Consider the following 113057-nt stretch of genomic DNA (forward strand, 5'->3'; position numbering starts at 1 on the left):
GCTGCGGCCGCTGCGCGACTCGATGGTCGAGTTGGGTCGCTCCTGCGTGCATGCGGACCACCGCAACGGCGGCGCCATCCTGGCACTGTGGGGCGCGCTGGGCGAGTTCATGACGCGCAACGGCTTGAGCGCGATGGTCGGCTGCGCCAGCATCGGCATGCGCGATGGTGGCCACCTCGCGGCCAACCTGTGGGAACAACTGCGCCACAGCCACCTGGCGGCGATCGAATGGCAGGTGCGGCCGCGCCTGCCGCTGCCGGTCGATGAACTGCGCACCGCCCAGCCGGTCGAGGCGCCGGCGCTGATCAGGGGCTACCTGCGCTGCGGCGCCAAGGTGCTCGGGCCGCCAGCCTGGGACCCCGACTTCAACACCGCCGATCTGCCGCTGCTGATGCGCATCGAGGACCTGCCGCCCAAGTACCGGCGCCACTTCCTGCACGAGGGCGGCAACTGAGGTCTATTCGCCCTCGCCGAACTTGTCGTTGATCAGCGCAAGCAGTACGTCCATCGCCTCCTGCTCGCGCTCGCCGTCGGTCTCCAGTTCGACCTCGGTGCCGATGCCGGCTGCCAGCATCATCACGCCCATGATGCTCTTGGCGTTGACGCGGCGGCTGCCGCGGCTGATGAACACTTCACAGGGATAGCTGCCGGCCAGCTTTGTGAGCTTGGCCGAGGCGCGGGCGTGCAGGCCAAGCTTATTGTTGATGGTGATGCGAGTCGAGATCATCGGCAGGTCGCGGGCCCGGTGACTGGGCCTGGTTCTGGGGTCGGGCGCTGGCAATCTGCATCACGCCCTGGGTGGCCCCGGCCACCGCGCGGGCGACCAGGGTGTCAAGCGGCTCGTGCGCGTAGTTCAGCGCTCGCCACAGCATCGGCACGTTGACGCCGGTCACCAGCTTGACCCGCACTCCGTCGGCCAGGCGCTGCGCGATGTTGCTCGGCGTGGCGCCGAACACGTCGGTCAGGATCAGCACCTCGCTGCGCCCGGGCAACGCGAGCGCGCGCTCGAGCGCGGCGCGGCAGCGCGCCTCGATCGCCTCGGGCGCGAGCGCAGCGTCGACGTCGACCACTTCCAGCAGCGCCGCGGCCTCGGCAAAGGCGTGGCTGCCGGCCGCCTTGAGCGCCGAAGCAAGCGGTGCGTGAGCAATGATCAGCAGTCCGGCCATTGGCGTCGAATATATCCATGCGGCGACTCGAGGGCCAATCGGCCCGGGCCGCGGCCTCAGCCTGGCAGCTTCAGGCCGTCGATGAAGTTCTGCACCGCAGCCGCCGGCGCCGCGCCGAGCACGGCGGCGTGAAAGACCCGCGTGCCCTGCGCGAACACGACCGAAGTCTCGCCGACCGCGGTGCCGTCGGGGCGACGGCCCGTGACCTCGAAGCGCAGCGCGCCCGGGTGTGGCGTGGCACCGCGCAGCACGAATGGCGCACTGGCGGTCTCGCGACCGTCGAGATTGAGCACGCGCACCCGACGCAGTTCGTCGAGCGCAGCGGCGACCCGGCCCGGATCGCCCAGGTCGGCACTCGACAGCGCCCAGGTGCTGCCGTCGGCGCTGCAGGCCAGCAGTTCGAACTGCACCTCGGCCCCCGCCAGCGGCAACGCACGCGTGACGCGCTCGGGCTTGCACGGAAACAGCGCGACCAGCTTGCTGCCGGTCGGGCGCACCTCGCGCCAGTCGAGCGTCGGCGTGCAGGCGGCAAGCAATGCCAGCATCAGTGCCAGCGGCGCACTGGCGGCGGGAACGGGAATCGACATCGGCCGATTATCGGCAGCGCGGCAGAATGGGCCGGATGCAGCCCTCCGCTCCTTCTTCACCAGGCCCGGGCGCGCTCGACGGCATCCGCGTGCTCGACCTCTCGCGCGTGCTGGCCGGACCCTGGTGCACGCAGACCCTTGGTGACCTCGGCGCCGACGTGCTCAAGATCGAGCGCCCGGCCGGCGCCGACCACCCTGGCGGCGACGACACCCGTGGCTGGGGCCCGCCCTTCCTGCGCGACGCCGAGGGCCAGGACACCGCCGAGTCGGCCTACTACCTCGGCGCCAACCGCAACAAGCGCTCGCTGGCGGTCGACCTCGGCGCGCCGGCCGGGCAGGCGCTGATCCGCGAACTGGCGTTGCGGGCCGACGTGCTGGTCGAGAACTTCAAGGTCGGCGACATGGCCCGCCACGGTCTCGACTACGCCTCGCTGGCCGCGCTCAACCCCAGGCTCGTGTACTGCTCGATCACCGGCTACGGTCAGACCGGCCCCTACCGCGAGCGCGCCGGCTACGACTACGCGGTCCAGGGCCTCGGCGGCCTGATGAGCGTCACCGGCGAGCGCGACGACCGCCCCGGTGGCGGCCCGCAGAAGGTCGGCGTCGCGGTCGCCGACCTGTTCACCGGCCTCTACGCCACCGTCGCCATCCTCGCCGCGCTGCGCCACGCCGAAGCCACCGGACGCGGCCAGCAGGTCGACATGGCGCTGCTCGACACCCAGGTCGCGATGCTGGCCAACCTGGGCGCCAACTACCTGGTCAGCGGCCAGGTGCCGGGCCGCGCCGGCAACGCGCACCAGAACATCGTGCCGTACCAGAGCTTCGAGGCCGCCGACGGCCACATCATCCTGGCGGTCGGCAACGACGGCCAGTTCGCGCGCTTCTGCGAAGTGGCCGGGCACCCGGAACTGGCTCGCGACGCCCGCTTCGCCACCAACCCGCAACGGGTCCGCCACCGCGAACAGCTGGTGCCGATCCTCGCCGGCTGGTTGCGCGAACGTCCGCTTGCCGACTGGCTCGCCGCGCTCGAGGCCGCCAAGGTGCCCTGCGGACCGATCAACCGCCTCGACCAGGTCTTCGCCGACCCGCAGGTGCAGGCGCGCGCCATGGTCGAGACGGTCGCCCACCCGCACCAGGCGGCGCTGCGCCTGGTGGCGAGCCCGATGAAGCTGTCCGCGACGCCCCCGCAGACCCGGCTGGTGCCGCCCCGCTTGGCCGAGCACGAAGATGTGGCGCTGGCCGACTGGCTGGGCTGGGACTCGAGCCGCATCGCGCAGGCCCGGGCCGAAGGCGCCTTCGGCCGAACGACGGCCGGCTAGGTTCTGAACCGAGCCCGCCACCTCGGGACAGCCGCGCCCCGCAGTCGGGGGTGGGCCGCTGGCGGCCGATGGCGGTCATCCCTAGAGTGCAGGGTTGTGCTCCGGCGATGTCGGTGCGTCCAGATTCGACATGGTGCCGCCGCCGATGAATGCCATCCTCAAGCCCACGCTCGCCACCGACTCCGAGGCTGCCTCCGGCGGCTCGCTGGCTGCCGATGCCTGGCCCGAACTGGCGGCACAGATCGGGCGCGAGGTCGGCGGGCCGCTCAGCGCCGCGCTGGAGCGCGTGATCCAGCTCACCACCACCGGCCGCATCGATCGTGGCGGCCTGCGCGCGCTGCGCGCCGAGATCGAACGCGCGCGCCGCGCCGGCATGGTGGCGCAGCAACTGGCGCGCTATGCCTCCAAGCGGCTGCGGCAGTCGCACGAGCGGCTCAACCTGGCCGGCACCCTGCAGTCGGTGCTGGCCCAGCGCAGCCGCGAGGTCGGATCGCGCGGCATCCAGGTGCGCCAGAGCACGCGACCGATCGAGGTGCTGGTCGACCCGGCGCTGCTGTTCGGCCTGCTCAACGCGCTGCTCGACTGGGCCATCGAATGCGCCCATGCCAGCATCGATTTCGGCGTCGATACCCGCAGCTGGCCGGCGCATGGCTGCGTGCTGTGCCGCTTCACCCATGAGCCGCGGCAGGAAGACGCACTGGCCGACATCGATGCCCCGACGCTCGATTCGCTGAACTGGCACCTGCTCAGGCAGGGCGCAGCGGCGATGGGCCTGCTGCTCGACCGCGAAGTCGATGGCAACCGCGTCAGCCTGGCTCTCGAGTTCCCGCGCACGGTCAACGAATCGATCGAGGGCGTGACCGCGATCGACCTCGAGGACGGCTTCGGCACCAGTCTCAACTCCAAGCCGCTGGCCGGCAGCCATGTGCTGGTGGTGGCGGCACGCCGCGAGATGCGGATGGCGGTGCGCAGCGCGATCGCCGACATGGGGCTGCTGCTCGACTTCGTCGGCTCGGTCGACGAGGCGATCGGCTTCTGCCGGGAGGCGCTGCCGCACGCCATCGTGTTCGAGGCGGCACTGCGCAGCGAGCGACTGGACACGCTGGCCGACGAGATCCGTGACGAGGTGCCGGGCTTTGCCTTCGTCGAGGTGGCCGAGGAAGGCGAGGCCTTCGAGGTCTCGGGCTTCAACGGCCAGAACTACGCCCGGGTGGGGCGCGACGGCCTGGCCAAGTCGCTGCCGTCGGCGATCGTGTTCGAGCTCAGCAAGAGCTTCTAGCCACCAAAGACCTTCTTGAGGATCGCGCTGCCGGTGCCGACCGGATCCTGGCGGATCTTGCGTTCCTCCTCGGCGATCATCAGGAACAGCCCGTCGAGCGCCTTGCGCGTGACGTACTGCTGCACGTTGGCATCCTCCTTCTTCACCAGGCCGTAGCTGGCGGCCTGCCCCGCCACCGCGTTGTACTGCTGGGCCAGCGCCAGCCGCTCGGTCTGCTCGGTCACGATCGGCAGGAAGCGCTCGGTCAGCGGCGCACGAGTCTTGGCGGCGAAAAAATCGGTCACCGAGGTGTCGCCGCCGCTGATGATCTGCTTCGCGTCGGCCACCGTCATCTGCCGGATCGCCTGCTTCAGCAGCGGCCTGGCAGCCGGCACCGCCGCCTCGGCGGCCCGGTTCATCGCGGTCACCAGTTCGTCGACTCGCTGGCTCTGGCCGGTCATCTTGAGCAATTTGGTGGCGCTCTCCAGGCCGGCCGGCAAGGGGATGCGAACCTTCGGGTTGCCGAGGAATCCATCGGGACGACCCAGCAAACTGCCCGCGGCGTCCGCACCTCGGTCGAGCGCCGCCTTGACGCCGGCCGAAGCGTCGGCCTGGCTCAACTCGAGGGCCTGCCCCAGCGACGGCCACGCGGCCGACAACCCTGCGCCCCAGCCGGCCAGCAGGCGGCCGATAGACTTGCGGCGATCCGGATCCATCAACGAACTCTCCCCGAAACGGTCTGTTCATGACCAGCAGCAAGCGCAATGTAGCGGCCATCGTCGCCGTCCTCTTCGTCATCGGCGCCGTGGCAGCGCTATGGGCGCTGTCGCCCAAGGCGACCGTGCCGGACGTGCCCTACACCCTGCTCGACGGCAGCACCCAGCGCACCACGGATCTGCGCGGCAAGGTGGTGCTGGTCAACTTCTGGGCAACCAGCTGCGTGACCTGCGTCAAGGAGATGCCGGAGCTGATCGCGACCCACCGCAAGTTCAACGCGCGCGGCTTCGAGACGCTGGCGGTGGCGATGAGCTACGACCCGCCGGCCTATGTCGTGAACTTCGCGCAGTCGCGCGGCCTGCCGTTCAAGGTGGCGATCGACAACACCGGCGAGATCGCGCGCCGGTTCGGCGACGTGCAGCTGACGCCGACCACGCTGCTGGTCAACCGGCGCGGCGAGGTGGTCAAGCGCTTCGTCGGCGAACCCGACTTCGCCGAACTCCACGCGACGATCGACCGGCTGCTCGACGAGTCCTGAGCAGGCTCTTCAGGCCGTGTGGCCGTCGGGCGAGGCGTCGTGCTCAGGCGCCAGCCGCGAATCCGCCGGAGCGTCGTCGGCGCGCAGAGCCAGCATCGCCGCGCCGCTGATCAGCACCGCCGCCAGCAGCAGGCCACCCGAGAAGCTGCGGCCGGTGGCGAGCACCAGCAACAGCGTCGAGGCCAGCGGCGTCAGGTAGCTCAGGACGCCGATCGTGCGCGGGTCGCCAAGCTTGAACGCCCGGTCCCAGAGGTAGAAGGCGAGGCCGAGCGGGCCGAGGCCGGTGAAGCCGATCAGCAGGATGTCGCGCATGCCGAGCACCACCGAGGGCTCGAACCAGACGTGACAGAGCAGCGCCAGCAGGCCCGAGATCGCACCGAACAGGCCGATCGCCGAGGTCGGCACGCGGGCACCGTCGTCGGCCAGGCGCCGGGTTCCGAGCGAGTAGGTCGCCCAGATGAAGGCCGAGCCCAGCGCCGCCATGTAGCCCCAGAACACGGCACCGACGTCGGCGTTGCCACGGGCGCCCGCGCCCGGAGCGGCGTCCGGATCGCCGCCGGCGATCGCCAGCGCGGCGCCGGCAAATCCGGTGACGGCGGCCAGCACATGCTGCGGCCGCAGCTTCACCGCCGGCAGGAAGACCGGCGCCAGCACGACGATCAGCAGGGGCCACAGGTAGTTGAGCAGGTTGGCGTTCACCGGCGGCGCCTGGCGCAGCGCGATGAACAGCAGCAGGTGAAAGCCGAACAGCCCGTAGACGCCGAGCGCCACCGCCTCGACCGGCACCTTCCAGCGTGCCGGCTTCATGGCCACCGCCGGCCACACCAGGCTGCTGCCGACCAGCAACGCGAGGCCGGTCAGCAGGAACGGCGGCACATGCGCCAGCTTCACGCCCAGGACGGCGAGTGTCGACCACAACGCGATCGCGCCGAGTGCGCAGAAGTTGGCCACAGCATTCGGGTTCATGTCCCCAACACTACGAGCCTGCGGCTGGCCGTACATCCCCCAGGGACATGCTGTTGGCGGGCCACGACGTGCCGCCCGTGACCAAAGCCACTTGCCCGATGCCGCCACCGCGGCCCGACCCCGCTCAGATGCGGGGCGGCAGGCTCAGACGGCGGTCGGCAGGCCGGCGGCGTGGGCCTGCTCGTCGGCGTGATAGCTCGAGCGCACCATCGCACCGACGGCAGCATGGGAAAAGCCCATGGCGTAGGCCTCGCGCTCGAACATCGCGAAGGTGTCCGGATGCACGTAGCGCCGCACCGGCAGGTGGTGACCGCTGGGCGCCAGGTACTGACCGAGGGTCAGCATGTCGATGCCATGGGCGCGCATGTCGCGCATCACCGCCAGGATCTCCTCGTCGGTCTCGCCGAGGCCGACCATCAGCCCGCTCTTGGTCGGCACCCCTGGCGCGAACTCCTTGAAGCGCTTGAGAAGGTCGAGGCTGAACTGGTAGTCGGAGCCCGGCCGCGCTTCCTTGTAGAGGCGCGGCACGGTCTCGAGGTTGTGGTTCATCACATCCGGCGGTGCGGCCTTGAGGATCTCGAGCGCACGGTCGGCACGGCCGCGGAAGTCGGGCGTGAGGATCTCGATCTGGGTGCCGGGCGAAAGCTCGCGCGTCTTGCGGATGCATTCGACGAAATGCGCCGCGCCGCCGTCGCGCAGGTCGTCGCGGTCGACGCTGGTGATCACCACGTACTTGAGCCGCAGCGCCGCGATGGTCTTGGCCATGTTGAGCGGTTCGTCGGCGTCGAGCGGGTCCGGGCGGCCGTGGCCGACGTCGCAGAAGGGGCAGCGCCGGGTGCACTTGTCACCCATGATCATGAAGGTCGCCGTGCCCTTGCCGAAGCACTCGCCGATGTTCGGGCACGAGGCTTCCTCGCACACCGTGTGCAGCTTGTGCTCGCGCAGGATGTTCTTGATCTCGTAGAAGCGGGTGCTGGGCGATCCGGCCTTGACGCGGATCCAGCTCGGCTTCTTCAGCACCTCGGCCGGCACCACCTTGATCGGGATGCGCGCCGTCTTGGCCTGCGATTTCTGCTTGACGGTGGGGTCGTAGGTCGCCGCGGCGGCGTCGGCGGCGATCGGTGGGGTGCTCATGCCGCGATTTTAGGCGGGCACCCCTGCCTGGCTGCGACCGCCGGGAAATAGCCGTCCCGGCAGGGACGGCTCGCAGGCACCCGGCCGGGCCGGGCGCGATGGCTCAGAACGAGTAGGTCGGGCCCAGCGAGGAATGCTGATGTTGCCCTTCTCGTCTTCGAACTTGGCGTTCGTGAAGTCGAGCGCCGCATCCAGGCTCAGGGCCGGCGTGCGCACGATTGCCGATCGCAGGCCCTAGCAGGCTGTTGAAATGCCTGCAGGGGTCGCGGGTACTTCAACAGCCTGCTAGCGCTGCAGGTAGACCTGCAGGTGGCGCGCGAGCGCCGCTGCCACGTCGGCCACCCCGACCTCGACCCCGATCGAGCGCAGGTCCACCGTGCGCAGGCCAGCGTAGCCGCAGGGGTTGATGCGATCGAAGGGGCTCAGGTCCATCGCCACGTTGAGCGCCAGCCCGTGATAGCTGTGGTGGCGGCTCACCTTGATACCCAGGGCGGCCACCTTGCCGATGCCGCGCCAGGGCTCGCGCGGATCGGGCGGGCTCGGCAGCCGTGTATGGCCGAAGGGGTCGTCGAGCTTGAGGTAGATGCCCGGCGCGCCCGCCACCCGGTGGCCGGTGACTCCGCAGTCCTCGAGCGTCTTGATCAGCGCCTGCTCGAGCCGGAACACGTACTCCTTGACGTAGATGCCGAGGCGCCGGAGGTCGACCAGCGGGTAGGCCACCACCTGCCCCGGCCCGTGGTACGTGACCTGGCCGCCACGGTTGGTGGCGATGACCGGAATGCCGCCGGCGTCCAGCACATGCTCGGCCTTCCCGGCCAGGCCCTGGGTGAACACCGGCGGGTGCTCGCACAGCCAGAGCTCGTCGGGCGTGTGCTCGTCGCGCGCCTCGGTGAAGGCGCGCATCGCCTCGTAGGTCGGCAGGTAGTCGCAGCGGGCGAGCGGGCGGATCAGCATCGTCGTTCTAGGGGGTGCGCATAGCAGTCTACGCATCCATCCGGCGCGGGCCCGCGTAAGGCCTCCCAGTCGTGACCAGTTGGTCATGGCAGGAGTCCTTCCGCAGCAAGGAGAACCGCATGAATCCCCGCCCGCTCCCTTCGATCCTGCGCACCACCGCCGTCGCGGCCGCCGCGGTCTGCGGCCTCGCCGCCGCTGGCGACAGCCTCGCCTCCAGTCACCGAGAGGCGCCCTTCATCACCACCGCGCCCAAGGTCGACGCCACCGATTTCTACATGTTCATGAGCTACGAGCCGGGGCGCGCCGGCTACGTGACGCTGATCGCCAACTACCAGCCGCTGCAGGACGCCTACGGCGGGCCCAACTACTTCGCGCTGGACCCGAACGCGCTCTACGAGATCCATCTCGACAACAACGGCGACGCGAAGGAGGACCTGACGTTCCAGTTCCGTTTCAGGAACCAGCTGGCCGGCGACAGCGGCGTCGCGCTGCCGGTGGGCGGCAAGAACATCGCGATCCCGCTGGTGCAGGCCGGCCAGGTCAGCCAGGTCTCCGACCCCAGGCTCAACCTAGGCGAGAGCTTCAGCGTGACGCTGGTACGCGGCGACCGCCGCAAGGGCGCCGCCGTGGCGTTGACCGAAGCCATCGGCGGCACCCGCTTCGCCAAGCCGGTCGACAACATCGGCAGCAAGACCATCCCCGACTACCCCGCCTATGCCGCCAGGCATGTCTACACGGTCGGCATCCCGGGTTGCACGATGCCGGGCCGGGTCTTCGTCGGCCAGCGCCAGGACCCCTTCGCGGTCAACCTCGGCACGATCTTCGATCTGGTCAACGCACCGGTGGCCGTGATCACCGACCCGACGCTGATCGGCGCCGTCCCCAACACCATCGGCGACAAGAACGTCAGCACGCTCGCTCTCGAGGTCCACAAGAGCTGCCTGGTCGCCGGCGACAACGTCATCGGCGGCTGGACCAGCGCCAGCCTGCGCCAGGCCCGCCTGCTCGACCCGACGCCGAAGCCCGGCCACCAGACCACCGAGAAGGTCGGCGGCGCCTGGACCCAGGTCTCGCGACTCGGCATGCCGCTGGTCAACGAGGTTGTCATCGGCCTCAAGGACAAGGACCGCTTCAACGGTTCCAGGCCCAGGGACGACGGCCAGTTCGCCGACTACGTGACAAACCCCTCGCTGCCGGCGCTGCTCGAGATCGCGCTGGCGCTTCCCGGCATCGCGCCGACCAACTTCCCGCGCACCGATCTCGTCACCACCTTCCTGACCGGCATCAAGGGCGTCAACCAGCCCACCGGCGTGGTGCCCTCTGAGATGCTGCGCCTGAACACCGCGATCGCCGCGGTCCCCTTCGCGCAGCAGAACCGGCTCGGCATCGTCGGCAACGTGCTGGCCGGCGGATCGGACAACGCCGGCTTCCCCAACGGCCGCCGGCCCAAGGACGACGTGGTCGACGTCGCGCTGGTGGCGGTGATGGGCGGGCTGTGCGTGGCCAACGGCGACACCGACGCCTTCGGACTCGGCGGCGCCTGCAAGCCCTCGGCGGTGCCGCTCGGCACCACGGCATTCAAGCTGCACGACGCGGTCGACCAGGCGGTGGTGCCGCTGCTGTCGGGCTTTCCGTACCTCAACACGCCGATCGCCGGCGCCGGCATCGGCGCCGAGCCGCAGCGCTCGGCGGCCAATCGCCGCTGAGCGATCGCTCAAGGAGATCCTCATGCAAAGCACATCACTGACCCGTGCGGCGGCGCTGATCGCGCTCGCCTGCCTTGCACTCGCCGGCTGCAGCGGCGGCGGCGACTACGAGCAGCCACCGCCAGCGCCGGTGGCCGAGGCCACCGAGGTGCCGATCTCGGCCGTGGCCTCGAGCCGGGCCTTCACCGACTACGCCGCCGCGCTGGCACCCAGCGACAGCGCCGAGGCCCTGGGCCTGGGCGCGCTGGGCGACGCGTCGCCGGTCGACGACAGCGGCGAGCCGCTGCCCATCGGCTGAGCGGAAGGGAGCGCCAGCATGCGAGCCTTGTCGCGCCTGCTGGCGCTGGTTCTTGCCGGGCTGGCCGGCAGCGTCGGCGCCGCACTCCATGTACCGGCCAGCGATGCCACCGTGGTCGCCACGGTGCGCCCACGCGGCCTCGAGTCCGCCTCCGAGGCCGACCAGCGCCAGCTGCGTCGCCAGTTGCAGCAGCAACCCGCCTCGCTGCCGCTGGCGCTCGGCGTGGCGCAGTCCGCCATCGAGCGCGCTCGCCGCGACGGCGATCCGCGCGAACTCGGCGCCGCGCAAGCCGCGCTCGCGCCTTGGTGGGGGCTGGCCGATCCGCCCGCCGGCGTACGGCTGCTGCGTGCGATCGTGCGCCAGAGCCAGCATCAGTTCGAGGCAGCGCTGGCCGACTTCGCCAAGGTCCACGACGATCCGCGCGCTGCTCCCGCGCTGCGCGCGCAGGCCGAACTCAGCGCCGCCGGCGTGCTGCAGGTGCTGGGCCGCTTCGATGCGGCACGAGCTCACTGCGAGCGCCTGCTCGACAGCGGCCCTGCTGCGCTGCCGGCGCGGGTCTGCATGGCCGAGTTGGACAGCCTTGCCGGCCGGACGGCGCCGGCCGCTGAGTTGCTCGCCACGCTGGCGGCCCGCGCCGCGCCCTCCGAGGCCGCGTGGATCGCGCTGGTACGCGCCGAGCTGGCTGAGCGCCGCGGCGATGCGCGGGCCGGCCTGCTCTACCAAGCCGCCCTGCACGCACCCGACACCTACCGCCTGGCCGCCTACGCCGACTGGTTGCTGGCCAACGGCCGAACCGCCGAGGTACCGACGCTGCTGGCTGGCGCCAAGGCTGCCGACGCGTTGCTGCTGCGCCTGGCGATCGCCCAGCGCCGGCTCGGGCAGCCCGAAGCCGCCGCCAACCGCGCCGCGCTGCAGGCCCGCTTCGAGGCGGCGCGCCTGCGCGGCGATCGCCTCCATGCGCGCGAGGAGGCGCGCGCCGCGCTCGACCTGGACGAGGACGCGGCGCGCGCGCTGGGCCTCGCGCAGGCCCAGTGGGCGCAGCAGAAGGAGCCAGCCGACGCCCTGCTGCTGGTGCGCACCGCGCGCGCCGCCGGCCGCCCCGAGGCCGCCGAGCCGGTGTGGCAGTTCATGCGCGAGACCGGCTATCGCGATGCGCGGCTGCAGGCGCCGCAGCTGGCGCCGGCACGCTCGCAGCTGCTCGCCGGAGTCCGGCCGTGAGCGCACTGCGCGCCTGCCTGGTGGCCGGCTTGCTGGCACTGGCCGCGCTGCCGGTGCCGGCCCACAAGCCGAGCGACGCCTACCTGCGACTGCAACTGCTGCCTGGCGAACCAGGACGCGTCGAGCAGCGCCTCGACATCGCAGTGCGCGACCTCGACCGCGAGCTCGATCTCGATGCCGACGGCGACGGTCGCATCACCTGGGGCGAGCTGCGCGGGCGCTGGACCGAGATCGAGGCCTTGGCCGCCGCCGGCGTGCGGCTCGCCGGCGCCGACGGCCGCTGCGCGGTCGTAAGCCGGGGCGTGCCGCAGCTCGACGAGCATTCCGATGGCCCCTACGCGGTGTTGGTGCAGACGCTCGCCTGCGCGCCGACGCCGCGCCGGCTCGAACTGCGCTACACGCTGTTCGCCGCCAGCGACCCGACCCATCGCGGCATCGTGCTCGTGAGCGGCACGCCCGGCGGCGATCGGCCTCATGTGCTCGGGCCTGACGCGCCCGCGCTCGACATCGAGCTTCCGGCAACCGCCGATGCGCCGGCGGCGCCGACCGGCTGGATCGGCTTCGTGCGCGAGGGCGTGCACCACATCCTGATCGGCACCGACCATGTGCTGTTCCTGCTCGCGCTGCTGCTACCAGCGGTGCTGCTGCGCGCGGCGCGACCCACGACCGAGGCCACGGCACCGACGCAGGCCTTGATGAATCTGCGCACGTGCCGGCTCGCGCTCGCGACACCGGGCGATGCCTTGCTGCCGGCGCCGCCCGCGGCCCAGGCGCCGTCGACCGCGGCGCTCGCCTGGCAACCGGCGCCCGCGCTGCGCCCAGTGCTGCGCAAGGTGCTCGCCATCGTCACCGCCTTCACCCTCGCCCACTCGATCACGCTGGCGCTGGCCGCGCTCGGCCTGCTCGATCCGCCTTCGCGCTGGGTCGAATCGCTGATCGCCGCCAGCGTCGCCTTCGCCGCGATCGACAACCTCTGGCCGATGCTGCTGCGCCGACGCACCGCGTTCGCCTTCGGTTTCGGGCTGGTGCACGGCTTCGGCTTCGCCTCGGTGCTGCGCGACATCGGCCTGGAGCGCGGCAACCTGGTCGTGCCGCTGCTGTCCTTCAACCTCGGCGTCGAGATCGGGCAGCTGTTGATCGTCGCCCTGTTCCTGCCGCTGGCGTGGACGCTGCGTGGCACCGCGCTCTACCGGCGCGTGCTGCTGCCGTGCGGCTCGCTGGCGATCCTGGCGCTCGCATTGCTGTGGCTCGTAGAGCGCGTCTTTGACCTGCAAGCCCTGCCGTGACGACTCCACATCGCCACAGCAAGCCCGTGCTGGCCGTCGACGCGAAGCCTCAGCCTCACGCTCGGCGTCATCAACCTGTTCGACCGCAGGGGCAGACGATCGCCACCTCCACCCGGTCGAGCCGCGCATGGCGCGACTGAGGGCAACGCTCAGCTTCTAGAGAACCACCTTGACCATCGCATGCCCGGTCAGCGCCAGGTACAGCGCATCGAGTTGCTCGCGGCTGGTGGCGGTGATCGTGATCGTGAGGCCGAGGTAGTTGCCGCCCTTGCTCGGGCGCACCTCCATCGTCGCCACGTCGAAGGCAGGATCGTGTTCGCGTGCGAGCGCGGCAATCGCCTCGGCGAAACCATCGACATTGGCGCCCATCACCTTGATCGGGAAGGCACTCGGGTACTCGATCAGCGAGCGGTCGGCGGGGATGTCCATCGTCTTCATCGCAAGCAAATGGGGGCAGCGGCCGCGATCTCAACGCGCCGCGAAGCCAGCTAGATCGACTGCTCGGCCTTGGCCCGTTGGTACGCCGCGTACAGCCTGGCGCCGACCGGCCCCGGCTTGCCGCGCCGCGCGCCATGACCGACGAGTTCGCCGTCGATCCGCGTGACCGGCAGCACCTCCTTGGTGGCCGAGCTGAGCAGCACCTCGTCGGCACTGCGCAGGTCGCTCTCGGGCACCGGCCGCAGCGAGTAGGCGACGCCCTCGTCCTCGCACAGCTCGCGCAGCAGCTCGACGCGGATGCCCTCGAGCATGTGCTCGCTCCTGGGCGGGCCGATCAGCGCGCCGTCCTTGACGATCCAGACGTTGGAGGCCGAGGCCTCGGTCAGGAATGCGGAACCGTTGGGGCCGTCGCGCAGCAGCACCGTTTCGACTGCGTCCTGATCGGCCGAGATCTGGCGCGCCAGCACGTTGCCGAGCAGCGAGGTGACCTTGAGATCGCCGCGCTCCCAGCGGAAGTCGCGCGCGCTGATGCAGGCCACGCCCTCGTGGCGCTGTTGCGCCGAGGGCGGCCGCAGCGGGCCGGTCATCATGAACACGGTCGGCTCGATCCCTTCGGGCATGACGTGGTCGCGCGGCGCCATCGACGCCAGCGGCACGCCGCGCGTGACCTGCAGATAGACCAGCTGGTCCTCGGCGCCGTCGCCGTTGACCAGCTGCCGCACCAGTTCGCGGACCAGCGCGATCCACTCGCTACGCGAATGCGGGTTGTCGATCCGCAGCCGGCCGAGATTGCGCTCGAGGCGCGCCAGGTGGTCGTCGACCCGGAACAGGCGCCTGCCGTAGACCGGCAGCGCCTCGTAGACGCCGTCGCCGAACATGAAGCCGCGATCGAGCGGCGACACGCGCGCCTGCCCCAGCGGCATGAAGCTGCCGTTGAGATAGCTGGGACGCGTGCTCCAGTCGCTCATCGGGAGGCTCGTGACAGGGTGATCGAGGGCGCAGGGTAGCGCGCGTACCGGCCGCTGTCACGCCAGCCGCGCGACGGCGGCCGTCGAGGGCGCGCCACGCCCCCTCGGGGGCGGCGAACGCAGTGAGCGGGGGAAGTCATCAAGATGATCAAGGAGCCGAAGACTCACTTGATCCACAGACGCAGCGAATCCCAGGCGCGGCCGAAGATACCGGCGCTCTCGACGCCCTCGAGCGCCACCAGCGGCACCTCGGCCACCGTCGCATCACCGGCCCGGACCACGATCTTGCCGACCGGCGCGCCCTTGGCGAGCGGGGCCACCAGCGGATCGGTGCGCTGGATGTCGGTCTTGAGGGCGTTGCCGGCGCCGCGCGGTACGTTGACGTAGATCGGCTGCAGGCTGCCGAGCTTGGCGGTGTTGCTGCTGCCCTTCCAGATCGGCGCCACCGCGACCGACTGGCCGGCGTCGAAGAGCTTGACCGCGTCCCAGGCGCCGTAGCCCCAGTTCAGCAGCTTCTGGCTTTCGACCGCGCGCCCCTCCATCGAGGCCGCACCGAGCACCACGCTGAGCAGTCGGCGCTGGCCGTTGGGGAAGTCGCGCCGCGCGGTGGCGATCAGGCAGTAGCCGGCGTTGTCGGTGTAGCCGGTCTTGAGGCCGTCGACGCTCGGGTCGCGGTAGAGCAGCAGGTTGCGGTTGGGCTGCTTGATCTTGTTGAAGGTGAATTCCTTGATCGAGTAGTACGGCAGGTACTCGGGGAAGTCCTTGATCAGGCGCGTGGCGATCACGCCGAGCTCGCGCGCGGTGCTCATGTGGCCCGGCGCAGTCAGGCCTTCGGGGTTCTTGAAGCTCGTCGCCTTGAGGCCGAAAGCCTGGCCCTGGCGATTCATCATCGCCACGAAGTTCTCGACCGAGCCGCCGACGCCCTCGGCCAGCACCACCGTGGCGTCATTGCCGCTCTGCACGATCATGCCCTTGAGCAGGTCGTCGACCTTGACCTGGCTGTTCAGCGGCAGGTAGCTGCGCGAGGCGCCGGTCATGCCGGTGCGCCAGGCGCGCTCGCTCACCGGCAGCGTCTGCTCGAGCGAGAGCTTGCCGTCGCGCAGCGCCTGGAACACGACGTAGGCGCTCATCAGCTTGGTCAGCGAGGCCGGCTCGACCGACTGGTCCGGCTCGCGCGAGCCGAGCGCCTGGCCCGTGTTGAGGTCGAGCAGCAGCCACGAACGGGCCGCGATCTCGGGCGCCTGCGGCACCTGGGCCTGGGCGGCGGGCAGCAAGCCGACGGCGGTGGCGGCCAGCGCGAGGCCGGCGACGAGGGAGCGCAGAAGAGGGTTCATGGCGAAGGGGATTCCGGAAGAAGGTTCAAGTCGGCGCTGCCCAGGCGCGCAGCAGCGCGGCCTTGAGGATGTGCAGCGCACCGTGGAAGAAATGGCCGACGCCGGGCACCACCAGCACCGGCAACTGCTGCGGGCGGGCCCAGTCCAGCGAGGCCGACAGCGGCACCACGTCGTCGGTCTCGCCATGCACCAGCAGGGTGTGGGAAGGTACCGGCGGCACCTCGTGCTTGAGCGTCGACGGCGCCACCAGCGCTAGGCGCTGCGGCTGCAGCGCGGCCGGCAGGCGCGCCGCGGCGGTGGCGGCGACATAGCCGCCGAAGGAAAAACCGGCCAGCGCGAAGGCCGGCAGCGCGGCAAAGCGTTCGCGCATGGCCTCGATCACGGCCAGCGCGTCGTCGACCTCGCCTTGGCCCTCGTCCCAGGTGCCGGCCGAGGCGCCGACACCGCGGAAGTTGAAGCGCACCGCCGCCATCCCGAGCGCGACGCCGGCGCGGGCGACGGTCTGCACCACCTTGTTGTCCATCGTGCCGCCGAACTGCGGGTGCGGATGGCAGACCACCAGCCAGCCCTGCGGCACGCCCGCGGGCAGGTCGAGCGCGCACTCGATCGCACCGGCCGGGCCGTGGATGCTGAAGTTCTGGGTCTGCGCGTTCATGGAGGGGTACAGCAGTGGGCGCCAGCGAGAAACGGCCGGCAGCGGCAGCAAGCGTCGATCGGCGGCGTTCAGCGCCCCACTTCGGGCGCCAGCAGCAGGCGCTCGACCACCTCGCCGCCCTGCAGGTGGCGCTCGACGATCTCGTCGATGTCGTGGCGGTCGACGTAGGTGTACCAGGTGCCCTCGGGATAGACCACCGCCACCGGCCCGCCGGCGCAGCGATCGAGGCAGCCGGCCTTGTTGACGCGCACCTGGCCCGGCCCGTTGAGGCCGAGCGCCTTGACGCGTCCCTTGCAGTGGGCGTACGCGAGTTCGACGTCGTGAAGCGCGCAGCTGGCCTCGGTGCCGTCGCGCTTGTTCAGGCAGAAGAAGATGTGCCGCTCGTAATAGCTCATGCCGGGATTGTAGGTTTGCGCTCGCCGTCGCCCGGAGCCGCCAGCCGACTCAGCAGATAGGCCGCGGCGGCGAAAGGCCAGCCCCAGCCGATCCATTGCGCCAGGCCGTGGAAGCGGATGAAGCGCCCCTGTTCCCAGCCCTGCAGGCTGGCTGCGTAGAAGGGGTCCTCCGGCGCCAGGTTGACCAGCGCCACCGAGATCGCGATCACCGGCAGCGCCACCGCCGCCGCCGCCCGTGCCGACACCCAGGCCAGCGGCACCGCGGCGGCCACGGCCAGCGCCGCACCGGCACCGACCGGCTCGGTCCACCAGGCCAGCGCATGCTCGGGGCCGAAGTTCAGCGTGGTCGACAGCGTGACCGTGCCCAGTGCCAGCAGCAAGGCGCCGAGCAGCAGCGCAAGGCGGCGCGCGCCGGGCGGCGTCAGCGCATAGGCCAGCAGGATCGGCGCCAGCAGGCCGCAGGCCACGCCGACCGCGATCAGCCCCGGCGCCAGCGGCGTGATGGCGGCGGTCGTCGTCGGCGCCAGCCAGCCGTCCCAGGCCGTGCCCTGCAGCCAGGCGGCCACCTCCAGGCGCGCGCGCGTCAGGACCTGGCCCAAGCCGAAGGGCAGCGCCGGCGGAAAGAGCTGGCCCACCGGCCACAGCAGCAGCAACGCCAGGCCGCCGCCCTGGCCGCGCAGGAACCAGCGCGCGCGCCACTGCTCCCAGCGCCGCCAGCCGCCGGCGCGCTGCACCGCGGCGGCCAGCAGCGCACCGAGCAGTGCACCGGCGCTGTTGAGCAGCCAGTCCAGCCGGGATGGCACCCGCGTCGGCAACGCATGCTGGGCCACCTCCATCGCAAAGCTCAGCGCGCTGGCCACCAGCGTGGCCAGCAGCACCGCGCGCCAGACCGGTGCGCCCTCGCGCAACTGCGCCGTGGCCAGCAGCAGACCGAGCGGCAAGTAGGCCAGCAGGTTCGAGAGGATGTCGAAGCGGCTCGCGTAGCGGGTCGACAGCGGCAGGCTGCGCATCGCCTGCCACAGCGAGAGCTCGGGCGGCCAGCGCCAGCCGCCGAAGGGGTGCAGGCTGGCGTAGGCGATCAGCGCGGCACAGACCGCTGCCAGCGGCCAGGCCGAGCTGCGGTGCGGGCTGGGCATCGTCGCCCTAGAACGGCTTGACCACCACCAGCACGACGATCGCGGCGAACAGCAGCACCGAGGCCTCGTTGAACCAGCGGAACCAGCGATGGCTGCGGCGGTTGGCCGCGTGCTCGAAGTCGCGCAGCAGGCGCCGGCAGACATGCTGGTAGCCGATCGCCGCCGCCACCAGCAACAGCTTCAGGTGCAGCCAGCCGCCACCGATGCCGTAGCCGAGCCAGAGCCACAAGCCGAGCGCCAGCGCCGGCAGCATCAGCAGCGTGGTGAAGCGGTGCAGCTTGTGCGCCATCAGCAGCAGGCGCTCGCGCTCGGCGTGGCTGTCGGCCGGCACCATCGCCAGGTTCACGAGGATGCGCGGCAGGTAGAACAGGCCGGCGAACCAGCTTGCGACGAAGACGATGTGGAACGCCTTGACCCAGAGATAGCCTTGACTCATCGGCAGCATTATCCCGATGCGCAGGCTCGGGTCGCCGGGAATCGCGCCGCGGGCACGGCCCAAAAAGAAACCCCGGCACCTTGCGGCGGCCGGGGTGCAAAGCTCGTCGGCAGTGAAGCCGACGTGCTCCTGCTCAGGGAGGAAAAGCAGGGAATGACACGGTCGAGCCGTATCATTCATCGATCACTTTAACCCCGAATGGCTTGCGGCAGGTTGAATTCCCGACTGCCCGATCGCCCCTCGCCGGAGTTGCATTTGAGTTCCTATCACCAGCGATTCCCGGCCAGCCGCCCGCGTCGGTTGCGCCGCGACGAGTTCACCCGCAGCCTGGTGCGCGAGCATCGGCTCGGCGCCTGCGACCTGATCCTGCCGGTCTTCGTGCTCGAGGACCGCCGCGCCGCGCAGGACGTGGCCTCGATGCCCGGCGTACAGCGCCTCGGGCTCGAGCGCCTGCTGCCGCTGGCCGAGGAATGCGTGAACCTGGGCATCCCGGCGCTGGCGCTGTTCCCGGTGATCGATCCGGCGCGCAAGACCGCAGATGGCCGCGAGGCACTCAATCCCGAAGGTTTGGTGCCCGGCGTGGTGCGCGAGCTCAAGGCGCGCTTCCCGCAACTGGGCCTGATGACCGATGTCGCGCTCGACCCCTTCACCAGCCACGGCCAGGACGGGCTGCTCGACGAGACCGGCTACATCCTCAACGACGAGACGGTCGAGGTGCTGGTCGGCCAGGCGCTGGTGCAGGCCGAGGCCGGCGTCGACATCGTCGCGCCGAGCGACATGATGGACGGCCGCATCGGCGCGATCCGCGAGGCGCTCGAGGCGCATGGTCAGATCCACACCCGGATCATGGCCTACAGCGCCAAGTACGCGAGCGCCTTCTACGGGCCGTTCCGCGACGCGGTGGGCTCGGCCGGCAACCTTGGCAAGAGCAACAAGAAGGCCTACCAGATGGACCCCGGCAACAGCGACGAGGCGCTGCGCGAGGTCGCGCTCGACATCGCCGAGGGCGCCGACATGGTGATGGTCAAGCCCGGCATGCCGTACCTCGACATCGTGCGCCGCGTGAAGGACGAGTTCCGCGTGCCGACCTTCGCCTACCAGGTCAGCGGCGAGTACGCGATGCTCAAGGCCGCGGCCGCCAACGGCTGGCTCGAGCACGACGCGGTGATGATGGAGTCGCTGCTTGCCTTCAGGCGCGCCGGCGCCGACGGCGTGCTGAGCTACTTCGCGCTGGAGGCGGCGCGACTGCTGCGCCGCCAGCCCTGATCCTCGACGGGCGCTCGATGCGGATCTTCCACGTCCACGAGGCCTTCACCGAACTGCCGGCGCTGCCGGCGCAGTTGCCGGCCGGCGGCTTTGTCTGGATTGCCAGCGGCCGCCGCGAGTTCGAGGTCGGCACTGCCGAGATCCAGGCCGCGCTCGGTGCCTGGGGCGCCGGCCAGCTGGTCGACCTGCACCTCTCCGACCTGCTCAACAACCAGCTGCCCTCGCAGCACGACTACACCTCCTGGTACGACGTGCTCGTCTTCCGGCGGCTGGCCGCGGCGCCGGGCGCCAGCGAGCTCTTCGTCGACGACCAGCATGGCACCGCGCAGAGCGCACGTCGGGCGCTGGCCTCGATCGACACCAGCCCGGTCGGCTTCGCGCTGTTCGACCGCGTGCTGCTGACGGTGCATCCGACCGAATGCTCGGTGCGCGAGTTCTTCATCAGCCGCCTGGCGCAGCTCGCAACACCCGGCATCGGCCCCGACGCCGCCATCGCCCCGGCACCCGGCGACGCCAAGCCCGCCGGCCCGCGGCTGCCGCCGAATCCGGCCGACCTGATGCTGCGCATCGTCAACCACATGGTCGACGGCTACCTCGACCTGCGCCGGCTGCTGACGCGCCAGCTCGGCTACCTGCAGCAGGAACTGCTCGGCTCGCGCAGCGGCCGCTTCGACAACTGGCAGGCGCTGCTCGAGAGCCGCAACGCGCTGCACGCGCTCGAAGACATCTGCGAGGACCAGCGCAGCGCGATCCAGGAGTGGATCGACGCCCTCGCCGAATGGCCGCTGCCGGCCGACAAGAAGGAGGCGCGCGAGCGCGAGCTGCTGCGGGTGCGCTCGAAGGACGTGCTCGAGCACATCGAGCGCGTGCTCGGCCATGTGCGCCGGCTCGAGAGCTCGGCCGAGAGCTCGGTCCAGATGTACTTCTCGGCGCAGAGCAACCGCATGAACGACATCATGCGCACGCTCACGGTGATCACCGCGATCTTCATGCCGCTGAATCTGATCACCGGCATCTTCGGCATGAACTTCGATGCGCTGCCGCTGATCCACAGCGTCTCCGGCACCTGGCTGGTGCTGCTGTCGCTGGCGGTGGTGCCGGCGCTGCTGATCTTCTGGTTCCGGCGCAAGAACTACATCGACGAACAGCACCGCTGAGCGCCGGCCCGCCGGCCACGCTTCAGTGCGCGCCGCCGAGCGTCTGCAGCGCCAGGCACAGATCGTCCCAGGCCCGCGCCTTCTCGAGCGGGCTGCGCAGCAGGTAGGCCGGGTGGTAGCTGACGATGGTCGGCACGCCGGCCACTCGGTGCACGCGCCCGCGCAGCTTGCCGATCGCGTCGCTGGTGTGCAGCAGCGACTCCACTGCGAAGCGTCCCATCGCGAGGATGATCCTCGGCTGCACCAGCTCGATCTGGCGCTGCAGGAAGGGCGCGCAGCGCGCCACCTCCTCGGGCTGCGGGTTGCGGTTGGCCGGCGGCCGGCACTTGAGCACGTTGGCGATGTAGACCCGGCGCGCCGGGTCGTCGCCCTCGGCGGCCTGGCGTGAAACGCCGATCGCGGCCAGCATGTTGTCGAGCAGTTGCCCGGCCTTGCCGACGAAGGGCTCGCCGCGCAGGTCTTCCTGCTCGCCGGGGGCCTCTCCGACGATCATCCAGTGAGCCCGTTGATGGCCGACGCCGAACACGGTCTGCGTCCTCGACTCGCACAGCGAACAGGCGGTGCAGGCGGCCACGGCCGCGCGCAGCGCCGGCCAGTCCATGGTCGCGACCGGTCCGGTGACGAGTTGGCGAGGCGTGGCCGGCGCGATGGCCGGCGCACGGGGCGACGCCGCGGGCTGCGCAGGCAACACGGGGGCGGCCGCGGCAACGTCGGCCTCGGGCTCCGGCTCGGCCTGCGGCCACAACCGCACGCCCATCGCTTCGAGCATGCGCCGCTGGCGCTCATCCCAGGCCATGCAACACCTCGGGCAGCGACAGGCTCATGACGACCGCATCCTCGCGTCCCGTGCCGCGCGCCGGATAGTAGTGGCGGCGCAGCCCGCAGTTGCGAAAGCCGAAGCGCTCGTAGATCTCGCGCGCGCGCTGGTTGGAGGCCCGCACCTCGAGCCAGAGCTCGCGCGCGCGCAGCGATACCGCCTGGGCGCGCAGCGCGTCGAGCATCAGGTGCGCGTAGCCCTGGCGCTGCGCGGCCGGCGCGACCGTGAGGTTGAGCAGGTGCAGCTCTTCGACACCGGGCATCGCGATGTAGTAGCCGACGATGTTGTCCGGCGTCGCCCGCAGCACGCGCAGCGTGTAGCCGGCGCTCATCGAGTCCAGGAAATTGCCGCGCGTCCACGGAAAGTCGTAGGCGGCACGCTCGATCTCGGTCACGACGTCGAGCATCGAGGTGTCCATCGGCACCAGCGCCGGCGCGGGGCGGCTTTCGCGGGCGAGCGCACTCATGCTGCCCCCAAGGCGCTGCGCGCCGCCCCCCCAAGGGGGAGCGAGCGCCTTCGGAGCGGCCGAGCGGCGCTCATGGAGTTGCCGCCGCCGCGGCCTGCTTGGCAACTTGCACCGCCTCGCGCTCGGCGGTGGTCAGCGCGACGCGGTCGCGCACGTAGAGCGGCAGCGCCTGCGCCGCGTCGAGCCGATCGCCGCGAGACCACTGCCAGCGCGCCAGCTTCAGCAACGCCTCGGCACGCGGCGCCGCGGCGGGCGCACGATGGCCGCCGAAGCCGGCCCAGGCCTCGGCATGGGCCAGCAAGGAGTTGCCGGCCACCGCGAAGCCCGGCGCCAGGTCGCGCGCGAGATCGGCCGGATCGTGCAGCGCCGGCTCGCCGAGCAGTTGCCAGCCAGCGTCGGCACCGGCATCGCGCCGATAGGCGGCGGCATAGGCCTCGCCCATGCGCGCGTCGACCGCGACCTGGATCGCGTCGCCGGCGCCTTGGGCACTCGCGTCCTCGGCCACCGCCATCAGCGTGTCGAGCTGTAGCACCGGCTTGCCGAGCCCGAAGGCCAGGCCCTGGGTGACCGCGCAGGCGGCGCGCACCCCGGTGAAGGCACCGGGCCCGCGGCCGTAGCCGATCGCATCGAGTTCGTGCCAGCCGATGCCGGCCTCGTCGAGCAGGCCGCGCAGCGCCGGCAGCAGTGCGGCCGAGGCCTGCGCGCCACCGGCGAGGGCGCGCGTGTACGAGCGGCCGCGCAGCGTCAGCCCGAGATGCAGGAACTCGGTGGCGGTGTCGAGCACCAGCAGCGTCGGCGCCACCGCAGGCTTCGGAGTTGCAACTTCTGGCACGGTCATCGCGGTCGAGTTTAGCGGCGCCCTTCCCTATGATCGGCCGATGCACCTTGCCTCCTGCCTCCGCCAAGCGGCGACGCTGTCGTCCCTGGGCCTGCTACTGGCCGCGCTGCCCGCCGTCGCCGCCGAGCGCGAACTGCCGGCGCCGGTGCGCGCCGCGCTGCGCCAGGCCCAGATCCCCGAGTCGGCGCTGGTGGTCCGCGTCGAGCCGCTGGCGCCGGCGCGCGCCAGCCCGCCACGGCTGAGCTGGCGTGCCGAGGAGGTGGTCAACCCGGCCTCGCTGATGAAGCTCTACACCACCGGCGCCGCGCTCACTTCGCTTGGCCCGGCTTGGACCTGGAGCACGCCGATCTACACCACCGGCCCGCTCGAAGGCGGCGTGCTGCAGGGCGACCTGGTGATCGTCGGCCGCGGCGACCCGAGCCTGACGCTGGAGCGCATCTGGCTGCTGCTGCGCCAGGTGCGCGCCCGCGGCGTGCGCGAGATCCGCGGCGACATCGTGCTCGACGGCAGCGCCTTCGCACCCGGCGAGGGCGATCCGGGCGACTTCGACGGCGAGCGGCTGCGCCCCTACAACGTGCGCCCGGACGCCCTGCTGCTGAACTTCAAGGCCGTCAACCTGAGCTTCCAGCCCGAGCCTGCGCGGGGCGTGGCGCGGGTCAGTGCCGATCCACCGCTGCCTGGCCTGCCCCACGAGATCACCGTACCGCTGGCCGCCGGCGACTGTGGCGACTGGCGCGGCGCGCTGCGCCTGGACACCAGCGATCCGACCCGCTGGCGCCTGGCCGGGGCCTACCCCGCGGCCTGCGGCGAGAAGAGCTGGCCGCTGGCCTACGCCGACGCGCGCGCCTACAACGCGCGCCTGCTCGAGCCGATGTGGCGCGAGGTCGGCGGCGCGCTCACCGGCCGCGTGCGCGAAGGCACCACGCCACCGGGCGCGATCCTGTTGACCGAGTTCGCCTCGCCGCCGCTGGCCGCGGTCGTGCGCGACATCAACAAGTACAGCAACAACGTGATGGCGCAGCAACTGTTCCTGAGCCTGCCACTGGCCGCGCCGGGTGCGGAACCGCCCGCCACGCCGGCGGCCGCACGCGCGCTGGTCCAGGCCGAGGTGCAGCAGCGCAGCGGCTGCGAGCCGCCGTCGGTGATCGTCGACAACGGTTCCGGGCTGTCGCGCCAGTCGCGCAGCAGCGCCGCCTGCCTTGCGGCCTGGCTGCAGGCGCTGGCGGCCGAGCCGATCTGGTCGGAGCTGGAAAGCTCGCTGCCGCTGACCGGCGTCGACGGCACCACGCGCCGCCCCGGCCGCCAGTGGGGCACGGCGCTCGGCCGCGCGCACCTCAAGACTGGCTCGCTGCGCGACGCGATCGGGCTCGCCGGCTCGGTGCTCGGCACCTCGGGCCGGCGCTACGTGCTGGTGGCTGTGATCAACCATCCCAACGCGCAGGCCGGACGGCCGGCGCTGGACGCGCTGGTGCAGTGGACGGCCGACGACGCCGCCCCCGCCCGCGAAATGAGCCGCGGCCGCGAACCCGAAGGCGCGCGGCCGCAGTAGTGTGCCGATCCGGCGCCGCCGGGGCGCCGGACGGATCGCTGTCTCAAAAGGTGTAGCCGACCGAGAGGGTGTAGACGACCGGGCGGAAGTCGATCGTCGTGGTGCGCACGATGTTGCCGGCGTTGGTCGTCGTGGTCGCGGTCATGTCGCTGCTGACGTCGGCATAGGCGATCGTGCCGACGATCGACCAGTTGCGATCGATCTGGTAGGTCAGGCCGACATGCGCCGCGACGCCCCAGGAGTCCGTCATGTCGATGCTGGTCGGCCCGCCGCTGGCGGCGTTACCCGAGGCGGTGCTCTTGGCGTCGGTGAACTTCGTGTAGTTGAAGCCCACGCCGACAAAGGGCGACAACCCGGCCATCACGGCGTTGAAGTGATAGTTCAGGAAGAAGGTCGGAGCGACCTGCTTGACCGTCGAGATCTGCCCGAAGGGCTCGATGAACTGGGTGCCGTAACCACTGTGCTCGGGCGGCACGCCGAGCGCCGCCTCGACACTCCAGGCCGGCGCGAAACGGTAGACCACGCCGAAGCCGACGGTGCCGGCGTCGCCGACACGCACGCCGGCCTCGACGCCGGGCGGCAGCGTCGGCGGCGCGCTGGTCAGCGGGTCGGCCTTGGAGTGGACGTCGATGTAAGCACCGCCGACGTAGACGGTGAGGCCCTGCAGCATCTCCATGCTCTGGGCCGAGGCAGTGCCGGCAGCGACGGTCAGCGCCAGGAAGGCGGCCAGGCGAAGGCTCTTGATCTTGTGCATCGCGCTCTCCCTTACAGCAGCGTGCTGAAGAAGCCGCGCACGAAGGCGCTGCAGAACGGCGCGGCATTGCCGTGGTCGCCGGAGGTGTTGGGCAGCGGGTAGGTTTGCTGGAAGCCACCGGCCAGCTGCGCGGCCGCCGGGCCGAGCGTGCCGTTGATCGCGGCCAGGTCGCCGCGCAGGTCCAGCGCCGGCACCAGCAGCCCCTTTGATCCGAAGAAGATCTGGGCATCGGTGGTGTTGAAGCCATACACCGTCGGGTCGGCGTTCGAGTAGCACAGCGCAACCTTGCCCTTGGGCGTGAAGTTCAGCAGCGAGTTCAGGTCGGCCGCCTTGCGGAAGCCGTTGTTGGTGTTGCTGAAGAAGTCGGCGCGGAAGGCCTCCTTGATCAGACCACCGGTGCCGAACAGTCGGGTGAAGGTCGGATCGGCCGGCAGCTTGCCGGCGGCTATCAGATCGGGCACCGGCGTGTCGGTCGGGAACAGCGTCTCGGCGGTGGCGGCATACGGATCCTGGTAGGCATCGGTGGCCGTCGCGTACACGTTGCCGTAGGAGCGCTGCCAGCTGGTCAGCAGCATCGGCGTGAAGATCGTCGCGCCACCATTGACCGTGCAGTTGATGCCGCGCGGATTGCCGTCGCAGACGCCCGGGTTCGGACCGCTGTTGACCAGGGTCACGAACTTGCCGAGGTTGTACGGGCCGGACATCGGACCCGAGGCCGTGACCGTGAACTCGCCCGCGTAGTCGCGCTCGAGTGCGCGATGCACCGCCATCGCCACGTGACCACCCTGCGAGTAGCCGGTCAGGAAGAGCTTGGCCCCCGGCTTGTTGGTGCTGGCCGCGTTGAGATGACTGAAGGCCGCGCGCATGCCGTCGACCACGTCGACCGCCTGGTTCTCGGCGTTCAGGTAGGGGTGGTACTGCAGGCTCGACTTGTCGTAGCCGAGATAGTTCGGCGCCACGACGATGAAGCCCTGGGCGGTGAACATCGCCGCCACCAGCGAGGCTTCGCCGTTGTTCTGGACGTCGGCCATGTTGAACGAGCGCAAGGTCGTCGTGCCATGCGCGTAGACCACCACAGGCAGCTTGCCGGTGCCACCGCCGGTGCAGCGCGGGTCGGTCCCGTTGGGCACGAGCGCGGCGGTCGACGCGGTCTGCGGCAGCCCGGCCGGATCGCGCGTCATGTAGAGCACGTAGCGCACGTCGACGCCGCAGACCGGCGCACCGGCGATCTGCAGCAGGCCCTGGCCAGACGCGCTGCCCTGCAGGGCGGCGGTGAACTGGGCCGCCGTCAGCGATCCGGCAAGCTGCGCGGTGATGATCGTGGCGCGCGCCGGCGGCGCGTCTTCACCATCGCCGCCACAGGCGGCCAGCAGCAGCGACGCGGACAGGGCCGCGGCCATGCCCAGGGGACGCAATCGGATCATCAGCGAGCTCCTCAGCTGTCGACCGCCCGAGGATGCGAACGGTCGTTCTATTTGGGAGGGCTGACTTTAGAGGGCCACCTCGACGCAACCGAGGCGGAAAAACCCGATGGCGCAACGCGCGTGGGCTCGACCCAGATCGCGCGAAGCGGCCGACCCCTGCTACGACGGCCTTGTAGAGGCCAGCCCGCTGGCGTCGCGAGCCGCGGCGGCCGCACGCCCCCCTAGAAGGGGTTATTGACCGCGCGCTGGACGGCAAGGTTGCCGGTCTGCAGCTGCGCGCCGGGGCCGACCCGACGATCGTCGGCAAAGAGATAGTTGCCCGAAGTGGCACCGGTGACGAGCGTCTCGCTGGTGCAGTTGGGCAAGGCCACCGTGCAGGCCGGCTGCGTCCAGTTGGCGTAGCCGTAGCCGGGCGGGTAGCTCATGACGACTCCCACGTACTCGTCAAGCTGGATCAGGCCGATGCGCCGGCCGTCGTTGTAGATCGTAGAGCGAAGCTTGGCGTTGAAGCGCTCGGTGATCTGGCGCAGCGCGTCGACGCGGTCGAAGTCGGGACGGGCCGCCTGCTCGGCCAGCGCAAAGGGCGTGATGCCGACGTTCGGCACGGTCACGATCAGCACCCGGGCGCCGGCATCGGCCAGCCGGTTGACCTGCTGGGCCAAGGCCGTGCCGGCGGCCTCGCCGGCGGCACGCGCGTTGCCGATGTCGGCCCCGCTGCTCATCGCCTGGTAGGCGGCAATGATGTCCTTCTGGCCGGTGTAGACCGTGGTCAGGTCGCTGTTGGTGAAGCCGGCAGCGCCGGCCGCCGCGGTGATCTGTGCGGCAAGCTCGGCCACGCCTGTGTCGGCGGCGGCAAAGATGCGCCCGCGCGGCGTGGCCGTGTCGAGGTTGTTCGGGCACTCGGCGAAGCCCATGTTGTAGTGGCCGGTCAGCACCTGGACCCAGATCGGGTTGAGCCCGCAGTTGAAGGTCGGCAGCACCGGCGGCACGGCGGTGCTGTCGCCGGCCGTCAGCCCGTTGATGCCGTAGCGCGCGCCGGTGGGCGTGAGCACGCTGCCCTCGTCGCCGAACACGAGGACGCGACCGGGCTGGAATGTGGTCACCAGATCGCCGCCGCCACAGGCGTTCAGCATCAGGGCGCCGGCCAGACCGGCGCAGGCGAGGCCAAATCGGCCGAGGCGGGGGAGTGACAGCTTCTTCATGGGAAGGCGGGCGTTGGACGCGGTCTGGGGCAGGCTGAAAAGAGGGATGTCCGGGATATCAGGCGGCGGCGCGGCGCAGGCGGTCACGCACGCCGGCCCAGGCCGGCTCGTCGGGGGGTTCCTCGACCCACAGGACCGAGACACCCGCCGCGTCGAACTCGCGCAACGCGGCAAACAACTCATGGGCCGCGGCGGCCGCATCGGCGGGCATGCGCCGGAAACGCAGCCCGCGCGGCACGTCGCGCAGGTTCAGTGAATATACCGCCAGCCGCTGCGCGCCCTCGACCGGCAGCACTTCGCCCGGAAGCACGTCGAGCGCGGCGCGCAGCTGGCGCAGCGGCATCAGGCGCACGGTGGCGGTCGGTGCGTAGTGCTGCTCGAGCGTGCCAGAAGCGCGCGGCGCACCGGCATCGGCGGCGCGCAACGGCACGCCGGCGGCGGCCTCGATGCGGCTCGCCTCGAGCACGCCGGGCCGCAGCAACACCGCGCCACCGCGCGAGCAGTCGACGATCGCCGACTCGATGCCGAGCGCGCAGTCGCCACCGTCGAGGATTCTGAGTCCGGCGTCGAACTCACTCGCCACATGCTGCGCGGAGGTCGGGCTGACCCGGCCGAAGCGATTGGCGCTCGGCGCCGCCAGACCGGGTACACCGAGCCTTGCGGCGGCCTCGAGCAACGCCCGCGCCACCGGATGCGCCGGGCTGCGCAGGCCGATCGTGGCCTGGCCACCGGCGGCCGCGGCACCTAGCTCGGGCCGGCGCGGCACGATCACGGTCAGCGGACCGGGCCAGAAGGCCTCGATCAGGCGCCGCGCGACCGGCGGCAGTTCGGCGGCAAAGGCCTCGGCGCCGGCGACGTCCGGCACATGGACGATCAGCGGGTGGTCGGCTGGCCGGCCCTTGGCGGCGAAGATCTTGCGCACCGCGCCATCGTCGTCGGCGCGCGCGCCGAGGCCATAGACGGTCTCGGTCGGGAACGCGACCAGCTCTCCATCCGCCAGCGCCTGCGCGGCGCGGGCAATCGAGGCTTCCAGGTTGCCCGGCAGGATCGGCATCGCGTTCGGTCAGAGGCCCGGCAGGCCGAGGATCGCCGCAGCCCGATCGACCTGCAGTCGCGCGCCCTCGGGCGAGGACGCGGTCAGCGTCAGGTGGCCCATCTTGCGGCCGCGCCTGGCTTCGGTCTTGCCGTAGAGATGCAGGTGGGCGCCGGGCAGCGCCAGCACCGCGGCCCAGTCGGGCTCGCGCTCGCGCCCTGCGGGGTCGAACCACAGGTCGCCGAGCAGGTTCAGCATCAGCGCCGCCGAGTGCAGCCGTGGCGCCACCAGCGGCAGCCCGGCCATGCAGCGCACCTGCAGATCGAACTGCGAGACGTCGCAACTGTCGATGCTGTGGTGGCCGGAGTTGTGCGGCCGCGGCGCCATCTCGTTGGCGACCAGCGAGCCGTCCTTCAGCACGAAGAGCTCGACGCACAGCACGCCGACGTAGCCCAGGCCGTCGGCGATGCGGCGTGCCGCATCGTGCGCGCGCTCGGCCAGCGCGGCGTCGACGCCCGGCGCCGGCACCTCGGTGACGGCGAGGATGCCGTCGCGGTGCAGGTTGCGCTGGATCGGCAGCGCGACGCTGGCGCCCTGCGCGTCGCGCGCGATCACGAGGCTGATCTCGAAGTCCAGTGCCAGCATCTGCTCGAGCACGCAGGGCACACGGCCGAGCTCGGTCCAGGCGGCCACCAGCGCGGCGCGGTCGCGCACCCGCACCTGGCCCTTGCCGTCGTAGCCCATGCGCGCGGTCTTCAGGATGCCGGGCAGCAGCGAGTCCGCCACCGCGGCGAGTTGTGCCTCGGTCTCGATCAGCGCATGCGGCGCGCAGGGCACGCCACAGCGCTCGATCAGCGCCTTCTCGGCGGCGCGATCCTGGCAGACCGCGACGGCGTCGCCGGCCGGTGCGGTCGGCACCCGCGCGGCCAGCGTGCGCAGCGCGTCGGCCGGCACGTTCTCGAACTCGGTGGTGATCGCGGCGCAGGCATCCGCCATCCGGGCGAGACCGCCGGCGTCCAGGTAGCCGGTCTGTACATGCAGGTGCGACACCAGCCCGGCTGGGCTGCTGGCATCGGCATCGAGCACCGCCGTGCGGTAGCCGAGCTGCTGGGCGGCGTGCGCGAACATGCGGCCGAGCTGGCCCCCGCCGAGCACGCCGAGCGTGGCGCCTGGGAGGATCGGGGCCGTCATCAGCGCAGCTCGGCGCTCATCGCGCGCGCGGCCTCGGTCTGGCGCGCGCGGAAGGCATCGAGCTTGGCCGCCAGCGCGGCATCATCGCGCGCCAGCATGGCGACCACGAACAACGCCGCGTTGGCGGCGCCGGCAGCTCCGATCGCAAAGGTCGCGACCGGCACGCCCTTGGGCATCTGCACGATCGAGTGCAGCGAATCGACGCCCTGCAGGTGCTTGCTCGGCACCGGCACGCCGAGCACCGGCACCGTGGTCTTGGCGGCCAGCATGCCCGGCAGGTGGGCCGCGCCGCCGGCGCCGGCGATGATCGCCGCCAGGCCGCGCGCCCGCGCGCCTTCGGCATAACGGAACATCTCGTCCGGCATGCGATGCGCGGAGACGACCTGCGCCTCGAAGGTGACGCCGAACTCGGCGAGAATCTCGGCCGCGTGACGCATGATGTCCCAGTCGCTGCTGGAACCCATCACCACGCCGACCAGGGGGGTTGCTGCGCTTGTCACAGCCCGCTCCTCGTCGAAGGCGCCCCGTGCTTACCAAGGAGTCGGGCCGCCTGATTGATCAATCCGCGATTGTAGGTGGGCGTTGCGACCCGCTCTTTCGCCCCCATCTGTGCCGCCATGATTGACATCACGCTCGACAACCTCGAGACCGAACTGATCCAGGCCTCGCTCGCGCAGCCGGTGCTGCTCGACATCTGGGCGCCCTGGTGCGGCCCGTGCAAGGCGCTCGGGCCGTTGCTGGAGAAACTGGAGACCAGCTATGCCGGCCGCTTCAAGCTGGCCAAGCTCAACAGCGACGAGCAGCCCGAGATCGCCGGCCAGCTGAGCCAGGCCTTCGGCGTGCGCTCGATCCCCTTCTGTGTGATGTTCGTCGGCGGCCAGCCGGTCGACGGTTTCGTCGGCGCGCTGCCGCAGGCGCAGATCGAGGCCTTCCTCGACAAGCACGTGCCGGGCGCCGATCAGCTCGCCGCCGCCGAGGAGGCCGAGGCCGCCGAGGAACTGGCCGCGGAGGGCGACGCCGAGGCCGCGCTGGCCAAACTCGGCGAGGCGCTCGCGATCGATCCGGGCAACGACGCGCTGCGCGCCGACTATGCGCTGCGCCTGCTCGACGCCGGCCGCCTGGCCGACGCCCGGCGCGTCTACGAGCCGCTGGCGCCGAAGGTCATCCTCGACGCGCGCGCGGCCGCGATCGGCCATTACCTGGAGGCCATCGAGGCCGTGCCGAAAGCGCGCAGCACCCAGGAGCTGGCATCGGTCATCGCCGCCAACAAGCGCGACTTCGAGGCCCGCTTCGAGCTCGCCCAGAGCCACTTTGCGGCGCGCCGCTTCACCGAGGCGATGGACGAACTGCTCGAGATCGTGATGCGCGACAAGGCCTGGAACGGCGAACTCGCGCGCAAGACCTACGTCGCGATCCTCGAACTGATGGGCAAGCCGAAGCCGGCCAAGGCCGCCGCCGAGGCGGCCAAGGGCACGCTCGAACTCACCGGTCGCGCCACGGTGGCGCCGGCCGATCCGCTGATCGACCAGTACCGTCGCAAGCTGAGCATGGCCTTGTTCTGAGCCGAGGCCGGCGCGGTCAGCGCACCGGCATCTCGACCCTGGCCAGCGCGAGATCGAACTGCTCGCGCACCGACTGCCGCAGTTGCTGGTAGCGCTGCAGCCGCTCCCGGCCACGCACCAGCAAGCCCTCGGCCTCGGCCTCGCGCCCCTGGTGTCGGCGCAGCAGCGCGACCCAGGCCAGCGTCGCTGCCACTTCCTCGTTGTCGTCGAGCCGCGCTTCGTCGCTCAATGCAGCTAGCGCGAGTGTTGCATCGGCTTCAGCTTCGTCGAGCCGACCGAGCTGGAGTTGGCACCATGCCCGTTCGGCCAGCAGGGCACCGGCATAGTGCTGCATGCCGTCGCGCAGGCCGGCATCGAAGTGCTGCCGGTACAGCGCCAGCGCCACCTCAGGCTGGTCGCTGATGACCATCAGCAGGGCCTTGAGCATCGGCACCATCGGATCCTCGTTGCCGATCCGCAGGTGGTCGTTGAGATGCTGCGCGGACTCCAAAGCCGCCAGCGTCTCGCGCAGTGGCATCAGCATGGCTGGCCGCGCCTCGGCGCCATAGAGCCGTTGCAGACGCGCGTTGTTGGAATCGATGCCGGCGCGGTTGTGCAGCAACGCCGCCAGGGTCGCGCCATCGCCTTCGGCAGTGGCGTGCTCGTGCGCCCGCCGGTACCAGCACTGCGCAGTCGGCAGATCGCCGGCGTAGTGGTAGCTCTGCGCCACGACCAGGCAGGCCCGCGAGCGGGCGCTGTGATGGCCCGGCTCGGCCTCCTGCAGCGCCTGCGCGGCGTAGCGCGCCATCAGCACCGAGTCGTTGCCGAGGTAATGCATGTGCGACAACCAGGCCGCAGCAAGTGCCTGCACGGGCCGCACCCGCGCCGCCGCCGCCATCGCCAGTGCGCGCGCCAGCGGCTGGTAGGCCGGCTCGTTGCGATCGCCGCAGTAGCCCACCAGCGCCCGCGCCAGGGCCAGCCACGCCGACAGCGTCGGCCGCGGATCGCGGGCCTGCAGCGCGGCGATCTGCTCGACCAGGGCCTGAGCTTCGTCGGCATAGCCGAGGCGGGCCCGCAGCACCGCCAGTTCGGCTTGAAGGCACGCGGCGGCGACGGGGTCGGCCGCCTCCGCGATCGATCGCTCAAGATGCTGCTGCAGACGCACGGCCATGATCAGCAGCGGCGGCGGCTCAGCCGGTCAGTCTTTCGAGCGCTTCGCGGTACTTCGCTGCGGTGCGTTCGATCACCTCGGCCGGCAGAGCCGGCGCCGGTGCACTCTTGTTCCAGGGGACGCCACTCACCTGCGCCTGCTCGAGCCAGTCACGCACGAACTGCTTATCGTAGCTCGGCGGATTGATGTCTTCGCCGTAGCTCTCGACCGGCCAGTAGCGCGAGGAGTCGGGCGTGAGCACCTCGTCCATCAGCGTCAACGTGCCCTGCTCGTCGAGGCCGAACTCGAACTTGGTGTCGGCAATGATGATGCCGCGCGTCAGCGCGTAGGCCGCGGCGCGCTGGTAGAGCTCGATCGAGACCGTCCGCACCCGCTCGGCGAGTTCGGCGCCGATGATCTGCTGCATGCGCTCGAAGCTGATGTTCTCGTCGTGCTCGCCCATCTCAGCCTTGGTCGCCGGCGTGAAGATCGGCGTCGGCAGCCGGCTCGCGTTCTTCAGGCCCGGCGGCAGCGCGACGCCGCAGACGTGGCCGTCCTGCTGGTATTCCTTCCAGCCCGAGCCGGCCAGGTAGCCGCGCACCACGGCCTCGACGGGCAGCGGCTTCAGGCGCTTGACGAGCATCGCGCGACCGCGCACCTGAGCCACCTCGTCGGGGGCGACCACGCTGACCGGGTCGTCACCGGTCAGGTGGTTCGGCACCACGCCGGCCAGCTTGTCGAACCAGAACAGCGCCATGCGCGTCAGCAGCTCGCCCTTGCCCGGGATCGGCTCGCCCATCACGACGTCGAAGGCCGAGAGCCGGTCGCTGGCGATCATCAGGATGCGGTTAGCGCCGACCGCGTAGTTGTCGCGCACCTTGCCGCGCGCCAGCAGCGGCAGCGAGTGCAGGGAGGACTGGAGCAGGGAAGCAGTCACGATCGGTCCCATCTGGGCTAGGGATTGTAGGAAGCGGCGTCGACGATCCGGCTCCTACCAAAGGAGGACGGGCGCCGAAGCGCCCGTATCCGCGGGGGAGGGTTGGACCCGGTTCAGGCCACTTGCTGGGCGAGTTCGCCGCGGGCGTACTTCTGGGCCACCACCGTCAGCGGATCGGCCTTGATCTTGGCGCCTTGGCCCTCGCAACCGAACTCGATGTAGCGCTGCTTGACGATCGCCTTGGCTGCGGCCGTGGCCGGCTTGAGGTATTCGCGCGGGTCGAACTTGCTCGGGTTCTCGTGCAGGAACTTGCGCACCGCGGCCGTCATCGCCAGGCGGATGTCGGTGTCGATATTGATCTTGCGCACGCCATGCTTGATGGCTTCCTGGATCTCGGAGATCGGCACGCCGTAGGTCTCCTTCATGTCGCCGCCGTACTTGCGGATCTCGGCCAGCAGGTCCTGCGGCACGCTCGAGGAGCCGTGCATCACCAGGTGGGTGTTCGGGATCCGGCGGTGGATCTCCTTGATGCGGCCGATCGCCAGGATGTCGCCGGTGGGCTTGCGGGTGAACTTGTAGGCGCCATGGCTGGTGCCGATCGCGATCGCCAGCGCATCGAGCTGGGTCTGCTTGACGAAGTCTGCCGCCTGCTCGGGGTCGGTAAGCAGTTGCTCCATCGTCATCGTGGCCTCGGTGCCATGGCCGTCTTCCTTGTCGCCCTTCATCGTCTCGAGCGAGCCGAGGCAGCCGAGCTCGCCCTCGACGGTGACGCCGAGCTTGTGCGCCATATCGACCACGGTGCGGGTGACGTCGACGTTGTAGTCGTAGCTGGCGATGCTCTTGCCGTCGGCCATCAGCGAGCCGTCCATCATCACCGAGCTGAAACCGAGGCCGATCGCGCCCTTGCAGACGTCGGGACTCTGGCCGTGGTCCTGATGCATCACCAGCGGAACCTTCGGCCAGGTCTCGATCGCGGCCAGGATCAGGTGCTTGATGAAGGCCTCGCCGGCGTACTTGCGGGCGCCGGCGCTGGCCTGCAGGATCACCGGTGCGCCGGTCTCGTCGGCGGCCGTCATCACCGCCTGCACCTGCTCGAGGTTGTTGACGTTGAAGGCCGGGATGCCGTAGCCGTTCTCGGCGGCATGGTCGAGCAGCTGGCGCATGGAAACGAGAGGCATGGCGGAACTCCGGAGGGTTGAATCAGCAACTGCTTCGATTCTAGGTCGGCGCTCTTTCGAGATGGGGGCTTACCCCACCCGGCACACCTTGAGCATGTTGGTGCCACCCGGGTGGCCCATCGGCTCGCCGCAGGTGATGGCGTAGGTGTCGCCGCGCTTGAGCACGCCGTGCTGCACCAGCAGCGACTCGGCCTCGCGCAGCGCCTCGTCGCGGTCGGTGTGCTGGTGCATCAGGATCGGCCGCACGTTGCGATAGAGCGCCATGCGGCGCTGGCTGCTGAGCTGCGCGGTCAGCGCGTAGATCGGCACGTGGATCTTGTTGCGGCTCATCCAGAGCGCGGTCGAGCCGCTCTCGGTGAGCGCGATGATCGCGCGGCAACCGAGGTGATGTGCGGTGAACAGCGCGCCCATCGCGATGCTCTGGTCGATGCGCTCGAACTGGCGGTTCATGAAGTCGGCGTCGAGCATCACGTCCTCGGCGCGCTCGGCCTCGAGCGCGATCGCACTCATCTGCTCGATGGTCTCGACGGGGTACTTGCCGGCCGCGGTCTCGGCGCTCAGCATCACCGCGTCGGTGCCGTCGAGCACCGCGTTGGCGACGTCGCTGACCTCGGCCCGGGTCGGCACCGGGTTGACGATCATCGACTCCATCATCTGGGTCGCGGTGATCACCACCTTGTCCATGTCGCGCGCCATGCGGATCATGCGTTTCTGCAGCGCCGGCACCGCGGCATTGCCGACCTCGACCGCGAGATCGCCGCGCGCGACCATGATGCCGTCACTGGCGGCCAGGATCTGCGCCAGCACCGGGATCGCCTCGCTGCGCTCGATCTTGGCGATCAGCGCCGGCCGGTGGTTGAAGGCTTCTCCGGCGACGTTGGCGAGCTGGCGCGCCATCTCCATGTCGGTCGCGTTCTTCGGGAAGCTGACCGCCAGGTAATCACTCTGGAAGCTCATCGCGGTGCGGATGTCCTCCATGTCCTTGGCGGTCAGGGCCGGCGCCGTGAGGCCGCCGCCGGCCTTGTTGATGCCCTTGTTGTTGGACAGCTCGCCGCCGACGACCACCGTGGTGTGGACCTCCTCGCCGCGCACCGCATCGACCGTCAGCCGCAGCAGGCCGTCGTTGAGCAGCAGCGTGTCGCCCGGCTTCACGTCGCGCGGCAGCGCCTTGTAGTCGAGGCCGACCCGCTCGTTGCAGCCAAGCGCGGTGGTGGCGCCATCGAGGATGAACTTCTGGCCCGGCTCCAGCATCGTCTTGCCGCCGTCGAACTTGCCGACCCGGATCTTCGGGCCCTGCAGGTCGGCCATGATCGCGACCTCGCGGCCTGTGGCCTTGGCCACCTCGCGCACCAGTGCCGCACGGGCGCGGTGATCGTCGGCCGTGCCGTGCGAGAAGTTGAGCCGCACCACGTCGACGCCGGCGCGGATCATCCGCTCCAGCACCTCGGGCGACGAGGAGGCGGGGCCGAGGGTGGCAACGATCTTGGTCGAACGGGGCATGCGGTCTCCGGTGTTGTTCACGGATTATCGGCATGCCCGGCCACCCTGCGGCCGGGGTGGCGGAGTATCGTTTATGCCGCCCGTCGGCCGAGGATCTCGAAGGCCGGCAGCGTCTTGCCCTCGAGCACCTCGAGGAAGGCGCCGCCACCAGTGGAGATGTAGCCCACGTCCTTCTCGATGCCGTACTTGGCGATCGCCGCCAGCGTGTCGCCACCGCCGGCGATGCTGAAGGCGCTCGAGGCCGCGATCGCGCGCGCCACCACCTCGGTACCGTGGCTGAAAGCCTCGAACTCGAACACGCCCATCGGGCCGTTCCAGACGATCGTGCCGGCGGCCTTGAGCTGGGCCGCCAGCTGCGCCGCGGTCTGCGGGCCGATGTCGAGGATCAGGTCGTCGGCGGCCACCTCGGCGGCCGGCTTGACGGTGGCCTCGGCATCGGCGGCAAAGCGCTTGCCGGTGACGACGTCGACCGGAATCGGCACCGCGGCGCCGCGCGCCTGCATCGCCGCGATCACCGCCTTGGCCGCCGGCACCAGGTCGGGCTCGGCCAGCGACTTGCCGATCGGCAGGCCGGCCGCAAGCATGAAGGTGTTGGCGATGCCGCCGCCGACGATCAGCTGGTCGACGTTCTTCGCCAGCGCCTCGAGGATGCTGAGCTTGGTGCTGACCTTGGAGCCGGCGACGATCGCGACCAGCGGCCGCTTCGGCTTGGCGAGCGCGGTGTTGATCGCATCGATCTCGGCCGCCAGCAACGGGCCGGCGCAGGCCACCGGCGCGAAAGCGGCGATGCCGTAGGTGCTGGCCTCGGCACGATGAGCGGTGCCGAAGGCGTCGTGCACGAAGACGTCGCAGAGCGCGGCGAGCTTGCGCGCCAGCGCCTCGTCGTTCTTCTTCTCGCCCTTGTTGAGCCGGCAGTTCTCGAGCAGCACGACCTGGCCCGGCGCGACCTGCACGCCGCCGACCCAGTTCGAACGCAATTCCACCGGACGGCCAAGCAGTTCGGCCAGCCGCTTTGCCACCGGCGCCAGCGAATCGGCCGGCTTGAACTCGCCCTCGGTCGGTCGGCCCAGGTGCGAGGTGACCATCACCGCCGCACCGGCGTCCAGCGCCAGCCGGATGCAGGGCACCGAGGCGCGAATGCGGGTGTCCTCGGTGATGTGGCCGGCGTCGTCCTGCGGCACGTTGAGGTCGGCGCGGATGAAGACGCGCTTGCCGGCAATGCGGCCCTCGCGCACCAGATCCTCGAAACGCAGCACCTTCATCGATCGGTCTCCTGGATGTTGTTCGTGGTCGGGGCGCCGCTCACCAGCCGAGGCCGATGCGCAGCGGCAGCAGCACCAGCATGCCGGTGACGATGGTGCCGAGGATGTCGCGCCGCCAGCAGAAGAAGTAGAGCGTGGCCACGACCGCACTGTAGACGCGGGCGTCGCGCCAGGGCGCTGTGATCAGCTCGCCCTGCACCATCACGATCTCGGGCACCACCACCGCCGCCAGCGCGGCCAGCGGAGCGTAGCGCAGGCCGCGCTTGAGCCAGCCCGGCATCGCGATCTCGCGCTCAGAGATGAAGAAGAAGCAGCGCGTGAACACCGTGATGACGGTCAGCCCGACCACGGCCAGAAGCACTTCAGTGGTCGACATCGCGGCGATCATGCGAGTTTCCCCATCGCGCGAACCGAGCCGTCGCGCGGCTTGCGACGATCGGGCGTGAGCATGACCCGCAGGCGCCGGCCGGCGTCGCCGCTGCCGTCGATGAACAGGCCGACGCAGACCGCCGCCGCGATCGCGACCACGATGTTGAGCTTGAAGGGTAGCGCGAAGGCCGCCACCGCGGCGCCGCCAGCCACGATCGCCGAGACCATCGTCGCGCGGTCGGACAGCAGCGAGTAGGCCAGGCCCAGCAGCGCCAGCGTGCCGGCAAAACCGAGGCCCCATTGCGTGGGGATCGCTTCGGCCAGCAGGATGCCGATCACCGAGGGAATCTGCCAGGCGCTGTAGTTGGTCAGCACCGAGCCCCAGAAGTACGAGAGCTGCTCCTGATGCGCCGCGGGCGACTCGCTCTGCTCCAGTTCGGCGCCGCCGGCGGTGCCGGCCGGCGCGAAGCGCTTCATGAACAACACGTAGTTGATGTCGCCGGCGAAGTAGCCGAGCAGCAGGCGCAGCGGTCGCGGGTAGGGCAGGAAGTACGGCCGCCACTGCGCGCTGAAGATCACGAAGCGCAGGTTGACGCAGAAGGCCGTGGCCCAGATCACCCAGACCGGCGCGCCGCTGACGATCAGCGGCACCGTCGCCAGTTGGGCGCTACCGGCAAAGACCGTGAAGTTGATCAGCAGCGCCAGCGGCACCGACAGGCCGCCCTTGACCATCGCCACGCCGGTGACCAGCCCCCAGGCGGCAACGCCGATCGAGGGACCCAGCATTTCGCGCGCGCCGACACGGAAGGCGGGGTGGCGGACCGTGGTGCGCCAGTCGGGGGCAGCTAGGGACATACCCGCATTGTCCCACCGCCCCCGGACCGACCCGGCCCGCGGGGTTTATTCGGCGGCGAGGCCGCCGCGGCGATGGCTCTACAGCTTGCTGACGCTACCGCTGCCGGCCACCGAGGCCTTGAGGCCGGCGTCACCGCGCCAGCGCACGTCGCCGCTGCCCGCGATCGAGACATCGAGGGTCTTGCTCGCCTGCACCTTGGCATCTCCGCTACCGGCGATGCGAACGCTCACTTGGTCAGCGTCGAGTGCCGTGGTGTCGACGTCGCCGCTGCCCGACACCGCAATCGACAGCGTCGCGGCGCGGCCGCTGGCGCGGATGTCGCCGCTGCCGGCGATGGACAGGGCCAGCGATTCGGCGTTCAGGCCCTCGATCACCAGGTCGCCCGAACCCGACACGCTGGCGGCCAGCGCGGGGGTCTTCAATGCCTCGAGGTGGACGTCGCCGGAGCCGAAGATCGCCAGGCCGCGCAGTGTCGCCACCTCGACCACGATCTCCGGCGTTGCGCTGGCGCGCACTTGCTCGCCGCGCTTCCAGGCGATCTCGAGTGCCCGGTCGGGACCGACGGTGGTCTCGACCAGCGCCTGAAGGTTGTCGTCGGTGCGCACCAGCACCGACTCGCGGCCGGTCGGGCGCACGCGCAGCTTGAAGGGCCCGCGCAGGCGGATCGTGTCGAAACCGCTGAGCGCGCGGATCTGTTCAGTGCGGTTGCCCGAACCGGCGGTGCTGTTGCCCCAGGTGGCGGCTTGCGCCACGCCGGAGCCCATCAGGGCGAGGCCGAGACTGCCGAGCAGCAGCAGTTGACGGCGCGAGGCCCGGGCGGCCGATGGACGACGGGTGGTCGAGGACGGGGTCATGAGGCGCTCCTTGCAGGATGTTCGATGCCCGCAGGATGAGCTTGCAGCCCGCCGCCGTCGCGGGCGATGAGACGAAGCGTCGCCCGGCCCGGCCGAACTGCCGGCGCGCGCGACGGACGGCGCGCCGCTCGGCCCCGCACTAGCCTTGCACGCCCTGCGCCATCGCCATCAGCTTCTCGACCCGCTCCTCGGTCGCCGGGTGGGTGCTGAACAGGCCGCGCAGCCCGCCGCCGGAGAGCGGATTCATGATCATCATCTGGGCCGTCTCGGGGTGACGCTCGGCGGTCTCGAGCGGCGTGCCCTGCGCGGCGCGCTGGATCTTCTGCAGCGCGCTGGCCAGCGCCTGCGGGTCGCCCGAGATCTCGGCGCCGCCGCGATCGGCCTCGAACTCGCGCGCGCGGCTGATCGCCATCTGGATCAGGCTGGCGGCGATCGGCGCCAGGATCGCCACCGCGATGCCGGCAATCGGGTTGCTGCGGCCATCGCTGCCGCGGCCGAACAGCATCGCGAAGTTGGCAAGCATCGAGATCGCGCCGGCCATCGTCGCGCTGATCGTGCTGATCAGGATGTCGCGGTGCTTCACGTGCGCCAACTCGTGCGCCATCACCCCGCGCAGTTCGCGCTCCGAGAGCACACGCAGGATGCCGGTGGTGGCGGCGACCGCCGCGTTCTGCGGATTGCGGCCGGTGGCGAAGGCGTTCGGCGCGTCCTCGTTGATCAGGTAGACCTTGGGCATCGGCAACTCGGCCTTCTGCGCCAGCTCGGCCACCATCCGGTAGAACTGCGGCGCGGTGGTCTCGTCGACCTGCTGCGCGTTGTACATCTTCAGCACCAGCTTGTCGCTGAACCAGTAGCTGAAGAAGTTCATGCCGACCGCGACCATCAGCGCCAGCATCATGCCCTGGCGACCGCCGAGCATCGAGCCGAGCGCCATGAACAGCGCGGTGATCGCCGCCATCAGGATGGCGGTCTTCATGATGTTGAACATGCTGGGTTCCTGTCGAGGTAAGGCGCCGATCCGGCGCAGCAGCGTAGATGCGGCCGCCGGCCGCGAGTTCAATCGCCGCCGGCCGACGCAAGCATAAGTCCGGCCTCGAGCGGATGCGCGCGCAGGAAGTCGGCCGCCGCGACGCGGCGACCGCCCGGACGCTGCAGGACGCGCAGGCCAAGCGCGCCATCGGCCGTGGCGACCACCAGCTCGTCACCGGCCGCGCGCAGCACCTGGCCGGGCTTGCCGTTGCCGGCCACCGGCTCGGCGCGCCACAACTTCAGGCTCTCGCCGCCGAGCGTGAAGCTCGCACCCGGGAAGGGATCGAAGGCGCGCACCCGGCGTTCGATCTGCACGGCCGGCAGGCGCCAGTCGATTGCCGCCTCGGCCTTCTCGATCTTGTGCGCGTAGCTCAGGCCCTCGCTCGGCTGCGGCAGCGGTCGCAGACCGCCGGCAGCAGCCAGCTCCAGCGCCTCGACGATCAGGCGGCCGCCAAGGTCTGCCAGGCGATCGTGCAGCGTCGCGGTGGTGTCGGTCGGTGCGATCGGCTCGCGCTCGACCAGCAGCATGGCGCCGGTATCGAGACCGGCATCCATCTGCATGATCGTGATGCCGGTCTCGGTGTCGCCAGCCTCGATCGCACGGTGGATCGGCGCCGCACCGCGCCAGCGCGGCAGCAGCGAGGCGTGGATGTTGAGGCAGCCCAGGCGCGGCAGATCCAGCACCCAGGCCGGCAGGATCAGGCCGTAGGCGGCGACCACCAGCACGTCGGGCGCGGCCGCTTCAAGCGCGGCGCGCGCGGCGGCGGCGTCATCGGCGAACTTGCCGTCCAGCCTCAGGCCGCGCGGCTGCGCCAGCGGCAGGCCATGCTCGAGCGCGAAGACCTTGACCGCCGAGGGCTGCAGCTTCATGCCGCGCCCGGCCGGACGATCGGGCTGGGTCAGCACCAGCGGGATCTCGAAGCCGGCCGCGTGCAGCCGCGCCAGCGCGATGCGAGCGAAATCCGGCGTGCCGGCAAAAGCGACCTTCATCGGCTTCGCACCGCTCACGCCCCGTCGCGCGCCTTCTTCAGCATCTTGCTCTTGATGCGGTTGCGCTTGAGCGGCGAGAGGTACTCGACGAAGACCTTGCCGAGCAGGTGATCCATCTCGTGCTGCACGCAGACCGCGAGCAGGCCGTCGGCGTCGAACTCCTGCGGCTGGCCGTCACGGCCGAGCGCACGCACCCGTACCCGGGCATGGCGCGGCACCTTGTCGTAGACCTGCGGCACCGAGAGGCAGCCCTCGTCACCCAGGATCATCTCCTCGCTGGTCCAGACCAGTTCGGGGTTGATCAGCACACGCGGGTCGTTGCGCTCGTCGGACACATCGATGACCAGCACGCGTTCATGCACATCCACCTGGGTCGCAGCCAGGCCGACGCCCTGCGCCTCGTACATGGTCTCGAACATGTCGTCGACCAGCTGACGCACGCGCGCGTCGACTTCGGACACCGGCTTGGCGACGGTGTGCAGGCGCGGATCGGGGTAGCACAGGATCGGTAACAGGGCCATGGCAGAGCTCAAACAGGCGGTGGCAAGCGAATGCCGGCGGTGTGGATCGAACGCAACGCGCAGGCCGTGAACGGTGCCCGCGCGAGGGGCGCCGTTGCAGGCTGTTTCATTGCGGCATCAATGGTTTAGGGGCAGAATCTTCGAAACGAGGTGAGGATTTTCGCCGATCTCGCACAGCCCCGCAGGCCGTGTGTCAACGGTCGGTTCCGCGCCCAAAACCACAGGTCGCCGGCGGGATGGATCCGGCGACGCCGGAGATCCCGTTCATGACGCATCGCAAGTCGGCCCCGAGCCACAGGCCCCGCGGGGCCATGACCGCCACCGCGCTGACGCTGGGCCTGGCAGCCCTCACCACCAGCGTCGGGGCGGCGGCAGCCGAGCCGGGTTTCCCGATCACCGCACAGCAGCGCAGCACCGCACAGCAGGTCGCTCAGGCCGGCGTGCCGCTGTCGGAGCTGGCCGCAGACGCGCCCGACAGCTACACCGTCAAGAGCGGTGACACGCTGTGGGCCATCTCCAGCCTCTACCTCAGGAGCCCGTGGAAGTGGCCCGAGCTGTGGGGCATGAACCTCGAACAGATCCGCAACCCGCACCTGATCTTCCCTGGCCAGCTACTGGTGCTCGAGAAGTCGGGTGGTCGCGCCACGCTGAAGGTCGCCGGCGGCCAGCCGGGCGGCACCGATCGCCTGTCGCCGCAGGTGCGCGACAAGGGCCCGGGCGGCGCCGCGCTGGCCGCGGTGGCGATCAAGTATCTCGAGGGCTTCTTCAACGACGCCGTCATCCTCGACAGCAACACGCTCGAGAGCGCGCCGCGCATCGTCGCCACCCAGGAAGGCCGCGTGCTGCTCGGCAAGGGTGACACCGCCTACGTGCGCGGCGAACTCGGCGGCGTGCGCGACTGGCGCGTGTTCCGCCGGCCGAAGGCGCTGATCGACCCCGACACGAAGCAGGTGCTCGGCTACGAGGCGCGCTCGGTCGGCACCGCCCAGTACGTGCGCCCGGGCGGCACCAACGACCGCGGAGAGATCGTGCCCGCGTCGTTCACCATTACCAACGCGCATGAAGAGGCCAATCTCTTCGACCGCCTGGCGCCGACCCAGTCGATGGACGAGGCCGCGCTGGTGCCGCATGCGCCGGCCCAGCCGATCGATGGCCGCGTCATCTCGGTCTACGGCGACGCACTCAACGCCGGCCAGAACCAGATCGTCGCCATCAACCGCGGCACCCGCGACGGTGTCGAACGCGGCCATGTGCTGGCGCTGTGGCGCGCCGGCGCCGCCGCTCGCGACGTCACGCAGGGCGGGCGGCCGCAGGCGATGCGCCTGCCCGACGAGCGCCACGGCCTGCTGTTCGTGTTCCGCACCTTCGACAGCATGTCCTACGCCTTGATCCTGCGCGTCGAGCGCCAGGTCACCGCCGGCGACCGCTTCACCCAGCCCTGACGAGTTGCGGCGAGCGCCGCCGGGCCTGACTCGCGCCGGTTGCAGGCTGGAGCCATGCTCGACCGGAACGAACTGGCCGCCTGGCTGCGGCTGATCGAGACACCCGACATCGGGCTGGCGACGGCACGCCAGTTGCTCGCCGCCTTCGGCAGCCCCGAGGCGGTCTTCGATGCGCCGCCGGCGCTGTGGGCACGAACCGTCGGCGAATCCGCCGCGCGCGCGCTGGCGAAGCCACCCGACCAGCTCGGCGAGCTCGTCGAGCGCACTTGGGACTGGCTCCACGCGGACGCGCCGACAGCGCCCCGGCATCTGCTGGCCCTGGGCGATGCCGGGTACCCGAAGCTGCTGCTCGAAACGGCCGACCCGCCGCTGATGCTCTACGCGGTCGGTCGCGTCGAACTGCTCGCCGCGCCGGCGGTCGCGATCGTCGGCAGCCGAAATCCGACGCCGCAAGGCACGCTGGATGCGCGCGAGTTCGGCACCGCCCTCTCGAGTGCCGGACTGTGCGTGATCTCGGGGCTGGCGCTGGGCATCGACGGCGCGGCGCATGAGGGCGCGCTCGACGCCGGCGCGGCCACAGGCGGCGGCGGCACGATCGCCGTGATGGGCACCGGCGTCGACCGCATCTACCCCAAGCGCCACCACGCGCTGGCTCGGCGCATTGCCAGCGAGGGCCTGCTGCTGAGCGAATGCGCGCTCGGCGCGATGCCGCTGGCGCACCACTTCCCGCGCCGCAACCGGCTGATCGCCGGCCTGAGCCTGGGCACGCTGGTGGTCGAGGCGGCGCTGCAATCGGGTTCGCTGATCACCGCGCGGCTGGCGGCCGAGATCGGCCGCGAGGTGTTCGCGATCCCTGGCTCGATCCACAGCCCGCTGTCACGCGGCTGCCATGCACTGATCCGCCAGGGTGCCAAGCTGGTCGAGACGGCGCAGGACGTGCTCGACGAGTTGCGTTGGCAACCCGGGACGGTGGCCCCTGCCGGGCAGACGCCGTCCCTCGCCGCCCCGGATGACCCGTTGCTGGCGGCGCTCGGCCACGATCCGCTGACGCTGGACGCGCTGGCCGGGCGCACCGGCATCGCCCCGGCCGAACTCAGCGCGCGCCTGCTCGAACTGGAGCTGGCCGGGGTCGTGGCGAGGCTGCCGGGTCAACGATTTCAACGCCTGGTGCGGGCCTGAGCAATGATCAAAAGCCCCCTCTGTCGTACCGGTGCCGCACCCCACTGCGGCCGGGACCGCTGTGGTATCTTGAATCCATGTTCGAAGTGCTCGTCTACGTTTACGAAAACTACTGGCGCCCGGACGCCTGCCCCGACGCGCGCCAGCTGAGCCGAAAGCTGTCGGCGGTCGGCTTCGAGAGCGACGAGATCCAGGACGCGCTGACCTGGCTCGACGGCCTGAGCAGCGCCGCCGAGTCCTACGCCGGCACCCAGAGCGCCGTCGGCATGCGCGTCTACGTCGCGGCCGAGACCGAACATCTGGGCGAAGGCTCGATCGGCTTCATCAGCTTCCTCGAGTCCGCCGGCGTGCTGCGTCCCGACATGCGCGAGATCGCGATCGATCGCGCGATGGCGATCCCCGGCAGCCCGCTCGCGCTCGAAGACCTCAAGATCATCGTGCTGATGGTGTTCTGGAGCCTGGGCGAGGAGCCCGATGCGCTGATCCTCGACGAGCTGTTCGTCGATGCCGAGGACCGGCTGATCCACTAGCCGGCCGAAGGCCGCACCGCCACAACGACAAAGGCCGCCCAAGGGCGGCCTTTTCATTTGCACAGCAGCGCCTGCGTGCGGCAGCGCAGCTCTAGCGCATCAGCCGCGTCGGGTCGCTGTCGAGCTTTGCCAGGGCGCTGCGTGTGGCCTTGACGGTCAGCGACTCGTCCTGCGCTGGCACCAGCAGGCCGGCCTGCAGGTAGGAGGCCAGGCGCTGCTGCTGGAACAGCGTGCCGCGGCCCTGCACCGAGACGAACAGGCTGAGCTGCTTCTTCATGCCCTGCCAGGCGAGTTGCACCGCCTCGACCCGGCCGCGGTGCTCGAGCATGTACCAGCCACCGACCTGCAACTCGCGCGCCCACTCGCGCATCGCCGGAGTCGGCATCGAGCCCCCGTCGATGACCACGTCGAGGTCGTCGCTCTCGTGGCCCGAGAGGTCCATCACCAGCGACTCGTTGATCTGCACGTCCTCGGCATCGGGCAGCAGTTCCTCGAGCGTCTCCAGGCGCGCCATCAACTCGTTGAGGCGCTCGACCGGAATCGCCGCCGCGCGCGCGGTGAAGGCCGCGGCCAGCGAGTCGTTGAGGGCCTGGATCTGCTCGTCCTGCTTCTCCGTCGAGACACCGGCCTCGCCCATGCCCTCGCGCAGCGTCTTGAGCAGCCCGGGCAGGCGGCTGATGACCTCGGCCCGCTCCTCGCGCGAGACCTTGGCGCTGGCCGACCAGATCAGGTCGGCGGCGGCACGCTTCATGGCCTTGATGCGATCGCCGGAAGTGCCGGTCTTGAGCGCGGTCATCGCCAGCACGTCGGCCCAGACATGGAACAGGAACTCGCGCACCCCTTCCTGGACCGGCACCTCGTTGAGCATCTTGCGCAACTCGATGGTGTACTGGATCGCCAGCGTCTCGCGCTGCTCGACCTGCTGCGCCAGCGACACGCCCTTGCGTGTGGCCTCGTTCTCGTTCTTGAAGTAGTGCTCGAGGAAGCGCTCGAACTCGGTCAGCACGGTCTGGAACACACGCCGGCCGGTATCGGGATAGGCCTCGATGACCTGCACGATGCGCTTGATCTCCTTGTTCAGCGCATCGCCGATCTCGCGCGTGGTCGCGTCGAAACCCATCACGCAGGCGCCCATGCGGTCGATCAGCTTGCGCGCCGGGTGGTCGGTGGTGGCAAAGAAGTCGGGCTCGCCGACCGCCACCCGCAGCACCGGCATCTGCAAGCGCGCAAACCACACCCGCACCGCCGCCGGAATGCGCTCCTCGGTGAGGATGCTCTGGAACAGCAGCGCCACGATCTCGATCGTGGCCCGCTCGACCGGCGAACTCGCAGCCTGCTTGAGCGCCTGCTGGCGCCGTTGCAGGTCCTCGAGCATGGCCGGCGTCGACAACGCCCGCTCGCCGGTGGCGGTGGTCGCCATCTGGCGCGCCAGCGCCTGCTGGGCATCGGCCATCGCGCTTTGCAACGCCGGCGAGGCCTGCACCGTCTGCTGCGCGGTGACGACGAAGTCCGGCACGTAGCGTCCGACCAGCTTGTTGAGTCGCCCCATCACCGCGGCCGCGTGACCCGAGGAACTCACGCCGGTGCTGCCGAGCGCGTTCATGCGCGTCATCAGCCGGGTTTCCTCGTGCACGCCACCGCCAGCACCGCCGATCCCCACATTGGCGCCACCACGGCGCAGGACCGTGGTCGCGGCACCGGCAGGCAGGTCGCCAAAACCGCTGGTGACCGGCACGCTGGCGCCGGTGCCCGCGCCCTGCGAACGGCGGATGTAGGGTCGCAGGTCCACGTCGGGGCGCACGCCCTCGGACAGCAGCCAGCGGTTGGTCTCGTGATAGGCCTCGACCACCAGGTCGCCGAAGCGATCGTGGATCACTTCCTGCAGCACACGCCACTGCTCGAGCGTCAGGCCAGCGGCACGCCAGCCCTCGAGCACCATGCGCGCCAGCACATGCGGGCGCAGCAGGTCATCGGCCGCCATTTCCTCCTGCCGCTCGAGCACGCTCATGCGCGAGCGCAGGTCGGTGAACTCCGACGAGGCCTTGTCGGTCATCGACAAGGCCAGCCGCGAGGTCAGGATCTCGACATCGATCGTGTCGTCATCCACCAACTGCAGATCCGCGCCACCGCTGAACAGGCTGCGCGCGCTGTTGGGCAGCGTGACGGTGCCGGAGGGCGCCGGCTGCGGCCGCGCGGCACCGAAGGCATCGACCAGATGCTGCTGGAACTGGGGCAGCGGCGACGCGATGTCGAGCAGCACATGCTGGCGCTTGTGCGCGAGCTCGGGAGCAACCTTCTCCTCGGCCAGCCGACGCGCGCCGGCGAGCACTCCCTGCACCGCAGCCGGCACGCCCCAGACCAGCGTCTCGACGAACAGCCGACGCGCCTGCGTGGCCAGGACGTGAGACGCGGGGGCGGTGGCCATGAGGGTCGGGGGTCTTCCTGCGTGGGGTCGATCGATCTGATCAACTCTACACCACGGCCCCCGCGTTCGGATCGTCGGGATCGCCCTCGGCCTTGACGACCGAGCCCTTGACCAGGTCCTCGCGCTTGACGCCCAGCCACATCGCGATGGCGGCGGCGACGAAGACCGATGAATAGATGCCGAACAGGATGCCGATGGTCAGCGCGATCGCGAAATAGTGCAGCGTCGGGCCGCCGAAGATCAGCATCGACAGCACCATCGCCTGGGTCGAGCCGTGGGTGATGATGGTGCGGCTGATCGTGCTGGTGATCGCGTGGTCGATCACCTGCGGCGTCGTCATCTTGCGCTGCTTGCGGAAAGTCTCGCGGATCCGGTCGAATATCACGACCGACTCGTTGACCGAGTAGCCCAGCACCGCCAGCACCGCCGCCAGCACCGACAGCGAGAACTCCCACTGGAAGAAGGCGAAGAAGCCCAGGATGATGATCACGTCGTGCAGGTTGGCGACGATGCCGGCAACCGCGAACTTCCACTCGAAACGGAACGCGAGGTAGGCCATGATGCCGATCACCGTGGCCAGCAGCGCGTAGGCGCCGTCGCGTGCGAGTTCCTCGCCGACCGTCGGCCCGACGAACTCGCTGCGCATGAGCGCCACCGGCTCGCTGCCGTTGGCGGCAGCACCGGCTGCCGGGGCGGCCTCGCAGACCTGCTTGCTGATCGACTCGCCCTTGTCGCTGACGACATCGCGCTGCTGCACGACGCCGCCTTCGGCCTTGCACAGCGCGCCGAAGACCTGGCCGACGACGTCGCCCTGCTTGGCCTCGCCGCGCAGCGGCAGCCGGATCAGCACGTCGCGTGAGCTGCCGAACTTCTGGACCTGAACCTCGCCGAAGCCGAGCGCCTCGACCGCGCTGCGGGTCTTGCCGATGTCGGCGGCCTGCGCGTACTGGACCTCGACGACGGTGCCGCCGGTGAACTCGATCGACAGATGCAGCCCGCGCGTGACCAGGAAGAACACGGCCGCGGCAAAGGTGATGAAGGAGATCGCGTTGAGGATCAACGCGTTCTTCATGAACGGGATGTCGCGCTTGATGCGGAAGAATTCCATGGTGCTACCTCGTCTTCTGCATCAAGCCTTGGTCGCCGGCACGTCGCCAGCCGTCGTCTGAGCGCCGTCGGGGCGCCAGACCTGCCCGATCGAGATGCTCTTGAGCTTCTTCTGGCGGCCGTACCAGAGGTTGACCAGGCCGCGCGAGAAGAACACCGCCGAGAACATCGAAGTCAGGATGCCCAGGCAGTGCACGACGGCGAAGCCGCGCACCGGGCCCGAGCCGAAGGCCAGCAGCGCCAGGCCCGCAATCAGCGTCGTCACGTTGGAGTCGAAGATGGTCGACCAGGCCGCCTCGTAGCCGGCGTGGATCGCCTGCTGCGGCGGCTTGCCGGCGCGCAACTCCTCGCGCACGCGTTCGTTGATCAGCACGTTGGCGTCGATCGCCATGCCGAGCACCAGCGCGATCGCGGCGATGCCGGGCAGCGTCAGCGTGGCCTGCAGCATCGACAGCACCGCCACCAGCAGCAGCAGGTTGACCGCCAGCGCCAGCGTCGAGAACACGCCCATCAGCAGGTAGTAGCTGCACATGAACACGGCGATCGCGGCAAAGCCGTAGATCACGCTGTTGAAGCCCTTGGCGATGTTCTCGGCACCCAGGCTCGGGCCGATCGTGCGCTCCTCGATGATCTCCATCGGCGCCGCCAGCGAGCCGGCGCGCAGCAGCAGCGCGGTGTCGCTGGCCTCCTGCGTGGTCATGCGACCCGAGATCTGGACCCGGCCGCCGCCAATCTCGCCGCGGATCACCGGCGCGGTGACGACCTCGCCCTTGCCCTTCTCGAACAGCAGGATCGCCATCCGCTTGCCGACGCTCTCACGCGTGACGTCGCGGAAGATGCGCGAACCCTTGGCGTCGAGGCTCAGGTGAACCGCGGCCTCCTGCGTCTGGCCGTCGAAGCCGGGCTGGGCGTCGGTGAGGTTCTCGCCGGTCAGGATGACCTGCTTCTTGACGATGATCGGCACGCCACCGCGCTCGTAGAAGCGCTCGGTGCCGAAAGGCACCGGGCCGCTGCCGGCCACCGCGGCCTGGGCCTCGGCGCTGTCATCGACCATGCGCACTTCCAGCGTGGCGGTGCGGCCGATGATGTCCTTGGCCTTGGCCGTGTCCTGCACGCCCGGCAACTGCACGACCACGCGGTCGAGGCCCTGCTGCTGGATCACCGGCTCGGCCACGCCGAGTTCGTTGATGCGGTTGTGCAGCGTCGTGATGTTCTGCTTGAGCGCCTGCTCCTGCACGCGCTTGGCGGCCTCGGGCTTGAGGCGGCCGGTCAGCGTCAGGTCGGCCCCGTCGCTGCCCTCGACCCACAGCAGGTCGGGCTGGGCATCGGCCAGCGCAGTGCGCGCCGCGTCCAGCGTGGCGGCGTCGCGAAAGCGCAGCTCGACTGCATCGCCGGGCACGCGGGTGATGCCGGCATGACGGATGTTCTTGTCGCGCAGCAGCGTGCGCACCTCGCCGGTCAACGCCTCGGCGCGCTTGGTCAGGGCGGCCTTCATGTCGACCTGCATCAGGAAGTGCACGCCGCCACGCAGGTCGAGGCCGAGGTACATCGGCAGCGCATGCAGGCCCGTGAGCCAGGCCGGCGAGCGGCTCAGCAGATTGAGCGCAACGATGTAGGACGGGTCGGCCGGATCAGGATTGAGCGCCTTGGCGATCGCATCCTTGGCCTTGAGCTGGGTGTCGGTGTCGCCGAAACGGGCGCGCACCGAGTTGCCGTCGAACTGCACCAGATCGGGCTGGAGCCCGGCCGCGGCCAGGGCCTGCTCGACGCGCTTGACCAGCGCGGCATCGGCCTTGATCGTGACCTTGCCGCTCGACACCTGCACCGCCGGCGCCTCGCCGAAGAGGTTGGGCAGCGTGTAGATCAGCCCCACCAACAGTGCGATGCCGATGATCGCGTACTTCCACCACGGGTAGCGGTTCATTGCCGCCGTCCTTTCAGAGAGCAGGGAGCCGGCCGCGATGCGGCGTGCGTGCCGGCCGGGCACCTCGCGGCGCCGGCCCGGCTCCGGGATCGATGCGATCCCTTGACGAGAGGATTACTTGCCGAGGGTGCCCTTGGGCAGCACCTGGACCACGGCGCTGCGCTGCAGCTGCACCTCGACGCCGGTGGCGAGTTCGACGTGCACGTAGGTATCGCCGAGCTTGCTGACCTTGCCGAGGATGCCGCCGGCGGTGGCGACCTCGTCGCCCTTGGCCAAGGCGTCGATCATCGCCTTGTGCTCCTTCTGGCGCTTCATTTGCGGGCGAATCATGATGAAGTACAGCACCACGAACATCAGCACCAGCGGCAACATCGACATCAGGCTCGATGCGGTATCACCGGCGGGGGCCGGTGCGGTCTGGGCGTAAGCGGTCGTTATGAACACGTTCGATCCTTCGGGAGCGTGGTGTGGATGGAATCCACTATTTTAGGGCGCCGGCCGGGGTTCAAAGGGGCGCACGCTCTATCTGGCGCGCGTGTAAACCCGGTCGGACTCGGCCTTGCAGCTGCTCAGATGCGCGAGGCTGCGATTTCGTTCACGTCGCGCACAGGAGCGGCCAGTCCAATGAAAAAGGCACCCCGGAGGGTGCCTTTTGCATTTGGTGGCTCGGGGCGGAATCGAACCACCGACACGCGGATTTTCAATCCGCTGCTCTACCAACTGAGCTACCGAGCCAAGAGCCCGAGATTCTAGCAGAGCTTGAGGCCGCGTCCTAGCAGCCGCTCAGACCACTGCCGTCTTGCGGCCGCGGCTGAGGTCGACGCCGAGTTGCTTGAGCTTGCGATAGAGGTGGGTGCGCTCGAGTCCGGTCTTCTCGGCGACGCGGGTCATGCTGCCGTTCTCGCGCGCGAGGTGAAATTCGAAGTAGGCCTTCTCGAAGGCATCGCGTGCCTCGCGCAGCGGGCGATCGAGCTCGAAGCTCTGCTCGGCCTGCGGGCCGAGCGCCACCGCCACGCCGTTGACCGGCACGGCACCGACCTTGGCCATGCTCTCGCCGACATAGACGCCGTGGTCGCGCAACTCGAGCGGCCGCAGCGGCGTGACCGTGGCGGCGGGACGGGCCGGTTTGGCCAGGCCCTGCTCGACCGCGCGCAGCAGCTTGGCCAGCGTGATCGGCTTCTCGAGGAAGGCCATCGCGCCGACCTTGACCGCCTCGACCGCGGTGTCGATCGTGCCGTGGCCGCTCATCATGATGACCGGCATGGTCAGCTGGCCGCCAGCGCTCCACTCCTTGAGCAGCGAGACGCCGTCGACATCGGGCATCCAGATGTCGAGCAGCACCAAGTCGGGTCGCTCGCGCTCGCGGAAGGCACGCGCCTGGGCGGCGTTCTCGGCCAGTTCGATCGTATGGCCTTCGTCGCTGAGGATCTCGGACAGCAGTCCGCGGATGCCCAGTTCGTCGTCTACAACAAGGATGGTGGCCATGGAATCTCAGCATGTCGGCCGCGCCCCTGTGGCGCGCCGGTGGTCGTTGCCCGCATCAGGCAACCCACTTGGAAAATGATAACGAAACCTGGGCCCCTCCCGCAGCGGGGTCTTCCCCGCCCGTGGCAACCCCGGCTGGGGCCGCGCCGGCGGCCCCGATGTTGAGCACCCGCACTCGGGCCGCGTGCTCGTCGGCGATCTTCTTGACCACAGCAAGACCCAGGCCCGTACCCTTGGACTTGGTCGTGACATATGGCTCGAAAGCGCGCTTTAGCACCTTGTCGGAGAAGCCCGGACCGTTGTCGCTGACGATCAGGCGCACGCTGCGCCAGCGGCCGTCGTCGTGGCGCGCGCCCTCGGTGCGCACGCGCACCAGGCCGTCGGCCTTGTCGGCGACCGCGTCGAGCGCGTTCTGCACCAGGTTGTGGACCACCTGGCGCAGCTGGGTCGCGTCGCCCTCGATGCGCGGCAGGCCGGCGGCCAGTTCGGCACGCAGATGGCCGGCCTCCTGCTGGGCGGCGTAGAGCTGCAACACGTCCTGCACCAGCGCATTGAGGTCGAGCGGCGCCAGCTGCGCGGCCGGCAGGCGCGCGTAGTCGCGAAACTCGTTGACCAGTTGCTTCATCGCCTGCACCTGCGTCACGATGGTGCCGACCGAGCGCACCAGCATCTGCTGGTCGGGTCCTTCGAGCTTGGCCTCGAGCTTGTGCTGGATGCGCTCGGCCGAGAGCTGGATCGGCGTCAGCGGGTTCTTGATCTCGTGCGCCAGGCGCCGCGCCACTTCGGCCCAGGCCTCGGCGCGCTGCGCGGAAACCAGCTCGGAGATGTCGTCGAAGACGATCAGTCGCGCGCCGTCGGGCAGCAGCGCACCGCGCACCAGCAGCGTCAGCGGCTCGGCGTCGGCGCTGCTGCGCAGTTCGAGCGCGTCCTGCCACTGGTCGTCGCCGCGCTCGCCGGCATCGGGCGTTTCCTCGAGTTGGGCAAAGCGCTCGCGCGTGGCCTTGGCCAGCGCCTCGAGCCCGAGCACGTCTTCCAGCGGCTGGCCGCGATAGGCCGACATCGGCAGCCGCAGGATGCGCGTCGCGCCCGGGTTGACGGTGTCGATGCTGCCGGCGTGGTCGAACACGATCACGCCGGCGCTCATGTTGTCGAGGATGGTCTGCAGCTTGGCGCGTGCGGCGTCGAGCGCGCCGACGCTCTCGTCGACCAGCGCGCGGGCGTCGGCCAACTGGCGCGTCATGTCGGCGAAGTCGTGGGTCAGGCCGCCGAGTTCGTCGCCGGAGTCCGAGACCTGCTTCGGCCCGAGGTCGCCGCGCGCCACCTGGCGCACGCCCTCGGCCAGCAGCAGCAGCGGCTTGGCCAGCCGATTACCGAAGGTCGCGGCGAGCGCGACCGCGCCGAACACCGCGAGCACCAGCGTCAGCGTCAGCGTGCCGAGGTACATCTTGCGCAGGCCCTCGCGCGCCAGCGAGCGCTGCTGGTACTCGCGGTAGGCCGACTGAACCGCCAGCGCGTTGGCGGCCAGCGAACTCGGCAGCAACTGCGTGACTTGCAGGAAACGCTCCTCGGCGGTCAGCGAGAAGCCGCTGGCCGGCACCAGCGCGAGTGCGCGCACCCGCGGCTCGGCAATGCCCGATCCACCCGCGGCGGCTGCGGCTGCCGCGGCTGCGGCGCCCGCCGCGCCGGGCGGCGCGCTGCGTGCGACGCTGTCGTCGTCGAGCCCCTCGAGCTGGGCCTGCACCCGCGCCTGGCGCGCCTGGCGCAACTGCGCCGGGCTCGGCCGCTCGGGGCCGAGCACGCTGGTGCTGCCGCCGGCACTGGCGAGCACCTGCCCACCGGCGCCGAGCAGGCGCACCTCCTGCGCCGAGAGTTGTTCGCGCAAGCGTTCCAGCGCCAGCGGCTGAATCCGCTCGGGTGACTCGGCCAGCCGCTCGGCGGCCAGCCGTGTGCGCAGCGCCAGGTCGTTGACCTGGGCGTCGAGCGTGCCGCGGCCGAGGTTGAGACCGGCCTCGAGGGCGCCCTCGACCTGCACATCGAACCAGCTCTCGATGCTGCGCGCCACGAACACCGCGCTCACGGTGTAGATCAGGAGCCCGGGCAGCACGCCGACCAGACCGAAGATCAGCGCCAGCCGCAGCAGCAGCCGACTGCCGAAGCGACCGCTGGCAGCGCGCGAGGCCAACCGCGCCGCGGCACCGATCACCACCGCCAGCAGCACGCTGGCGATCGCCACGTTGGCCCAGAGCAGCCATCCGTAATGGCGCTCGTAGAACTCGCGGTTGTTGGTCGACAGCGCGAGCAGGAAGCTCAGCACCAGCCCGGCGCCGCTGATCGCAATCAGCGCGACCACCCAGGCCCAGCGCATGTCGCGACGATTCATGCCCGTTTTGCCATCAGTGGCGCATGTGAGCGCACGCTCAGTTTTCCGCCGCCGGCACGGCGACCGTGTGCTCCAGCGACAAGCCCCACTCGGCCTGGTTGCCGAGGCCGATCTGCAGCGGGCGCGGCAACTGGTCGGTGTCGAGCCGGAAGCGGTATTCCACGTACTGGCGGCCGCCGTCGTCGAGGGCACCGGGCTCGGCGATCTTCCAGCCCGAGGTGCGCTGGATCACTGCCAATGCGTCGTCCAGCCGATCGTGGGATTGGCTCAGCGAGCCAAGGCTGAGTCGGTAGCGCCGGGTCAGCGGCTGCCAGGCCAGGCGCCAGGTCCGACTGGCGCTGCCGATGCGCTGGTCGCGCCAGTACCAGCGCTTGCGAAACACTTCGGCCTCGGCCACGAAATAGATCGGAACGCCTCGGGCGAGCGCGTCTTCCACCGACCGCGACAGCTCGAAACGCATCGCATAGCTCAGCAACAGCCCCTCTTCGGCACGCTTGAGCTCGAAACTGAGCAGTTCCGGCGTCTCGGCGCGCGCCACATGGGCGCTCGCCAGAAGCAGCAGCAGCGCCACCGCCAGCGAGCCGAGCAGGCGCGACAGCACTCCACCGCGCGCCTGCTGCGCCTGGCGGCTCCCTGCCTGACTCCCGACGACCCGCGCGCCTGCGCCCATGCTGTTGTGAATCTGTACGTCTGCGGCTGCAACACCGGGATCCGGCGCCGGACCGCGGCGCCTCAGCCCGCGCGCTTGTCGACGCGCGCGTAGAAGAAACCATCATGTCCGGCCGCCGCCAGGGAAGCCTGCTCGGGATTGTCAGCGAGGGGGAGCCGGTGGCCGGGCGAAGGCCGTAACCAAGCGTCTGGTGCGCGTTGCAAAAACGCGTCGATCTGGTGCTCGCCCTCGGCGCGAAAGACCGAGCAGGTGGCGTAGACCAGCCGGCCACCCGGCCGAAGCAAGGTCCACAGCGCGTCGAGCAGCCCGGCCTGGGTCGCGGCCAGCGTCGCGATGTCGCTGTCGCGGCGCAGCCAGCGCACGTCGGGGTGGCGACGCACGATGCCGGCGGCACTGCAGGGGGCGTCGAGCAGGATCGCGTCGAAGGGCCGGCCGTCCCACCAGCCGGCCACGTCGCGGGCGTCGGCGGCCCGGGTGTGCGCCGTGAGCCGCAGGCGGCTCAGCGTCTCGTCAACCCGGCGCAGGCGCTGGGGGTCACTGTCGAGCGCCAGCAGTTCGAGATCGGCGAGTTCCAGCAGATGGGCGGTCTTGCCGCCCGGCGCGGCGCAGGCGTCGAGCACGCGCGAGCCGGGCGCCAGTGGCGTGTCGCCGTCGAAGGCCGGCCCGAGCAGCAGCGGCGCCGCCCACTGCGCCGCCAGATCCTGGACCGACACCGCCCCGTCGCCGAAGCCGGGCAGCGCCGGCACCGGCACCGGCGCGTCGAGCTGCACCGCATGGCGGGCCAGCGCGTCCTGCGGCATGCTGGCCCCGATCCCGGCCTCGGCCAGGCGCTTCAGGTAATGGTCCGCGCTGTCCTGGCGGGCATTGACGCGCAGCGTCATCGGCGCGCGCCGGTTGTTGGCCAGCAGCAGCGCCTGCCATTGCTGCGGCCAGTCGCGTTGCAGGCGATCGATCCACCACTGCGGATGGTTCCAGCGCGCCACCGGGTCGGCCGCGATCGCGGCCGCGGCCAGGTCCTCGCGCTGGGCGCGTCGCAGCACTGCATTGACCAGCCTGGCCTGGGCCGGCGCGCGCCGCTTGGCCGCCTCGACCGCCTGGCTCACCAGCGTGTGGGCCTCGTAGTGCGGCGCCTGCGCGTCGGCTTGCGCGTCGGGCGTCGCCAGGGTCAGCGTCACCAGCAGCAGCGCGTCCACCCACGGCGGCGGCGCACGTGGCACCAGGCTGCGCCGAAGGGCTTGCGCCAGCCCGAGCCGGCGCAGTGCCTCGAAGGCCAGGGCCTGCGTGCCCGGCCGGGCCGGGGCCGGCACGGCCGCCAGCGCTTCGTTCAGCGAACGCCCGCGCAGCACCGCGGCCACCGCATCGGCCGCATGGATCAGCAGCGTGGCCAGCGGCAGCGAGGACGGCCCCGGGCGGCTCATGCGATCGCTTCGCCTGCGGTGGGCTGCAGCGCCGCCGTCGGCCGCACGCCGAACAGGGTGGCCACGACGCGCGTCGGCCACTCGCGCACCGCCGCATTGAGCGCCGTCACCGCGTCGGCATGCTGGCGGCCGGCAAAGAGGATCTGGGCATCGACCTGCTGCAGCGCCTGGTTGAGCGCCTCGACCTGCTCGGCCGCAGCGCTGGTCGTCGGCCAGCCGGGATGGGCCTGCTGGACGCGCCTGAGCGCACCCAGGCTGCGCACCAGCACCTGCTCGGCCAGCGCCAGGCTCTGCACCGCGCCGGCATCGGTGGCGCGCGCCTGCTGCACATGGTCGGTGGCCGCGCCGGCCTGCATGCCGGCCGCCACCAGCGCCTCGGAGGCCACGGCCAAGTCGGCCGGCACACGCCCGCTGATCGGCACCCCGGCCGCGGCCGCGAGCTCGTCGTCCAGGCTCGGCGCGCACAGCAGTTCGGCCAGCTCGCGCACCAGCGACTGGCGCCGGCGCAGCTGTGCGGCGAGCAGCGTCCAGGTCGCGCTGACCTCGCTGCGCAGTCGCACCAGTCGGTTGTGGGCGCCGACGACCCAGAAGCCGACCAGTGCCAGCAACGCGAACAGCGTGGCCCGCGACCACAGCCAGTCGGTGTTCACCGACGCGGCTCCTCAGCGCCCGGCATGCCAGCCACGCCAACCCGCCGCGCGCAACTCGCAGGCCGGGCAGCTGCCGCAGCCATAGCCCCACTCGTGGCGATGCTGGCGATCGCCGAGGTAGCAGGTGTGGGTCTGCTCGGCCGTCAGCTCGACCAGCGCCTGGCCGCCGAGCCGCTCCGCCAGCGCCCAGGTCTGCGCCTTGTCGATCCACATCAGCGGCGTCTCGATCGTCATCGGCGTGGCCATGCCGAGCGAGAGCGCGACCTGCAGCGCCTTCAGCGTGTTGTCGCGGCAGTCGGGGTAGCCGGAATAGTCGGTCTCGCACATGCCGCCGACCAGCACCGACAGGCCGCGGCGGTAGGCCAGCGTCGCCGCGAAGCTCAGGAACAGCAGGTTGCGGCCGGGCACGAAGGTATTGGGCAGCCCATTGGCCTGCATCTCGATCGCACGCGCTTCGGTGAGCGCCGTGTCGCTGATCTGGCCGAGTAGCGCGAGGTCGAGCAGGTGGTCCGCGCCGAGCCGGGCCGACCACTGTGGAAAGGCCGAGCGCAGCGCCTCGATCACGCGAGGCCGGCAGTCGAGCTCGACGCGATGGCGCTGGCCGTAGTCGAAGCCGATGGTCTCGACGCGCTCGAAGCGGTCGAGGGCCCAGGCCAGGCAGGCGGTGGAGTCCTGGCCGCCGGAGAACAGAACCAACGCACCACGTGGATCAATCACGTGCGGACCTCGCCCTGCCCCAGCACCACCCACTTCAGCGAGGTCAGCCCCTCGAGGCCGACCGGGCCGCGGGCGTGGAACTTGTCGGTGCTGATGCCGATCTCGGCGCCGAGGCCGTACTCGAAGCCATCGGCAAAGCGGGTGCTGGCGTTGACCATCACGCTGGCCGAGTCGACCTCGCGCAGGAAACGCATCGCGTGGGCGTGGTTGGTGGTGAGGATCGCATCGGTGTGGTGCGAGCCGTAGCGGTTGATGCGCGCGATCGCCTCATCGAGAGAGTCGACCAGCTTGATGCTGATGATCGGCGCAAGGTACTCCTCGGACCAGTCGGCCTCGGTCGCGTCGACCAGCTTCGCGCCCGGCACCGAAGCGAGCAACGCCTTGGCGCGCGGGCCGCAGCGCATCTCCACCCCCTTGGCCGCGAAGATCGCGCCGATGCGCGGCAGGAAGGCGGCGGCGCTGTCCACATGCACCAGCAGCGACTCGGTCGCGTTGCACGGGCTGTATTTCTGCGTCTTGGCGTTGTCCGTGACCTTCAGCGCCAGTTCGAGGTCGACCTCGGCGTCGACGTAGACATGGCAGTTGCCGTCGAGGTGCTTGATGACCGGCACCTTGGCTTCCGCACTGATGCGCTCGATCAGGCTCTTGCCGCCACGCGGGATGATCACGTCGACGTAGGCGGGCATCGCGATCAGGCGGCCGACGGCGGCGCGGTCGGTGGTCGGCACCAGCTGCACCGCCTCGACCGGCAGCCCGGCGCCGGCCAGCGCCTGCTGCACCAGGCCTGCGAGCGCGAGGTTGGAATGGATCGCCTCCGAGCCGCCGCGCAGGATGGCCGCGTTGCCGCTCTTGATCGCGAGCGAGGCGGCCTCGATCGTCACGTTCGGCCGGCTCTCGTAGATCATGCCGAACACGCCCAGCGGCACGCGCATGCGGCCGACGCTGATGCCGCTCGGCCGGCGCTTGAGTTCGGTGATCTCGCCGACCGGATCGTCCATCGCGGCGATCTGCTCGCAGCCCTCGGCCACGGTGTCGAGCACCTTGTCGTCGAGTCGCAGACGATCGACCATCGGGCCGCTCAAGCCTCCGGCCAGCGCGGCCTCGATGTCCAGCGCGTTGGCGGCGGCCAGCGGCGCGCGCTGCTCGCGCAGCAGCGCGGCGAGCTTCAGCAGCGCGTCGTTGCGAGCTGCGGTCGGCGCCGCGGCCATGCGGGCTGCGGCGGCCCGGGCCGCGCTGCCCAGTTCGTCCATCAAGGCGTTCACGGCGGAGGCATCGGGCGCGTTCATGCGCCGATTGTCGCGCGGCTGCGGCTCATGCCGCTCGCAGAGCTCGCGTCCTTCGTCCCGTCCAAGGCCACGCAGGTGCCCTTGGAGCCGCGGGACTCAGGGAATCGACTGCCCCGACAGCCAGGCCTTGCGGATCAACCGTCCGCAGGCGGCCGATTGCATGCCCGGGCCGCCCGCGCTGCCGCCGGTGGCCAGCGAGACCCGGGCCAGCACGCCGTAGCTCGTCCTGCCGGCGTCGATCCACGGATAGAAACCGAAGGCGCCGGCGCTGCTGAAGGCGCCGTCGCCGACCAGCGGATCGGTCTCGACCCAGTGCCCGATCGAGTAGCTCCAGCTCTCACCGAGCGGCACCGGCGTCGACAGTGCCTCGGCCGGATAGAGCAGCGGATTCGTGTGCACCGCGCTCGTGCCGAGCAGCTCACGCAGGCGCAGCGAGCCGGCGAGCACGCGCTGCAGGAACAGCGCGTAGTCGGCCGCCGACATGCGCACGCCGCCGGCCGGTTGCGGCTGCGAGTAGTCGAGCGCGATCGCGCTGCCGAGGCGGCTGCGCAGTTCGGCCGCGAGCGCGGCGTTGTCGAGCGCGGCAAGCCCCATCAGCGAGGGCTGCGCGGCATGCTGCTGCATGTGGCCACCGCCGTAGAAGAACTTGCCGTCGTGAGCGGCGGTGTAGTCGCCGTTGCTGCCGCTGGCGGCGCAGCTGCCGACGGTATCGAGCTGGGCGCAGCTGTCGAAGCTGGTGTAGCCGCTGCGAAAGCTCAGGAAACGGATGTCGTCGGCGCTCAGCGCGCCGGCCCGACGCTCGGCCACGTAGCCGGCATAGAGCATCTTGGAGGCCGAGGCGATCGGCATCACCGTCTCGCGCGTCGGCGTCGCGCCGCCAACCGTGCCGCCGGCCAGCCGGCCGCCGCTGCGGCCGATCTCCCAGTAGAAGGGCCGTACTGCGGTGCAGGTGGCGTTGGCCTGGGCCGTGGCCTGCGCGGCGCTGGCGCGCTGCGCATCGTCGAGCGTCGGTGCGCCGCTGTCCGCGTCGCCGCCGCCACAGCCCGCGAGCAGTGCGAGCATCGCCGTGCCGGCGCCGCGCCGGATCCAGAACCTCATCTTTCGCTCCCGGTTATGTGTTTGTTTCAAGCCTGAGCGCAGCACCTTGCGCCGCGGTCAGCGCGTCGTAAAGAACTGCAAAAGCAGCAGCCACAGCGGCGCCGTCGCCACGAAGGCCAGCGTCGACAGCACGATCGCCGCGGTCGCCTCGCCCTCCTGGCTGCGGTAGCGCTGGGCGAACATCAGCGCGTTGGCGCCGGTCGGATTGGCCGCCGCCATCACGATCACCGCCAGCGCCAGCGCCGGCAGGCCGAGCAGCAGGCCGGCGCCCAGCACGAGCGCCGGCTGCACCAGCAGCTTGCCGGCCGCCAAGCTGGCGGCAGCGCCGGCCGCGCCCTTCAGCCCGTAGTGACCCATCGAGAGGCCGATCGCGACCAGGCACAGCGGCACCACCGCGGTACCCAGCATCAGCAGCACCTCGTCGACCGGGCCCGGGATCGGCAGCCCGGTGAAGTTCCAGGCCATGCCGGCCAGCACCGGCAGCACGATCGGGTGGATCACCGTGTTGCGCACCACCAGCAGCAAGGTGTGCAACAGCGGTGGCCGCTGGCCCGAGGCCTGGGCCTGGGCGTGCGCGAGGTCGCGCTCGACCAGCAGCGTGAGGATCGTCAGAAGCGTCAGCGCATGCAGGCTCACCACCGCCAGATGCACCTGCAGCCCGACCTCGCCGAACAGCGCGGTGGCGATCGGGATGCCGAGCTGGGCGTTGTTGCCGAAGGCCACGGTAATGGCGCGCACCGCCGGCAGCGCCGGCGCGCTCGCGGCCGCACGCCGGCGCTGCCAGACGTAGACCGCCAGCATCCACAACACCACCGGCACGAAGAAGGCCAGCAGCGCGCGCCACGGCAGGGTCTGGAAGTCGATGCGCGCGGTGGCGCGGAACAGCAGCGCCGGCGCGAACACGAAGAAGGCCGCGTTGGACAGGATGCGCGCCGCCTCGCCGCCGCTGAAGGCCTTGGTGCGGCCGGCGGCCCAGCCGATCGCGATCGTCACGAAGATCGCGAGCAGCTTGAGGAACAGGACCGAGGGCATCCGACGGGCTGATTGGTGGAGAACTGCGGCTCAGTCCGGCGCTGGGCCGCCCCGAGCCGGACTGCGCCCCCGCGGGGGGCAGCGCAGCCGCGCAGCGGCAAGCGTGGGGGTCGTCATGGTAGCCAGCGGCGCTGGCCTGCCATCTGCTGCAGCGCGCCGAAGTCCGGCCGCGGCGCCTGCCTGCGGATTGCCGGCCACAGCTTGAGCAGCAGTTCGGCGGTGGCCAGCGCGTCGGCTGCGGCCTGGTGGCGCTGCGCGCAACGGATGCCGAAGTGCGCCATCCACTCGTCGAGCGTTCTTGCGGCGACTGCCGGCTGCACCACCTCGGCCACATGCTCGAGGTCGACCCATTCGGCGTCGAGCCGGCGCCGAAGCCGGCTCGCGAAGGCGCGCGCGATCAGCGTCTGGTCGAAGGCGGCATGGAAGGCGAGCAGCGGCGCGCCGGCGCGCCAGCGTTCGAAGTCCTGCAACGCCTGCGCCGCCGGCACGCCGCCGCGCTGGGCACCGACGCCGATGCCGTGCAGCAGGATGTTGGGCTTGTCGGCGACCACCTCGTCCTGGCGCAGCACGACCTCGAAGCTGTCGCCGAGCACGATGCGCGGCGCCGCGGCCTCGGCGTCGATCGCGATCGCGGCGATCGCCAGCAGGCGGTCACGGCGGGCATCGAGTCCGCTGGCCTCGACATCGACCACCGCCCAGCGCGTCGCCGTGCGCGAGGCCTGGCCACCGAGGTGTCGTATCGCTTGTCGCCACAGGCTCATCGCTGGTAGTCCAGCTCCATGCGCTGCTGCAGGCGGCGCGCCACGCGCAGGCTTTCCTTGAGAACGCGCCGGTCGATGTCGTTGAGCGCGGCCACGTCGACCAGGTTCGGGTTGCCGTCGGGCGCGTCGACCGCCTCGCGGCTGCCGCGCTCGATCTGCACCTGCAGGCGCAGCATCTGCAGGAACTCGAAGCCGCCGATCCAGGCCTCGCTCTCCTGCGGCTCGACGCCGAGCGCGCGGCCGATGGCCTCGAAGCGGCCTCGCGTACCCACCGCACGCACGCCATGCGCCAGGGCGTAGAGCCGGGCCGCGTCGACGAACAGCGCGGTGCCGCGCAGCTTGATGTCGACCACCTCGCGCCCGCCCTCGTCGCGCGTCTCGATCGCGCCCATCCAGTTCAGCGGCGCGCGGTTGCGCAGCGCGTTCAGCGCCATCTGGCGCATGAAACGCGGCACGCGGCCGGCCTCGGCGCTGATCATCGCCACCAGCGGCTCGGCCAGCTCGAGCCGTCCCGCCACCGGCCGCAGGTCGAAGTAGATGCTGGCCTTGAGCAGGTCCTCCGGCGCGCCGTGCTCGATCCACTCGCCGAAGCGCTGGCGCCATTCGGCCACGCTGAGGCAGCACTCCGGGTTCGATGCCATCACGTTGCCGCGACACAGCGGGTAGCCGCAGCTGTCGAGCGCCTCGTTGACCTCGTGCGCGAAGGCCAGCCAGCGCGGGCGCTCGGCCGCCGGATCGGCGCTTTCGAAGACCAGGCCGTTGTCCTGGTCGGTGGAGATGGTCTGCTCGCTGCGGCCCTCGGAGCCGAAGGCCAGCCAGCAGGCGCGGCCGAGGTCGATGCCGCGCGCCTCGGCGACGATCTGCACCAGGCGCTCGGTCAGCACGTCGTTGAGGTGGCTGATCAGTTCGGTCAGCTGGCGCGCGCGCACGCCCTGGCCGAGCAGGTTGGCGGCGAAGCGGCGGATGTCCTGCGCCACCGCGCGCAGCATCTCCACGTCGCGCGCGGCGCGGATCGCGGTGCCGACCTGCTTGAGCGAGAGCCGCTGCATCGCGAACAGGTCGCGCTCGGACACCATGCTGACCACGCGCCCGCCCTCGGTGACCGGCACATGGCGGATGCCATGGCGCGACATCAGCAGCGCCGCGTCGTGCGCGCTGTGGTCGACCGTGAGGCTGTGGACCGGGCTCGTCATCACCTGCGCCACCGGGGTCTGCAGCGGCAACTGGGCCAGCGTCACGCGGCCGAGCACGTCGTGCCGGGTCAGGATGCCGCGCAGGCCGTCGTCCTCGTCGAACACCAAAACCGAGCCGATGCGCCGCTCGTGCATCAGCGCCAGCGCCTGCGCCAGCGGCGTGTCGGCGCTCACGCCAATCGGTGCCTTGCGCACCAGCGCCGCCAGCGGCGCCTCCAGCGACTGCTCGGCCAGCGTCTGCGAGGCGTAGGCCACCTGCAGCGCCTGGCGCGAGAGCTCGAGGAAACGCAGCACGCGCCGGTTCAGGAAGTCGGCCAGCGGCGCGCTGTCGGCGATGAGCGACTTCAGTTCGGCCACCGGCAGCAACAGGCAGAAGGTGTCCTCGCTCGCGTGATAGCTGGCGGTGACCGCGCGCGCGCCCATCACCGCGCCGACCGGAAACAGGTCGCCGGCCTCCATCTGGAAACCGCCGGCCGTCTCGGCCAGCCCGCGGCGGCCGGTGACGCGCCCCTGGCGCACGAGGTACAGATGCTCGACCACGCCGTCGGCCGGCGCCAGCAGCTGCTCGCCCGGCGCGTAGTAGGCCTGTCGCGCGGCGGCGAGAAAGCGCTCGACGTGCTCGAGCTGCATCTGCGCGAAGGGTGCGTAGCGCACCAGCTCCTCGCGCAGGTTGGCCAGCAGGCTGGCCGACGGAGCGGTCGACGCGGAATCGCTCACACCGTTGCCGCTCGTCGGCCCGGCCGCGTAGCGCTCAGGCCGCCTTCTTGGCCGCGGCCTTCTTCGCCGCCGGCGTCTTCTTGGCCGCCGCTGCGCGCGGCTCGCGTGGCGCGAACTCGAAGATCACCTTGCCTTCCTTGGCATCGAAGGCGAGGAAGGCCTTGAACTTGCGTCGCGTCTTGTTGGAGACGAAGTTCTCGAGCTGCTCGGTCTTGCCGGTCGCCAGCAGCTTGCTCATCTGCTCGCGCGCCACCGGCTGCTGCAGGATGATCTTGCCGCTCTTGAAGTCGCAGGTCACGTGGGCGCCGACGCTGTGCTCGCAGACATAGCTGGTGCCGTGCTCATACACATGCCCCTTGCACTTGGGGCAGGCGCCCAGGCTCTGCTGGTCCGAGAAGTCGACCGGCGTGCCGTCGCCCTCGCCATTCTTGGCATCGTCGCCGAAGTCGAACTCGAGCTTCCAGTTCTTGATCTCGTCGTCGAACACCAGTGCCAGTTCGGCGGTGAAGGGCCAGCCGGCCTTGGATCTGAAGCCCTCGAGCGGGCCGATCTTCTTATCGCGCAGGAAGGCCTCGGCCTCGGCGATCTCGAAGGCGCGGCCGCCGGGGATCTTGCCGATCGAGAAGCCGCAGCCCTCGCCCGAGTCGCCCTTGCCGGTGCAGGTGAAGCGGCGGTAGTTCTCCTTGACCACGCCGCCGCAGTTCGGACAGGGCGTGGCCAGCGTCGCGTAGTCGCCCGGCACGGTGTCGCGGTCGTAGCCCTTGGCCTTGCTGACGATGCGCTCGGCCATCAGCGCGATGTCCTTCATGAAGGCGTCGCGGCTGAGCTTGCCATGCTCCATCTGCGCCAGCTGGTACTCCCAGTTGCCGGTCAGCTCGGGCTTGGTGAGTTCTTCCACCTCCAGCCCGCGCAGCAGCGTCATCAGCTGAAAGGCCTTGGCGGTCGGGATCAGCTCGCGGCCCTCGCGCAGCATGTACTTCTCGAAGATCAGGCCCTCGATGGTCTGGGCGCGCGTGGCCGGCGTGCCGAGGCCCTTCTCGGCCATCGCCTCGCGCAACTCGTCGTCGTCGATCAGCTTGCCGGCGCCTTCCATCGCACTCAGCAGCGTGGCCTCGGTGTAGCGCGCCGGCGGCTTGGTCTTGAGGGCCAGCACGTCGACGCTTTCGGTCGTGACCAGCTCGCCCTCGGCCACCGCCACCAGGTTGGCGTCGTCCTCCTGAGCCTCCTTGCCGTACACCGCCAGCCAGCCAGGCCGCACCAGCACCTTGCCGTTGGTCTGGAAGGCGTGCTGCGCGGTGCCAGTCTTCACCGTGCTGATGCGCGTCGTGACCATGAACTCGGCCGGTGGGTAGAACACTGCCAGGAAGCGCTTGACGACGAGGTCGTAGAGCTTGGCCTCGATCTCGCTCAGCGAGCGCGGCGGCTGCAGCGTCGGGATGATCGCGAAGTGGTCCGAGACCTTGGCGTTGTCGAACACCTTCTTGGTCGGCTTGACGTAGCCCTCTTTCAACGCCTTGCGCGCGTGCTGCGCCAGTTCGCGCAGCGGACCGGGCAGGTCCTCGCTGCCGATCATCTCGAAGGTGCTCTTGACGGTGGCGAGGTAGTCCTCGGGCAGCGCGCGCGAATCGGTCCGCGGATAGGTCAGGACCTTGTGCTTCTCGTACAGCGCCTGCGCCAGCGACAGCGTGGTCTTGGCCGAGAAGCCGAAGCGCGAGTTGGCCTCACGCTGCAGCGTGGTCAGGTCGTAGAGCGCCGGGCAGCTCGAGTTGGAGGGCTTTGCTTCCTCGCTGACGCTGGCCGGCTGGCCACGCACGGCCTCGGCGATTGCGTTCGCGTCGGCCTCGCTCCACAGCCGGTCGGCGCGCAGTTCCACGTCGTCCGGGTTCTTCTTCCACTTCGGGTCGAACCACTTGCCCTCGTACTCGCCGGCCTGCGCCGCAAAGCTCGCCTTGACCTCCCAGTAGGCGCGCGCCACGTGCTTGCGGATCTTCTCCTCGCGCTCGACCACGATCGACAGCGTCGGCGTCTGCACCCGGCCGACGGTGGTGAGGAAGAAGCCGCCGTCGCGCGAGTTGAAGGCCGTCATCGCGCGCGTGCCGTTGATGCCGACCATCCAGTCGGCCTCGCTGCGGCTGCGCGCGGCATCACTCAGGCCCTGCATCTGGGCATCGCTGCGCAGCTTCTCGAAGCCCTCGCGAATCGCCGCCGGCGTCATGCTCTGCAGCCACAGGCGCTGGATCGGCTTGTCGAGCGCCTTCTTGTTGTTGTCGGCGAACTGCACGATCAGGCGAAAGATCAACTCGCCCTCGCGCCCGGCGTCGCAGGCGTTGATCAGCGCGCTGACGTCCTTGCGCTTGATCAGCTTGACCAGCGCATTGAGCCGGCCCTTGCTCTTGTCGATCGGGTTCAGGTCGAAGTGCGGCGGGATCACCGGCAGGTTGGCGAAGCTCCATTTGCCGCGCTTGACGTCGAACTCCTCCGGCGCCTTGATCTCGACTAGGTGGCCGACCGCCGACGAGACGAGGTAGTGCTCGGCCTCGAAGTACTCGTCGTGCTTCTCGAACTTGCCGGCGATCGGCGTGAGGGCACGCACGATGTCCTGCGCTACCGAGGGCTTCTCGGCGATGACCAGTGTCTTGCTCATGTCGTCTGCTGCTGTGGCTCTGATGTCTGTTGCGGCCGAACCATAACGCGCCTTTTGGGCGTCCCTACAATCCGGGCCTTCTCGCACGTGCGCACACACACACGCGCGCGCCTGCCTAATTCAATGTACCGAAGTCGATCCATGACGCAAGCGCGTGCCGCCCGCTCCCAGCCCCCAAAGTCGAAGACGAGCTCCGCCGCGGCCAGTGGCCGCCGGATCCAGGTGCGTCGCAGCGGCGTCCATGGCAAGGGCGTGTTCGCGCTGCAGGCCATTGCCGCCGGCGAGACGCTGATCGAGTACACCGGCGAGATCATCACGTGGCCCGAGGCGCTGCGCCGCCATCCGCACGATCCGAAGGACCCGAACCACACCTTCTTCTTTCACATCGACGACAAGCATGTGATCGATGCCAAGGTCGGCGGCAACGCGGCGCGCTGGATCAACCATGCCTGCGACCCCAACTGCGAGGCCGACGAAACCGATGACGGTCGCGTCTTCATCAAGGCGCTGCGCGACCTGAGGCCAGGCGAGGAGCTGTTCTACGACTACGGTCTCGTGATCGACGAGCGCTACACGCCCAAGCTCAAGGCCGAGTACGCCTGCCACTGCGGCAGCCCGCGCTGCCGCGGCACGATGCTCGCGCCCAAACGCTAGCCGTGGTCGAGTTGCAGCCCTCGCCGCTGTCGTGGCCGGTTGAATCCCTGAGGGGACGGCTGGCCGCGTTGCGCCCCGGGCTGCGGGTCGAGGTGGTGGCCGAGTGCGACTCGAGCAACACGCGCCTGCTCGAACGGGCGCGCGCCGGTGACCTCGCGCCCTGCCTGCTGGTGGCCGAACGCCAGACCGCCGGCCGCGGCCGCCTCGGTCGGCGCTGGTGGTCCGACGGCGGCAGCGTCGGCTCGCTGTGCTTCTCGCTCGGGCTCACGCTGGAACCACGGCGCTGGGAAGGGCTGTCGCTCGCGGTCGGCGTGGCGCTGGCCGAGGCCCTGCACCCCTCGCTGCGACTGAAATGGCCGAACGACCTGTGGCTCTGCGCCGACGGGGTCGACCGCAAGCTCGGTGGCGTGCTGATCGAGACCCAGAGCCTCGGCGCCGGTGCCGCGCGCCAGGTCGTGGTCGGTGTGGGCATCAACATCCGCACGCCGCCGGCCGAGGCGGCTGCGGCCCGTGGCCCGATCGCCGCCATCGAACCGGTCGGCCTCGAGCAGGTCGATCCGGCACTCGACGCCGCCGCGGTACTCGAACTTGTCGCGCTGCCCTTGCTGCAGGCGCTGGATCGCTTCGAGCGCGAGGGCTTCGACGCCGGGCTGCAGCGCCGCTACGCCGCGCGCGACGCCCTGCTCGGCCGCGAGTTGCAAACGCTGGCCGCCGACGGCAGCCTCCTGCATCGCGGGCGCGGCGCCGGCATCGACGACAGCGGCGCACTGCTGCTCGATGCAGGCACCTCGGCACCACCGTTGAGGCTGCTGAGCGCCGAAGTCACCGTTCGCCCCCTGGCCTGAATCACCCTCCGATCGCCGCCCATGCTTCTGCGCTCGCTGTTTCTGCTGCTGCTGGTCGCCAACCTCGGCTTCCTGGCCTGGCGCACGGGCTGGCTGGAACCGGTCACCAGCGCGGTCGGCCTGCCCGGGCCCGGCGACGGTCGCGAGCCGCAACGCATGGCGCAGCAGTTGCAGCCGCAGGCCATCAAGCTGCTGGCCGCACCGCCTTCGGCCACCGTGGTGCCGGCCGACTCGCAGCCGGCGGCCACGCCGGACGCGGCCGCCAGCGAGCCCTTGTCAGATGCCCAGCGGGCCGCGTCGTCGGCCACGGCCTGCCTCGAGGCCGGCCCCTTCGGCAGTGCCGAGCGGGCGCCGGTCGAGACCGCGCTGCGCGGTGTGCAACCCGCGGTGCGCTGGGAATGGCGCGAGGCCGTGCCGGGCTGGTGGCTGGCGATGGGCCCCTTCCCCGACCGCGAGGCGATGCGCAACAGACGTGAGGAACTGCTGCGGCGCGGCGTCACGCCGGAGACGGTGAGCAGCGGCCCGCTGCTGTTGCTGGTGCTGGGCCGCTACGCACAGCGCGGCGAGGCCGACGCGCAGCTGGCTGCGCTCAATGCACGCGGCGTCCGCTCGGCGCGGGTGCTGGCGCCACCGGGCAGCGGCGAGGCGCAGTACCTGCTGCGCGTACCGGCCGCCAATGCCGAGCAGCAGGAGCAGTTGCAGGCGCTCACGCGCGAGCAGTCCAGCGCGCATCGCTTTGCCGCCTGCGCGCCCGGCAACGGCGGCTGAGTAGTGCGTCGACCGACCGACGCCTGAGGCGTCGTCGGGCCTGCGCCCTTAGCGGGCGACGCCGGTGGCCGGAGCCCGTTGCCGCGCCGCCATCACCACCGCCAGGGCCAGCAACAGCAGCCAGCCGAGGCCGAGCGCGCCACCGCCGCCGTTGTCGACCGGCGCCGGCAGCGCGACCTCGATCACGCGCAGGGTGGTGGAAGTCGCGCCGGCGCTGTCGGTCACGGTCAGCGACACGCTAAAACTGCCGCCACCGGTCGGCGTGGCCGAGACGCTGAGGCCTTCGGTCGCGGACAGCGCGGTGACGATGCCGCCGCCACTGATCAGCGTCCAGCGCGCCGAGGCGATCTGGCGCCCGCTAGCGAGCAGCGTGTCGGCAGCGCTCAGCGTCAGCAGCATGTTCGCTTGCGGCGCGGCCGGGCTCACCGTGATGCGCGCTTGCACCCCCTGCACCGCGAGTACCGCGGCCTGCACGTCGAGCATGCCGGCGCCACAGGTGGCGGTGGTGCAGTAGCACTCGAGCTGGTCGACCGGATTGCCGCCGGCATCCTTGTACGGGGCCAGACATTGCGGCGTGCCAACGGCGGCACCGCTATCCGGGAACGGCCGTGCGCTGGCCATCAGCATGCTGCGCACCTCGGCCGGCGCCAGCGCCGGCTGCTCCGAGAGCATCAGCGCCGCCGCGCCGGCCACCTGCGGGGCGGCGAAGCTGGTGCCGACGGTGAAGTCGAAGCTGTCGCTGTAGGTCGAGCCGGCCGGCGAGGTGAGACCGTTGTTGGTGGTCGTGAGGATCGGGTACAGGCAGGCACCGCTGTCATTGACGCAGTTGCCGCCGGGGGCGGCGATCGTCGCCTCGGCGCCGAGGTCGGAGAAGCCGACCTTGGTGCCGATGTGGCGCAAGGCAGTGACGCCGATCACGCCGGCGCAGTTGGCCGGCGCCGACATCGCGTGGCCCGCGGTATTGCCGGCCGAGGCGACCACCACCACCCCGCGCGCCGTCACGTCGCGGATGGCATCCGCGTAGGCCGCATCGCAGGCGCCCGAGCTGCCCAGGCTGAGGTTGATGACGCGCACCGGATTCGGGTTCGACGGCAGGCCGGGCACCGCTATGCCGGCGGCCCAGCGCATCGCGGCGACGATGTCGGACTGGCGGCCGTCGCACTTGCCGAGCACGCGCACCGGCATCACCTTGACGTCCCGGCCTACGCCGGCCATGCCGATGCCGTTGTCGGTGCCGGCGGCGACGATGCCGGTCACGTCGGTGCCGTGCCAGCTGCTGGACTGGACCTCGCAATCGGCGCTGACGATGCCGGCGTTGATGTCGGCCTGGCTGACCCAGTCGCCCGGGTCGCTGGGGTCGGCGTCGCGGCCGGGGTGGGGATCGTTGTCGTTGGGGCCGCTGACGAAGTCGTAGCCCGTCACCAGCTTGCCGGCGAAGTCCGGGTGCTCGGGGCGCACACCGGTGTCGAGCACCGCCACCACCACGCTGGCGCTGCCGCGGTTGAGGTCCCAGGCGCCCTGGGCGTTGATCGCGCTGACGAACTCGGCCGAAGGCGGCCGCAGGTACCACTGGCCCACCGCGGGCCCGCCGGCACCGCCGACCGCGAACAGCGGATCGTTGGGGGCCGCGGCTCGGCGCACGCGGCGATCGGGCACGGCATAGGCCACGCCGGGGTCGCTCGACAGGCGCTCGGCCAGCGCCTTGGCGTCGATGCCGCTGGCGCGCACCACGCGCTGATCACTGCCGATCGCCGCGTCCGCACCCTGCAGCGCGGGCAGGTTCTGGCGCCGCGCGACCAGATCCAGGCGCGACTGGAAGTGCCGGCGCCGGGCATCCAGATCGGTCGGCGCGTCGCCCTCGGCGCGCAGCTTGACGATCACCCGGGCATCTCCGGCCGGCGTTGCCTGGGCTGCACCAAAGCCGCCGACAGCGGCGGCGGCCGCCACGAAGAGGCACAGACGCCGCACGAGAACGGTTGGGAGTTTCGACATTTTTATGACCGCCGGACGAGCTTGTAACCAGTGTATGAGCCGGTTGTCACGCTGGCGCGTTCCCTTCCCTAGTAGCGGGTGCTTGTTTACACGGGGAAACACGACCCCGGCAGCTGGCGGCTGGCCGCAAAAAAGGCGCCCTCGGGCGCCTTCGTGCTGGCCGATCCGGCCCTTCCGGGCCGCCTCGGTCACCGTCGTAAATTAGCAATCACTTCGCGATGACACGAACCATTTCGAGCACCTTGTTCGAATAGCCCCATTCGTTGTCGTACCAGGCAACGACCTTGACGAAGGTGCTGTCGAGCGCGATGCCGGCCTCGGCGTCGAACACCGAGGTGCAGGACTCGCCGCGGAAGTCGGTGGCGACCACCTTGTCCTCGGTGTAGGCCAGCACGCCCTTCATCGGGCCGTCGGCGGCGGCCTTCATCGCGGCGCAGATGTCCTTGTACGAGGCGTCCTTGACGAGTTCGACCGTCAGGTCGATCACCGAGACGTCCGAGGTCGGAACCCGGAACGACATGCCGGTGAGCTTCTTGTTGAGCTCGGGGATCACCACGCCGACCGCCTTGGCCGCACCGGTGCTGCTCGGGATGATGTTCTCGAGGATGCCGCGGCCGCCGCGCCAGTCCTTGTTGCTCGGGCCGTCGACCGTCTTCTGGGTCGCGGTGGTGGCATGCACCGTGGTCATCAGGCCGCGCTTGATGCCGAAGCTGTCGTTGAGCACCTTGGCGACCGGAGCCAGGCAGTTGGTGGTGCACGAGGCGTTGGAGATGATCGCCTCGCCCTTGTAGGACTTGTCGTTGACGCCGTAGACGAACATCGGCGTATCGTCCTTCGACGGTGCGCTCTGGATCACCTTGCGGGCGCCGGCGTCGATGTGCTTCTGGCAGGTTTCCTTGGTCAGGAACAGGCCGGTCGACTCGACCACGATGTCGGCGCCGACCTCGCCCCACTTGAGCTCGGCCGGGTCCTTCACGGCCGTGAGGCGGATCCGCTTGCCGTTGACGATCAGCGTGTTGCCGTCGACCGCGATCTCGCCCTTGAAGCGGCCGTGCACCGAGTCGTACTTCAGCATGTAGGCCAGGTAGTCGGGCTCGAGCAGGTCGTTGATGCCGACGACTTCGATGTCGTTCGCAAAATTCTGCACGGCGGCACGGAACACCATGCGCCCGATGCGGCCGAAGCCGTTGATGCCGATCTTGATGGTCATGAGAGAGTCTCCGAGTCAAAGAATCCGTTAAGCGCCGAGAACCTTGCGCACCGTGTCCGCCACGTTCTGCGCGGTAAATCCGAAATGCTTGAACAGCGCCGGTGCCGGCGCGCTCTCGCCGTAGGTGTCGAGACCGACCACCGCGGCGCAGCCGTACTTCCACCAGCCGTCGGTGACGCCGGCCTCGACTGCGATGCGCGGCACGCCGGCCGGCAGCACGCTGCTCTTGTAGGCCGAGTCCTGGCGGTCGAAGGTGGTGGTGCTGGGCACGCTGACCACGCGCACGGCAATGCCCAACTTCGCCAGCTCGGCCTGCGCATGCAGCGCCAGGTGCGCCTCGGAGCCGCTGGCCAGGATCACCGCCTGCGCCTTCTTCTTCAGGCCGACCTCGCTCGGCTCGGCCAGCACGTAGGCGCCGCGGCTGATCTCGTCGAGCCCGGCCTTGGGCAGGTAGGGCAGGTTCTGGCGGCTCAGCAGCAGAGCGGTCGGCTTGCTCGTGTTGAGCAGCGCGCGGGTCCAGGCCACCGTGGTTTCGGCGGTGTCGGCCGGACGCCAGACGTCGAGGTTCGGGATCAGCCGCAGGCTGGCGGCGTGCTCGACGCTCTGGTGCGTCGGGCCATCCTCGCCGAGGCCGATCGAGTCGTGCGTGAACACATGGATCACGCGCTGCTTCATCAGCGCCGCCATGCGGATCGCGTTGCGGCTGTAGTCGCTGAAGGTCAGGAAGGTGCCGCCGTAGGGAATGAGGCCCCCGTGCAGCGCGATGCCGTTCATCACCGCCGCCATGCCGAACTCGCGCACGCCGTAGTTGATGTGGCGGCCGCCGCGACCCTGCTCGTCCTTGACCACTGCGCCGGCGGCGTCGAAGCGCAGTGGCGGTGTGCTCTTGGTGTTGGTCAGGTTCGAGCCGGTCAGGTCGGCGCTGCCGCCGAGCAGTTCGGGCAGCGCGGCAGTGAAGGCCTCGAGCGCGACCTGGCTGGCCTTGCGCGTGGCCATGGTCTCGGCCTTGGTGTGGGCGTCGATCGCGGCGTCGACCGCGACCTGGGCAAAGTTCTCGGGCAGCGTGCCGGCCATGCGGCGCTCGAAGGCCACGGCCAGTTCGGGATGGGCCGCCTTGTAGCTGGCGAAGGCCGCTTCCCAGGCTGCCTGGCGTTCGGCGCCGGCGGCCTTGGCGTCCCAGGCCGCGTAGACCTCGGCCGGGATCACGAAGGGCGCGTGGTGCCAGTTGATCGCGGCACGGGTCAGCGCGATCTCCTCGGCGCCGAGCGCCTCGCCATGCGCCTTGGCGGTGCCGGCGCGGTTGGGCGAACCCTTGCCGATGCTGGTCTTGCAGACGATCAGCGTCGGCGTCTCGGCGCTGCGCTTGGCCTGGGTGATCGCGGCGTCGACCGCGCTCACGTCGTGGCCGTCGATCGGGCCGATGACCTGCCAGCCATAGGCCTCGAAGCGCTTGGGCGTGTCGTCGACGAACCAGGGCGCGACCTTGCCGTCGATGCTGATGCCGTTGTCGTCGTAGAAGGCGATCAGCTTGCCGAGCTTCCAGGCGCCGGCCAGCGCGCTGGCCTCGTGGCTGATGCCCTCCATCAGGCAGCCGTCGCCGAGGAAGACGTAGGTGCGGTGGTCGACCACCGTGTGGCCCGGGCGGTTGAACTCGGCCGCCAGCAGCTTTTCGGCCAGCGCCATGCCGACCGCGTTGGTCAGGCCCTGGCCGAGCGGGCCGGTCGTCGTCTCGACACCGGGCGTGATGCCGGCCTCGGGATGGCCGGCGGTCTTGCTGTGCAGCTGGCGGAAGTTGCGCAGCTCGTCCATCGACAGCTCGTAGCCGCTCAGGTGCAGCAGCGAGTACAGCAGCATCGAGCCGTGGCCGTTGCTCAGCACGAAGCGGTCGCGGTCGGCCCAGGCGGTGTCGGCCGGGTTGTGGCGGAGGTGGCGACCCCAGAGCGCGACCGCGATCTCGGCCATGCCCATCGGCGCCCCGGGGTGGCCGGAGTTGGCGGCCTGCACCGCGTCCATCGCCAACGCGCGGATCGCGTTGGCCATCTCGGTCGGCGGCGCCTTCGGGGTGGAGGCGGCGAACAGCGCTTGCGGGGGAGTGGAGGCCATGGTGCGGTCGGTTGAAACGGCGATGCCGGCGCGAGGCGCGGCGGAACGCGGGATTTTACGGGGGTCGCCCCGCCGCCGGTCCGGGCCGGCGCGGAGCCTGCTGTATCGTCGGCGGGCCAGTCTGTGGCGCCTGCTGGGCGCCCGTCCCTTCCGAACCGACGAATCCGCTTCCAATGCAAGGCCTGCACCTGACCGCCGACCTCGCCGGCTGCCCGCGCGGCAGTGACCTGGCACTGCCGATGTTCGATCCCGCCGCGCTGCGCGCGCTCTGCGTCGCTGCGGTCGACCGCAGCGGCCTGCGCATGGTCGGCGAACGCTTCCACGGTTTCGCGCCGGAGCATGGCGAGCCGCGCGGCGTGACCGGCGTGCTGCTGCTCGCCGAGTCGCACCTGGCCGTCCACACTTGGCCCGAGATCGGCCGCGTCACGCTCGACGTATTCGTCTGCCAGCGCCACGGCGACCATGCGGCGGCCGCGCACGGCCTGCTCGAGGAGCTGATCGCGGCCTTCGCTCCGGAGCGCGTCGAGCGGCATGCGCTGCAACGCGGCGCGACGCTGGCGGTGGAGCACAGCGCGTGACGGCGGCCAGGCTGCCCGCGCTGATCCTCGCCGCTGGCCGTGGCGAAAGACTGCGGCCGCACACCGACCACACGCCCAAGCCGTTGCTGCCGGTGCGCTGCAAGCCGCTGATCGAGTGGCAACTCGCGGCGCTGGCACGCGACGGCGTGCCGCTGGCGGTCATCAACACCGCCTGGCTCGAGGAACAGTTCGAGCCGGCGCTGGGCAGCGGCACCCGCTTCGGCCTGGAACTGCGCTATTCGATGGAAGGCCGAGCCTGGGGCGGCGCGCTCGAGACCGCCGGCGGCCTGCGCAGCGCCTGGTCGCTGCTCGGCGAGCCCGAGGCCTGCTGGGTGGTCGCCGGCGACGCCTGGTTGCCCGACTTCGTCTTCGACGCCGCCGCCGCGCAGCGCTTCTTGGCAAGCGACGACGAGGTCCATCTCTGGTTGATCCCGAACCCGGCGCACCACCCGCAGGGCGATTTCCTGCTCGACGCCGAGGGCCGTGTGCACCTGGGCCACACGGCCGCGACGCAGGCTCGTGATGCATCGCACGCGGCGCCGCCAGCGCCATCGCCAGCGGCCGCCGGCGTCGCCTCTAGTTACACCTACTCGACGGTCGGACTGTTCAAATTTGATTGCGTGGCCCACCTGCGCACGGGCGAACGCGCCGCACTGCGGCCGGTGCTGGAAGCCGCCATCGCGCGCAGTCGGGTCGGCGGCTCGCTGTACCGCGGCGAGTGGGCCGACGTCGGCACCGAGCAGCGCTGGCGGGCCCTGGAGACGAGCCCTCGCGCAGGCTGAAGGAGCGCCTATTCTGTAGGTCTGGAGCATTGATGAACCTCGTGGCACTGATCACCGGCGCCGCGGTGGCCGCCGCCACCGCGGCGGCAATCGAGCAACTGGCGGCTGCCGCGTTGCGCGCGCTGTGGCTCAGCGCCCGGCCCTTGTCGGGCGAGCACAGCGACTCGCGTCTCTATCACCGGCAACTGTTCTCGCCCGGCGAATCGCAGCTGTGGCCGGCCTGGGTGCTGCTCGTCTGCGCCGGGCTGGCGATCGCCGCGGCCTGGACCGGGCTCGGCGGCGCCGGCTGGCTGTGGGCCGCGGCCGGCCTGTGCTGGTTGCTCGCGCTGGCCTGGGATCTCTGGGTCTGGGAGCGTGTCGCGGCCAGCGTCAAGTTCGTGAGTTGGCGCCGCGGCTGGCGCCGCGGCCAGCGCCGGCTGGCGGTGTCGGACCTGCGCGAGGTGCACGTGATCGAGAAGCCGGTCGGCCCCGAGTGGCTGCCCTGGCGACCGCAGCTCGTCTACCTGGCGCTGGTGCAGCGCGACGGCAAGGCGATCAAGCTGCCGCGCACCGGCAGCCTGTTCGGCGCCGCCGGGCGCGTCGAGGAACTGGCCAACTTCGTGCGGATGCAGATGGACCAGGTCAACGAGACGCGCAAGCGCATCGCCGCCGAGAAGCGGCGCGGCGCGCGCGACGCGATGCTGCAGGGCCTGCCGCCGGTCCATCCTTCGAACCGGCCGCAGACGGGGCTCTGAACCGGCCCCGCGCTCGGAGCGCCCCGGCGCGTCCGGCGCCTACTCCGCCAGAGCCTTGGTGATGCCGTCGATGCGCTCGAGCACCGCGGCATCGAGCTTCGGCGCGACCTCGAGCGCCTTCAGGTTGTCCTGCAACTGGCTCAGCTTGCTGGCGCCGAGGATCACCGTGCTGACGCGCGGATTGCGGTGGACCCAGGCCAGCGCCAGCTGCGCAACGTTGCAGCCCAGGTCGGCGGCCACGCCCTCGAGCTCGCCGACCGCCTTGTTCTTGGCGGCATCGGTGAGCCCCTCGCGCAGGAAGGCCATGCTCTCGAGCGCGCCACGGCTGCCCTCGGGGATGCCGGCCTTGTACTTGCCGGTCAGCAGGCCCGAGGCGAGCGGGCTCCAGGTGGTCAGGCCGAGGCCGGTGTCCTCGTAGAGCCGGGCGTACTCCTGCTCCACGCGCTTGCGGTGGAACAGGTGGTACTGCGGCTGCTCCATCACCGGCTTGTGCCAGCCATGGCGGTCGGCGATCTGCCAGGCGGCGCGGATCTCTTCGGCGGTCCATTCGCTGGTGCCCCAGTACAGCACCTTGCCCTGCTCGATCATGTCGTTCATCGCGCGCACCGTCTCCTCGATCGGCGTGTGCGGGTCGGCGCGGTGGCAGAAGACGAGGTCGATGTGGTCCATCTGCATGCGCTGCAGCGCGCCGTCGATGGCCTGCATCAGGTACTTGCGGTTGAGCGTGTCCTGGCCGTTGATGCGCGGCGGCTGGCCCGGCTTGGCGCGGCCCAGGCCCCAGTAGAACTTGGTCGAGACCAGGTAGTCGAGGCGCGGCTTGCCGAGCTGCTTGAAGGCCTCGCCCATGATCGTCTCGCTGCGGCCGTTGGCGTAGATCTCGGCGTTGTCGAAGAAGTTGATGCCGGCGTCGAGCGCGGCCGCGAGCATCTCGCGCGCCGAGGCCACGTCGACCTGGTTGTGATAGGTGACCCACGAGCCGAGCGAGAGCGCGCTCACCTGAAGGCCCGAGCGGCCCAGACGACGGTATTGCATGTTGTTCTCCTTGAGCAATGGAAAGCGTGACGGGTTGCCGACCGCCGCCGAACTCGCAAAGCGGCCGGCGATCTAGACTGAGTCCGCAAGCGTAGCCATTCGGCGCCGACCCTGCCCGCCCGAGCCCTCATGACCTCCTCGTCCCCCGCCCATGTCCAGCGCCGTCAGCGCACCGCCGCCCGGCTCGCCGCCGCAGGTGGCGGCGTGCTGGTGCTGCCGACCGCGCGCGTGCTGCTGCGCAACGGCAGCGACAACACCCATGTGTTTCGCGCCGACAGCCGCTTCCTCTACCTGAGCGGCTTCGCCGAGCCCGACAGCTGGCTGCTGCTCGACGCCAGCGGTCGCAGCCTGCTGCTGTGTCCGCCGCGCGACCCCGAGCGCGAGCTGTGGGACGGCGTTCGACTCGGCCCCGAGGCGGCGCCGTCCGCGCTCGCCGTCGATGCCGCGCGCCCGACCGAGGCCCTGCACGACACGCTGGTCGAATGGCTGGCCGACCAGCCCGCGGTCTGGTGGCCCTTCGATGCCGAGCACGCGGCGGCCCCGATCCATGCCGCGCTCGACGCGCTGCGGGCCAAGAGCCGCGCCGGCGTGCAGACCCCGCCGCGGCTGTGCGACGCTGCGCCGCTGATCGACGAGTTGCGCCTGTTCAAGGACGGCGTTGAAGCCGAGCTGATGCGCCGCGCCGGCCGCATTGGCGCCTCCGGCCACCGGCGTGCGATGCAGGCCTGCAAGCCCGGCCTGCGCGAGCACCAGCTCGAGGCCGAGCTGCTCTATGCCTTTCGCCATGCCGGCGCCAGCGGCCCGTCCTACGAAAGCATCGTCGCCGCAGGCCCCAACGCCTGCATCCTCCACTACGCCGCCGGTTATGCCGAGCTCAAGGCCGGCGAGCTGTGCCTGATCGATGCCGGCGCCGAGGTCGAGGGCTATGCCAGCGACATCACACGCACCTTCCCGGTCGATGGCCGCTTCACGCCGGCCCAGCGCGAACTCTACGAGCTGGTGGTCGCGGCACAGGAAGCGGCGATCGCCGTGACCCGCCCCGGCGCCCGCAAGCAGGACGGCCACTGGGCCGCGGTGCGCGTACTCTCGCAGGGCATGCTCGACCTCGGCCTGCTCGCGCGCGACGCGGTCGGTGGCCTCGACGACGTGATCGAGCAGGCCGCCTACCAGCGCTTCTACATGCACGGCACCGGCCACTGGCTGGGCCTGGACGTGCACGACCCGGGCGACTACCTGGCACGCGACGAGGCGCCCGTCGAGCAGCCCGACGGCTTCGGCAAGCGCGTGGTACGCCATCCCTCGCGCCTGCTGCAGCCGGGCATGGCGCTGACCATCGAGCCCGGCATCTACGTGCGGCCGGCCGCTGACGTGGCCGAGCGCTGGTGGAACATCGGCATCCGCATCGAGGACGACGTGCTCGTCACCGACGGCGGCTGCGAACTGCTCTCGCGCGAGGTGCCCGTCGCCGCCGACGAGATCGAGGCGCTGATGCGCGCCTGAGCCGACCCGCCTTCGACAACAGCTTGCCCGCATGACCCCGCCGATCACCGCCGCCGTCACCGCCACCCATCCCGACCTGATGTTCGACCTCGCGCCAGTCTCGCTCTGGCTCGAGGACTACAGCGCACTGAAGCGGCTGTTCGATGGCTGGCGTGCCGAGGGTGTCAGCGACCTGCGCGCCCACCTGCGTGCCGACCCGGCGCGGATCGCCAGCTGCAGCCACTCGATCCGCATCCTCAAGGTCAACCGGCGCACGCTCGAGCTCTACGCCGCCGCCTCGCTCGACGAGCTGGTGGCGCGCCTGCCCGAGGTCTTTCGCGACGACATGCTCGACCAGCATGTGGAGGAGCTGGCGCAGCTGTGGGAGGGCCGGCGCCACTTCGAGAGCCGCAGCGTCAACTACGCGCTGGACGGCCGCCGCATCGAGATCCAGCTCGGTGCGACGGTGCTGCCCGGGCACGAGGCCGACTGGTCGCGCGTGCTGCTGGCGATCGAGGACATCACCGAGCGCAACGCCGCGCAGCGCGCGATCGCCGCCAGCGAGGACTACGCACGCGGGCTGTTCGAGCATTCGCCGGTCTCGCTGTGGGTCGAGGACTTCAGCGTCATCAAGAGCCTGCTCGACGAGCTGCGCGAGCAGGGCATCAGCGACTTCCGCACCTTCGTCGACGTGCATCCGGAATTCGTCGAGCGCTGCCTGGCCGAGATCCGCGTGATCGACGTCAACCGCCAGACGCTCTCCATGTTCGGCGCGCCCGACAAGCCCACGCTGCTGCGCTCGCTCGGCCGCGTCTTCCGCGACGAGATGGCCAGCCACTTCAAGGAGCAGCTGATCGAGCTATGGCAGGGCAAGCTGCTGCAGCAGCGAGAGACCGTGAACTACTCGCTCGGCGGCGAGACGGTCAACGTGCTGCTGCAGTTCTCGGTGCTGCCGGGCCACGAGGCGAGCTGGGACCTGGTGCTGGTCTCGCTGACCGACATCACCGCGCGCAAGAAGGCCGAGGCCTACCTGGAGTTCCTTGGCAAGCACGACGTGCTGACCAAGCTGCGCAACCGCAGCTTCTTCAACGACGAGCTGGTGCGGCTCGAGCGCCGCGGCCCGTGGCCCATCACGGTGCTGGTGGCCGACCTCAACGGGCTGAAGAGCGTCAACGACGAGTCCGGCCATGCCGGCGGCGACGCACTGCTGCGCCGCGCCGGCGAGGTGTTCAGCAAGGCGATCGACGGCCCGGCCTGCGTGGCACGCATTGGCGGCGACGAGTTCGCGCTGCTACTGCCCGGCATGGACGAGCGCGCGACGCCAGCACTGCTGGCCCGCATCGACGAACTGGTCGAGGTCAACAACCAGTTCTACGGCGCACCCCGCCTGCACTTCTCGATCGGCTGCGCCACGGCCCAGCAGGGCGAGCGTCTCGAGACGGCGCTGCACCGGGCCGACCAGCAGATGTATGCGGAGAAGAAGGCCTTCTACGCGGCGGGCGGGCACGAGCGGCGGCACGGCGCGCCGACGGTGAGCTGAGCGCTCGTCGATCTTCCCCGCGTTTGCGTATTGCGTATTGCGTGAGGCCGGGACCCGGCGCGTCCTGACAAGGTCAGTCAGCGCGACCGCGGCAGCGGCAGCGGCAGCGGCAGCGGCAGCGGAGGAGAGAAGGTCACTCGATCCCCAACGCCCAGGCAATGACGTTCTTCGCCACGAATCCGAAGATGCCGAAGGCCAGCACGACGAACAGCACGAAGGTGCCGAAGCGCCCCGCCTTCGACTCGCGAGCCAGCTGCGCGATCACGAACAGCATGTAGACGATGAACGCGCCGACGCCGATCGTCAGGCCGAAGCGCGCGATCTGCTCCTCCGTGAAACCGCCGAGCTCAGTCATCGCTGGCCCTCCGGCGCCAGCGCGCGGTACGCATGCCAGCTCGCATGGCCGAGCCACGGCACGATGAGGACCAGGCCGAACAGCGCCGTCGCCAGCCCGAGCCCGACCAGGCCCATGATCAACGCCGCCCACAGCGCGCAGGGGCCCGGGTACTCGACCACCGCGCGCCAGCTCGCCACGATCGCGTCGCCGACGCCGGCCTCGCGACGGTCGACCAGCAGCGGCATCGCGACCACGCTGGAGGCGAACACCGGCGCCGCGAGCAGCCCGCCCATCAGCAGCCAGACCTCGAACAGACCGAACACGCCGGGTGCCAGCATCACGTGGCGCACGAAGTCGATCGGCGCGCGGATCGGCACGCCGGCAAAGCCGGTGATCAGCGCCGCGGAGGTGAAGACCCAGCCGGTGCCGGCCGCCGCCAGCCCGAGGCCGAAGAGCACCAGCCGACGATCGAAGGAACCCCAGATGCCGGCCACCCGCGCCATGCCCGAGGCGCGGCCCAGTTCGCGCGCACGGCTCATCGCGTAGAGCCCGGTCGCCAGCACCGGCGCCACCAGCAGGAAGCCCGAGAAGGCACCGGCGAGCACCCAGAAGCGATCGTGCGCGAGCTTGAACAGCAGCGCGCCGAAGGCCGCGCACAGCACGCCATGGGCCAGGCTCGCCAGCGGCGTGGCCCACAGGTCGCGCCAGCCGGCGGCGAGCCAACCGAAGGGCGAGGCGAGCGTGACGACCGGCGGCGGCGGGTTCATTGGTGCATCCTAACGGCGAGCCCGTCCGGCGCCGGCGAGCGCGCGCCCCACGCCCTCGCCGGCCAGCGTGCCGCGCGTGAAGGCCTCTTCGAAGACCGAGTAGGCCGACAGATCGGCATGCGCAAAGGCGAGCCGCGAGGTCGCGTCGCGCGCCGCCAGCGCGGCCAGCGCCGGATCGCCGCGCAGCCCAGGCGTCGGGATCGCCATCGCGTGGCCGTAGCGCATCAGGTCGATGCGATCGACGCGGCGCGCGATGTCGGCGTGCGCAACGCCGAGGTCCTCGAGCACCGCGCGGGCCCAGTCCTGCCAGGACCGTTGCAGCAGCGCGCCGCGGTTGGCCGCGAGCTCGGCGGCGCTGTCGCCGCCAAGCGCCCAGTAGTGCGTCAGCACGGTGGGGCCGGGACGCGGATCGAGCGTCTGGTGGCGCGCGTCGACATAGCCCAGCGCCGGGCTCGCGTGCAGCACGTTGTCCCAGGCCGGCGCCACGCCGGCGCGCGCCAGCAGCGGCTCGCGCAGGTGCAGGTTGCTCACCAGCCAGGGCGCGTAGCGCAGGTGCGCGGCGGCGGCCGCGAGGGCCGGCGGCAGCGGGTCGATCAGGTGCGCGGCGATGAACAGCGGCAGCGCGACGATCACGCGTTGCGCGACCCAGCGTTCGGGCTCGCCGTCCGCGGCGATCGCCTCGACCTCCACCTCGTGCCGACCGGGCGCGATGCGCCGCACCACGCGGCCGGTGTGCAGCCGTTCGGCGCCGATGTCGGCGGCCAGCCGCCGCGTGAGCCAGGCATTGCCCTCGGGCCAGGTCAGCACGGCGTCGTGCGCCTGCTCGTCGTCCTGCGCGCCGGGCGCGTGAAAGCCGTGCCGGCTCGCGAAGTAGTGGAGGCCGGCCCAGGCCGAGACCTGATGCGCGCCGGCGCCGTAGTCGTCGCGGCAGCAGTAGTCGAGGTACCAGCGCAGCGCCGGGTCGCGGTGGCCGCGCGCGTCGAGCCAGGCGGCGAAGGGCTCGGCATCGAGCGCGGCCAGGCCGGCGCTCCACGGGCTGCGCAGCGTCGGCATCGAGAAGGCCAGCGTGCGCCGCGCCGCGTCGACCTCGTCGGCGAAGCGCCGCAGCGCGGCCAGCGTGGCCGGCGTGGCGTCCTGCAGCGGCAGCAGGCCCTCGATCCACTGCGCGCCCTGCGCGCCGTTCACGAACAGCCGTTCCTGTGGCGCGTGGGCGAGGTAGCGTTCGTCCCAGACGGTGCGGCCGAGTTCGCTGCGCGCCAGGCCCAGCTCGTGCAGCCACTCGCCGAGTTCGCGCGCCTGCGCGCCCGGCAGCGGCAGGTAGTGCGCGCCGAGCGGGCAGTCGATGCCGCCGATGCGGTGGCCGCGCGCATTGCCGCCGACCTCGTCCTCGAGTTCGAGCAGCGCGAAATCGTCGATGCCGGCGCGTTGCAGCGCGCGCACCGCGGCCAGGCCGGCGACGCCGCCGCCGGCAATCAGCACCGAGACACGGCGCGGCGGCCCGCCGGCGACTGGGTCGGATGCCGCGCCGTCGCGCGGCGCATGGCTGTGCTGATCACGCAGCGCATGGCCGCGTTGATCACGCAGCGCATGTCCGCGCTGGTGCGAGGCGCCGAGCCAGCCGCCGTCGAAGCCGGGTTCGGCCGCAGGCCGGCCGCAGCCCGTCAGCGCGCCAGCGCCGAGCGCCGCGGCCAGCAGATCGCGCCGCCTCAATCGTGCACCTTGCCCCACTCGGCCTCGAAGCTGTGGACCAGGCTCTGGGTCGAGAGGCGGTTCGGCTCGGCCTCGACGCGCGCCATGTCGGGCGGAAAGTCGAACAGCGCCGGCAGCCCGTGCGGCGTGAGGAAGCGCAGGCCTTGCGGCCAGTGCGGACGCGCCTGCAGCGCCGCCACGTCGAGTGGCCGGCGGCTGGCGATCACGAAGCCCCATTCGCCAAAGCTCGGCACATGGGCGTGATAGGCGCTGCTGTCGAAGCCCACCGCTTCGAGCGTGGCGGCGATGGTCCAGAAGCTCTTGCGCGCCACCAGCGGCGAGGTGCTCTGCACCACCGCATAGCCCGCGGCGCCGAGGTGGCGATCGACCAGCGCGTAGAAGCTGGTGCTGTAGAGCTTGCCGATCGCGAAGCTGCTGGGGTCGGGAAAGTCGATCACGATGACGTCGAAGCCGGCGTCGGCCGGCTGCCGCTCGAGCCAGCCGAAGGCGTCCTCGTTGACGATCTTCAGCTTGGGCGAGCTCAGCGCGCCGCTGTTGAGCCCGCTCAGCAGCGGGTCGCCGGCGAACAGCTCGGTCATGGCCGGATCGAGCTCGACCAGGGTGACGCTCTCCACCGTGGGGTGCCTCAGCACCTCGCGCACCGCCATGCCGTCGCCGCCGCCGAGCACCAGCACCCGCTTCGGCGCGCCGTGGGCCAGCATCGCCGGGTGCACCAGGGCCTCGTGATAGCGGTACTCGTCGCGCGAGTTGAACTGCAGGTTGCCGTTGAGGAACAGCCGCACCCCGCCATTCGACGCCGTGACCACCACCCGCTGGTAGGGCGACTGGCGCGCGAAGACGATGTGCTCGCCGTAGAAGCGGTCCTCGGCCCAGCGGCTCAGCGCGTCGGCGCCGAGCCAGGCGCCGACCAGCGCCGCCAGCACCAGCGCGCAGGCCAGCACATGGGCGCGCCAGGCGCGCAGCTCGGCGCGGAACAGCCACAGCGACCAGACCGCGACCAGCGCGTTGAGCAGGCCGAACATCACCGCGGTGCGCGTCAGCCCGAGGTGCGGCACCAGCAGCAGCGGGAAGGCGATCGAGACCGCGAGCGCGCCGAGGTAGTCGAAGGTCAGCACCTGCGCGACCAGGTCCTTGAGCGCGTAGCGCTCGCTGAAGTGGCGCTTGAGGATGCGCATCACGAGCGGGATCTCGAGGCCGACCAGGATGCCCACCACCAGCACCAGCGCGTAGAGCGCGACGCGAAACGGCAGCACCGATCCGGCCGGCAGCGAGCCGTGCACCACGAACAGCAGTGCCGGCATGAAGCCGCCGGCCAGCGCCACCAGCAGCTCGATGCGCACGAAGTGCGCCACCAGCTGACGCTCGATGAAGCGGCTGAGCCAGGCGCCGATGCCCATCGCGAACAGGTAGGTGCCGATCACGGTGCTGAACTGCAGCACCGAGTCGCCGAGCAGGTAGCTCGCCAGCGCGCCGGCCACCAGCTCGTAGACCAGGCCGCAGGCGGCGACCACGAACACCGAGACCAGCAGCGCCAGCTCGGCCGGGCGGATGCGCGGCAGCGCGGCGGGCAGGGTCGGCGGCAGGGGCGGAATCACGGCGCTCATGACCGAATCATCGGCGATCGGCGCGCCACCCGAGCCGGGTTGAACCTAGCAGGAACCCGGCGACGCGTGGGCTCGCTTCACCTGTAGGCTGTTCGGCACCGGCGGTCTCGGCCGCGCTTCGGAGGGCATGCGATGCGAAACCGCTTCACGGGCATCCTGTTCGGCATGGTCTTCTGTTTCGCTGGCGGTGCGACGCTGGCGGCAGCTCCCGCTGCACCAGCCGCGACCGCGGCCTCGGCGCCGGCCAAGCCACCGTCCGCGGCCACCACCACCAAGACGCTGGAGCTCGCCAACAAGCCCTGGACCGGGGACTTCGAGCAGATGCTCGAGCGCCGCATGATCCGCGTGCTGGTGCCCTTCAGCCGCTCGCTGTACTACGTCGACCGCGGCCACGAGCGCGGCCTCACGGCCGAGCTGGTGCGCGACTTCGAGCGCTGGGTCAACAAGACCTACAAGGATCGCCTCGACGAGCGGCCGCTGACGGTCTACCTGATCCCGACCACGCGCGACAAGCTGATCAGCGGCGTGGCCAGCGGCCTTGGCGACATTGCCGCCGGCAACATCACGGTGACCGAGGCGCGTGACAAGGTCGTCGACTTCGCCGCCCCGGCCGACGCCAGCGATGTCAACGAGATCATCGCCACCGGCCCCGGCGCGCCGGCCATCGCCTCGCTCGACGATCTCGCCGGCAAGACCGTGCACGCGCGGCCGTCGACCAGCTACTACGAGAGCCTGCTGGCGCTCAACACGCGGCTGGTGGCGGCCGGCAAACCGCGCGTCGTGATCGTGCCGCTGCCCGATGCGCTGGAGGACGAGGACAAGCTGGAGATGCTCAACGTCGGCCTGCTGCAGATCGTCGTCATCGATGACTGGAAGGGGCGCCTCTGGGCCCAGACGCTGCCCAAGATCAAGCTGCACGAGAGCCTGGTGCTGCGCGACGGTGGCCGCGTCGGCTGGGCCCACCGCTCCAACAGTCCGCAGCTGGCGGCCGCGCTCGACCAGTTCTACACCGGCCAGGTCAAGAAGCAGGGCGTCATCGACTACCGCCTGGCCCAGCTCAACAAGCGCGTCAAGCAGCTGCGCAACAACGCCGGCGCCGAAGAGATCAAGCGCTTGGAGCAGACGATCGAGCTGTTCCGCAAGTACGGCGACAAGTACGGTTTCGACCCGATCATGCTGGCCGCGCAGGGCTACCAGGAGTCGCAGCTGCGCCAGGACGCCAAGAGCCATGTCGGCGCGATCGGCGTGATGCAGATCATGCCGGCCACCGGCAAGGAGCTCGCCGTCGGCAACATCGCCCAGATCGAGCCCAACATCCACGGTGGTACCAAGTACATGGACCAGCTGATGACGCGCTACTTCAAGGATGCCGACTTCAAGGGCAACAACCGTTCGCTGTTCGCCTTTGCCGCCTACAACGCCGGCCCCGGCAACATCGCCAAGATGCGCAAGCTCGCGGCCGAGCGTGGGCTCGATCCGGACAAGTGGTTCAACAACGTGGAGATCGTCACCGCCGAGAAGATCGGCATCGAGACCACGACCTACGTGCGCAACATCTTCAAGTACTACACCAGCTACAAGCTGCTGCTCGACGCGCGCGCGGAGCAGCGCCGGGCACTGGAGGCGGTGCAGGGGGCGTCGGCGCCCAAGCGCTGAGGAGAGGGGCTTCGCGACGGGCCGAGGACCGCGGCGCCGAGGCCGACGGCTCGGCCTTGGACTGCACGAGGGACCGGAGCTTTGCGACGGGCATGATCCGGGCCGTGCGCCGATCCGCCGGTCGGCGCGAACTCGCTCAAAGGGAGATCCGATGCCGCTCTGGACCTGGGCCTTTCCGGCCGCCGCAGCAGCCCTGCTGGGTGCTGCGCTGGCGCTGCCGCTCGGCACGCTGCTGGTCAGCGCCTGCGTGGTGGCGCTGATGGGCGCCGTGTTCGCGGCGGTGCATCACGCCGAGGTCGTGGCGCACCGCGTCGGCGAGCCCTACGGAACGCTGGTGCTGGCAGTCGCGGTGACGGTGATCGAGGTCGCGCTGATCCTGTCCGTGATGGTGGCCGGCGGCCCCGAGAAGGCGGGCCTCGCGCGCGACACCATCTTTGCGGCGGTGATGATCATCGTCAACGGCGTGGTCGGCGTCTGCGTGCTGCTCGGCGCGCTGGCGCACCGCGAACAGTCGTTTCGCATCGAGGGCGCCGGCCCGGCGCTGGCGGCGCTGGTCACGCTGGCGACGCTGACGCTGGTGCTGCCGAACTTCACGACCAGTTCGGCCAGCGGCACCTTCGCCGAGTCGCAGCTGCTGTTCGCCGCGGTGGTCTCGTTCGTGATGTGGGCGCTCTACGTCTTCGTGCAGACGGTGCGCCACCGCGACTACTTCCTGCCCGCTGTCGACGACGTCGACGCCCACGCCGCGCCACCGACCAACGCGATGGCCTGGGCCAGCTTCGGCTTGCTGATGGTCTCGCTGGTCGGCGTGGTCGGCCTGGCCAAGATCCTCTCGCCCAGCATCGAGACCGCCCTCGAGGTGGTGCACGCGCCGAAGGCGGTGATCGGCATCGTGATCGCGGCGCTGGTGCTGCTGCCGGAGACCTGGGCCGCGATCCGCCAGGCGCGCGCCGATCGCCTGCAGATCAGCATGAACCTGGCGCTGGGCTCGGCGCTGGCCAGCATCGGGCTGACGATTCCGGTGGTTGCGATCGCCGCGGTCTGGCTCGACCTGCCGCTGGTGCTGGGCCTGGCGCCGACCGAGATCGTGCTGCTGGCGCTGAGCTTCCTGGTCGGCAGCATCACGCTGGCCAGCGGCCGCACGACGCTGATGCAGGGCGCGGTGCACCTCGTCATCTTCGCGGTCTTCGTGTTCCTGGCGTTCGTGCCGTAGCGGGCATCGCTGCGCCGGGGCGGCGGCCTCAGCCGCCGTGCATCGCCGCCGCGATGATGATCGAGATGCCCAGGCACATCGCGCCGACCACGATCGCCAGCGCCAGGTTCTTCTTCTCGACGATCTCGCCCCACAGGTCGTAGGGGGTGAGCTTGTCGATGATCACGAAGCAGAGCCAGAAGACGGCGACGCCGACCAGCGCGAACGCGACCGAGCCGACGAAGACCCCGGGCCGCAGCCATTCGATTCCCATCATGGTCGTTCTCTCCTTCTAGGGTTCATTGGGAGGATGCGCCTACTTGTGGCCACCGCTGCCGCTGCTGTAGCCACCGTAGGCGCCACCATAGCCACCGCCATAGCCACCGGCGTTGCGCGCGCACTGCTGGTACTCGGTGCTCGACTCGCCGTAGGTGCGCCTGAGTTCGGAGCAGTCATCGCGGCCGCAGCGGACCATCGAGAACATCAGCGCGATGAACAGAAAGCCGAAGAACATGAAGGCCAGGCCGCGCCCCTGGCGGCCCGCAGTCGGCTGCACGTCTCGCGCAAAGGCGGGTTGCGCGGACAGGCCGAAGGCCGCGCGCACCGCGTCGGCGCCCAGGGTCTGGCCGGCCGACCAGACCACCTCCTCGCCGGCCTCGCTGCGGGTCTGCTCGCGGTTGAGGCGGCGATTGGCGGTACTGCCGGTCGCGCCGGCGTAGTCGGTGTTGTCCGTCGTCGCGCCGCGCTCGAGCTTCCAGTAGAACTCGCCGAGCACGTAGCTGATCTGGCCGCGGTAGCGCTCGCGCTCGCGGTACTCGATGCCGCGCCATTGCACGCCGCGGCCGCTCGGCGTCGGCGCGCCGCTGATCGTGCGCACCCAACTCCAGCCGTCCTCGGCATCGACGAGGAAGGCGAAGCCGGCCGTCGCGTTGTAGAGCAGGTACTCGCGCCAGAAGAACTGCTCGCCGTCGTCACCCGGGCCGGGCACGGTGTGGCGCTCGACGTAGCCGACCACCTGCCAGGGCAGCGGGTCGCCGCCCCCGCCGTCGTGGATCGCCAGCGTGCCGGTGGCGCCGAGCGGCACCAGCGGCTCGGCGCCGCCGATGCCCGGCGTGTCCTGGCCATAGTGGTTGCGGTTGAGCTGCGCGATGTCGGCGCCCGCGCCTTGCGACACATCGACCACCGCCTTGCACTGGTGGCAGACGATCGAGCGCGTGCTGTCGAGCTTGACCTCGAGCGGCGCGCCGCAGCTCGGGCAGTCGAAGGCGCGGCCCTGGAGCGTCTTCTCGGCCGCGCCCTCGCGCAGCCCGCGCAGCGAGAGCTCGGCAAAGCTCACCGCCTGGCCGATCGACCAGCCCGGCCGCGCCGGGTCCATGTACTCGAGCGTCGCCACCTCGCCCTGCGCGTTGCGCAGGTCGGCGACGACGAAGCCGCCGGCCGGCGCGGCCAGGCGCGGCAGTTCGCCCTCGGCGGCGGCCAGCCGGGCGACCACGACCGAGGCCACTTCCCAGGCCCGGCCGCCGACCAGCACCCTGTTGCCGACTCGCAGCGCGGCGGCCTCGGGCGCCGCTTCGCTCAGCGCGGCATCGAAAGAGAAGGCGTAGGCGCCGTTGTCCTCGCTCAGCCAGGCGCTGCGCGGCTCCTCTGCGGACGGGGCGTCGAACAGCGCATGCCACGCATTCCACGCCGCGTCGGCGCTGCGGTACTGCAGCCGGCCGACCAGCGTGAACGCCAGGCCGCGATGCTTGCCGCTGACGCCGAGCTGCAGCGGCGAGTGATCGTCGAACAGCTCCGCGCTCTGGCCGATGCGGCGCAGTGCCTCGCCCTCGCGCAGCAGCGTGCTCTTGCAGAAGCCGCAGACGGCCGCGCTCGACGCGGCCGAGCGGAACTCGACCGGCGCGCCGCAGTTGGGGCACGCAGAGCGCCAGGCGCGCTGCGGCGTGGGTGGCGTGGAGGCCAAGCGGGAGTCGGGACTCAGTCGCTATCGACGCGCGCGCTCGTGCTCAGACGAGCTTCTTGAGCAACTCTGCCTTCTTGGCGCCGAACTCCTCCTCGGTCAGCAGGCCCTTGGTCTTGAGTTCGCCGAGCTTCTCGATCGTCGCCATCACCTGCTCGGGCGAGAGCGTCGCGGCCGCCGCAGCGGCGGCCTGCGCCGCGGCCGCGGCACCTCCGCCCTGCAGCCCCTGCTGCAGTTGCTGCGCCATCATCTGGCCCATCGCGACGCCGGCGCCGAGGCCGATCGCATCGCCGGCCACGCCGCCACCGCCACCCCCGCCGCCGACACCTTCGGCCAGCTTCGGGATCGCCTGCGCCGTCTGGTACTGCATGAACTTGCCCATGTCGTTGCCGACCATGCCCATGCCGATCTTCTGGTCGAGCACCTTCTGCAGGTCCTCGGGCAGCGAGACGTTCTGCACCGTCACGCCCTCGAGCTTGAGGCCGAGCGCCTCGAAGGCCGGCGCGGTGACCTGCTGCAGCTGCTGCGCGAACTCGACCTGATTGGCCGCGAGGTCGAGGAAGGCGACCTCGCTGGACGCGACCGCGTCGCTGATGTGCTGCAGCATCAGCGCGCGCAGCTGGCCGTCGAGCTCGGCCGCGGTGTAGGCCTCGCGCGTGCCCGAGATCTCGGTGTGGAAGCGCTTGGGATCGGCCACGCGGTAGGCGAAGTTGCCGAAGGCGCGCAGCCGCACCGCGCCGAAGTCCTTGTCGCGGATCGTCACCGGCTGGCTTGTGCCCCAACGCTGGTCGACCTGCTGGCGGGTACTGAAGAAGTAGACGTCGCTCTTGAAGGGGCTGGCGAAGAGCTTGTCCCAGTTCTTCAGGTTGGTCAGCAGCGGCAGCGTCTGCGTCGTCAGCTTGTGCAGGCCGGGTCCGAAGACATCGGCGACCTGGCCCTCGTTGACGAAGACCGCCATCTGCGACTCGCGCACCGTGAGCATCGCGCCGTTCTGGATTTCGCGATCCTGCATCGGGTAGCGCCAGGCGAGCAGGCCGTCGCCGGGCTCGGTCCACTCGATGACGTCGATGAACTGCTTCTTGATGAAATCCATCAGGGCCATGACCAAGTCTCCACGTGGCGTCGCGCGAGGGCACGACAATGCGGGCGCATCATAGGCGGGGTCGAAGCTCCGCTGTTGCCTCCGATGAACAACGCCCAGCACGCACTCGCTCACCATCCGCTCTCGATCGCCGTCGTCGGTGCCGGCCCGGTCGGGCTGGCGCTCGCGCTGCAGGCGGCACAGGCGCTGCCGCAGGCGCGCATCAGCGTCTTCGACGCGCGCCCGGCCGAGCAGGACGTGACGCGCGACGGCCGCACGCTCGCGCTCTCGCTCGGCAGCGTGCAGGTGCTCGAGCAACTCGGCGTCTGGGACGCGGCGATCGAGCCGCATGCGGCAGCGATCCGCGCGGTCCATGTGTCGCAGCAGCAGCCGGCGCTGGTGGCCGAGTTGCTGCCGGCCTGGCTGCGAGAACGCGCCATGGCCTCGGGCGAACCCGAGGTGCTGATCGAGGCCGCCGAAGTCGGCGTCGCGCAACTCGGCGCGGTGCTGCGCTACGGCACGCTGGTGGCGCCCTTGCAGGCCGCCTGGCTCGCCGCCGTCGAGCGCGAGCCGCAGCGGCTGGCGGCGCGCTTCGGCGTCAAGGTCGAGGCGCTGAAGAATGTCGCCGGCGGCGTCGAGGTCGACGCCGGCATCGCCGAGCTCTTCGACCTGGCCGTCGTGGCCGAAGGCGGCGTGTTCGCAGATCAGGCGCGCAAGGCCGTCACCCACGACTACCGCCAGACCGCCTGGGTCGGCCAGTTGACGCTGGCGCGGCCGCTGGGTGGCCTCGCGGTCGAGCGCTTCACGCCGCAGGGGCCGGCCGCGTTGCTGCCGCTGGCGCCTTCGACCGACGGCCTGCATCGCGCCGCGCTGGTCTGGTGCGTGACCCGCGACGACGACCCGGTGCGCGCCCTCGACGACGTGCAACGGCTAGCGCTGCTCAACACGATCTTTCCGCCGCGGGTGCCGGCCATCACCAGCCTCACCCGGCTCAAGGACTTCGCGCTCGGGCTCAACGCCGAGCGCACGCTGGTCGATGGCCGCCAGGTCCGCATCGGCAACGCGGCGCAGACCCTGCACCCGGTCGCCGGCCAGGGCCTCAACCTCGGCCTGCGCGACGTGCACGCGCTGCTGATGGCGCTGCGCGATGCGAGTGACGTCGACGCCGCCCTGCGCCGCGTCGAGTGGCAGCGCGCGCCCGACCGCTGGAGCCTGATCGCCGCCACCGACTTCCTCGCCCGCAGCTTCACCTGGAGCGCGCCGGGGCTGAGCACCGCACGCGGGCTGGGGCTGGCGGCGCTGCAGGCGCTGGGACCGGCGAAGCGCCTGGTGGCCAGGCGGATGATGTTCGGGGCGCGCTGACCGGATCGACCCGCAGGCCTTCGTCCCGGCATCATCTCGTTGCCGATGGCTTGACCGACCTATCGATCTGCTGTCGGTCGGCCGGCAACATCGAGTGCCTGATGCTCGGGCGCCTTGTTCTGGCGCCACCAGGCCAGCATCGCGTCGAAGGAGCCGTTGAACTTCTTCTTCTTCAACTCCTCGGTGAGCCTGCTGCAGGCCGCCGCCGTTCCCATGTCGATCAACTGCTTGGTCGCGGCATGGTCACAGACCCAGAAGGCTCTTTCGAGCTCGGCATGCGTGCCAGCCGTCGCATGCACCGCCAACGCCTGAGGCGCCTGCTCTCGCGCCGAACTGCTGAAGCCAAGGCCACCCAGCACCGCTCCCACGGTCAGCAGCACGGCGACATGGGTGGAGGTGGCGAGGCGGCGGTCGACTGAAACGAAATCCTGTGTCATGGTGTTCTCCTTGGCTTGTGCCGGGGAGCGAAAGTTCCCGCTCGGCACAGGACCCAGGGGCATGCGGCGTGCCAGCCCGGCCCCTCGAAAAAGTCCCAATGAATCAAGAGCTTGCACATGGGAGCAGGCAGCACGCGCCGCCAAATGCGGCGGCGCCGTCAAGGGTGACGGCACGGATCCGTCGGATGCAACGGTCAGGGACTCTTGCGAATGCCGAGCTTGCGCATCCGCCCGCGCAGGGTGCTCGGATTCAGGCCGAGCACCCGGGCGGCGCCGCCGTCGCCCTCGATCCTCCAGCCGGCGGCGTCGAGGACATCGCGGATGTGGCACCGCGCCATTTCCTCCAGCGTGGCCGCGCCCGATGGCGCCACGCTCGGCGCCGGCACCGACGGGGCGAAGCAGTCACTCCCGTCCAGCATGCCGTCGCGCGACACGATCAGCGCACGTTCGACCATGTTCTCGAGTTCGCGAATGTTGCCGGGCCAGTCGCGCGCGCTGGCCTGCTCGATGAAGCCGGGCGAAACGCCAGCCACCGTGCGGCCGAGCCGGCGCGCCACCCTGGCCGTGAGATGCCGCACCAGCAGCGGGATGTCTTCGCGTCTTGCGCGCAGCGGCGGCAGAGGAATGGGGAACACGTTCAGCCGGAAGTAGAGATCGGCGCGGAAACGGGACGCGGCGACCTCGGCCTGCAGATCCCGATTGGTCGCCGCGATCACCCGCACATCGACACGCAGGCGGCGCGTGCCGCCGACGCGCTCGAACTCACGCTCCTGCAGCACCCGCAACAGCTTGGCCTGCGCCTCGGCGGGAAGTTCGCCCACCTCGTCGAGGAAGAGGGTGCCGCCGTCCGCCAGTTCGAAGCGACCGCGGCGTTGCTGGACGGCGCCGGTAAAGGCGCCCTTCTCGTGACCAAAGAGCTCGCTCTCGACCAACTCGCGCGGCAGGGCCGCGCAATTGATGCTGACGAACGGCCGCTCGTGCCGTGCGCCCTGGTCGTGAATGGCGCGCGCAACCAGTTCCTTGCCGGTGCCCGTTTCGCCTTGAATCAGCACCGTGCTGTCGGTCGCGGCGACCTGGGCGATCAGCGTCCGCACGCGTTGCAGTGCCGGCGACTCGCCAACCATCGAATCGCGTGCGGGTCGGTTCTCCTCGACCAGAAGCCGGATGGTGGCCCTGGCCCGGTGATGGGCCTCGATCTCGCGCCGCAAGGCAATGTGGGTGCCGACGCGGGCCAGCAACTCCTCGGTCTCGAAAGGCTTGGTGACGTAGTCCACCGCGCCGGTCCGGAACGCGCGCACCTTGTCGAAGGTGTCCCTGAGCGCGGTCAGGAAGATGACCGGGATCGAACGGGTTGCCTCGCAGGCCTTCAGCCTGCTGCAGGTTTCGTAGCCGTCGATGCCGGCCATCCTCACATCGAGGAGGATCAGGTCCGGCTGCGAACTCGCGGCCAGGGTCAGCGCCTCTTCTCCGCCTCGCGCGGCGATCGTGCGATAGCCCGCGGCGACGAGTTCCTGCTCGAGCAGGTCGGCGTTCAAGGGATCGTCGTCGACGATCAGCACCGTGCCGGCGTCAGTTGCCAAGATGGTTCGCCAGTTTCTGGAACAGCAGGGCTTCGTCGATCGGCTTGGTCAGGAAGTCGTCGCAGCCGCTGGCGCGCGCGCGGTCTTCGTCGCCCTTCATGGCGTGGGCCGAAAGCGCGATCACCGGAATTCGCGCCAGCGCCGGATCGGCCTTGAGCCGGCGGGTGGCTTCCCAACCGTCCATGCGCGGCAGCGACAGGTCCATCAGGATCAGGTCCGGCCGGTTCTCGGCCGCGCGTTCGAGCGCGGCCACGCCGTCGTGCGCGAACACCAGCCGATGCTCGTGCCCCAGAAGCTGCGCCAGCAGTTCGCGATTCAACTCGATGTCCTCGACGATCAGGATGGTCTTCATGGCTGCGGCGACGGGCAGCGGGCGGGCAGCGTCAGCGTGAAGGTCGATCCGACGCCCGCGACGCTCTCGACCAGGATCTCGCCGCCCATCAGCCGCGCAAGACGCCGGGCAATGGTGAGGCCGAGTCCGGTACCGCCATGCAGGCGCGTGCTCCCCGCGTCGGCCTGCTCGAACTCCTCGAAGATCGATTCCAGCTTGTCGGCCGCAATGCCGATGCCGCTATCGGCCACCGCAATCTCGACGCCGCCACGCCCGGCGCGCAGCCGCACCCGGATGCTGCCGCGCGCCGTGAACTTGGCGGCATTGCTCAGCAGGTTGATGAGGACCTGCCGCAGCAGTTCTTCGTCGACGAGCATCGGCGGCATTCCACCGTCGAAGTCCCTGAGCAGCACCACGCCGTCCTTGAGCAGCGGCTCGATGGTGCGCATGCACTGATCCAGCAGCGGCGCCGGCTCGATCGCTGCCGGATTGAGCTCCACGCGCCCGGCCTCCACCTTGGCGAGATCGAGAATGGTGTTGATCAGCGCGAGCAGATGCTGGCCGCTGGCCAGGATCTTCTCCAGGTTGTCGAACTGCTGCGGCTCGAGCCGCTCCTGCGAACGGCGCATCACGATGCGCGTGAAGCCGATGATCGCGTTCAGCGGGGTGCGCAACTCGTGCGACATGTTGGCGAGGAACGCGCTCTTGTGACGGCTGGCGATCTCGAGCTGGCGGCTCTTGTCTTCGATCTCGCGGAACAGCCGCGCATTCTGAATCGCCAATGCCGACTGCGTTGCGAAGGTCTTCAGGAGGTCGATCACCCGCGGCGCGAACTCACCCGCGCTTTTCCGGTTGACGAGAAGCCCTCCGAGCAAGCGATCCTCGCGCAGCAGGGGGACTGCGAGCAGGGACCGGTACCCCAAGCGGATAAGGATCTCGCGGACTCGGCTCTGGTACGTGCCTTGATCCACGATGTCATGGACCGCGACCGGCTCGCCAGTCGCCGCCAGTCGCCCGATCGCGCCTTCTCCCTTTGCAATGGGAGCTGACCGCAGTGCTTCCACCAGTTCGTCAGGCAATCGGTCCGTCGTGTGCAGGCGAAACTCCTGCCGAGCTTCGTCGTATTCGTAGATCGCGCCGCCGTCCATGCCGGCAAGTTGAGTTGCGCGCGCGACAATCGTGCTCAATACGGCTTCTAGGTCGAGCGTCGAGCTGACGGCCTGGCTGACCTCGCCCAGGGCCCGCAACTCTCCGACTGATTGCGTGAGCTCGGTCGTCCGCGCCTCGAGCTCCTTGAAGAGCCGAACGTTCTCGAGCGCGATGACCGCCTGATCGGCAAATGTCTGCAGCAACGCGATCTGCTTTTCCGAGAACGGCCCCGGATCGCGTCGCCCGACTGCGATAACGCCGATTGGGACACCCTTGCGCATGAAGGGAATACCCACAACGCTGCGGAAGCCCATTTGCGCGCCGCCCTTGAACGCGTAATCAGGATCCACATGCACATCGTGGATGGCTACCACGCTGCGCGCCAAAACAGCGCGGCCTGCCACCACGCCCCGATCGAGCGGTCGGGGGTACAGCTCGCGAAGGGCTTGCTCAGCTTCTGGACTGACCATCGCCATGGAGGCGATATGAAGGAATTCGCCGTCGAACGTCAACAAGTTTGCCGACGTGGCATCGCACAACTTCAGTGCCGCTGCGGCGATCGCGTCGAACACCGGTTGGGCGTCGGTGGGCGACCGCGAAAGGACGCGCAGAATCTCGCTGGTGGCAGTCTGCTGCTCGAGCGCTTCGATCAAGTCGCGGTTGCGCGCCTCGAGTTCCCTGAAGAGCCGAGCGTTCTCGATCGCGATCACCGCCTGATCGGCAAAGGTCTGGAGCAGCGCCACTTGCTGCTCGGGAAAGGCGCCCGGCTCGGCCCGAGCCACGGTGATCGCACCGATCGGGCTCGCCTCGCGAATCAGCGGAACCGACAGGACGCTTCGGTAGCCCGCGGCAATGGCGGTCGCGCCGGCCGCGTAGTCACTGTCGTTCAGAACGTCCGGGATCGACACGACCCTGCAGGTCAGGATCGCACGGGTGTTTGCGGTATCGCGGCTCGGTCGCCTCGGATAGCTGCCGAAGTGCCGGCGCAAGGCATCCGCGCCTTCCGGCCTGACCGGCGCGATCGCGGCAACGTGGATCAGTTCACCGTCGAAGGTCACGACATTGGCGGAACTGGCTGCACACAGCTTCAGTGCGGCGGCCACGATCGTGTCGAACACCGGTTGCACGTCGGTCGGCGATTGGCTGATGACGCGCAGAATCTCGCCGGTTGCCGTCTGCTGCTCGAGCGCCTCGGTCAGCTCGCGGTTGCGGGCCTCAAGTTCGTTGAACAGCCGAAGGTTCTCGATCGCGATCACCGCCTGATCGGCGAAGGTCTGCAGCAACGCGATCTGCTGCTCCAGGAACGGCTGCACTTCGCGCCGCCAGATCGCGATGACGCCGAGCAACTGCTCCTCGCGAAGCAAGGGCACCGCCAGGACCGTGCGAACCGATTCGCTCCGATGCGCCGGGGTCACGCCGACGCCTGGCTCGGCCATGAAGTCGATCACCTGGACCGGTTGGCGCGACAAGGCAGCGCGACCGGTGGTCGTCTCACGATCGACGGCGAAGCCGCGTGCGAGGTAGTCGGCAAACTCGGGCGTGCTGTCGGTGCGCGCGGCCAGCGACAGCCGCCCGTCCTGGTGCCGCATGACGAAAGCGAAGCTGGCGCCGCACAGCCGCAGCGCATGAGCAACGATCGCGTCGAACACCGGCTGCACGTCGGCCGGCGAGCGCGAGATGAGACGCAGGATCTCGCTGGTCGCCGCCTGTTGCTCCTTCGCTTGCGCAAGCGCGCACGCATGCGCCTGTCGCTGCAACTCGAGCGCCGACTCGGTCGCACCGGGACGGCGCTGGGTCCGAGGCGAGCACGGCTGTGCTTGACCAAGCGGCTCCTGCGTCGCCGCCGAAACCCCGGTGCGCCGTTGGCCGCCAGTCTTCTCCTGGGCCTTCATCGCTCCTCCGTACCTGTCGCCAACGCGAGCTTGCCGCGTGCAACCGGCGAATACAAGCTCGCCTGGGTCGCACAGGCAGGTTGGGGCCGGCGCTGGACGCGCGCCGCGGCACGCACTAGGGTTCAGACAGCGCGCCCTGCGCCAGGATCCGCAAGAGTGCGGACGCGGCAGCCGCGCACGGCCAGCCCTCCATGCACCTGCCCCCGCCCCGCCTGCCGCTGCAGACAGCGCTGGTCACGATCTGCGCCGCCGCGCTCTGGTCGATCCTCGGCGTCCAGCGGCCGCCGGCACCCGAGGCGGCGTCGCTGCGGGTCTCCCTGCCGACCACCGCGCCAGAGCCGACTCGGGCCGCAGCCGCAGCGCCGACGGTGCAGCTACATGCCCGCTCGCGCAGCACCGCGCGGCCGACGACCCAGTTCGCCAGCGCCGGCCGCACCGAGATCTGCGGCTATGGCGCGGTCGAACGCGCGGTGGACGACCCCGACCCGCTGCAGCGCGTGCCGCCCGCGCAGCGTCGCGCCGCGCTCGATGCGGCCGACGCGTTGATGCTGGCCAGCGCCGACCCGCAGGTGCGCGCCGCGGCGCTGCTGATCGGCGCCCAGGCGCGCGGCGACAGCCGTCGCGCCCGCGTCGACGAGCTGGTTCGGCTGGCAGTGGGCTCGACCGACGCGCGGGTCTACGCGATCGCGCTCGAGGCCTGCCGCGGTGGCGAGGGCGCCGCCGAGCCGGGCTCCGCCTGCACGCTGCTGAGCCGGGCCCAGTGGGTGCGGCTCGACGCCGACAACGCCCAGCCCTGGCTCGCGCTGGCGGCCGCGGCGCGCCAGCGGCAGGAGCCCGAGGCCGAGGCCGACGCGATGCACCGCGCCGCACTGGCGCGCCGCAGCGAATCGAACGCCGGCTTGCTGCCGAGCCTGGTCGATCGTGCGTTCGGCCCGCAGACGCCATCGCTGGCGCACACGCTGGCCCTGTCCGCGAGCTGGGGCGTGCAGGCGGCATGGGCCAGCGCCTACAGCGCCCAGGCCCATGCCTGGTGCGTCGGCGACGCGCCCGCGCCCGACCGCCACGCCAGCTGCGACGCGCTCGCCCGCACCCTGGCCGAGCAGGGCACCGGCCTGGCCGACCTCGGCGTCGGCCTGGCGATCGGCAGGAGCCTGGACTGGCCCGCGCCGCGGCTGCTCGCCTTGCAGCGCGAGCATGACGCCCTCAGCGCCGCCAGCGCGCCGCCGCCAGTGGGGGCCGATCTGGGCTGCGAGGCGGTCGAACGGGCCCAGGGCTGGATGCGCCAGCTGGCGGCCGACGGCGGCGAGCGACAGGCGCTGCGCGCCCTGATCGCGCGCAGCGGTCGCAGCGTCGAGGACTGGGGCGCACTGCATCGTCGCGGCTACGCGGTGGCGCTCGCCGCCGCCGCCGAGGCGGCGGCGCCCTCGGCCGATGCCCCCAGCTTGGCACCGCCGCTCCTTCCATCGACGGATGACGCGGGTGCGCTGACGCACTAAGTTTGTTCGAGTCCCGCGCGCGGTGTGCGGGTCCTGACCGCGGAGGCACGATGGCCGCAGCCTTCGACGAATCGCGCCTGCTCGGAACCTGGTGGCGTGTTGCCGAGCAGGACGAGCCCGGGCTGAACGTCTTCAGGCGCGAGGGCGCGCCACTGCCACCGGCACGCGGCCGGCGCGGCTTCGAACTGCGGCCGGACGGCGTGGCGACGCTGTTCGGCCCCGGCCCCACCGATCGCCGCATCGGCAGCACGAGCCGCTGGTCGGTCGACGCGGACGGGCTGCTCCATGTCGAGGGCTTCGACGCCGCCGAAGGCGCCATCGCCCAACTCGAGGCCGACCGGCTCGCGCTGCGCCGCTAGCGGCGGTTCTTCCGTCCCTCATCGAGGAGATATCCATGGCCAAGTCCCCCCCGGCCGCCCCGGCTGCTCCGGTCCAGCCCACTCCGACCACGCGTGCCTGCGGCACGATGCCGGTGCACGAGCGCCTGCTGCGCACCGACCCGGCCTACGCCCGCGCGCGCATCGCCAGCGAGAACCACCATTTCGAGTTCCGGCTGCGGCGCGGCATGGGCGCGCGCACCGGCGTGACGCGCATCCCGGTGGTCGTCCACGTGGTCTTCAAGACCGCGGCGCAGAACATCGCCGACAGCCAGGTCCAGAGCCAGATCGAGGTGCTCACGAACGACTTCCGCAAGCGCAATGCCGACCTCAACCGCATCCCGGCGGCGTTCCAGCCGCTGTCCGGCGATGCGCGCGTCGAGTTCGCACTGGCCACGACCGACCCGGCCGGCAACGCGAGCAACGGCATCACTCGCACCCAGACCAACGTCAACGCCTTCTCCGACGACGACGCAGTCAAGCATGCGGCCTCGGGCGGCGCCGACGCCTGGCCGCCCGGCCAGTACCTCAACATGTGGGTCTGCCAGCTCGGCGGCGGGCTGCTCGGCTACGCGCAGTTCCCCGGCGGCGCCGCCGACACCGACGGCGTGGTCGTCCTGCACAGCGCCTTCGGCACCAACGGCACCGCCGCGGCGCCCTTCAACCTGGGCCGCACCGCGACCCACGAGGTCGGCCACTGGCTGAACCTGCGCCATATCTGGGGCGACGACGGCGGCGGCTGCAACGGCGACGACTTCGTCACCGACACCCCGAACCAGGCCGACGCCAACACCGGCAAGCCGGCCTTCCCGCTCATCAGCTGCCACAACGGTCCGAACGGCGACATGTTCATGAACTACATGGACTACACCGACGACGACAGCATGTTCATGTTCAGCGCCGGCCAGGTCGAGCGCATGCAGGCCTGCCTCGACGGCGACCGCGCCGGGCTCGGCACGCAGGTGGCAGGCACCAGCCCCTTCCTCGACACCGCACTCGCGACCGACGTCGCGACGCTCAAGTTCAGCGAGGACAGCCCGCCGACGCTGGCGGCCAACGACCTCGGCACGCTGAAGTTCCGCGAGGATCAGCCGCCGGTGACGCTCAAGTTCCGCGACGACGCGCCGCCGACCGTGAAGTTCCGCGAGGACGTGCAGACCTTCACCAAGTTCCGCGACGACGTGAAGAGCCCGCTCAGCGACAAGCCGCCGATCAGCGACACCGCGACCCTGGCCGGCAACGACCTGCAGCCGATCGGCCCGGGGCCGGTGATCGACCCGACGCCCTTCGCCGTGAATCCCGCCTTCGGCGGCAACTTCGGTGGCGGCGGTTTCGGTGGTGGCGGTTTCGGTGGACGCGGTGGCGTGCCCTTCGTGCTGTCGACGCCGCACCACTCGATGGCCTGGACCCAGAGCTTCCCGCAGGCCGCGCAGGCCGAGATGCAGGCGCTGGCGCAGCAGATCGGCGAGCTCGAGTCGCTGCTGATGCAGTACGCGCAGGCCGAGCAGGCCGGGCAACTCGGCGACGTTGACCGCGCCCAGGCCGACCAGCTCTACCGCACCTATGAAGCCATGATGACCGAGTACCAGCGCTACAGCGGCGTATGAGCGGAGCCGCGCGTTGATTCTGGTCATCTCGCACCACCGCGACGAGCACGCGCAGTCGGTGATGGTCGAGCTGTCGCGCCGCGGCGTCGCGACGCGGCTGCTCGACCTGTCGCGCTTTCCGCTGCAGCTCGGCCTGTCGATGCGCTACGACGGGCATGGCGGCAGCCGCTTCGTCTTCGGCTGCGACGACTCCGGGCTCGAGCTCGACGACTGCGGCGCGATCTGGTGGCGCCGGCCGCAGCCGCCGAGCGTCGAGGGCGAGGTGCACCGGCCGGCGCACCAGCACTTCGCGCTCAGCGAGAGCCACGAGGCGCTGCACGGGCTGTGGCAGTCGGTCGACGCGTTCTGGATCAACGAGCCGGCGCGCGACGCGGTGGCCGCGCGCAAGGCCTGGCAGCTCGAACTGGCCGGCCGCATCGGGCTGGAGCTGCCGCAGACGCTGATCACCAACTGCCCGCAGGCGGCGCGCGAGTTCCTCGGCCGCGTCGGCCTCGGCAACGTGATCTACAAGGCCTTCTCGGCCACCGAGCAGGACTGGCGCGAGACGCGCCTGGTGCGCGCGGACGAACTGGACCGGCTCGACAACCTGCGCTACGCGCCGGTGATCTTCCAGCGCTACATCGAGGCCACGGTGGACCTGCGCATTACGGTGGTCGGCGAGCGACTGTTCCCGGCCGCGATCCACTCGCAGGACAGCGACTACAAGATCGACTTCCGGATGGACATCGGCCGCGCCCGCATCGAGCCGGTGTCGCTGCCGGCCGACGTCGAGGCGAAGCTGCTCGAGCTGATGCGCCGGCTCGGCCTGGCCTACGGCGCGATCGACATGCGCCGGCGCCCCGACGGCTCGCATGTGTTCCTCGAGATCAACCCGGCCGGCCAGTGGCTCTTCATCGAGCGCCAGACCGGGCAGCCGATCAGCGCGGCGCTGGCCGAGTTGCTGCAGCGCCACGACGGGCAGGCTTGATCGGAAACGGCCGCGGCCGCTTCGGGCCTGAATCCGGCCGCCTTCACAGGACCCGATGCGCCAGCGCCGGCAACTGCCCGCGCACCGCCTCGAGCCGGGCGCGCTCGATCGCGCCGCCCACCACGCCCTCGCCCTCGTCGGCGCGCTGCGCGAGCACCTCGCCCCAGGGATCGGCGAGCAGCGTGTGGCCCCAGGTGCGGCGGCCGTTCTCGTGGCGCCCGCCCTGCGCCGGCGCCAGCACGTAGCACTGGTTCTCGACCGCGCGCGCGCGCAGCAGCAGCTCCCAGTGCGCCTGTCCGGTCGGGTAGGTGAAGGCCGAGGGCACCAGCAGCAGGTCGCAGGGCCGCGGTTGCATCAGCGCGCGATAGAGCTCGGGAAAGCGCAGGTCGTAGCAGACCGAGAGGCCGACGCGCCAGGTCTCGCCCGCACGATCGCGCAGCTCGAAGGCGGCCGGCGCGGTACCGGGCTCGAGCGTGGCCGCCTCGTCGTAGCCGCGCTCGCCGTCGTGAAAGCGGAACAGGTGCATCTTGTCGTAGCGCGCGGCGAGCTCGCCGTCGGGGCCGAAGACGAGGCTGCTGTTGCGCACGCGCTCGAAGGGCCCGTCCTCCGGGATCAGCGGCAGCGTGCCGCCGACCAGCCAGATGCCGTGCTCGCGCGCCATCGACGCCAGCGTGGCCTGGATCGGCCCCTGCAGCAGCCGCTCGGCGGCGCCGAGCTTGTCGCGGTCGGCTCGGCCCATCAGGCAGAAGTACTCGGGCAGCGCCACCAGTTCGGCGCCCTGCGCGGCGGCCTGCGCGACCAGCGTTCGCGCCCGTTCGATGTTGTGCTCGACGCTCGGCGTCGAGACCATCTGGATCGCGGCAATCTGCATGCAAGGCTCCCTGTGCGGCCCGGCGCTGTGCCACGCGGGCATCTGCGGCCATTGTCGAGCCGCGCGTCGCGTGGCGTCGCGTGCTAACGCTCGCCGCGTGGCGCCGAAGCCGCAGCCAGGCCCGGCGCCTTGGGTTCCGGCAGGCCCCGGTTCGGGGGCAGTTCGAGCTGGGAGCGCTCGACCCGCTCGACCTTGGGATCGCCCCAGGGGCCGGTCACGTGGAACTCGCGCGTGTTGGCCGCGATCAGCGGGTCGCGCAAGAACCAGGTCGCCACAAACGCGCCGAGACCGACCACCGGGTTGATCGCGGCATAGGCCAGCGAGGCGGCGCCGGCATTGATCTCGGGCAGCACCCAGACCCGCAGATCCTGCGTCTCGCGCTCGAGGTCGGCGCTGCCCTCGGCCAGCACCAGCGCCTGCACGCCGCGCGTGCGCAGGTTGCGCGTGCTCGCGACGCCGCGCTCGATGCTGATGTCGCCGCCGATGCCGTCGAAGGCGAAGCCCTCGTTGAAGACATCGCGGAAGTCGAGCATCAGCCGGCGCGGCAGCGACTGCAGGCTCAGCACGCCGAGCAGCCGCGCCGCGCCCGGCTTGGCCTGCAGGAACTGGCCCTGTTCGAGCGCCAGGTTCATCTGGCCGTCGAGGCTCGGGTAGTCCGGCGCGAGCGGGCTGCCCTGCCAGCCGAGCCGGCCCGCGAGCTGGCCCTTGCCGCCGCGCATCAGCTGGCCGTGGCCGAGCCGGTTCAGCAGCGCGCCGCCGTCGGCCACGTCGAGCTTGAAGTCGAGTTCGGTGCGGCGGGCCGCGCCCGGCGTGACCGGCGGCGCCCAGCGACCGCTGGCGGCCAGCTGGGCATCTGGCGTGGTCAGCGCGAGCCTGGACAACTGCCACTCGGCCGGCAGCCCTGGCGCCTCGGCGCGGTTGGCGGCGGCTATCTCCAGCTTGCCCAGGTGCTTGCCGCGAAGTTCGAAGTCCTCGACCACCACATCGAGCGCCGGCACGCTGGCCGGGGCTCGTTCGAGCAGGCTGGAGACGGCCTCGGCCTCGCTGCGCGGCAGCGCCAGCCGCGACAGGCGCGCACGCAGCGCGCCGGCGCCGCGCTCGCTCCATTCGACGGTGCCGGCCAGTTCCTGCGCGTCGAGGGTGGCGCGCCACTGCGCGTCGGCGCCCTGCCCCGCGCGCGTCAGCCCGGCCGTGAGCTTGTTGAGCTTGCGCCCGCCGATGCCGAGCTCCTGGGTGCGCAGCAGGATCGAGGCCGGCAGCGACACCGCGTTGCCGGCTTCGGTGCCGCCCGCCAGCGAGTCGACGACCCGGCGCCAGGCATCGACCGACAGCGCGGCCAGGTTGATGTTGGCGGCACCGCCGGCCACCGCCGGTGGCGCCGGCTCGCCGATGCCGATCGCGCTGCGCAGCAGGCGCGGGCCGCCCTCGCCGCCGCTCTCGCGCAGCGCCAGCGCCTGCACCGCACCCGGCTGGCCCGGCGCGCCAAGGTCAAGGCGCAGTTGATCGCGTCGGGTCGCGGCGCCCGCTCCGGCCGTGTCGGCGGGCGCTTGCGGACTCGAGTGCAGGCTGAGCTGCAGCGTCTCCGGCGCGTTCTTGCGCAGCGGCGCCGGCAGCTCCGAAGCCATGCCGCTGAGCGGGCTGCTGAGCTGCCACTCGGTGCCGGCCGGGCCGGTGGCGAGCCAGCCGCGGTAGCTGGTCTGGCCCTGCAGGTAGGCGCCCAGGCGGGCCAGCGGGCCGAGCTCGGTGGCGCGGCGCAGGCCGTCGGCCGTCAGCGTGCCGTGCAGGTTGAATCGCTCGCTGCCATCGGCCTGGCGCCCGCCGTCGATGGCGAAGTCGCCACCGAGCAGGCGCGCGTTCGCCGTCGCGCTGGAGATGCCATGTTCGTTGAAGCCGATCCGGCCCTGGGCCGCGGCGAGCGGTGGCAGTTCGGGCCCGAGCCGGATGTCGTTGCCGGCCAGCTGCAGCTGGCCCTGGGTGCGCACCGGCGCGCCGTCCGCGAACGGGATCTGCAGCCCGAGCTTGAGCTCGGCGTTGCCGCCGGCCGTGGCGTGCGCCAGCGTCCCGCCGAGCCAGCCGCCGACCGGCGTCGCGCCGACGAAGCCGAGCATGTCGGCCAGCGGGCCCTTGACGCGGCCATCGATCACCAGCGTGGCGTCGTGCGCGAGGTCGGCGATGCGGCCCTGGACGCCGGCCAACTCGAGCCGCCCGCTGCCGACGCCACTCATTCGCGCCTGCAACTTGCGCAGTTCGAGCGAGTTGCGGTCGATCAGCAGCGTGCCGCGAATGCCGTCGATCGCCGGCCACGGACGGCCACTGGCGCTGCTGCCGTCCCAGGCCGGGTCAGCCGGCAAATAGGCGAAGCGCGCGTCGGCGAGCGGCGCGCTGATGCGGAACTCGGCCTGTGGCCCGCCGCGCCCGCCGTCGAAGGGAAAGTCGTGCAGCGGGCCACGCACCCGCACGCTGGCGTCGCGCGACTCGCCGGCCTGGATCGCGTGGTCGAGGTAATGGCGCACCCCGGCCGGGATCGACAGCGGCAGGTAGCGCGCCACCGCCGGCAGCCGCGCGCGCGTGAAGCGGCCGTTGATGTCGATGCTGCCGAGGTCGGCCGGTGCCGAGGCGGCCGTCGACGGCGGCGGCGTGCTGCGCTGCCAGCCGATCTCGAACTCGCCCTCGGCGTCGGCGTTGGCGACCTGCAGCGCGCGCGCGCGCAGCTCGGTGCGGCCGGGCTCGAGCGTCCAGCTGAGTTGCGTCGAAAGCCGGTCGATCGCGATGCGCGGCTCCTCGAAGACGCCGGGCAGCTCGACCGCGCCGTTGCGCATCTGCAGGCGCGCGCTGCCGCCGCGTTCGCTGGCCTCGAAGCCGAGGTCGGCGCCGGCGATGCCGGGCCGGCCGAACCAGTGGCCATGGGCCAGCGCCTCGTGCACCTCGGGCGGCGCGTCCTCGCCGGGCAAGGGCGCGGCGGCCAGCGCCAGGCCGCTGGCGTTGCCGCGCACGCGGTAGCGGATCGGCGCCGCGGCCGGCCCGTCCCAGTGCAGGTCGAGATCTTTGAGCAGGCCCTGCGGCGCGAGCTGCGCGATGCGTTCGCGCTGCGGTGCCGACAACGGCACGCGCTCGGCAAGGCGCGCCAGCAGCGCCAAGTCCAGGCGCTGCGCCTGCAGCTCGCCGGCAGCCAGCGGCTCGCTGGCCAGCTGCTCGAGGCTGGCAGAGGTACCCGCGCTGCGCCACGCCAGGCGCAGGTCGGAGGCTGGCCAGTGCAACTGGTCGGCGGTGTCGAAGCCGAGCCGGTCCAGGCGCAGTTCACCGCGATTGCCCTCGAGCGCCAAGCCAAGGCGGCCGGCGATGCGCTCGAAGGCCAGCGGCTCGGTGGCGTCGGTGAACTGCAGCGCGATGTCCTGCAATGCCAGGTCGACGGTGGCGCCGCGCAGGGTGCCGTCGCGCAGCTCGAACCAGCCGCGCAGTGCGCCGCTGCCGCCCTGCAGCGCCGCGTGCAGCGGCAAGCGCTCGCGCAGGCGTTCGATGTCGATGTGCGCGGTCTCGGCGAACAGCCTGCCACGCCAGCGCCGCCAGTCGCCCGGACGCACCAGCGACGGCGGGCTGAAGCCGGGCAGCAGGTTGGCTATGCCGCCTGGCGCCTCGTCGGCCGCGACGTCGGCGTCCGCCACGTCGTGGGCCGCCGCCGCGCCCTGCGCCACCAGCGGCTGCGTGAACTTCCCGCGCAGGCTGAAGCGACTGCCGAAGTCGGCCGGCGGCGTGGCATCGAGGCGGAACTCATGCCGCCGCAGGCCGTTGCTCAGGCTCAGCTCCAGATCGCTCAGTGCCAACGGCTCGGCGCCACCTGAGGGGCCGGACTCGTCGATCCAGTTCAGCGTGCCGGCGCGGATGCGCAGGCTGGGCTGGCGGAACAGCCAGTCGGCAAATTGGCCATCGTCGCTGCCGGCGGCATCGAGCGCGATGCCTGCCACCGAGAGCCGACCCCGCGCGTCGCGCCGAACCTCGAGCGCCGGGCCCTCGAACTCGAGGCGGTCGAAGCGCGGCGGCCAGTGCAGCAACGAGCGCGGCGACAGCCGCGCATGGACTTGCGGCAGGTGCAGCGCATCGCCGCCATCGGCGCGCAACAGGCGCACATCGCGCAGCTCGACGCTCTGCGACCAGGTGCCGCGCCCGCTGGCCTCGATGTTGCCAATGCGCACCGGCACGCCGAGTGCGGTGCTGGCGTGCTGCTCGATCTCGGGGCGCCAGTCGCCGATCCGCGGCAGAATCCCCCATTGAAGAACGAGCCAGGCCAGGGCGTTGATACTCGCCACCAGCAGCAGCGCCATCAACACGACGCGCAGCGCGGCGGCACCGAGGCGGCCCAACATCGAGGTGGACGCTTTCGGCGAAGGCAACGACGGCGAATCGGAGACAGTGGGAGCGGAGATGGACGACACGGCTTGCAGACGAGCTCTGCCGGTGCGCGCACGAGGCGCGTCGGGCCTGTTTCTCCCCACGCTTCCTGCATCTGCCCGCGTCATTCGCGCGGGTCTCCCACCGACAGATCGACCCTAGCACAGACCCCGAGCATCCCGATGGGTTCCACGCCTGCGGCCGACTTCGTAGTGAGCGATGCCTCTAATCCCGGCGCCGGCGCGGGGCACAGCCGCTTCGTGCAGCGGGTGCGGCGGCGCTACGCGCCTGAACTCGTGCTGTTTGCCACGCAATGCGACGGCGCGCCCGACCGTGCCGCGCTCGAGGCGCTGATCGACCGCCTGCAGGCCGATGGCCGCGCGCTGCCGGCGGCGCTGCGGGTGGCGCGCCAGCTGGTGCTCGAGCGGCTGGCGGTGCTCGATGCCGAGCAGTCGACGGCGCTGGCCACGGTGACCGCGACGATGACGCTGCTGGCCGAGGTCACGCTGGAGCGCGCATTGGCCGAGGCCTTCGTGCTGGCCGACGCCCGCTTCGGCGCACCGCGCCAGGACGACGGCGCCCGCCCCGGCTTCTGGGTGCTCGGCATGGGCAAGCTCGGCGCGCGCGAGCTCAACGTCTCGTCCGACATCGACCTGATCTACGTCTACGAGGAAGACGGGCACACCGAGGGAGGCAGCAATGGCAGCGTCAGCAACCACGAGTACTTCAGCCTCGTCGCGCGCCATCTCTACACGCTGATCGGCGAGACCACCGAGGACGGCTTCGTCTTTCGCGTCGATCTGGCGCTCCGCCCCAACGGCAACTCCGGCCCGCCGGTGGTGAGCCTGGCGATGCTGGAGGAGTATTTCCTGGTCCAGGGCCGCGAGTGGGAGCGCTTTGCCTGGCTCAAGAGCCGCATCGTCGCGCCCGCCGCCGCGGTGGCGCACGGCGAGGGGCTGTTGTTGCGCGGCGTGGTGGTGCCCTTCGTCTTCCGGCGCTACCTCGACTACGGCGTCTTCGAAGGGCTGCGCCAACTGCACCTCAAGATCCGCGAAGAGGCCGCGCGGCGCGCCGCCGGCCGGCCCGAGCGCGCGAATGACGTGAAGCTCTCGCGCGGCGGCATCCGCGAGATCGAGTTCATCGTGCAGCTGCTGCAGGTGGTGCGCGGCGGCCAGTTCCCCGAGCTGCGCACGCGCTCGACGCTGACCGCGCTCGAACGCCTGGTCGCGGTCGGCGTGATGAAGCCCGAAACCGCGCAGCAACTGGCCGCGGCCTACGTCTTCCTGCGCCGGGTCGAGCACCGCATCCAGTACCTCGACGACCAGCAGACCCACCTGCTGCCGACCGACGACGCCGACCTCGGCTGGATCGCTCGCTCGATGGGCCTGGCCTGCAATGCCGACGCCTGCGAGCTACTGGAGCAGTTGTGCGCGCACCGCGAATTCGTCGCCACCGAGTTCGACCTGCTGCTCCACGACGGCCGCGCACCGAGCGCCGCCGGCAACGGCGGCTGCAAGAGCTGCGGCGGCACGCCGCGCCCGGTCGACAGCGAGGCCTTCGTCGAGGCGCTGCCCGAGGGCCTGCGCGAGCGGGCGCGCGCCTTCGCCGCCTCGCCCAAGGTCGCGCTGCTGAAGGACGACACCAAGCTGCGCCTGGCCAAGCTGCTCGGCCGTGCCTGCGCCTGCATCGACGGCACGCACATCGACGAACCCGCCGTGATGCGCTTCCTCGACTGGCTGGAACCACTGCTGCGGCGCGAGAGCTATCTGGCGCTGCTGGCCGAGCGGCCCGAGGTGCTGTCGCGGCTGCTGCGCCTGCTCGGCCTGGCGCGCTGGCCGATGCGCTACCTGATGCGCCATCCGGGCGTGATCGACGAGCTGGCCGACAACCGGCTGCTCGGTGGCCGCTTCGAGCGCGCGAGCTTCATGCGCGAGCTCGAAGAGCGCCGCGCGGCGTGGGGCCGCGGCGGTGAGGCCGACGAGGAATCGCTGCTCGACACGCTGCGCCGCGCGCATCACGCCGAGATCTTCCGCACCCTGGTGCGCGATGTCGAGGGCCGGCTCACCGTCGAACAGGTTGCCGACGATCTCTCGGCGCTGGCCGACGCCACGCTCGACGTGACGATCCGCTGGGCCTGGCAGCACCTGAAGACGCGCCATCGCGAGGACCCGCGCTTTGCGGTGGTCGCCTACGGCAAGCTCGGCGGCAAGGAACTGGGCTACGGCTCGGACCTCGACGTGGTGTTCCTCTTCGACGACGAGGGAGAGCCCGACCCCGACCGCGCGGCCGAGGTCTATGCCGCCTTCACACGCAAGCTGATCACCTGGTTGACGCTGCGCAGTGCGGCCGGCGAGCTGTTCGACATCGACACCGCGCTCAGACCCAACGGCAACTCGGGCTTGCTGGTCACCTCGATTGCCGCCTTCGAGCGCTACCAGCAGGGCCGCGGCAGCAACACCGCGTGGACCTGGGAGCACCAGGCCATCACGCGGGCGCGCTGGTGTGCGGGCGATCCGACGCTGGCGAGCCGCGTGGAGGCGGTGCGCCGCGGCGTGATCTGCGCGCCGCGCGATGGCGTCGCGCTGCGCGAGGAGGTGCTGGCAATGCGCAAGCGGCTGCACGCGGCGCATCCGGTGCCGGCTGGAAAATTCGAGATCAAGCATGGCGAGGGCGGCATGCTCGACGTCGAGTTCGCGGTGCAGACGCTGGTACTGGCGCATGGCGCGGCGCATCCGCCGCTGCGGGATGACGCGGGGAACATTGCGCTGCTCGAACGCGCCGAGCAGGCGGGCTTGCTACCGGCGGGCGTCGGCCATGCGGCGGCCGATGCCTATCGAGAGTTGCGGCGGGCGCAGCATCGGGCGCGGTTGGATGAGGCGCCGACGATGATGGACGGGGAGAGCTTTGCAGCGGAGCGGGCGGCGGTGCGGGCGCTTAGCGCCGCCGTATTCGGCACCTGATCATCGACTTAGATGCTGCTAAGCCATGCCAACAAGGTTCTTCCGTTCGTCGCTGGAGCTTTTGGCGAAACCGCCACCTTGGCAACCCACGCCTACGCCCGCTCAGATTGCTAGCGCAAACAACTGGCGAATGCTGGGGTACGGTCTGGCCGTGGTGGGCATCATCGGTCTGCTCGTCTACTGGCTCACAGACTGGCTTCCGTACTGGTTCGGATACGTGCTTGGACCGGCAGGAATGGCAAGCTGGTTTGCAGTCATCCAAGCACAAGATGCGGTGAGATCAAGTCGGCGTAAGGATGAATGACGCGACAGCGCGACAGCGCGCAGTCGGGGCCTGGTTTGCCGCCGGCGCGTTGCTGCTGCTCCCCGCCGTGCTCCTCGCCATCACCGGCCCCCCGTCCGAACTCGCCCACGGACTCGAATGGCGCCCCACCCGCACCTGGATTCAGCCCTGGCGCATCTGGAGCGCGGCCTGGGTTCACTACAGCCAGCTGCACCTGCTGGCCAACATGGCCGGCGCGGTACTGGTGATCGCGCTCGGCATTGCCGCGCGGATGCCGACACGCGCCGCGCTGGCCTGGTTCATGGCCTGGCCACTGACCCATCTGGCACTGCTGCTGCGCCCCGAACTCGCCGGCTACGGCGGGCTGTCGGGCGTGCTGCATGCCGGGGTCGCGGTGGTCGCGGTCGAACTGATTCTCCGTAGCGGCCGCGAGCGCCGGCTCGGCCTCGCGATTGCTGCCGTGCTGCTGCTGAAGATCGTGCTCGAAGAGCCCTGGGGGCCGGCACTGCGCTGGCCGGCGGGCTGGGACATCGCGGTCGCGCCCTTCTCGCATGCGGCCGGCGTGGTGGCCGGCGCGCTGTGCGCGCTGCTGGCAGCGCGGCTCTTTCGCGATCAGCCGCGGATGCGGCGCACCAGCGAGGTGGTCGAGTAACCGTCGATGAAGGGCAAGGCGCGGGCGTCACCGCCCCAACTGCGCACCAGCGGCGTCTCGGCCAGCGACTCGATCTCGTAGTCGCCGCCCTTCACGTACAGATCGGGCCGCACCAGCTTGAGCAGTTCGAGCGGCATGTTCTCGTCGAACAGCGCGACCAGGCTCACGCTCTCCAGTGCGGCCAGCACCGCGGCGCGGTCGGCCTCGCGGTTGAGCGGGCGATCCGGGCCCTTGCCGAGGGTGCGCGCGGAAGCGTCGCTGTTGAGGCCGATCACGAGACTGGCGCCGAGCGCGCGCGCCCGCGCGAGGTAGCTCACGTGGCCCACATGCAGGATGTCGAACACGCCGTTGGTGAACACCAGCGGCCGCGGCAGCGCGGCGATGCGTGATGCCAGTTGCTCGCGCGAGCAGAGCTTGTCGAAGAAGGCCGGGAGGTCTTGCATCGGGCGATTGTCGCCTCGGCTACAGCGGGCGCATCGGCGCAAAGCCTAGACTTCTGCCAACAACAGGAGACACCCGATGACGATCACGCTGTGCGGCTTTCCGCTCTCGAACTATCACAACAAGTCCAAGCTGGCGCTGCTCGAGAAGGGCGTGCCCTTCGAGGAGCGCATCGTCAAGACCGGCAAGGGCGTCGACGCGGCGATGCTGGCCGCCTCGCCGCTCGGCAAGGTGCCGTACCTGCTGACGCCGGACGGCCCGATCGCCGAGAGCCAGGTGATCAACGAGTGGATCGAGGCCACCTACCCCGAGCCGCCGCTGCTGCCCAAGGACGCCTTCGCCGCGGCCAAGGTGCGCGAGCTGTGCCTCTTTCTCGACGTGCATCTGGAGCTGGTCGTGCGCCAGCTCTACGGGCAGGCCTTCTTCGGCGGCACGTTGCCCGAGAAGTACATCGAGCGGGTGCGCGAGCAGCTCGAGAAGAACATCCCGGCCGTCAAGCAGCTGCTGAAGTTCGCGCCCTACGCGGGCGGGGACAGCTTCACGCTGGCCGACTGCTGCGCCTACGTGCACCTGCCGGTGGCGGCGATGGCGACCAAGATCATCTACGGCGAGGACCTGCTCGCCAAGCACGGCATCGACTGGAAGCCGTACGTGAAGTTCATCGAGCAGCGCCCCACCGCGCAGAAGGTGGCGGCCGACCGCAAGGCCGACCAGGAGCGCGCCGCGCTGATCGCGGGCGGTTGAACGAACGCGTGCCGCCGGCTCAGGCCGGCAGCGGATTGGCACCCGCGCCGCCGGCGGCCGCAGCGGCCTGCAGCCGCTGGGTGATTTCCTTGCGGTAGCGGTTGAGCTCCTGCACGCTGGAGAAGCTGCGCTCCATCAGCAGGCTCATGTTGTGCAGGATGCGCTCGACGACCTTGTTCTCCCACACGGCGTCGAACTGGATCTGCTTGTCGAGCCACTCCTCCAACCACGCCGGGTCGGGCAGGCGGCTCTGGATGGTGTCGCGCGGGAACAGCGAGGCGTTGACGTGCAGGTTGGTCGGGTGCAGCGCCTGCGCGGTGCGCCGCGCGCTGGCCATCAGCACGCCGACCTTGGCAAAGGCGGCCTGCGCCTCGTCGCCGAACTTCTGCATCGCGCGCTTCATGTAGCGCAGGTAGGCGCCGCCGTGGCGGGCCTCGTCGCGCGCGAGCG

Annotated in this window: 102 protein-coding genes and 1 tRNA gene (2 of these 103 only partly in view); 33 read left to right on the forward strand and 70 right to left on the reverse strand. The window is 70.6% G+C overall.

Annotation, left to right across the window (positions count from 1 at the left end):
* Positions 1 to 454 carry the 3' portion of a GNAT family N-acetyltransferase gene (locus tag EV670_RS06295; protein WP_130430995.1) on the forward strand. Its footprint begins 407 nt before the window's first position, so 454 of the gene's 861 nt are visible here — the last part of the coding sequence; the start codon falls outside the window, past its left edge; the stop codon is at positions 452 to 454.
* A gap of 3 nt (positions 455 to 457) precedes the next feature.
* On the opposite strand, the gene EV670_RS06300 is transcribed toward EV670_RS06295, so the two are convergent.
* The 3 genes from EV670_RS06300 to EV670_RS06310 are packed head-to-tail and all read right to left on the reverse strand — an operon-like array spanning position 458 to position 1753.
* Entirely contained in the window at positions 458 to 727 is a 270-nt protein-coding gene (locus tag EV670_RS06300) for an HPr family phosphocarrier protein (protein WP_130430996.1), read from the reverse strand.
* Positions 696 to 1166 (reverse strand): PTS sugar transporter subunit IIA, encoded by a 471-nt coding sequence (locus EV670_RS06305; RefSeq protein WP_130430997.1) that lies wholly within the window; start codon positions 1164 to 1166, stop codon positions 696 to 698. The genes EV670_RS06300 and EV670_RS06305 overlap by 32 nt, the downstream gene beginning before the upstream one ends.
* Before the next feature lie 56 nt (positions 1167 to 1222).
* Complete coding sequence (locus EV670_RS06310; RefSeq protein WP_130430998.1) at positions 1223 to 1753, reverse strand: hypothetical protein; 531 nt, start codon at positions 1751 to 1753, stop codon at positions 1223 to 1225.
* A gap of 26 nt (positions 1754 to 1779) precedes the next feature.
* On the opposite strand from EV670_RS06310, the gene EV670_RS06315 reads away from it, so the two are divergent.
* Both EV670_RS06315 and EV670_RS06320 read left to right on the forward strand, forming a co-directional pair.
* Positions 1780 to 3072, forward strand: a complete 1293-nt coding sequence (locus EV670_RS06315) for a CaiB/BaiF CoA transferase family protein (protein ID WP_130430999.1) — start codon at positions 1780 to 1782, stop codon at positions 3070 to 3072.
* 145 nt (positions 3073 to 3217) lie between these two features.
* Positions 3218 to 4351, forward strand: coding sequence for a hypothetical protein (locus EV670_RS06320; protein ID WP_207225015.1), 1134 nt, complete (start codon positions 3218 to 3220; stop codon positions 4349 to 4351).
* Here EV670_RS06320 and EV670_RS06325 read toward each other — a convergent pair.
* Positions 4348 to 5046 (reverse strand): DUF4197 domain-containing protein, encoded by a 699-nt coding sequence (locus EV670_RS06325; protein ID WP_130431000.1) that lies wholly within the window; start codon positions 5044 to 5046, stop codon positions 4348 to 4350. The two genes, EV670_RS06320 and EV670_RS06325, sit on opposite strands and share 4 nt — an antisense overlap.
* 29 nt (positions 5047 to 5075) lie before the next feature.
* On the opposite strand from EV670_RS06325, the gene EV670_RS06330 reads away from it, so the two are divergent.
* The gene (locus tag EV670_RS06330; protein ID WP_130431001.1) at positions 5076 to 5585 is read left to right on the forward strand and encodes a TlpA disulfide reductase family protein; all 510 of its coding nucleotides are present in this window, start codon (positions 5076 to 5078) and stop codon (positions 5583 to 5585) included.
* Between the two features lie 9 nt (positions 5586 to 5594).
* Here EV670_RS06330 and EV670_RS06335 read toward each other — a convergent pair whose 3' ends face one another.
* From EV670_RS06335 to lipB, 3 genes are all read right to left on the reverse strand, one after another.
* Complete coding sequence (locus tag EV670_RS06335; RefSeq protein WP_130431002.1) at positions 5595 to 6551, reverse strand: DMT family transporter; 957 nt, start codon at positions 6549 to 6551, stop codon at positions 5595 to 5597.
* A gap of 144 nt (positions 6552 to 6695) precedes the next feature.
* On the reverse strand, positions 6696 to 7685 hold the full coding sequence (gene lipA / locus EV670_RS06340) for a lipoyl synthase (protein WP_130431003.1): 990 nt from the start codon (positions 7683 to 7685) through the stop codon (positions 6696 to 6698).
* A gap of 285 nt (positions 7686 to 7970) precedes the next feature.
* On the reverse strand, positions 7971 to 8639 hold the full coding sequence (lipB, locus tag EV670_RS06345; RefSeq protein WP_130431004.1) for a lipoyl(octanoyl) transferase LipB: 669 nt from the start codon (positions 8637 to 8639) through the stop codon (positions 7971 to 7973).
* A gap of 119 nt (positions 8640 to 8758) precedes the next feature.
* Between lipB and EV670_RS06350 the strand changes: the two genes are divergently transcribed.
* The 4 genes from EV670_RS06350 to EV670_RS06365 are packed head-to-tail and all read left to right on the forward strand — an operon-like array spanning position 8759 to position 13147.
* Positions 8759 to 10345 carry a DUF4331 domain-containing protein gene (locus tag EV670_RS06350; protein ID WP_130431005.1) on the forward strand — a complete coding sequence of 529 codons (1587 nt, stop codon included), beginning with the start codon at positions 8759 to 8761 and terminating at the stop codon, positions 10343 to 10345.
* Positions 10346 to 10367: 22 nt separating this feature from the next.
* The gene (locus EV670_RS06355; protein WP_130431006.1) at positions 10368 to 10643 is read left to right on the forward strand and encodes a hypothetical protein; all 276 of its coding nucleotides are present in this window, start codon (positions 10368 to 10370) and stop codon (positions 10641 to 10643) included.
* A gap of 18 nt (positions 10644 to 10661) precedes the next feature.
* Entirely contained in the window at positions 10662 to 11861 is a 1200-nt protein-coding gene (locus EV670_RS06360) for a hypothetical protein (protein ID WP_130431007.1), read from the forward strand.
* Positions 11858 to 13147 (forward strand): HupE/UreJ family protein, encoded by a 1290-nt coding sequence (locus EV670_RS06365; protein ID WP_242616865.1) that lies wholly within the window; start codon positions 11858 to 11860, stop codon positions 13145 to 13147. Before EV670_RS06360 ends, EV670_RS06365 begins: the two co-directional genes overlap by 4 nt.
* Before the next feature lie 156 nt (positions 13148 to 13303).
* Here the strand turns inward: EV670_RS06365 and EV670_RS06370 are convergent, their stop codons facing one another.
* From EV670_RS06370 to EV670_RS06400, 7 genes are all read right to left on the reverse strand, one after another.
* Positions 13304 to 13585, reverse strand: a complete 282-nt coding sequence (locus tag EV670_RS06370) for a DUF493 family protein (RefSeq protein WP_130431008.1) — start codon at positions 13583 to 13585, stop codon at positions 13304 to 13306.
* A 50-nt stretch (positions 13586 to 13635) separates the two neighbouring features.
* Complete coding sequence (locus EV670_RS06375) at positions 13636 to 14553, reverse strand: aminotransferase class IV (RefSeq protein ID WP_130431009.1); 918 nt, start codon at positions 14551 to 14553, stop codon at positions 13636 to 13638.
* 164 nt (positions 14554 to 14717) lie between these two features.
* Positions 14718 to 15887: a D-alanyl-D-alanine carboxypeptidase family protein gene (locus EV670_RS06380; protein ID WP_130431010.1), complete on the reverse strand. Its 1170-nt coding sequence runs from the start codon at positions 15885 to 15887 to the stop codon at positions 14718 to 14720.
* Between the two features lie 25 nt (positions 15888 to 15912).
* Positions 15913 to 16542 (reverse strand): alpha/beta hydrolase, encoded by a 630-nt coding sequence (locus EV670_RS06385; protein ID WP_130431011.1) that lies wholly within the window; start codon positions 16540 to 16542, stop codon positions 15913 to 15915.
* Positions 16543 to 16610: 68 nt separating this feature from the next.
* Complete coding sequence (locus EV670_RS06390) at positions 16611 to 16937, reverse strand: (2Fe-2S) ferredoxin domain-containing protein (protein WP_130431012.1); 327 nt, start codon at positions 16935 to 16937, stop codon at positions 16611 to 16613.
* Complete coding sequence (locus tag EV670_RS06395) at positions 16934 to 18073, reverse strand: VanZ family protein (protein ID WP_130431013.1); 1140 nt, start codon at positions 18071 to 18073, stop codon at positions 16934 to 16936. Before EV670_RS06395 ends, EV670_RS06390 begins: the two co-directional genes overlap by 4 nt.
* A gap of 7 nt (positions 18074 to 18080) precedes the next feature.
* Positions 18081 to 18509 (reverse strand): CopD family protein, encoded by a 429-nt coding sequence (locus EV670_RS06400; protein ID WP_130431014.1) that lies wholly within the window; start codon positions 18507 to 18509, stop codon positions 18081 to 18083.
* 249 nt (positions 18510 to 18758) lie between these two features.
* Here EV670_RS06400 and hemB point away from each other — a divergent pair, with 249 nt between their 5' ends.
* Together hemB and EV670_RS06410 are read left to right on the forward strand one after the other, a co-directional pair.
* Positions 18759 to 19775 carry a porphobilinogen synthase gene (gene hemB, locus EV670_RS06405; protein ID WP_130431679.1) on the forward strand — a complete coding sequence of 339 codons (1017 nt, stop codon included), beginning with the start codon at positions 18759 to 18761 and terminating at the stop codon, positions 19773 to 19775.
* A gap of 17 nt (positions 19776 to 19792) precedes the next feature.
* Positions 19793 to 20932: a magnesium transporter CorA family protein gene (locus EV670_RS06410; protein ID WP_130431015.1), complete on the forward strand. Its 1140-nt coding sequence runs from the start codon at positions 19793 to 19795 to the stop codon at positions 20930 to 20932.
* 22 nt (positions 20933 to 20954) lie between these two features.
* Here EV670_RS06410 and EV670_RS06415 read toward each other — a convergent pair whose 3' ends face one another.
* The 3 genes from EV670_RS06415 to tsaB form a co-directional block, all read right to left on the reverse strand.
* Positions 20955 to 21728: a uracil-DNA glycosylase gene (locus EV670_RS06415; protein WP_130431016.1), complete on the reverse strand. Its 774-nt coding sequence runs from the start codon at positions 21726 to 21728 to the stop codon at positions 20955 to 20957.
* Complete coding sequence (gene rimI, locus EV670_RS06420; protein ID WP_130431017.1) at positions 21715 to 22215, reverse strand: ribosomal protein S18-alanine N-acetyltransferase; 501 nt, start codon at positions 22213 to 22215, stop codon at positions 21715 to 21717. Before rimI ends, EV670_RS06415 begins: the two co-directional genes overlap by 14 nt.
* Positions 22216 to 22285: 70 nt before the next feature.
* Positions 22286 to 23053, reverse strand: a complete 768-nt coding sequence (gene tsaB, locus EV670_RS06425) for a tRNA (adenosine(37)-N6)-threonylcarbamoyltransferase complex dimerization subunit type 1 TsaB (protein WP_130431018.1) — start codon at positions 23051 to 23053, stop codon at positions 22286 to 22288.
* Between the two features lie 40 nt (positions 23054 to 23093).
* Here tsaB and dacB point away from each other — a divergent pair, with 40 nt between their 5' ends.
* A complete protein-coding gene (gene dacB, locus EV670_RS06430) occupies positions 23094 to 24602 on the forward strand; it encodes a D-alanyl-D-alanine carboxypeptidase/D-alanyl-D-alanine endopeptidase (protein ID WP_130431019.1) in 1509 nt (502 codons plus the stop codon).
* A 43-nt stretch (positions 24603 to 24645) separates the two neighbouring features.
* Here dacB and EV670_RS06435 read toward each other — a convergent pair whose 3' ends face one another.
* The 6 genes from EV670_RS06435 to purE form a co-directional block, all read right to left on the reverse strand.
* Positions 24646 to 25356 (reverse strand): OmpW/AlkL family protein, encoded by a 711-nt coding sequence (locus tag EV670_RS06435; protein WP_130431020.1) that lies wholly within the window; start codon positions 25354 to 25356, stop codon positions 24646 to 24648.
* 11 nt (positions 25357 to 25367) lie between these two features.
* The gene (locus tag EV670_RS06440; RefSeq protein ID WP_130431021.1) at positions 25368 to 26780 is read right to left on the reverse strand and encodes an alpha/beta hydrolase family protein; all 1413 of its coding nucleotides are present in this window, start codon (positions 26778 to 26780) and stop codon (positions 25368 to 25370) included.
* 221 nt (positions 26781 to 27001) lie between these two features.
* Positions 27002 to 27982 carry an SGNH/GDSL hydrolase family protein gene (locus tag EV670_RS06445; protein ID WP_130431022.1) on the reverse strand — a complete coding sequence of 327 codons (981 nt, stop codon included), beginning with the start codon at positions 27980 to 27982 and terminating at the stop codon, positions 27002 to 27004.
* Between the two features lie 58 nt (positions 27983 to 28040).
* Positions 28041 to 29036: an L-threonylcarbamoyladenylate synthase gene (locus EV670_RS06450; RefSeq protein WP_130431023.1), complete on the reverse strand. Its 996-nt coding sequence runs from the start codon at positions 29034 to 29036 to the stop codon at positions 28041 to 28043.
* A gap of 9 nt (positions 29037 to 29045) precedes the next feature.
* Positions 29046 to 30206 carry a 5-(carboxyamino)imidazole ribonucleotide synthase gene (locus EV670_RS06455; protein WP_130431024.1) on the reverse strand — a complete coding sequence of 387 codons (1161 nt, stop codon included), beginning with the start codon at positions 30204 to 30206 and terminating at the stop codon, positions 29046 to 29048.
* Positions 30206 to 30670 carry a 5-(carboxyamino)imidazole ribonucleotide mutase gene (gene purE / locus EV670_RS06460; RefSeq protein WP_130431680.1) on the reverse strand — a complete coding sequence of 155 codons (465 nt, stop codon included), beginning with the start codon at positions 30668 to 30670 and terminating at the stop codon, positions 30206 to 30208. Before purE ends, EV670_RS06455 begins: the two co-directional genes overlap by 1 nt.
* A gap of 153 nt (positions 30671 to 30823) precedes the next feature.
* Here purE and EV670_RS06465 point away from each other — a divergent pair, with 153 nt between their 5' ends.
* Positions 30824 to 31768, forward strand: coding sequence for a tetratricopeptide repeat protein (locus EV670_RS06465; RefSeq protein ID WP_130431025.1), 945 nt, complete (start codon positions 30824 to 30826; stop codon positions 31766 to 31768).
* A 16-nt stretch (positions 31769 to 31784) separates the two neighbouring features.
* Here the strand turns inward: EV670_RS06465 and EV670_RS06470 are convergent, their stop codons facing one another.
* The 11 genes from EV670_RS06470 to def all read right to left on the reverse strand — a co-directional run bounded on the left by EV670_RS06470 (position 31785) and on the right by def (position 42393).
* On the reverse strand, positions 31785 to 32918 hold the full coding sequence (locus tag EV670_RS06470; protein WP_130431026.1) for a hypothetical protein: 1134 nt from the start codon (positions 32916 to 32918) through the stop codon (positions 31785 to 31787).
* Between the two features lie 19 nt (positions 32919 to 32937).
* The gene (locus EV670_RS06475; protein WP_130431027.1) at positions 32938 to 33846 is read right to left on the reverse strand and encodes a phosphoribosylaminoimidazolesuccinocarboxamide synthase; all 909 of its coding nucleotides are present in this window, start codon (positions 33844 to 33846) and stop codon (positions 32938 to 32940) included.
* A gap of 101 nt (positions 33847 to 33947) precedes the next feature.
* A complete protein-coding gene (gene fba, locus EV670_RS06480; RefSeq protein WP_130431028.1) occupies positions 33948 to 35012 on the reverse strand; it encodes a class II fructose-bisphosphate aldolase in 1065 nt (354 codons plus the stop codon).
* Positions 35013 to 35081: 69 nt separating this feature from the next.
* The gene (pyk, locus tag EV670_RS06485) at positions 35082 to 36512 is read right to left on the reverse strand and encodes a pyruvate kinase (RefSeq protein ID WP_130431029.1); all 1431 of its coding nucleotides are present in this window, start codon (positions 36510 to 36512) and stop codon (positions 35082 to 35084) included.
* A 71-nt stretch (positions 36513 to 36583) separates the two neighbouring features.
* Entirely contained in the window at positions 36584 to 37774 is a 1191-nt protein-coding gene (locus EV670_RS06490) for a phosphoglycerate kinase (RefSeq protein WP_130431030.1), read from the reverse strand.
* 40 nt (positions 37775 to 37814) lie between these two features.
* The gene (locus EV670_RS06495; protein ID WP_130431031.1) at positions 37815 to 38150 is read right to left on the reverse strand and encodes an AzlD domain-containing protein; all 336 of its coding nucleotides are present in this window, start codon (positions 38148 to 38150) and stop codon (positions 37815 to 37817) included.
* Between the two features lie 8 nt (positions 38151 to 38158).
* Positions 38159 to 38998, reverse strand: coding sequence for an AzlC family ABC transporter permease (locus EV670_RS06500; RefSeq protein ID WP_130431032.1), 840 nt, complete (start codon positions 38996 to 38998; stop codon positions 38159 to 38161).
* A 78-nt stretch (positions 38999 to 39076) separates the two neighbouring features.
* Positions 39077 to 39853, reverse strand: coding sequence for a head GIN domain-containing protein (locus tag EV670_RS06505; protein WP_130431033.1), 777 nt, complete (start codon positions 39851 to 39853; stop codon positions 39077 to 39079).
* Positions 39854 to 39992: 139 nt separating this feature from the next.
* Entirely contained in the window at positions 39993 to 40841 is an 849-nt protein-coding gene (htpX, locus tag EV670_RS06510; RefSeq protein WP_130431034.1) for a zinc metalloprotease HtpX, read from the reverse strand.
* A 68-nt stretch (positions 40842 to 40909) separates the two neighbouring features.
* Positions 40910 to 41872 (reverse strand): methionyl-tRNA formyltransferase, encoded by a 963-nt coding sequence (gene fmt, locus EV670_RS06515; protein WP_130431035.1) that lies wholly within the window; start codon positions 41870 to 41872, stop codon positions 40910 to 40912.
* 14 nt (positions 41873 to 41886) lie between these two features.
* Complete coding sequence (def, locus tag EV670_RS06520) at positions 41887 to 42393, reverse strand: peptide deformylase (RefSeq protein ID WP_130431036.1); 507 nt, start codon at positions 42391 to 42393, stop codon at positions 41887 to 41889.
* Positions 42394 to 42704: 311 nt separating this feature from the next.
* On the opposite strand from def, the gene EV670_RS06525 reads away from it, so the two are divergent.
* From EV670_RS06525 to EV670_RS06535, 3 genes are all read left to right on the forward strand, one after another.
* Positions 42705 to 43835 (forward strand): LysM peptidoglycan-binding domain-containing protein, encoded by a 1131-nt coding sequence (locus EV670_RS06525; RefSeq protein ID WP_242616866.1) that lies wholly within the window; start codon positions 42705 to 42707, stop codon positions 43833 to 43835.
* A 54-nt stretch (positions 43836 to 43889) separates the two neighbouring features.
* Complete coding sequence (dprA, locus tag EV670_RS06530) at positions 43890 to 45014, forward strand: DNA-processing protein DprA (RefSeq protein ID WP_130431038.1); 1125 nt, start codon at positions 43890 to 43892, stop codon at positions 45012 to 45014.
* A 77-nt stretch (positions 45015 to 45091) separates the two neighbouring features.
* A complete protein-coding gene (locus EV670_RS06535; protein WP_130431039.1) occupies positions 45092 to 45544 on the forward strand; it encodes a Smg family protein in 453 nt (150 codons plus the stop codon).
* A gap of 91 nt (positions 45545 to 45635) precedes the next feature.
* Here the strand turns inward: EV670_RS06535 and EV670_RS06540 are convergent, their stop codons facing one another.
* The 17 genes from EV670_RS06540 to EV670_RS06620 all read right to left on the reverse strand — a co-directional run bounded on the left by EV670_RS06540 (position 45636) and on the right by EV670_RS06620 (position 67051).
* A complete protein-coding gene (locus tag EV670_RS06540) occupies positions 45636 to 47969 on the reverse strand; it encodes a DUF1631 family protein (RefSeq protein WP_130431040.1) in 2334 nt (777 codons plus the stop codon).
* Between the two features lie 46 nt (positions 47970 to 48015).
* Positions 48016 to 49077, reverse strand: coding sequence for a protein translocase subunit SecF (secF, locus tag EV670_RS06545; protein ID WP_130431041.1), 1062 nt, complete (start codon positions 49075 to 49077; stop codon positions 48016 to 48018).
* A 21-nt stretch (positions 49078 to 49098) separates the two neighbouring features.
* Entirely contained in the window at positions 49099 to 51000 is a 1902-nt protein-coding gene (secD, locus tag EV670_RS06550; RefSeq protein ID WP_130431042.1) for a protein translocase subunit SecD, read from the reverse strand.
* 114 nt (positions 51001 to 51114) lie between these two features.
* On the reverse strand, positions 51115 to 51444 hold the full coding sequence (gene yajC / locus EV670_RS06555; protein WP_130431043.1) for a preprotein translocase subunit YajC: 330 nt from the start codon (positions 51442 to 51444) through the stop codon (positions 51115 to 51117).
* A 215-nt stretch (positions 51445 to 51659) separates the two neighbouring features.
* Positions 51660 to 51735, reverse strand: a tRNA-Phe gene (locus EV670_RS06560).
* Between the two features lie 48 nt (positions 51736 to 51783).
* Positions 51784 to 52485 carry a response regulator gene (locus EV670_RS06565; protein WP_130431044.1) on the reverse strand — a complete coding sequence of 234 codons (702 nt, stop codon included), beginning with the start codon at positions 52483 to 52485 and terminating at the stop codon, positions 51784 to 51786.
* A gap of 55 nt (positions 52486 to 52540) precedes the next feature.
* Positions 52541 to 54865: a sensor histidine kinase gene (locus EV670_RS06570; RefSeq protein WP_130431045.1), complete on the reverse strand. Its 2325-nt coding sequence runs from the start codon at positions 54863 to 54865 to the stop codon at positions 52541 to 52543.
* Positions 54866 to 54902: 37 nt separating this feature from the next.
* Positions 54903 to 55535, reverse strand: a complete 633-nt coding sequence (locus EV670_RS06575; protein WP_130431046.1) for a DUF4390 domain-containing protein — start codon at positions 55533 to 55535, stop codon at positions 54903 to 54905.
* Positions 55536 to 55597: 62 nt separating this feature from the next.
* Positions 55598 to 56953 carry a 16S rRNA (cytosine(967)-C(5))-methyltransferase RsmB gene (rsmB, locus tag EV670_RS06580; protein ID WP_130431047.1) on the reverse strand — a complete coding sequence of 452 codons (1356 nt, stop codon included), beginning with the start codon at positions 56951 to 56953 and terminating at the stop codon, positions 55598 to 55600.
* On the reverse strand, positions 56950 to 57603 hold the full coding sequence (locus EV670_RS06585; RefSeq protein ID WP_130431048.1) for a LemA family protein: 654 nt from the start codon (positions 57601 to 57603) through the stop codon (positions 56950 to 56952). Before EV670_RS06585 ends, rsmB begins: the two co-directional genes overlap by 4 nt.
* A gap of 12 nt (positions 57604 to 57615) precedes the next feature.
* Positions 57616 to 58320, reverse strand: coding sequence for a 7-cyano-7-deazaguanine synthase QueC (gene queC / locus EV670_RS06590; RefSeq protein WP_130431049.1), 705 nt, complete (start codon positions 58318 to 58320; stop codon positions 57616 to 57618).
* The gene (locus EV670_RS06595) at positions 58317 to 59606 is read right to left on the reverse strand and encodes a glutamate-5-semialdehyde dehydrogenase (protein ID WP_130431050.1); all 1290 of its coding nucleotides are present in this window, start codon (positions 59604 to 59606) and stop codon (positions 58317 to 58319) included. Before EV670_RS06595 ends, queC begins: the two co-directional genes overlap by 4 nt.
* Positions 59607 to 59702: 96 nt before the next feature.
* Positions 59703 to 60704, reverse strand: a complete 1002-nt coding sequence (locus EV670_RS06600; protein WP_130431051.1) for a hypothetical protein — start codon at positions 60702 to 60704, stop codon at positions 59703 to 59705.
* Between the two features lie 57 nt (positions 60705 to 60761).
* Positions 60762 to 61736, reverse strand: coding sequence for an AEC family transporter (locus EV670_RS06605; RefSeq protein ID WP_130431052.1), 975 nt, complete (start codon positions 61734 to 61736; stop codon positions 60762 to 60764).
* 113 nt (positions 61737 to 61849) lie between these two features.
* Complete coding sequence (locus tag EV670_RS06610) at positions 61850 to 62497, reverse strand: 3'-5' exonuclease (RefSeq protein WP_130431053.1); 648 nt, start codon at positions 62495 to 62497, stop codon at positions 61850 to 61852.
* Positions 62494 to 64407, reverse strand: a complete 1914-nt coding sequence (locus EV670_RS06615; protein ID WP_242616867.1) for a DUF294 nucleotidyltransferase-like domain-containing protein — start codon at positions 64405 to 64407, stop codon at positions 62494 to 62496. Before EV670_RS06615 ends, EV670_RS06610 begins: the two co-directional genes overlap by 4 nt.
* A gap of 34 nt (positions 64408 to 64441) precedes the next feature.
* Positions 64442 to 67051: a DNA topoisomerase III gene (locus EV670_RS06620; protein WP_130431054.1), complete on the reverse strand. Its 2610-nt coding sequence runs from the start codon at positions 67049 to 67051 to the stop codon at positions 64442 to 64444.
* A 141-nt stretch (positions 67052 to 67192) separates the two neighbouring features.
* Here EV670_RS06620 and EV670_RS06625 point away from each other — a divergent pair, with 141 nt between their 5' ends.
* From EV670_RS06625 to EV670_RS06635, 3 genes are read left to right on the forward strand one after another with little or no spacing between them, the layout of a single operon-like run.
* Positions 67193 to 67705, forward strand: a complete 513-nt coding sequence (locus tag EV670_RS06625; protein WP_130431055.1) for an SET domain-containing protein — start codon at positions 67193 to 67195, stop codon at positions 67703 to 67705.
* Positions 67706 to 67707: 2 nt separating this feature from the next.
* Positions 67708 to 68550 carry a biotin--[acetyl-CoA-carboxylase] ligase gene (locus EV670_RS06630; RefSeq protein WP_242616868.1) on the forward strand — a complete coding sequence of 281 codons (843 nt, stop codon included), beginning with the start codon at positions 67708 to 67710 and terminating at the stop codon, positions 68548 to 68550.
* Positions 68551 to 68571: 21 nt separating this feature from the next.
* Positions 68572 to 69318, forward strand: a complete 747-nt coding sequence (locus EV670_RS06635) for an SPOR domain-containing protein (protein WP_130431057.1) — start codon at positions 68572 to 68574, stop codon at positions 69316 to 69318.
* 48 nt (positions 69319 to 69366) lie between these two features.
* On the opposite strand, the gene EV670_RS06640 is transcribed toward EV670_RS06635, so the two are convergent.
* The 3 genes from EV670_RS06640 to tkt all read right to left on the reverse strand — a co-directional run bounded on the left by EV670_RS06640 (position 69367) and on the right by tkt (position 74560).
* Positions 69367 to 71310 carry a S8 family serine peptidase gene (locus EV670_RS06640; protein ID WP_130431058.1) on the reverse strand — a complete coding sequence of 648 codons (1944 nt, stop codon included), beginning with the start codon at positions 71308 to 71310 and terminating at the stop codon, positions 69367 to 69369.
* Positions 71311 to 71518: 208 nt separating this feature from the next.
* Complete coding sequence (gene gap / locus EV670_RS06645; RefSeq protein WP_130431059.1) at positions 71519 to 72520, reverse strand: type I glyceraldehyde-3-phosphate dehydrogenase; 1002 nt, start codon at positions 72518 to 72520, stop codon at positions 71519 to 71521.
* Between the two features lie 27 nt (positions 72521 to 72547).
* Positions 72548 to 74560: a transketolase gene (gene tkt / locus EV670_RS06650; protein ID WP_130431682.1), complete on the reverse strand. Its 2013-nt coding sequence runs from the start codon at positions 74558 to 74560 to the stop codon at positions 72548 to 72550.
* A gap of 236 nt (positions 74561 to 74796) precedes the next feature.
* On the opposite strand from tkt, the gene speD reads away from it, so the two are divergent.
* From speD to EV670_RS06665, 3 genes are read left to right on the forward strand one after another with little or no spacing between them, the layout of a single operon-like run.
* Positions 74797 to 75201, forward strand: a complete 405-nt coding sequence (gene speD, locus EV670_RS06655; RefSeq protein WP_130431060.1) for an adenosylmethionine decarboxylase — start codon at positions 74797 to 74799, stop codon at positions 75199 to 75201.
* Positions 75198 to 75983 (forward strand): nucleotidyltransferase family protein, encoded by a 786-nt coding sequence (locus tag EV670_RS06660; protein ID WP_278044409.1) that lies wholly within the window; start codon positions 75198 to 75200, stop codon positions 75981 to 75983. The genes speD and EV670_RS06660 overlap by 4 nt, the downstream gene beginning before the upstream one ends.
* Positions 75984 to 76015: 32 nt before the next feature.
* Positions 76016 to 76717, forward strand: a complete 702-nt coding sequence (locus tag EV670_RS06665; protein ID WP_130431061.1) for a hypothetical protein — start codon at positions 76016 to 76018, stop codon at positions 76715 to 76717.
* A 39-nt stretch (positions 76718 to 76756) separates the two neighbouring features.
* Here the strand turns inward: EV670_RS06665 and EV670_RS06670 are convergent, their stop codons facing one another.
* Entirely contained in the window at positions 76757 to 77749 is a 993-nt protein-coding gene (locus tag EV670_RS06670) for a potassium channel beta subunit family protein (protein ID WP_130431062.1), read from the reverse strand.
* 129 nt (positions 77750 to 77878) lie between these two features.
* Here EV670_RS06670 and EV670_RS06675 point away from each other — a divergent pair, with 129 nt between their 5' ends.
* Both EV670_RS06675 and EV670_RS06680 read left to right on the forward strand, forming a co-directional pair.
* Complete coding sequence (locus EV670_RS06675; protein WP_130431063.1) at positions 77879 to 79249, forward strand: aminopeptidase P N-terminal domain-containing protein; 1371 nt, start codon at positions 77879 to 77881, stop codon at positions 79247 to 79249.
* A 31-nt stretch (positions 79250 to 79280) separates the two neighbouring features.
* The gene (locus EV670_RS06680) at positions 79281 to 80768 is read left to right on the forward strand and encodes a sensor domain-containing diguanylate cyclase (protein ID WP_130431064.1); all 1488 of its coding nucleotides are present in this window, start codon (positions 79281 to 79283) and stop codon (positions 80766 to 80768) included.
* A 133-nt stretch (positions 80769 to 80901) separates the two neighbouring features.
* Here EV670_RS06680 and EV670_RS06685 read toward each other — a convergent pair whose 3' ends face one another.
* From EV670_RS06685 to EV670_RS06700, 4 genes are read right to left on the reverse strand one after another with little or no spacing between them, the layout of a single operon-like run.
* A complete protein-coding gene (locus tag EV670_RS06685) occupies positions 80902 to 81123 on the reverse strand; it encodes a DUF2788 domain-containing protein (protein WP_130431065.1) in 222 nt (73 codons plus the stop codon).
* Positions 81120 to 81872 carry a DUF2189 domain-containing protein gene (locus tag EV670_RS06690; protein WP_130431066.1) on the reverse strand — a complete coding sequence of 251 codons (753 nt, stop codon included), beginning with the start codon at positions 81870 to 81872 and terminating at the stop codon, positions 81120 to 81122. The genes EV670_RS06685 and EV670_RS06690 overlap by 4 nt, the downstream gene beginning before the upstream one ends.
* Before the next feature lie 9 nt (positions 81873 to 81881).
* The gene (locus EV670_RS06695; RefSeq protein WP_130431067.1) at positions 81882 to 83582 is read right to left on the reverse strand and encodes an FAD-dependent oxidoreductase; all 1701 of its coding nucleotides are present in this window, start codon (positions 83580 to 83582) and stop codon (positions 81882 to 81884) included.
* Positions 83579 to 85186, reverse strand: a complete 1608-nt coding sequence (locus EV670_RS06700) for a polyamine aminopropyltransferase (protein ID WP_130431068.1) — start codon at positions 85184 to 85186, stop codon at positions 83579 to 83581. Before EV670_RS06700 ends, EV670_RS06695 begins: the two co-directional genes overlap by 4 nt.
* A 132-nt stretch (positions 85187 to 85318) precedes the next feature.
* Here EV670_RS06700 and EV670_RS06705 point away from each other — a divergent pair, with 132 nt between their 5' ends.
* Both EV670_RS06705 and EV670_RS06710 read left to right on the forward strand, forming a co-directional pair.
* Positions 85319 to 86842: an MltF family protein gene (locus EV670_RS06705; protein ID WP_130431069.1), complete on the forward strand. Its 1524-nt coding sequence runs from the start codon at positions 85319 to 85321 to the stop codon at positions 86840 to 86842.
* Between the two features lie 151 nt (positions 86843 to 86993).
* Positions 86994 to 88055 carry a calcium:cation antiporter gene (locus EV670_RS06710; protein ID WP_130431070.1) on the forward strand — a complete coding sequence of 354 codons (1062 nt, stop codon included), beginning with the start codon at positions 86994 to 86996 and terminating at the stop codon, positions 88053 to 88055.
* A gap of 28 nt (positions 88056 to 88083) precedes the next feature.
* On the opposite strand, the gene EV670_RS06715 is transcribed toward EV670_RS06710, so the two are convergent.
* From EV670_RS06715 to EV670_RS06725, 3 genes are read right to left on the reverse strand one after another with little or no spacing between them, the layout of a single operon-like run.
* Complete coding sequence (locus tag EV670_RS06715; RefSeq protein WP_130431684.1) at positions 88084 to 88308, reverse strand: DUF350 domain-containing protein; 225 nt, start codon at positions 88306 to 88308, stop codon at positions 88084 to 88086.
* A 42-nt stretch (positions 88309 to 88350) separates the two neighbouring features.
* Positions 88351 to 89994: a DUF4178 domain-containing protein gene (locus EV670_RS06720; RefSeq protein ID WP_130431071.1), complete on the reverse strand. Its 1644-nt coding sequence runs from the start codon at positions 89992 to 89994 to the stop codon at positions 88351 to 88353.
* A gap of 43 nt (positions 89995 to 90037) precedes the next feature.
* Positions 90038 to 91093, reverse strand: coding sequence for an SPFH domain-containing protein (locus EV670_RS06725; RefSeq protein WP_130431072.1), 1056 nt, complete (start codon positions 91091 to 91093; stop codon positions 90038 to 90040).
* An 84-nt stretch (positions 91094 to 91177) separates the two neighbouring features.
* Between EV670_RS06725 and EV670_RS06730 the strand changes: the two genes are divergently transcribed.
* Positions 91178 to 92434 (forward strand): FAD-dependent monooxygenase, encoded by a 1257-nt coding sequence (locus tag EV670_RS06730; protein ID WP_130431073.1) that lies wholly within the window; start codon positions 91178 to 91180, stop codon positions 92432 to 92434.
* A 59-nt stretch (positions 92435 to 92493) separates the two neighbouring features.
* Here the strand turns inward: EV670_RS06730 and EV670_RS06735 are convergent, their stop codons facing one another.
* From EV670_RS06735 to EV670_RS06750, 4 genes are all read right to left on the reverse strand, one after another.
* Positions 92494 to 92871 (reverse strand): hypothetical protein, encoded by a 378-nt coding sequence (locus EV670_RS06735; RefSeq protein WP_130431074.1) that lies wholly within the window; start codon positions 92869 to 92871, stop codon positions 92494 to 92496.
* Between the two features lie 194 nt (positions 92872 to 93065).
* Positions 93066 to 94451: a sigma-54-dependent transcriptional regulator gene (locus EV670_RS06740; protein WP_130431075.1), complete on the reverse strand. Its 1386-nt coding sequence runs from the start codon at positions 94449 to 94451 to the stop codon at positions 93066 to 93068.
* Positions 94441 to 94803 (reverse strand): response regulator, encoded by a 363-nt coding sequence (locus EV670_RS06745; RefSeq protein WP_130431076.1) that lies wholly within the window; start codon positions 94801 to 94803, stop codon positions 94441 to 94443. Before EV670_RS06745 ends, EV670_RS06740 begins: the two co-directional genes overlap by 11 nt.
* On the reverse strand, positions 94800 to 97823 hold the full coding sequence (locus EV670_RS06750; protein ID WP_130431077.1) for a GAF domain-containing protein: 3024 nt from the start codon (positions 97821 to 97823) through the stop codon (positions 94800 to 94802). Before EV670_RS06750 ends, EV670_RS06745 begins: the two co-directional genes overlap by 4 nt.
* A 191-nt stretch (positions 97824 to 98014) precedes the next feature.
* Between EV670_RS06750 and EV670_RS06755 the strand changes: the two genes are divergently transcribed.
* The 4 genes from EV670_RS06755 to EV670_RS06770 are packed head-to-tail and all read left to right on the forward strand — an operon-like array spanning position 98015 to position 102270.
* Positions 98015 to 99319, forward strand: a complete 1305-nt coding sequence (locus EV670_RS06755; RefSeq protein ID WP_130431078.1) for a hypothetical protein — start codon at positions 98015 to 98017, stop codon at positions 99317 to 99319.
* A 50-nt stretch (positions 99320 to 99369) separates the two neighbouring features.
* Positions 99370 to 99678: a hypothetical protein gene (locus EV670_RS06760; protein WP_130431079.1), complete on the forward strand. Its 309-nt coding sequence runs from the start codon at positions 99370 to 99372 to the stop codon at positions 99676 to 99678.
* Positions 99679 to 99713: 35 nt separating this feature from the next.
* The gene (locus tag EV670_RS06765) at positions 99714 to 101303 is read left to right on the forward strand and encodes a zinc metalloprotease (RefSeq protein ID WP_207225018.1); all 1590 of its coding nucleotides are present in this window, start codon (positions 99714 to 99716) and stop codon (positions 101301 to 101303) included.
* 13 nt (positions 101304 to 101316) lie between these two features.
* Complete coding sequence (locus EV670_RS06770) at positions 101317 to 102270, forward strand: MvdC/MvdD family ATP grasp protein (protein ID WP_130431080.1); 954 nt, start codon at positions 101317 to 101319, stop codon at positions 102268 to 102270.
* A gap of 43 nt (positions 102271 to 102313) precedes the next feature.
* Here EV670_RS06770 and EV670_RS06775 read toward each other — a convergent pair whose 3' ends face one another.
* Complete coding sequence (locus EV670_RS06775) at positions 102314 to 103141, reverse strand: carbon-nitrogen hydrolase family protein (protein ID WP_130431081.1); 828 nt, start codon at positions 103139 to 103141, stop codon at positions 102314 to 102316.
* Between the two features lie 83 nt (positions 103142 to 103224).
* A complete protein-coding gene (locus tag EV670_RS06780; RefSeq protein ID WP_165393256.1) occupies positions 103225 to 107502 on the reverse strand; it encodes a YhdP family protein in 4278 nt (1425 codons plus the stop codon).
* Between the two features lie 207 nt (positions 107503 to 107709).
* Between EV670_RS06780 and glnE the strand changes: the two genes are divergently transcribed.
* Positions 107710 to 110487, forward strand: coding sequence for a bifunctional [glutamate--ammonia ligase]-adenylyl-L-tyrosine phosphorylase/[glutamate--ammonia-ligase] adenylyltransferase (gene glnE, locus EV670_RS06785; protein WP_130431083.1), 2778 nt, complete (start codon positions 107710 to 107712; stop codon positions 110485 to 110487).
* 296 nt (positions 110488 to 110783) lie between these two features.
* The gene (gene rrtA / locus EV670_RS06790) at positions 110784 to 111422 is read left to right on the forward strand and encodes a rhombosortase (RefSeq protein ID WP_130431084.1); all 639 of its coding nucleotides are present in this window, start codon (positions 110784 to 110786) and stop codon (positions 111420 to 111422) included.
* On the opposite strand, the gene rfaE2 is transcribed toward rrtA, so the two are convergent.
* The gene (gene rfaE2 / locus EV670_RS06795) at positions 111383 to 111865 is read right to left on the reverse strand and encodes a D-glycero-beta-D-manno-heptose 1-phosphate adenylyltransferase (RefSeq protein WP_130431085.1); all 483 of its coding nucleotides are present in this window, start codon (positions 111863 to 111865) and stop codon (positions 111383 to 111385) included. The two genes, rrtA and rfaE2, sit on opposite strands and share 40 nt — an antisense overlap.
* Before the next feature lie 76 nt (positions 111866 to 111941).
* Here rfaE2 and EV670_RS06800 point away from each other — a divergent pair, with 76 nt between their 5' ends.
* The gene (locus EV670_RS06800) at positions 111942 to 112607 is read left to right on the forward strand and encodes a glutathione S-transferase family protein (RefSeq protein WP_130431086.1); all 666 of its coding nucleotides are present in this window, start codon (positions 111942 to 111944) and stop codon (positions 112605 to 112607) included.
* Between the two features lie 19 nt (positions 112608 to 112626).
* Here EV670_RS06800 and EV670_RS06805 read toward each other — a convergent pair whose 3' ends face one another.
* On the reverse strand, positions 112627 to 113057 hold the 3' portion of the coding sequence (locus tag EV670_RS06805; RefSeq protein ID WP_130431087.1) for a ferritin family protein. 448 nt of this gene lie beyond the right edge of the window; the window shows 431 of its 879 coding nt (coding positions 449-879); the start codon falls outside the window, past its right edge — the gene reads right to left on this strand; its stop codon occupies positions 112627 to 112629.

This window comes from Rivibacter subsaxonicus (genome assembly GCF_004217215.1).
Lineage (GTDB): Bacteria > Pseudomonadota > Gammaproteobacteria > Burkholderiales > Burkholderiaceae_C > Rivibacter > Rivibacter subsaxonicus.

Coding starts and splice junctions, on each gene's coding strand:
- EV670_RS06300 (WP_130430996.1), bottom strand. CDS start 727: ATGATCTCGACTCGCATCACCATCAACAATAAGCTTGGCCTGCACGCC.
- EV670_RS06305 (WP_130430997.1), bottom strand. CDS start 1,166: ATGGCCGGACTGCTGATCATTGCTCACGCACCGCTTGCTTCGGCGCTC.
- EV670_RS06310 (WP_130430998.1), bottom strand. CDS start 1,753: ATGTCGATTCCCGTTCCCGCCGCCAGTGCGCCGCTGGCACTGATGCTG.
- EV670_RS06315 (WP_130430999.1), top strand. CDS start 1,780: ATGGGCCGGATGCAGCCCTCCGCTCCTTCTTCACCAGGCCCGGGCGCG.
- EV670_RS06320 (WP_207225015.1), top strand. CDS start 3,218: ATGAATGCCATCCTCAAGCCCACGCTCGCCACCGACTCCGAGGCTGCC.
- EV670_RS06325 (WP_130431000.1), bottom strand. CDS start 5,046: ATGGATCCGGATCGCCGCAAGTCTATCGGCCGCCTGCTGGCCGGCTGG.
- EV670_RS06330 (WP_130431001.1), top strand. CDS start 5,076: ATGACCAGCAGCAAGCGCAATGTAGCGGCCATCGTCGCCGTCCTCTTC.
- EV670_RS06335 (WP_130431002.1), bottom strand. CDS start 6,551: ATGAACCCGAATGCTGTGGCCAACTTCTGCGCACTCGGCGCGATCGCG.
- lipA (WP_130431003.1), bottom strand. CDS start 7,685: ATGAGCACCCCACCGATCGCCGCCGACGCCGCCGCGGCGACCTACGAC.
- lipB (WP_130431004.1), bottom strand. CDS start 8,639: ATGCTGATCCGCCCGCTCGCCCGCTGCGACTACCTGCCGACCTACGAG.
- EV670_RS06350 (WP_130431005.1), top strand. CDS start 8,759: ATGAATCCCCGCCCGCTCCCTTCGATCCTGCGCACCACCGCCGTCGCG.
- EV670_RS06355 (WP_130431006.1), top strand. CDS start 10,368: ATGCAAAGCACATCACTGACCCGTGCGGCGGCGCTGATCGCGCTCGCC.
- EV670_RS06360 (WP_130431007.1), top strand. CDS start 10,662: ATGCGAGCCTTGTCGCGCCTGCTGGCGCTGGTTCTTGCCGGGCTGGCC.
- EV670_RS06370 (WP_130431008.1), bottom strand. CDS start 13,585: ATGAAGACGATGGACATCCCCGCCGACCGCTCGCTGATCGAGTACCCG.
- EV670_RS06375 (WP_130431009.1), bottom strand. CDS start 14,553: ATGAGCGACTGGAGCACGCGTCCCAGCTATCTCAACGGCAGCTTCATG.
- EV670_RS06380 (WP_130431010.1), bottom strand. CDS start 15,887: ATGAACCCTCTTCTGCGCTCCCTCGTCGCCGGCCTCGCGCTGGCCGCC.
- EV670_RS06385 (WP_130431011.1), bottom strand. CDS start 16,542: ATGAACGCGCAGACCCAGAACTTCAGCATCCACGGCCCGGCCGGTGCG.
- EV670_RS06390 (WP_130431012.1), bottom strand. CDS start 16,937: ATGAGCTATTACGAGCGGCACATCTTCTTCTGCCTGAACAAGCGCGAC.
- EV670_RS06395 (WP_130431013.1), bottom strand. CDS start 18,073: ATGCCCAGCCCGCACCGCAGCTCGGCCTGGCCGCTGGCAGCGGTCTGT.
- EV670_RS06400 (WP_130431014.1), bottom strand. CDS start 18,509: ATGAGTCAAGGCTATCTCTGGGTCAAGGCGTTCCACATCGTCTTCGTC.
- EV670_RS06410 (WP_130431015.1), top strand. CDS start 19,793: ATGCGGATCTTCCACGTCCACGAGGCCTTCACCGAACTGCCGGCGCTG.
- EV670_RS06415 (WP_130431016.1), bottom strand. CDS start 21,728: ATGGCCTGGGATGAGCGCCAGCGGCGCATGCTCGAAGCGATGGGCGTG.
- rimI (WP_130431017.1), bottom strand. CDS start 22,215: ATGAGTGCGCTCGCCCGCGAAAGCCGCCCCGCGCCGGCGCTGGTGCCG.
- tsaB (WP_130431018.1), bottom strand. CDS start 23,053: ATGACCGTGCCAGAAGTTGCAACTCCGAAGCCTGCGGTGGCGCCGACG.
- dacB (WP_130431019.1), top strand. CDS start 23,094: ATGCACCTTGCCTCCTGCCTCCGCCAAGCGGCGACGCTGTCGTCCCTG.
- EV670_RS06435 (WP_130431020.1), bottom strand. CDS start 25,356: ATGCACAAGATCAAGAGCCTTCGCCTGGCCGCCTTCCTGGCGCTGACC.
- EV670_RS06440 (WP_130431021.1), bottom strand. CDS start 26,780: ATGATCCGATTGCGTCCCCTGGGCATGGCCGCGGCCCTGTCCGCGTCG.
- EV670_RS06445 (WP_130431022.1), bottom strand. CDS start 27,982: ATGAAGAAGCTGTCACTCCCCCGCCTCGGCCGATTTGGCCTCGCCTGC.
- EV670_RS06450 (WP_130431023.1), bottom strand. CDS start 29,036: ATGCCGATCCTGCCGGGCAACCTGGAAGCCTCGATTGCCCGCGCCGCG.
- EV670_RS06455 (WP_130431024.1), bottom strand. CDS start 30,206: ATGACGGCCCCGATCCTCCCAGGCGCCACGCTCGGCGTGCTCGGCGGG.
- purE (WP_130431680.1), bottom strand. CDS start 30,670: ATGGGTTCCAGCAGCGACTGGGACATCATGCGTCACGCGGCCGAGATT.
- EV670_RS06465 (WP_130431025.1), top strand. CDS start 30,824: ATGATTGACATCACGCTCGACAACCTCGAGACCGAACTGATCCAGGCC.
- EV670_RS06470 (WP_130431026.1), bottom strand. CDS start 32,918: ATGGCCGTGCGTCTGCAGCAGCATCTTGAGCGATCGATCGCGGAGGCG.
- EV670_RS06475 (WP_130431027.1), bottom strand. CDS start 33,846: ATGGGACCGATCGTGACTGCTTCCCTGCTCCAGTCCTCCCTGCACTCG.
- fba (WP_130431028.1), bottom strand. CDS start 35,012: ATGCCTCTCGTTTCCATGCGCCAGCTGCTCGACCATGCCGCCGAGAAC.
- pyk (WP_130431029.1), bottom strand. CDS start 36,512: ATGCCCCGTTCGACCAAGATCGTTGCCACCCTCGGCCCCGCCTCCTCG.
- EV670_RS06490 (WP_130431030.1), bottom strand. CDS start 37,774: ATGAAGGTGCTGCGTTTCGAGGATCTGGTGCGCGAGGGCCGCATTGCC.
- EV670_RS06495 (WP_130431031.1), bottom strand. CDS start 38,150: ATGTCGACCACTGAAGTGCTTCTGGCCGTGGTCGGGCTGACCGTCATC.
- EV670_RS06500 (WP_130431032.1), bottom strand. CDS start 38,998: ATGTCCCTAGCTGCCCCCGACTGGCGCACCACGGTCCGCCACCCCGCC.
- EV670_RS06505 (WP_130431033.1), bottom strand. CDS start 39,853: ATGACCCCGTCCTCGACCACCCGTCGTCCATCGGCCGCCCGGGCCTCG.
- htpX (WP_130431034.1), bottom strand. CDS start 40,841: ATGTTCAACATCATGAAGACCGCCATCCTGATGGCGGCGATCACCGCG.
- fmt (WP_130431035.1), bottom strand. CDS start 41,872: ATGAAGGTCGCTTTTGCCGGCACGCCGGATTTCGCTCGCATCGCGCTG.
- def (WP_130431036.1), bottom strand. CDS start 42,393: ATGGCCCTGTTACCGATCCTGTGCTACCCCGATCCGCGCCTGCACACC.
- EV670_RS06525 (WP_242616866.1), top strand. CDS start 42,705: ATGACCGCCACCGCGCTGACGCTGGGCCTGGCAGCCCTCACCACCAGC.
- dprA (WP_130431038.1), top strand. CDS start 43,890: ATGCTCGACCGGAACGAACTGGCCGCCTGGCTGCGGCTGATCGAGACA.
- EV670_RS06535 (WP_130431039.1), top strand. CDS start 45,092: ATGTTCGAAGTGCTCGTCTACGTTTACGAAAACTACTGGCGCCCGGAC.
- EV670_RS06540 (WP_130431040.1), bottom strand. CDS start 47,969: ATGGCCACCGCCCCCGCGTCTCACGTCCTGGCCACGCAGGCGCGTCGG.
- secF (WP_130431041.1), bottom strand. CDS start 49,077: ATGGAATTCTTCCGCATCAAGCGCGACATCCCGTTCATGAAGAACGCG.
- secD (WP_130431042.1), bottom strand. CDS start 51,000: ATGAACCGCTACCCGTGGTGGAAGTACGCGATCATCGGCATCGCACTG.
- EV670_RS06565 (WP_130431044.1), bottom strand. CDS start 52,485: ATGGCCACCATCCTTGTTGTAGACGACGAACTGGGCATCCGCGGACTG.
- EV670_RS06570 (WP_130431045.1), bottom strand. CDS start 54,865: ATGAATCGTCGCGACATGCGCTGGGCCTGGGTGGTCGCGCTGATTGCG.
- EV670_RS06575 (WP_130431046.1), bottom strand. CDS start 55,535: ATGGGCGCAGGCGCGCGGGTCGTCGGGAGTCAGGCAGGGAGCCGCCAG.
- rsmB (WP_130431047.1), bottom strand. CDS start 56,953: ATGAGCCGCCCGGGGCCGTCCTCGCTGCCGCTGGCCACGCTGCTGATC.
- EV670_RS06595 (WP_130431050.1), bottom strand. CDS start 59,606: ATGAACGCGCCCGATGCCTCCGCCGTGAACGCCTTGATGGACGAACTG.
- EV670_RS06600 (WP_130431051.1), bottom strand. CDS start 60,704: ATGAGGTTCTGGATCCGGCGCGGCGCCGGCACGGCGATGCTCGCACTG.
- EV670_RS06605 (WP_130431052.1), bottom strand. CDS start 61,736: ATGCCCTCGGTCCTGTTCCTCAAGCTGCTCGCGATCTTCGTGACGATC.
- EV670_RS06610 (WP_130431053.1), bottom strand. CDS start 62,497: ATGAGCCTGTGGCGACAAGCGATACGACACCTCGGTGGCCAGGCCTCG.
- EV670_RS06620 (WP_130431054.1), bottom strand. CDS start 67,051: ATGAGCAAGACACTGGTCATCGCCGAGAAGCCCTCGGTAGCGCAGGAC.
- EV670_RS06625 (WP_130431055.1), top strand. CDS start 67,193: ATGACGCAAGCGCGTGCCGCCCGCTCCCAGCCCCCAAAGTCGAAGACG.
- EV670_RS06635 (WP_130431057.1), top strand. CDS start 68,572: ATGCTTCTGCGCTCGCTGTTTCTGCTGCTGCTGGTCGCCAACCTCGGC.
- EV670_RS06640 (WP_130431058.1), bottom strand. CDS start 71,310: ATGTCGAAACTCCCAACCGTTCTCGTGCGGCGTCTGTGCCTCTTCGTG.
- gap (WP_130431059.1), bottom strand. CDS start 72,520: ATGACCATCAAGATCGGCATCAACGGCTTCGGCCGCATCGGGCGCATG.
- tkt (WP_130431682.1), bottom strand. CDS start 74,560: ATGGCCAACGCGATCCGCGCGTTGGCGATGGACGCGGTGCAGGCCGCC.
- speD (WP_130431060.1), top strand. CDS start 74,797: ATGCAAGGCCTGCACCTGACCGCCGACCTCGCCGGCTGCCCGCGCGGC.
- EV670_RS06665 (WP_130431061.1), top strand. CDS start 76,016: ATGAACCTCGTGGCACTGATCACCGGCGCCGCGGTGGCCGCCGCCACC.
- EV670_RS06670 (WP_130431062.1), bottom strand. CDS start 77,749: ATGCAATACCGTCGTCTGGGCCGCTCGGGCCTTCAGGTGAGCGCGCTC.
- EV670_RS06675 (WP_130431063.1), top strand. CDS start 77,879: ATGACCTCCTCGTCCCCCGCCCATGTCCAGCGCCGTCAGCGCACCGCC.
- EV670_RS06680 (WP_130431064.1), top strand. CDS start 79,281: ATGACCCCGCCGATCACCGCCGCCGTCACCGCCACCCATCCCGACCTG.
- EV670_RS06685 (WP_130431065.1), bottom strand. CDS start 81,123: ATGACTGAGCTCGGCGGTTTCACGGAGGAGCAGATCGCGCGCTTCGGC.
- EV670_RS06690 (WP_130431066.1), bottom strand. CDS start 81,872: ATGAACCCGCCGCCGCCGGTCGTCACGCTCGCCTCGCCCTTCGGTTGG.
- EV670_RS06700 (WP_130431068.1), bottom strand. CDS start 85,186: ATGAGCGCCGTGATTCCGCCCCTGCCGCCGACCCTGCCCGCCGCGCTG.
- EV670_RS06705 (WP_130431069.1), top strand. CDS start 85,319: ATGCGAAACCGCTTCACGGGCATCCTGTTCGGCATGGTCTTCTGTTTC.
- EV670_RS06710 (WP_130431070.1), top strand. CDS start 86,994: ATGCCGCTCTGGACCTGGGCCTTTCCGGCCGCCGCAGCAGCCCTGCTG.
- EV670_RS06715 (WP_130431684.1), bottom strand. CDS start 88,308: ATGGGAATCGAATGGCTGCGGCCCGGGGTCTTCGTCGGCTCGGTCGCG.
- EV670_RS06725 (WP_130431072.1), bottom strand. CDS start 91,093: ATGGCCCTGATGGATTTCATCAAGAAGCAGTTCATCGACGTCATCGAG.
- EV670_RS06730 (WP_130431073.1), top strand. CDS start 91,178: ATGAACAACGCCCAGCACGCACTCGCTCACCATCCGCTCTCGATCGCC.
- EV670_RS06735 (WP_130431074.1), bottom strand. CDS start 92,871: ATGACACAGGATTTCGTTTCAGTCGACCGCCGCCTCGCCACCTCCACC.
- EV670_RS06745 (WP_130431076.1), bottom strand. CDS start 94,803: ATGAAGACCATCCTGATCGTCGAGGACATCGAGTTGAATCGCGAACTG.
- EV670_RS06750 (WP_130431077.1), bottom strand. CDS start 97,823: ATGAAGGCCCAGGAGAAGACTGGCGGCCAACGGCGCACCGGGGTTTCG.
- EV670_RS06755 (WP_130431078.1), top strand. CDS start 98,015: ATGCACCTGCCCCCGCCCCGCCTGCCGCTGCAGACAGCGCTGGTCACG.
- EV670_RS06760 (WP_130431079.1), top strand. CDS start 99,370: ATGGCCGCAGCCTTCGACGAATCGCGCCTGCTCGGAACCTGGTGGCGT.
- EV670_RS06765 (WP_207225018.1), top strand. CDS start 99,714: ATGGCCAAGTCCCCCCCGGCCGCCCCGGCTGCTCCGGTCCAGCCCACT.
- EV670_RS06775 (WP_130431081.1), bottom strand. CDS start 103,141: ATGCAGATTGCCGCGATCCAGATGGTCTCGACGCCGAGCGTCGAGCAC.
- EV670_RS06780 (WP_165393256.1), bottom strand. CDS start 107,502: ATGTTGGGCCGCCTCGGTGCCGCCGCGCTGCGCGTCGTGTTGATGGCG.
- glnE (WP_130431083.1), top strand. CDS start 107,710: ATGGGTTCCACGCCTGCGGCCGACTTCGTAGTGAGCGATGCCTCTAAT.
- rrtA (WP_130431084.1), top strand. CDS start 110,784: ATGAATGACGCGACAGCGCGACAGCGCGCAGTCGGGGCCTGGTTTGCC.
- rfaE2 (WP_130431085.1), bottom strand. CDS start 111,865: ATGCAAGACCTCCCGGCCTTCTTCGACAAGCTCTGCTCGCGCGAGCAA.
- EV670_RS06800 (WP_130431086.1), top strand. CDS start 111,942: ATGACGATCACGCTGTGCGGCTTTCCGCTCTCGAACTATCACAACAAG.